Annotated in this window: 100 protein-coding genes and 1 tRNA gene (2 of these 101 cut by a window edge); 64 read left to right on the top strand and 37 right to left on the bottom strand. The window is 71.8% G+C overall.

The window, feature by feature from the left end:
* From mtrA to V3N99_04475, 9 genes are all read left to right on the top strand, one after another.
* A protein-coding gene (gene mtrA, locus V3N99_04515) for an MtrAB system response regulator MtrA (protein MEO3936006.1) crosses the window boundary here: on the top strand, positions 1 to 180 show its end. It extends 498 nt beyond the left edge of the window; the window shows 180 of its 678 coding nt (coding positions 499-678); its start codon lies off the left edge, out of view; its stop codon occupies positions 178 to 180.
* A gap of 5 nt (positions 181 to 185) precedes the next feature.
* A complete protein-coding gene (mtrB, locus tag V3N99_04510) occupies positions 186 to 1,862 on the top strand; it encodes an MtrAB system histidine kinase MtrB (GenBank protein MEO3936005.1) in 1,677 nt (558 codons plus the stop codon).
* Positions 1,859 to 3,703, top strand: a complete 1,845-nt coding sequence (locus V3N99_04505) for an LpqB family beta-propeller domain-containing protein (protein MEO3936004.1) — start codon at positions 1,859 to 1,861, stop codon at positions 3,701 to 3,703. The genes mtrB and V3N99_04505 overlap by 4 nt, the downstream gene beginning before the upstream one ends.
* A gap of 205 nt (positions 3,704 to 3,908) precedes the next feature.
* Positions 3,909 to 4,094 carry a Flp family type IVb pilin gene (locus V3N99_04500; protein ID MEO3936003.1) on the top strand — a complete coding sequence of 62 codons (186 nt, stop codon included), beginning with the start codon at positions 3,909 to 3,911 and terminating at the stop codon, positions 4,092 to 4,094.
* 150 nt (positions 4,095 to 4,244) lie between these two features.
* Complete coding sequence (gene cpaB, locus V3N99_04495; GenBank protein MEO3936002.1) at positions 4,245 to 4,982, top strand: Flp pilus assembly protein CpaB; 738 nt, start codon at positions 4,245 to 4,247, stop codon at positions 4,980 to 4,982.
* A gap of 43 nt (positions 4,983 to 5,025) precedes the next feature.
* Positions 5,026 to 6,234, top strand: a complete 1,209-nt coding sequence (locus V3N99_04490) for an AAA family ATPase (GenBank protein ID MEO3936001.1) — start codon at positions 5,026 to 5,028, stop codon at positions 6,232 to 6,234.
* Positions 6,231 to 7,604: a CpaF family protein gene (locus tag V3N99_04485; protein ID MEO3936000.1), complete on the top strand. Its 1,374-nt coding sequence runs from the start codon at positions 6,231 to 6,233 to the stop codon at positions 7,602 to 7,604. Before V3N99_04490 ends, V3N99_04485 begins: the two co-directional genes overlap by 4 nt.
* Before the next feature lie 5 nt (positions 7,605 to 7,609).
* Positions 7,610 to 9,574 carry a type II secretion system F family protein gene (locus tag V3N99_04480; protein MEO3935999.1) on the top strand — a complete coding sequence of 655 codons (1,965 nt, stop codon included), beginning with the start codon at positions 7,610 to 7,612 and terminating at the stop codon, positions 9,572 to 9,574.
* A complete protein-coding gene (locus tag V3N99_04475; protein MEO3935998.1) occupies positions 9,574 to 10,488 on the top strand; it encodes a type II secretion system F family protein in 915 nt (304 codons plus the stop codon). The genes V3N99_04480 and V3N99_04475 overlap by 1 nt, the downstream gene beginning before the upstream one ends.
* Before the next feature lie 42 nt (positions 10,489 to 10,530).
* Here V3N99_04475 and V3N99_04470 read toward each other — a convergent pair whose 3' ends face one another.
* The gene (locus V3N99_04470; protein ID MEO3935997.1) at positions 10,531 to 11,166 is read right to left on the bottom strand and encodes a response regulator transcription factor; all 636 of its coding nucleotides are present in this window, start codon (positions 11,164 to 11,166) and stop codon (positions 10,531 to 10,533) included.
* Positions 11,167 to 11,198: 32 nt separating this feature from the next.
* Positions 11,199 to 12,815, bottom strand: coding sequence for a histidine kinase (locus V3N99_04465; GenBank protein MEO3935996.1), 1,617 nt, complete (start codon positions 12,813 to 12,815; stop codon positions 11,199 to 11,201).
* 188 nt (positions 12,816 to 13,003) lie between these two features.
* Between V3N99_04465 and V3N99_04460 the strand changes: the two genes are divergently transcribed.
* From V3N99_04460 to V3N99_04440, 5 genes are all read left to right on the top strand, one after another.
* Complete coding sequence (locus tag V3N99_04460) at positions 13,004 to 13,759, top strand: phosphoribosyltransferase family protein (protein MEO3935995.1); 756 nt, start codon at positions 13,004 to 13,006, stop codon at positions 13,757 to 13,759.
* Between the two features lie 108 nt (positions 13,760 to 13,867).
* Positions 13,868 to 14,560, top strand: coding sequence for a ribosome-associated translation inhibitor RaiA (gene raiA / locus V3N99_04455; GenBank protein MEO3935994.1), 693 nt, complete (start codon positions 13,868 to 13,870; stop codon positions 14,558 to 14,560).
* Between the two features lie 96 nt (positions 14,561 to 14,656).
* The gene (locus V3N99_04450; protein ID MEO3935993.1) at positions 14,657 to 15,388 is read left to right on the top strand and encodes a response regulator transcription factor; all 732 of its coding nucleotides are present in this window, start codon (positions 14,657 to 14,659) and stop codon (positions 15,386 to 15,388) included.
* A gap of 20 nt (positions 15,389 to 15,408) precedes the next feature.
* The gene (locus tag V3N99_04445; protein MEO3935992.1) at positions 15,409 to 16,617 is read left to right on the top strand and encodes a crosslink repair DNA glycosylase YcaQ family protein; all 1,209 of its coding nucleotides are present in this window, start codon (positions 15,409 to 15,411) and stop codon (positions 16,615 to 16,617) included.
* Positions 16,614 to 17,522 carry a glycosyltransferase gene (locus V3N99_04440; GenBank protein ID MEO3935991.1) on the top strand — a complete coding sequence of 303 codons (909 nt, stop codon included), beginning with the start codon at positions 16,614 to 16,616 and terminating at the stop codon, positions 17,520 to 17,522. The genes V3N99_04445 and V3N99_04440 overlap by 4 nt, the downstream gene beginning before the upstream one ends.
* A gap of 95 nt (positions 17,523 to 17,617) precedes the next feature.
* On the opposite strand, the gene V3N99_04435 is transcribed toward V3N99_04440, so the two are convergent.
* Positions 17,618 to 17,818: a hypothetical protein gene (locus tag V3N99_04435; GenBank protein ID MEO3935990.1), complete on the bottom strand. Its 201-nt coding sequence runs from the start codon at positions 17,816 to 17,818 to the stop codon at positions 17,618 to 17,620.
* Between the two features lie 76 nt (positions 17,819 to 17,894).
* Complete coding sequence (locus tag V3N99_04430; GenBank protein MEO3935989.1) at positions 17,895 to 19,652, bottom strand: GNAT family N-acetyltransferase; 1,758 nt, start codon at positions 19,650 to 19,652, stop codon at positions 17,895 to 17,897.
* Between the two features lie 159 nt (positions 19,653 to 19,811).
* Here V3N99_04430 and secA point away from each other — a divergent pair, with 159 nt between their 5' ends.
* On the top strand, positions 19,812 to 22,691 hold the full coding sequence (gene secA / locus V3N99_04425) for a preprotein translocase subunit SecA (protein ID MEO3935988.1): 2,880 nt from the start codon (positions 19,812 to 19,814) through the stop codon (positions 22,689 to 22,691).
* Positions 22,692 to 22,694: 3 nt separating this feature from the next.
* Here secA and V3N99_04420 read toward each other — a convergent pair whose 3' ends face one another.
* Positions 22,695 to 23,219 (bottom strand): Rv3235 family protein, encoded by a 525-nt coding sequence (locus V3N99_04420; protein ID MEO3935987.1) that lies wholly within the window; start codon positions 23,217 to 23,219, stop codon positions 22,695 to 22,697.
* A gap of 5 nt (positions 23,220 to 23,224) precedes the next feature.
* Positions 23,225 to 24,241 carry a hypothetical protein gene (locus V3N99_04415; GenBank protein MEO3935986.1) on the bottom strand — a complete coding sequence of 339 codons (1,017 nt, stop codon included), beginning with the start codon at positions 24,239 to 24,241 and terminating at the stop codon, positions 23,225 to 23,227.
* Positions 24,242 to 24,356: 115 nt separating this feature from the next.
* Between V3N99_04415 and V3N99_04410 the strand changes: the two genes are divergently transcribed.
* The gene (locus tag V3N99_04410) at positions 24,357 to 24,959 is read left to right on the top strand and encodes a hypothetical protein (protein MEO3935985.1); all 603 of its coding nucleotides are present in this window, start codon (positions 24,357 to 24,359) and stop codon (positions 24,957 to 24,959) included.
* 55 nt (positions 24,960 to 25,014) lie between these two features.
* Here V3N99_04410 and V3N99_04405 read toward each other — a convergent pair whose 3' ends face one another.
* Positions 25,015 to 25,263: a helix-turn-helix domain-containing protein gene (locus V3N99_04405; protein MEO3935984.1), complete on the bottom strand. Its 249-nt coding sequence runs from the start codon at positions 25,261 to 25,263 to the stop codon at positions 25,015 to 25,017.
* A 287-nt stretch (positions 25,264 to 25,550) separates the two neighbouring features.
* Between V3N99_04405 and V3N99_04400 the strand changes: the two genes are divergently transcribed.
* The 6 genes from V3N99_04400 to pruA all read left to right on the top strand — a co-directional run bounded on the left by V3N99_04400 (position 25,551) and on the right by pruA (position 32,675).
* The gene (locus tag V3N99_04400) at positions 25,551 to 26,210 is read left to right on the top strand and encodes a hypothetical protein (GenBank protein ID MEO3935983.1); all 660 of its coding nucleotides are present in this window, start codon (positions 25,551 to 25,553) and stop codon (positions 26,208 to 26,210) included.
* Positions 26,207 to 27,508, top strand: coding sequence for a hypothetical protein (locus tag V3N99_04395; protein MEO3935982.1), 1,302 nt, complete (start codon positions 26,207 to 26,209; stop codon positions 27,506 to 27,508). Before V3N99_04400 ends, V3N99_04395 begins: the two co-directional genes overlap by 4 nt.
* A gap of 526 nt (positions 27,509 to 28,034) precedes the next feature.
* Positions 28,035 to 29,477 carry a wax ester/triacylglycerol synthase family O-acyltransferase gene (locus V3N99_04390; protein MEO3935981.1) on the top strand — a complete coding sequence of 481 codons (1,443 nt, stop codon included), beginning with the start codon at positions 28,035 to 28,037 and terminating at the stop codon, positions 29,475 to 29,477.
* On the top strand, positions 29,474 to 30,460 hold the full coding sequence (locus tag V3N99_04385) for a patatin-like phospholipase family protein (protein ID MEO3935980.1): 987 nt from the start codon (positions 29,474 to 29,476) through the stop codon (positions 30,458 to 30,460). The genes V3N99_04390 and V3N99_04385 overlap by 4 nt, the downstream gene beginning before the upstream one ends.
* Positions 30,461 to 30,532: 72 nt before the next feature.
* Positions 30,533 to 30,961: a hypothetical protein gene (locus V3N99_04380; protein ID MEO3935979.1), complete on the top strand. Its 429-nt coding sequence runs from the start codon at positions 30,533 to 30,535 to the stop codon at positions 30,959 to 30,961.
* Positions 30,962 to 31,046: 85 nt separating this feature from the next.
* Positions 31,047 to 32,675, top strand: coding sequence for an L-glutamate gamma-semialdehyde dehydrogenase (pruA, locus tag V3N99_04375; GenBank protein MEO3935978.1), 1,629 nt, complete (start codon positions 31,047 to 31,049; stop codon positions 32,673 to 32,675).
* A gap of 100 nt (positions 32,676 to 32,775) precedes the next feature.
* Here pruA and V3N99_04370 read toward each other — a convergent pair whose 3' ends face one another.
* The 3 genes from V3N99_04370 to V3N99_04360 form a co-directional block, all read right to left on the bottom strand.
* The gene (locus V3N99_04370) at positions 32,776 to 33,273 is read right to left on the bottom strand and encodes a DUF2505 domain-containing protein (GenBank protein ID MEO3935977.1); all 498 of its coding nucleotides are present in this window, start codon (positions 33,271 to 33,273) and stop codon (positions 32,776 to 32,778) included.
* A gap of 78 nt (positions 33,274 to 33,351) precedes the next feature.
* A complete protein-coding gene (locus tag V3N99_04365) occupies positions 33,352 to 33,867 on the bottom strand; it encodes a hypothetical protein (GenBank protein MEO3935976.1) in 516 nt (171 codons plus the stop codon).
* Positions 33,864 to 34,187, bottom strand: a complete 324-nt coding sequence (locus V3N99_04360) for a hypothetical protein (protein MEO3935975.1) — start codon at positions 34,185 to 34,187, stop codon at positions 33,864 to 33,866. The genes V3N99_04365 and V3N99_04360 overlap by 4 nt, the downstream gene beginning before the upstream one ends.
* A 175-nt stretch (positions 34,188 to 34,362) precedes the next feature.
* Here V3N99_04360 and V3N99_04355 point away from each other — a divergent pair, with 175 nt between their 5' ends.
* Positions 34,363 to 39,282: an NAD-glutamate dehydrogenase gene (locus tag V3N99_04355; GenBank protein ID MEO3935974.1), complete on the top strand. Its 4,920-nt coding sequence runs from the start codon at positions 34,363 to 34,365 to the stop codon at positions 39,280 to 39,282.
* A 57-nt stretch (positions 39,283 to 39,339) separates the two neighbouring features.
* The gene (locus V3N99_04350; protein ID MEO3935973.1) at positions 39,340 to 40,869 is read left to right on the top strand and encodes a histidine kinase N-terminal domain-containing protein; all 1,530 of its coding nucleotides are present in this window, start codon (positions 39,340 to 39,342) and stop codon (positions 40,867 to 40,869) included.
* A 9-nt stretch (positions 40,870 to 40,878) separates the two neighbouring features.
* Here V3N99_04350 and V3N99_04345 read toward each other — a convergent pair whose 3' ends face one another.
* Positions 40,879 to 41,127: a WhiB family transcriptional regulator gene (locus V3N99_04345; protein ID MEO3935972.1), complete on the bottom strand. Its 249-nt coding sequence runs from the start codon at positions 41,125 to 41,127 to the stop codon at positions 40,879 to 40,881.
* A 507-nt stretch (positions 41,128 to 41,634) separates the two neighbouring features.
* Between V3N99_04345 and V3N99_04340 the strand changes: the two genes are divergently transcribed.
* Positions 41,635 to 42,039 (top strand): hypothetical protein, encoded by a 405-nt coding sequence (locus V3N99_04340; GenBank protein ID MEO3935971.1) that lies wholly within the window; start codon positions 41,635 to 41,637, stop codon positions 42,037 to 42,039.
* Between the two features lie 26 nt (positions 42,040 to 42,065).
* Here the strand turns inward: V3N99_04340 and V3N99_04335 are convergent, their stop codons facing one another.
* The 7 genes from V3N99_04335 to V3N99_04305 form a co-directional block, all read right to left on the bottom strand.
* The gene (locus tag V3N99_04335; GenBank protein ID MEO3935970.1) at positions 42,066 to 42,674 is read right to left on the bottom strand and encodes a PadR family transcriptional regulator; all 609 of its coding nucleotides are present in this window, start codon (positions 42,672 to 42,674) and stop codon (positions 42,066 to 42,068) included.
* The gene (locus V3N99_04330) at positions 42,671 to 43,609 is read right to left on the bottom strand and encodes a DUF4097 family beta strand repeat-containing protein (GenBank protein ID MEO3935969.1); all 939 of its coding nucleotides are present in this window, start codon (positions 43,607 to 43,609) and stop codon (positions 42,671 to 42,673) included. Before V3N99_04330 ends, V3N99_04335 begins: the two co-directional genes overlap by 4 nt.
* 110 nt (positions 43,610 to 43,719) lie before the next feature.
* Positions 43,720 to 44,331, bottom strand: coding sequence for a GDSL-type esterase/lipase family protein (locus tag V3N99_04325; GenBank protein ID MEO3935968.1), 612 nt, complete (start codon positions 44,329 to 44,331; stop codon positions 43,720 to 43,722).
* Between the two features lie 154 nt (positions 44,332 to 44,485).
* The gene (locus tag V3N99_04320; protein ID MEO3935967.1) at positions 44,486 to 44,662 is read right to left on the bottom strand and encodes a DUF6104 family protein; all 177 of its coding nucleotides are present in this window, start codon (positions 44,660 to 44,662) and stop codon (positions 44,486 to 44,488) included.
* A 24-nt stretch (positions 44,663 to 44,686) separates the two neighbouring features.
* Positions 44,687 to 48,442, bottom strand: coding sequence for a multifunctional oxoglutarate decarboxylase/oxoglutarate dehydrogenase thiamine pyrophosphate-binding subunit/dihydrolipoyllysine-residue succinyltransferase subunit (locus tag V3N99_04315; protein ID MEO3935966.1), 3,756 nt, complete (start codon positions 48,440 to 48,442; stop codon positions 44,687 to 44,689).
* Between the two features lie 202 nt (positions 48,443 to 48,644).
* Positions 48,645 to 49,463, bottom strand: a complete 819-nt coding sequence (locus V3N99_04310; GenBank protein ID MEO3935965.1) for an ABC transporter permease subunit — start codon at positions 49,461 to 49,463, stop codon at positions 48,645 to 48,647.
* On the bottom strand, positions 49,463 to 50,455 hold the full coding sequence (locus tag V3N99_04305; GenBank protein ID MEO3935964.1) for an ATP-binding cassette domain-containing protein: 993 nt from the start codon (positions 50,453 to 50,455) through the stop codon (positions 49,463 to 49,465). The genes V3N99_04310 and V3N99_04305 overlap by 1 nt, the downstream gene beginning before the upstream one ends.
* Before the next feature lie 103 nt (positions 50,456 to 50,558).
* On the opposite strand from V3N99_04305, the gene V3N99_04300 reads away from it, so the two are divergent.
* Together V3N99_04300 and V3N99_04295 are read left to right on the top strand one after the other, a co-directional pair.
* Positions 50,559 to 51,959, top strand: a complete 1,401-nt coding sequence (locus tag V3N99_04300) for a hemolysin family protein (protein MEO3935963.1) — start codon at positions 50,559 to 50,561, stop codon at positions 51,957 to 51,959.
* Positions 51,956 to 53,008 carry a hemolysin family protein gene (locus V3N99_04295; GenBank protein ID MEO3935962.1) on the top strand — a complete coding sequence of 351 codons (1,053 nt, stop codon included), beginning with the start codon at positions 51,956 to 51,958 and terminating at the stop codon, positions 53,006 to 53,008. The genes V3N99_04300 and V3N99_04295 overlap by 4 nt, the downstream gene beginning before the upstream one ends.
* Positions 53,009 to 53,011: 3 nt before the next feature.
* Here the strand turns inward: V3N99_04295 and V3N99_04290 are convergent, their stop codons facing one another.
* The 4 genes from V3N99_04290 to V3N99_04275 form a co-directional block, all read right to left on the bottom strand.
* Positions 53,012 to 55,306: an ATP-binding protein gene (locus V3N99_04290; GenBank protein MEO3935961.1), complete on the bottom strand. Its 2,295-nt coding sequence runs from the start codon at positions 55,304 to 55,306 to the stop codon at positions 53,012 to 53,014.
* A 115-nt stretch (positions 55,307 to 55,421) separates the two neighbouring features.
* Positions 55,422 to 56,285 carry a cytochrome c oxidase assembly protein gene (locus V3N99_04285; GenBank protein MEO3935960.1) on the bottom strand — a complete coding sequence of 288 codons (864 nt, stop codon included), beginning with the start codon at positions 56,283 to 56,285 and terminating at the stop codon, positions 55,422 to 55,424.
* 55 nt (positions 56,286 to 56,340) lie between these two features.
* Positions 56,341 to 56,736: a response regulator gene (locus V3N99_04280; GenBank protein MEO3935959.1), complete on the bottom strand. Its 396-nt coding sequence runs from the start codon at positions 56,734 to 56,736 to the stop codon at positions 56,341 to 56,343.
* A 54-nt stretch (positions 56,737 to 56,790) separates the two neighbouring features.
* Positions 56,791 to 56,865 (bottom strand) — tRNA-Arg (locus V3N99_04275).
* Between the two features lie 96 nt (positions 56,866 to 56,961).
* On the opposite strand from V3N99_04275, the gene V3N99_04270 reads away from it, so the two are divergent.
* The 23 genes from V3N99_04270 (at position 56,962) to V3N99_04160 (ending at position 79,602) form a co-directional block, all read left to right on the top strand.
* A complete protein-coding gene (locus V3N99_04270) occupies positions 56,962 to 57,414 on the top strand; it encodes a response regulator (GenBank protein ID MEO3935958.1) in 453 nt (150 codons plus the stop codon).
* A 21-nt stretch (positions 57,415 to 57,435) separates the two neighbouring features.
* Entirely contained in the window at positions 57,436 to 58,866 is a 1,431-nt protein-coding gene (gene lysA / locus V3N99_04265) for a diaminopimelate decarboxylase (GenBank protein MEO3935957.1), read from the top strand.
* A gap of 121 nt (positions 58,867 to 58,987) precedes the next feature.
* Positions 58,988 to 60,349 carry a homoserine dehydrogenase gene (locus tag V3N99_04260; protein ID MEO3935956.1) on the top strand — a complete coding sequence of 454 codons (1,362 nt, stop codon included), beginning with the start codon at positions 58,988 to 58,990 and terminating at the stop codon, positions 60,347 to 60,349.
* Between the two features lie 8 nt (positions 60,350 to 60,357).
* A complete protein-coding gene (thrC, locus tag V3N99_04255; GenBank protein ID MEO3935955.1) occupies positions 60,358 to 61,440 on the top strand; it encodes a threonine synthase in 1,083 nt (360 codons plus the stop codon).
* 29 nt (positions 61,441 to 61,469) lie between these two features.
* Positions 61,470 to 62,447, top strand: coding sequence for a homoserine kinase (locus V3N99_04250; protein MEO3935954.1), 978 nt, complete (start codon positions 61,470 to 61,472; stop codon positions 62,445 to 62,447).
* 325 nt (positions 62,448 to 62,772) lie between these two features.
* Positions 62,773 to 64,902, top strand: a complete 2,130-nt coding sequence (rho, locus tag V3N99_04245; protein MEO3935953.1) for a transcription termination factor Rho — start codon at positions 62,773 to 62,775, stop codon at positions 64,900 to 64,902.
* 154 nt (positions 64,903 to 65,056) lie between these two features.
* A complete protein-coding gene (gene rpmE, locus V3N99_04240; GenBank protein ID MEO3935952.1) occupies positions 65,057 to 65,272 on the top strand; it encodes a 50S ribosomal protein L31 in 216 nt (71 codons plus the stop codon).
* A 113-nt stretch (positions 65,273 to 65,385) separates the two neighbouring features.
* Positions 65,386 to 66,492: a peptide chain release factor 1 gene (gene prfA / locus V3N99_04235; GenBank protein ID MEO3935951.1), complete on the top strand. Its 1,107-nt coding sequence runs from the start codon at positions 65,386 to 65,388 to the stop codon at positions 66,490 to 66,492.
* Positions 66,489 to 67,385, top strand: coding sequence for a peptide chain release factor N(5)-glutamine methyltransferase (gene prmC, locus V3N99_04230; GenBank protein MEO3935950.1), 897 nt, complete (start codon positions 66,489 to 66,491; stop codon positions 67,383 to 67,385). Before prfA ends, prmC begins: the two co-directional genes overlap by 4 nt.
* A 9-nt stretch (positions 67,386 to 67,394) precedes the next feature.
* Positions 67,395 to 68,231 carry an L-threonylcarbamoyladenylate synthase gene (locus V3N99_04225; protein MEO3935949.1) on the top strand — a complete coding sequence of 279 codons (837 nt, stop codon included), beginning with the start codon at positions 67,395 to 67,397 and terminating at the stop codon, positions 68,229 to 68,231.
* 34 nt (positions 68,232 to 68,265) lie between these two features.
* A complete protein-coding gene (glyA, locus tag V3N99_04220; GenBank protein MEO3935948.1) occupies positions 68,266 to 69,588 on the top strand; it encodes a serine hydroxymethyltransferase in 1,323 nt (440 codons plus the stop codon).
* A 36-nt stretch (positions 69,589 to 69,624) separates the two neighbouring features.
* Positions 69,625 to 70,725, top strand: coding sequence for an MraY family glycosyltransferase (locus V3N99_04215; GenBank protein ID MEO3935947.1), 1,101 nt, complete (start codon positions 69,625 to 69,627; stop codon positions 70,723 to 70,725).
* Positions 70,726 to 70,849: 124 nt separating this feature from the next.
* A complete protein-coding gene (locus V3N99_04210) occupies positions 70,850 to 71,305 on the top strand; it encodes a hypothetical protein (protein MEO3935946.1) in 456 nt (151 codons plus the stop codon).
* 18 nt (positions 71,306 to 71,323) lie between these two features.
* Positions 71,324 to 71,596: a hypothetical protein gene (locus tag V3N99_04205; GenBank protein MEO3935945.1), complete on the top strand. Its 273-nt coding sequence runs from the start codon at positions 71,324 to 71,326 to the stop codon at positions 71,594 to 71,596.
* A 118-nt stretch (positions 71,597 to 71,714) separates the two neighbouring features.
* Positions 71,715 to 72,494 (top strand): F0F1 ATP synthase subunit A, encoded by a 780-nt coding sequence (atpB, locus tag V3N99_04200; protein ID MEO3935944.1) that lies wholly within the window; start codon positions 71,715 to 71,717, stop codon positions 72,492 to 72,494.
* Between the two features lie 118 nt (positions 72,495 to 72,612).
* Complete coding sequence (atpE, locus tag V3N99_04195; GenBank protein MEO3935943.1) at positions 72,613 to 72,822, top strand: ATP synthase F0 subunit C; 210 nt, start codon at positions 72,613 to 72,615, stop codon at positions 72,820 to 72,822.
* A gap of 46 nt (positions 72,823 to 72,868) precedes the next feature.
* Complete coding sequence (locus V3N99_04190) at positions 72,869 to 73,450, top strand: F0F1 ATP synthase subunit B (protein ID MEO3935942.1); 582 nt, start codon at positions 72,869 to 72,871, stop codon at positions 73,448 to 73,450.
* Positions 73,450 to 74,262 (top strand): F0F1 ATP synthase subunit delta, encoded by an 813-nt coding sequence (locus tag V3N99_04185; GenBank protein ID MEO3935941.1) that lies wholly within the window; start codon positions 73,450 to 73,452, stop codon positions 74,260 to 74,262. Before V3N99_04190 ends, V3N99_04185 begins: the two co-directional genes overlap by 1 nt.
* A gap of 147 nt (positions 74,263 to 74,409) precedes the next feature.
* Positions 74,410 to 76,059, top strand: coding sequence for a F0F1 ATP synthase subunit alpha (gene atpA / locus V3N99_04180; GenBank protein ID MEO3935940.1), 1,650 nt, complete (start codon positions 74,410 to 74,412; stop codon positions 76,057 to 76,059).
* Between the two features lie 122 nt (positions 76,060 to 76,181).
* On the top strand, positions 76,182 to 77,078 hold the full coding sequence (locus tag V3N99_04175) for a F0F1 ATP synthase subunit gamma (protein ID MEO3935939.1): 897 nt from the start codon (positions 76,182 to 76,184) through the stop codon (positions 77,076 to 77,078).
* Between the two features lie 84 nt (positions 77,079 to 77,162).
* On the top strand, positions 77,163 to 78,626 hold the full coding sequence (atpD, locus tag V3N99_04170) for a F0F1 ATP synthase subunit beta (GenBank protein MEO3935938.1): 1,464 nt from the start codon (positions 77,163 to 77,165) through the stop codon (positions 78,624 to 78,626).
* A gap of 260 nt (positions 78,627 to 78,886) precedes the next feature.
* Positions 78,887 to 79,156, top strand: a complete 270-nt coding sequence (locus tag V3N99_04165; protein ID MEO3935937.1) for a F0F1 ATP synthase subunit epsilon — start codon at positions 78,887 to 78,889, stop codon at positions 79,154 to 79,156.
* A gap of 8 nt (positions 79,157 to 79,164) precedes the next feature.
* A complete protein-coding gene (locus V3N99_04160; GenBank protein ID MEO3935936.1) occupies positions 79,165 to 79,602 on the top strand; it encodes a DUF2550 family protein in 438 nt (145 codons plus the stop codon).
* Positions 79,603 to 79,616: 14 nt separating this feature from the next.
* On the opposite strand, the gene V3N99_04155 is transcribed toward V3N99_04160, so the two are convergent.
* Positions 79,617 to 80,279 carry a cob(I)yrinic acid a,c-diamide adenosyltransferase gene (locus V3N99_04155; GenBank protein MEO3935935.1) on the bottom strand — a complete coding sequence of 221 codons (663 nt, stop codon included), beginning with the start codon at positions 80,277 to 80,279 and terminating at the stop codon, positions 79,617 to 79,619.
* Positions 80,280 to 80,552: 273 nt separating this feature from the next.
* Here V3N99_04155 and V3N99_04150 point away from each other — a divergent pair, with 273 nt between their 5' ends.
* The gene (locus tag V3N99_04150) at positions 80,553 to 80,975 is read left to right on the top strand and encodes an STAS domain-containing protein (GenBank protein ID MEO3935934.1); all 423 of its coding nucleotides are present in this window, start codon (positions 80,553 to 80,555) and stop codon (positions 80,973 to 80,975) included.
* A 40-nt stretch (positions 80,976 to 81,015) separates the two neighbouring features.
* Complete coding sequence (locus tag V3N99_04145; GenBank protein MEO3935933.1) at positions 81,016 to 83,109, top strand: protein meaA; 2,094 nt, start codon at positions 81,016 to 81,018, stop codon at positions 83,107 to 83,109.
* On the opposite strand, the gene V3N99_04140 is transcribed toward V3N99_04145, so the two are convergent.
* The 3 genes from V3N99_04140 to nucS form a co-directional block, all read right to left on the bottom strand.
* On the bottom strand, positions 83,110 to 84,627 hold the full coding sequence (locus V3N99_04140) for a gamma-glutamyltransferase (protein MEO3935932.1): 1,518 nt from the start codon (positions 84,625 to 84,627) through the stop codon (positions 83,110 to 83,112). It abuts the gene before it with no gap.
* 4 nt (positions 84,628 to 84,631) lie between these two features.
* The gene (locus V3N99_04135) at positions 84,632 to 85,354 is read right to left on the bottom strand and encodes an alpha/beta fold hydrolase (protein ID MEO3935931.1); all 723 of its coding nucleotides are present in this window, start codon (positions 85,352 to 85,354) and stop codon (positions 84,632 to 84,634) included.
* A gap of 68 nt (positions 85,355 to 85,422) precedes the next feature.
* Positions 85,423 to 86,118: an endonuclease NucS gene (gene nucS, locus V3N99_04130; GenBank protein MEO3935930.1), complete on the bottom strand. Its 696-nt coding sequence runs from the start codon at positions 86,116 to 86,118 to the stop codon at positions 85,423 to 85,425.
* Positions 86,119 to 86,236: 118 nt separating this feature from the next.
* On the opposite strand from nucS, the gene V3N99_04125 reads away from it, so the two are divergent.
* Positions 86,237 to 88,012 carry a 3-hydroxybutyryl-CoA dehydrogenase gene (locus V3N99_04125; GenBank protein MEO3935929.1) on the top strand — a complete coding sequence of 592 codons (1,776 nt, stop codon included), beginning with the start codon at positions 86,237 to 86,239 and terminating at the stop codon, positions 88,010 to 88,012.
* Between the two features lie 65 nt (positions 88,013 to 88,077).
* On the opposite strand, the gene V3N99_04120 is transcribed toward V3N99_04125, so the two are convergent.
* On the bottom strand, positions 88,078 to 91,416 hold the full coding sequence (locus tag V3N99_04120) for a S8 family serine peptidase (GenBank protein ID MEO3935928.1): 3,339 nt from the start codon (positions 91,414 to 91,416) through the stop codon (positions 88,078 to 88,080).
* A gap of 139 nt (positions 91,417 to 91,555) precedes the next feature.
* On the opposite strand from V3N99_04120, the gene V3N99_04115 reads away from it, so the two are divergent.
* Together V3N99_04115 and V3N99_04110 are read left to right on the top strand one after the other, a co-directional pair.
* Positions 91,556 to 91,852: a hypothetical protein gene (locus V3N99_04115; protein ID MEO3935927.1), complete on the top strand. Its 297-nt coding sequence runs from the start codon at positions 91,556 to 91,558 to the stop codon at positions 91,850 to 91,852.
* 35 nt (positions 91,853 to 91,887) lie between these two features.
* Positions 91,888 to 92,673, top strand: coding sequence for an alpha/beta hydrolase (locus tag V3N99_04110; GenBank protein MEO3935926.1), 786 nt, complete (start codon positions 91,888 to 91,890; stop codon positions 92,671 to 92,673).
* Between the two features lie 27 nt (positions 92,674 to 92,700).
* Here V3N99_04110 and V3N99_04105 read toward each other — a convergent pair whose 3' ends face one another.
* The 4 genes from V3N99_04105 to V3N99_04090 form a co-directional block, all read right to left on the bottom strand.
* The gene (locus V3N99_04105) at positions 92,701 to 94,140 is read right to left on the bottom strand and encodes a GuaB1 family IMP dehydrogenase-related protein (GenBank protein ID MEO3935925.1); all 1,440 of its coding nucleotides are present in this window, start codon (positions 94,138 to 94,140) and stop codon (positions 92,701 to 92,703) included.
* Between the two features lie 23 nt (positions 94,141 to 94,163).
* The gene (locus V3N99_04100; GenBank protein ID MEO3935924.1) at positions 94,164 to 95,408 is read right to left on the bottom strand and encodes an AI-2E family transporter; all 1,245 of its coding nucleotides are present in this window, start codon (positions 95,406 to 95,408) and stop codon (positions 94,164 to 94,166) included.
* Positions 95,409 to 95,462: 54 nt separating this feature from the next.
* Positions 95,463 to 96,809, bottom strand: coding sequence for a crotonyl-CoA carboxylase/reductase (gene ccrA / locus V3N99_04095; protein ID MEO3935923.1), 1,347 nt, complete (start codon positions 96,807 to 96,809; stop codon positions 95,463 to 95,465).
* 181 nt (positions 96,810 to 96,990) lie between these two features.
* Positions 96,991 to 97,803, bottom strand: coding sequence for a polysaccharide deacetylase family protein (locus tag V3N99_04090; GenBank protein ID MEO3935922.1), 813 nt, complete (start codon positions 97,801 to 97,803; stop codon positions 96,991 to 96,993).
* A 151-nt stretch (positions 97,804 to 97,954) separates the two neighbouring features.
* Between V3N99_04090 and V3N99_04085 the strand changes: the two genes are divergently transcribed.
* The 5 genes from V3N99_04085 to V3N99_04065 are packed head-to-tail and all read left to right on the top strand — an operon-like array spanning position 97,955 to position 104,028.
* Entirely contained in the window at positions 97,955 to 98,662 is a 708-nt protein-coding gene (locus V3N99_04085) for a hypothetical protein (protein ID MEO3935921.1), read from the top strand.
* Positions 98,663 to 98,682: 20 nt separating this feature from the next.
* Entirely contained in the window at positions 98,683 to 100,203 is a 1,521-nt protein-coding gene (locus tag V3N99_04080; GenBank protein MEO3935920.1) for an APC family permease, read from the top strand.
* Positions 100,200 to 100,478, top strand: a complete 279-nt coding sequence (locus V3N99_04075) for a helix-turn-helix domain-containing protein (GenBank protein MEO3935919.1) — start codon at positions 100,200 to 100,202, stop codon at positions 100,476 to 100,478. Before V3N99_04080 ends, V3N99_04075 begins: the two co-directional genes overlap by 4 nt.
* Before the next feature lie 41 nt (positions 100,479 to 100,519).
* Entirely contained in the window at positions 100,520 to 102,541 is a 2,022-nt protein-coding gene (locus V3N99_04070) for a primary-amine oxidase (GenBank protein ID MEO3935918.1), read from the top strand.
* Positions 102,542 to 102,594: 53 nt separating this feature from the next.
* Positions 102,595 to 104,028, top strand: a complete 1,434-nt coding sequence (locus tag V3N99_04065) for an APC family permease (protein MEO3935917.1) — start codon at positions 102,595 to 102,597, stop codon at positions 104,026 to 104,028.
* Between the two features lie 102 nt (positions 104,029 to 104,130).
* Here V3N99_04065 and mce read toward each other — a convergent pair whose 3' ends face one another.
* Together mce and V3N99_04055 are read right to left on the bottom strand one after the other, a co-directional pair.
* A complete protein-coding gene (gene mce, locus V3N99_04060; protein MEO3935916.1) occupies positions 104,131 to 104,568 on the bottom strand; it encodes a methylmalonyl-CoA epimerase in 438 nt (145 codons plus the stop codon).
* A 10-nt stretch (positions 104,569 to 104,578) separates the two neighbouring features.
* The gene (locus V3N99_04055) at positions 104,579 to 105,832 is read right to left on the bottom strand and encodes a helix-turn-helix domain-containing protein (protein MEO3935915.1); all 1,254 of its coding nucleotides are present in this window, start codon (positions 105,830 to 105,832) and stop codon (positions 104,579 to 104,581) included.
* A 218-nt stretch (positions 105,833 to 106,050) separates the two neighbouring features.
* Between V3N99_04055 and V3N99_04050 the strand changes: the two genes are divergently transcribed.
* Positions 106,051 to 106,962: a proline dehydrogenase family protein gene (locus V3N99_04050; GenBank protein MEO3935914.1), complete on the top strand. Its 912-nt coding sequence runs from the start codon at positions 106,051 to 106,053 to the stop codon at positions 106,960 to 106,962.
* A gap of 132 nt (positions 106,963 to 107,094) precedes the next feature.
* Here V3N99_04050 and V3N99_04045 read toward each other — a convergent pair whose 3' ends face one another.
* The 3 genes from V3N99_04045 to V3N99_04035 all read right to left on the bottom strand — a co-directional run bounded on the left by V3N99_04045 (position 107,095) and on the right by V3N99_04035 (position 110,517).
* The gene (locus V3N99_04045; GenBank protein MEO3935913.1) at positions 107,095 to 107,991 is read right to left on the bottom strand and encodes a universal stress protein; all 897 of its coding nucleotides are present in this window, start codon (positions 107,989 to 107,991) and stop codon (positions 107,095 to 107,097) included.
* Between the two features lie 3 nt (positions 107,992 to 107,994).
* A complete protein-coding gene (locus V3N99_04040; protein ID MEO3935912.1) occupies positions 107,995 to 109,812 on the bottom strand; it encodes an amino acid permease in 1,818 nt (605 codons plus the stop codon).
* Between the two features lie 297 nt (positions 109,813 to 110,109).
* Complete coding sequence (locus V3N99_04035) at positions 110,110 to 110,517, bottom strand: hypothetical protein (GenBank protein MEO3935911.1); 408 nt, start codon at positions 110,515 to 110,517, stop codon at positions 110,110 to 110,112.
* A 136-nt stretch (positions 110,518 to 110,653) separates the two neighbouring features.
* Between V3N99_04035 and V3N99_04030 the strand changes: the two genes are divergently transcribed.
* Positions 110,654 to 111,853 carry an acetyl-CoA C-acetyltransferase gene (locus V3N99_04030; protein MEO3935910.1) on the top strand — a complete coding sequence of 400 codons (1,200 nt, stop codon included), beginning with the start codon at positions 110,654 to 110,656 and terminating at the stop codon, positions 111,851 to 111,853.
* Between the two features lie 29 nt (positions 111,854 to 111,882).
* Here V3N99_04030 and V3N99_04025 read toward each other — a convergent pair whose 3' ends face one another.
* Positions 111,883 to 112,098, bottom strand: coding sequence for a hypothetical protein (locus V3N99_04025; GenBank protein ID MEO3935909.1), 216 nt, complete (start codon positions 112,096 to 112,098; stop codon positions 111,883 to 111,885).
* An 82-nt stretch (positions 112,099 to 112,180) separates the two neighbouring features.
* Here V3N99_04025 and meaB point away from each other — a divergent pair, with 82 nt between their 5' ends.
* On the top strand, positions 112,181 to 113,179 hold the full coding sequence (meaB, locus tag V3N99_04020; protein ID MEO3935908.1) for a methylmalonyl Co-A mutase-associated GTPase MeaB: 999 nt from the start codon (positions 112,181 to 112,183) through the stop codon (positions 113,177 to 113,179).
* Between the two features lie 159 nt (positions 113,180 to 113,338).
* A protein-coding gene (glgX, locus tag V3N99_04015; protein MEO3935907.1) for a glycogen debranching protein GlgX crosses the window boundary here: on the top strand, positions 113,339 to 115,343 show its 5' portion. 212 nt of this gene lie beyond the right edge of the window; the window shows 2,005 of its 2,217 coding nt (coding positions 1-2,005); the start codon lies at positions 113,339 to 113,341; its stop codon lies beyond the right edge, outside the window.

The raw sequence follows: 115,343 nt of genomic DNA, 5'->3' as shown, positions 1-115,343 counted from the left end.
TGGCAGGTCTTCACCCGCGAGGTGCTCCTCGAGCAGGTGTGGGGTTACCGCCACGCCGGTGACACCCGCCTGGTCAACGTGCACGTGCAGCGTCTGCGCAGCAAGATCGAGCACGACCCCGAGCACCCCGAGATCGTCGTGACGGTGCGCGGGGTCGGCTACAAGGCCGGGCCCGCGTAGGGCTCATGGCCGATCGTCAGACCGCCCCTCGGGCCGTCCTCGTCGGGGCCGGTCGCCGGGTGGTGCGCCTCGGACGCGGTGTCCGCCGTGGGTGGCGTCGGTCGCTGCAGTTCCGCGTGGTCGCGGTGACCATGGTGCTCGGCCTCGTCGTGCTCTCCATCGTCGGCAGCTACCTCTACCAGCGTGTTGCCGACGGGCTCGTCGACGAGCGCCGGCTCGGGGCCCAGGCCGAGGTCATCCAGCTCGCCGGACGGGTCGAGACCAGCTTTGCCAGCACGGACCAGACGACGGGCGACGGGCTGCTCACCGTGGCCCAGACCGCCATCCAGAGCATCGCCGGCACCGAGCGCTCCCGCTTCACGATCCTGGCCCGCGACGGCCGGAACACCAACAAGGACATCATCCTGCAGCCCGTCGTCTCGGGCGACGTCGGCCTGCCCTCGGTGCCGCCCGAGCTGCGCCAGGCCGTCGCCGACAACCCCCGCACCCAGCAGACGCAGATCATCACCATCCAGCTGCAGGGCGACAACGAGGTCACCCCGGCGTGGGTGATCGGGCAGCAGATCAACACCGGCGCCACCGGCCTCGGGTCCTACGACCTCTACGTCATCTACCCCATGACCCGCGAGCGCGACACCCTCACGCTCGTGGGCCGCACGTTCCTCGTGGGCGCCGTCGTGCTCATGTTCCTCATCGGGGGAGTGGCCTACGTCGTGACCCGCCTCGTCGTCACCCCCGTGCGGCGCGCGGCCGAGGTGGCCGAGCGCTTCGCGTCGGGCGTCTTCAGCGAGCGCATGCGCGCCCGCGGCGAGGACGACATCGCGATCCTCGCCCAGTCCTTCAACGAGATGGCCGCGAGCATCCAGCAGCAGATCGGCCAGCTCGAGAACCTCTCCCGCTTCCAACAGCGCTTCGTCTCCGACGTGTCCCACGAGCTGCGGACGCCGCTGACGACGATCCGGATGGCCGGCGACCTCATCCACGACTCCCGAGCCGACTTCGACCCCCTCGTGGCCCGGTCGTCAGAGCTGCTGTGGGGCGAGCTCGACCGCTTCGAGTCCCTGCTCACCGACCTGCTCGAGATAAGCCGCTTCGACGCCGGGGCCGCCGTGCTCGACCTCGAGCCGACCGACCTGCGGGTGACCGTGGGCCGAGTCGTCGACTCCGTGGCGAGCCTGGCCGCGCGCCGGGGCAGCATCCTGCAGGTCGACGCCCCCGACGACCCCTGTCAGGCCGAGATCGACTCCCGTCGGATCGAGCGGGTGCTGCGCAACCTCCTGGTCAACGCCATCGAGCACGGTGAGGGGCAGCCGATCGAGGTGCGCATCGCCCGCGACGAGGACGCGGTCGCGGTGACCGTGCGCGACCACGGGATCGGGCTGAGGCCGGGTGAGGGGGCCATGGTCTTCAACCGCTTCTGGCGGGCTGACCCCGCGCGGGCCCGCACCACCGGCGGCACCGGGCTGGGCCTGGCGATCTCGCTGGAGGACGCCCGGCTGCACGCCGGGTGGCTGCAGGCCTGGGGGGCTCCCGGAGAGGGCTCCTGCTTCCGCCTGACCCTGCCCACCGTGGCCGGCCAGGTGCTGAAGGCCTCGCCCCTGCCGCTCGGCGTCGGCGGCGTCATCGGCGTGGTCCCCTCGTCGGGATCGACCGCGCCAGCCACCGGACCGGGGGCGCGGTGACCCCCCTGCGTGGTCTCCGGGCCCGGCCGGTGCTGGCCCTCGTCACCTGCGCCACCCTGGCCCTGTCCGGGTGCGGCGGACTGCCCACCTCGACGACGGTGCAGGCCGGCCTGCGGGTCGACAAGCAGGTCGACCAGCGGGCCCGCGTCGTCGTCAGCGCCCCCATCAAGGGCGCCACCCAGGACGTCATCGCCCGCGACTTCATCCGGTCGGGCGCCTCGTTCCAGGAGACCGACGAGAACCAGCAGGCGGTGGGCCGGGCCTATCTCGCTCCCACGTCGGTCGACCGCTGGCAGCCGACGTCGTCCGTCACCGTCTACGACGCGGCCGTCGGTCTGGCGATCGACCAGCTGCCCGCCGACCAGCTGCGCCTGACCGTCACGGCGGTCGCGAGCATCGACACCACGGGCCACTACACCGAGCTGCCGCCCGGCACGACGCGCTCGCTGGTGCTGTCGATGGTGCGCGCCGACGGGGAGTGGCGCATCGACCTGCCCCGCGAGGGCTTCGGGCTGTGGCTCAACACCGACGACTTCGACCGCGTCTATGCCGCCTACGACATCAACTACGTCGTGGCGGGCACCCAGCGACTCGTCTCCGACCTGCGGTGGTTCCCCGCCGGGTCACGGGTGGCCACCTCGCTGGCGAGAGCCCAGATCGGGCCCGTGCCCGCCTACCTCGACGGGGTCGGTGAGACGGCGGTGCCGCCCACGGCCCAGCTGGCCGTCGACGCGGTCGAGGTGGATCCTGACTCGGGCCGGGCCACGGTGGTGCTGACCGACTCGGCCCCGACGCTCGAGCCCGAGCGACGACGGGCGATGTGGGCGCAGTTCGTGGCGACCCTGCTGCAGATCCCTGCCATCGCGTCCGTGAGGCTGCAGGTGGCGTCGATCGGGGACATCCCCGTGCCGAACCTCCCACCCGAGATCACGAGCCTGACCACGCTGGGCTACACCCAGGCACCCACCCCGGCGCTCACCGTGGGTGCCGTGAGGCGGGGTGACTCGGTGCTCGCCCTCGACCCGCAGTCGGTCGACGACCCAGCAGCGGCACCGGCCGGGGCACCCCTGCCCGGCGCCCCCGGCCCGACGCGGGTGTCGAGCGACTACACCGGGCTGGCCCTCTCGGCCGACGGCACCGACCTCGCTGCCGTGGCCCGCAGTCGCCGCGAGCTGGTGCGGTGGCGTGACGGGGTGCCTCACACGGCGCCCAGCCTCGGCATCGACCTCACCGACCCGGCCTACGACACCGCCGGCCGGCTCTGGGTGGCCGGAGTCGCCGGCGGGGTCGCCAGGGTCTGGACCCTCCCCGCGACGACAGCCGCCGTCGGCGCTGCGGCGGTCGTCCGGGTCGACTGGCTGGGGGGACGACGGGTCGTGGCCCTGCGGGTGTCACCCGACGACACCCGGGCCGCCGTGATCTCGAGCAAGGCCGACGGCAGCGACCGTCGACTCGACCTCGCCGGCATCCAGCGTGACGGGCGGGGACTGCCCCTTGCGCTCGCGGACCCCTATCGGCAGGGTCAGCCGCTGCTCGACCTGGCGTCGGTGGTCTGGCTGTCCCCCGACGACGTCGCCGTCCTGGCCCGTGAGAAGCGCGGCGCCCCCCTGCGACCCTTCGACGTGCAGATCGGGGGAGGGGTGGGGCTGCGTCGCTACGGGAAGGTCACGCTCGTGCCGCCGGTGCCCGCCGGGGTGCGGCTGACCACGCGGGGCGGGGTGGCGGGGCTGGTGATGCAGACCGGCCCCCTCGCGGCGGACGGGACCGGCGTCCAGCTCAGGGTGGGCGGGCGGTGGCAGCCCCTGGTCGGGGTGAGCGACCTCGTGGTCGGCGGACTGTAGGCGTCGGCGCATCCAATGTGGGGAACATCCCCTCATCCCCTCGACCCAACGTCCGGAGTCCTCCTCCATTCGGCCGACTTCAGCCGTCCGGGGCACCCGACGCCGGGGGTCGCTGTGTCAAGGTATCGCTGATCCTCCTTGGGGGGAGGATCGCGGGGGGCCCCGCTCCTTCACCCACTGATGCCGTCAGAAAGGTCACCCGACCATGCTCCAGGCCTTCGTCCACCTCAAGGTCCGCCTCGCCACTCGCGACCGGGGCGCCACCGCCGTCGAGTACGGCCTGATGGTCGCCGGTATCGCCGTCGTCATCATCGGGCTCGTCTTCGGCCTCGGCAAGACGCTCGGAAACTTCTTCGGCACCGTCAACACCACCCTGACCAACAAGGGCTGACGACCAGCCCGTCTCAGGGCCGGCGGCCTCCAGGTCGTCTGTGTGGCTCGGCACCCTCACCGTTCGTGCTGGACAGGAGGGTGCCGGGCGAAGTTCGTCCCCTGGCCGCTCCGATGCTGGCCCCTCCCCTCCCGAATAGGCGGTCCTCCCATGAAGGCTCGAGTCGCCGTCGTCGTCGTGGCCGCCCTGGTCGCCCTGGTCGGGGTCGGGGCGCTGGTGCTCTACGCCCAGGGGGCGAACTCCCGCGCGGTCGCCGGAGCCCGGCCCCAGCAGGTCTACGTGGCCGACAGGGTGGTGCCGGCCGGCACCTCCCTGCAGGACGCCGTCAACCAGCGCCTGCTCAGCCGCACCAACCTGCCGGCCGAGTCGACCCCGCAGGGCGCCCTGACGCAGGTCACGGCGCAGAACAAGGACCTCGTGGCCGTCAACGAGATCCAGACCGGCGAGTTCGTGCTCTCGACCCGCTTCCAGCCGCAGGCGGTGGGGGCGCAGGCCATCTCGGTGCCCAAGGGCACGGTCGCCGTCTCGGCCGAGCTCAGTGACCCGGCCCGGGTGGGGCAGTTCCTGACCCCCGGCTCGCACATCGTCATCTACGACACCTTCGACAAGCCGGGCAGCGCCGGTCAGGTCACCCCCACCACGGAGGTCCTGCTGGAGGACGTGCTCGTCATCGCCGTGGGGTCGGCGTCGCTCTCCCCGACGGGTGGCGATGCCCAGTCGACGGACGCCAAGGCCGGCACGGTGCCGGTCACCGTGGCCCTGCCGCCCAGCGACTCCACGCGACTCGTGCACGCCATCCAGACCGGCAAGCTCTATTTCGGGCTCCGGGGCTCAGGGGTGGACCTGTCGCAGAGCGGCTCGGTCTCCGACTCGTCCCTCTTCCCGTGACCAGCCCACCCACCACGCACTCCACGCCAGTGAGGGCCACGACATGACCATCCTCTGGGACACCGACCCCCGCGCGTCCGAGCACTACACCTACGCGCTGGGTGCCGGGTTCGTGGTCGCGGAGTCGGGCGTGTCCATCACCCGCACCCTCGCCAGCACGCCCGCCGAGCTGCTCGTCGTCATCGGCCCCGACATCGACCTCGATGCGGCCTGCCAGGTCATGGAGACCGTGCGGGTCGACCGTCCCGAGGTGGGCATGATCCTGCTGCGCAAGCGGCTCGACGTCACCGTGCTCGGCTACGCCCTGCGGGCCGGCGCCCGCGAGGTGGTCGCCTCCGACGACCTGGCCGCGCTGGCCGACGCGTGCCGACGCAGCCTCGAGCTCTCGGCCCGGCTGCGCAGTGCAGCGGGCAAGGGGCACGAGGAGACCGGTCGCGTGATCACCGTCTTCTCGGCCAAGGGTGGCGTCGGCAAGACGACCATGTCCACCAACCTCGCGGCCTACCTCGCCTCGTGCGGTCACCGGACCCTGCTGATCGACCTCGACCTCGCCTTCGGCGACGTGGCGATCGCCATGCACCTCGACCAGCAGGCCAACAAGACCATGGAGGAGCTGGCCGCCATGGCCGGTCACCTCGACGAGGGCGGCCTGGCCTCGGTCCTCACGATCCACCAGCAGAGCGGTCTCGAGGTGCTGTGCGCCCCCACCAACCCGAGTGGAGTCGAGCGCATCCCCACCGCCACGGTCACCGAGGTGCTACGAGTGGCCCGTCACCTCTACGAGTTCATCGTCGTCGACACCCCGCCGGCCATCACCGACCACGTGCTGGCCGCCTTCGACCTGAGCGACTCCATCGTGCTCATCGCGACGCTCGACATCCCGGCGCTGAAGAACCTGCGGGTCACCCTCGAGACGCTCGACCTGCTCGGCAGCCCGGCCGAGGCGCGCATCGTGTGTCTCAACCGCTCCGACGCCAAGGTCGGCCTGAGCGCGGCCGACGTCGTCACCGCGATCCGGCACGAGATCGCCGTGATGGTGCCGGGCAGCGTCGACGTGCCGGCGGCGGTCAACCACGGCAACCTGATGACCCTCGACCAGCCCAGGCACCCGGTGAGCCTGGCCATCCGCGACCTCGCCGACCGGTTCATCCGCGCGCAGGGCTCGCAGCTGGCCGCCTCGACGGGCCGGACGCCGAGCGCGGCGCCCGAGACGGGTGTGCGGCGCCGGTTCAGCTGGGGGGGCAAGCGATGAGCCTCGCCGACCGCATCGACAGCGTCCGCCGGGCGGCGCTGCCGGTGGGGGCCGCCACCGAGCCGATGCCGGGGATGACTCGCGCGCCCGTCACCAGGATCGACCCCTTCGCGACGGTCAAGGCCAACGTGCACCGGGCCCTCGTCGAGCAGCTCGGACCGCAGCTCTACGACGTCAACCTGCCGGAGGACGTGCTCGAGCAGAAGGTGCGCACCTCGCTGCAGTCGGTGCTCGACCTCGAGGAGACCCCGCTCTCAGCCAGCGACCGGTCCAGCATCGCCCAACAGGTCAGTGACGAGATCCTCGGCCACGGACCCCTCGAGGCGCTGCTGCGCGACCCCGACGTCACCGAGATCATGGTTAACGGCGCCGAGCAGATCTATGTCGAGCGTGGCGGTCGCATCACGCTCGCTCCGACCCGCTTCACCAACGAGAGCCACCTGCGGCGCACGATCGACAAGATCGTCGGCCGCGTCGGTCGCCGGGTCGACGAGTCGAGCCCGATGGTCGACGCGCGCCTGCCGGACGGCTCCCGCGTCAACGTCGTGGTGCCGCCGATCGCCCTCGACGGGTCGATCCTCACCATCCGCAAGTTCTCGCCCGATCCCTTCACCGACCAGGACCTCATCGCCTTCGGCACCCTGACCCCGACCGTGCGCGACTTCCTCGCGCTCTGCGTGGCCGGTCGCCGCAACATCCTGATCTCCGGCGGCACCGGCTGCGGCAAGACCACCCTGCTCAACGTGCTGTCGAGCTTCATCCCCGACGACCAGCGGATCGTGACCATCGAGGACGCGGCCGAGCTGCAGCTGCGGCAGCGGCACGTCCTGAGGCTCGAGTCGCGCCCGCAGAACTCCGAGGGCCGCGGCGAGATCGCCGTCCGCGACCTCGTGCGCAACGCCCTGCGGATGCGGCCCGACCGGATCGTCGTGGGCGAGGTGCGCGACGGGGCCGCGCTCGACATGCTCCAGGCCATGAACACCGGACACGACGGCTCGCTCACGACGGTGCACGCCAACAGCGCCCGCGACAGCCTCTCGCGGCTCGAGACCATGGTGCTCATGGCCGGCATCGACCTGCCCGTCCGGGCCATCCGCGACCAGGTGGCCAGCGGTCTCGACCTGGTCATCCAGCAGTCGCGCCTCAAGGACGGCTCCCGGCGCATCGTCGGCATCAGCGAGGTCGACGTGCTCGAGGGCGACACCATCACCCTGCAGGAGCTCTACACCTTCGACTACGCGCGAGGCCGTGACGAGAACGGCCGTTTTCTCGGCTCGCTCGTCCCCACCGGGCTGCGCCCACGATTCTCCCAGGAGCTCGCCGAGCAGGGAGTCGACCTGCCCGGGCACCTCTTCGCCCGGAGCCGGTGACCGCGATGACGCCCCCGCCCCCGTCGCCCGCCCGAGCCCGGTCCGGCGCCGCACCACTGCCGCTAACCGTGGCGCTCTCGGCGCTCTCGCTGCTGGTCATCGTGCTGCTGGGCGGGCCAACGGTCGCGGTCGCCGCCGAGGCGCCCGCACCGACGGCGGCCCTGTCGACGGTGATCGTGAGCAGCGACGGCACCCTCTCCGGCAGCCTGACCGTGCCTGGGGTGCTCGACGGTGGGGCCTCCTCCCTGACGGCGAGCATCGGGTCGACGCCGATCCCGGTCAGCGCTCAGGTCGTGGCCCCGTCGGCCCGAGGGGTCATGCTCGTGCTCGACACCAGCACCGCGGCGGGGAGCCCCGGCCTCGACGCCATCCGCGCTGCGGTCGACGCCTACCTGAGCGCCGCGCCGCGCGACCTGCTCGTGGGCGTCATCGGCTACGACGCCTCGGCGCGACTCGCCATCGCACCCACGCTCGACCGCAACGCGGTCCGGGCGGCGGCCGGCGCGCTGGTGGCGCGGCTCGGGCGCACGACGTACGACGCGCTCTCGATGGCCCTGACCCAGCTGGGAGCCGATGGTCAGCGCACGGTGCTGCTGGTGACCGGCGGAGCCGACCTCGGAAGCGCAGCGACGCTCGAGCAGGTGACCACCGGGCTGCGGACCGCGGGGGTGACGACGCGGGTGGTCTCCTACCAGGGCCACCCGGCGAACCTCGGTCCGCTGGCCCAGGTCGCCACCGACGGAGCCGCGGGCGTGGTCCCGGCCGGTGACGCAGCCGCCCTCGTGTCGACGCTGACCGCTACGGCTCGGACCGTCACGACGCAGGTGCGCTGGAGCCTGCGCACGAGCGACGCGCAGTACGGCAGCCAGCAGGTCGTGCTCTCGGGTGCGAGCGGTGGCACCCGCTTCGCCGCCTCGGCGCCCGTCGACCTCGGTGCGGCTCCGGTGGTGACGAACGCCCCTCCCGCAGCGCTGGCGACCCCGGCACCCTCTCTCGTCCTCGGCCTTCCCCTCACTGCGGTCCTGGCGCTGGTCGCCGTCGGCCTGGCCCTGGCCGCCGTGGTCGTGGCGCTGACCGCCCCGGCCTTCTCGTCGCGCGGGTCCGTGCGCGCCCGCGAGATCAGCCAGGCCTTCGACGCCCTCCCCGACGAGCGGTCGCGCCCCGGGGCCTTCGCCGAGACGGTGGTGGCATTCGGCGACCGGATGATGCGCGACCGTCAGTCGACCGGCACGACCGTGACCCTCATCGAGCGGGCCGACCTGCCCTTTCGCGCCGGGGAGTGGTGGGTCGTGCGCGTGCTGTCGGTCCTGGTCTGCGGCGCGCTCGGTGGCCTGCTCCTCAGCCGCGTCCTCGTGGCGGGCATCGTGGTCGGGGTGGTCCTGGGGCTCCTCGCGCCGGGCCTCGTGCTGCGGCGCCTGGCCGACCGACGCTCCGAGGCGTTCGACCAGCAGCTGCCCGACGTCCTGACCCTCATGGCGAGCAGCCTGCAGACCGGCTTCTCCTTCCTCCAGGCGCTGGACGCCGTCTCCCGCGATGCGGCCCAGCCCGCGGCGAAGGAGTTCAGCCGCACGATGGCCGAGACCCGCATCGGGGCCGACGTCGACGAGGCCCTGGGGCGGCTCGGCGGCCGGATGCGCAGCGGCAACATGGAGATCACGGCGATGGCGGTGCGCATCCAGCGGCAGGTCGGCGGCAACCTCTCCGAGACCCTGCGCACCACCGCCGCCACCATCCGCGAGCGGCAGGCGCTCGCGCGGCACGTGAGGGGGCTCGCGGCTGAGGGTCGCCTCTCCACGTGGATCCTCGCGCTGCTGCCGATCGTCATCTTCCTGGCGACGCTCTTCCTCAACTACGACTACATCTCCGTCCTGTGGAACAGCCTCATCGGAGCGGGGATGCTGGTCTACGCCGTCAGCTCCCTCACCCTCGGGGTCTTCCTCATGGGACGCATGGCGAAGGTGGAGATCTGATGGGCGCCGCACTGCTGCTCTGGGGCGGAGCGCTCCTGCTCCTCGGGGGGCTGGGGGTCGCGGCCTACGCGCTGCTCGGCACCGAGTCACGGGGGGTCGCCCGCAGCCTCTCGATGATCGAGGACCAGGTCTCGCGCGACGAGGTGGCCACGCACGAGCTGGATGCCGGGCAGCGCTTCCTCACCCCCCTGGCTGGGCTCGCCAGGCGGGCCGGGGGCCGGCTGGCTCCGTCCGGCAGCGTCGTGCGCCTCGCCCGCAACCTCGAGCTGGCTGGCAACGCCCCGGGGTGGACGGTCGACCGGATCCTGTCGCTGAAGGGGGTCGGTCTGGTCGTCGGCCTGGTCGTCGGGCTGCTCTTCGTGAGCAACGGGCTCGCCGGTGTGGTGATGATGGTGGCCCTCGCGGTCGGCGGCTTCTTCGTCCCCGACCTGCTGGTCTACAACGCCGCGATCAAGCGCCAGGAGAAGCTGCGCCGGGGGCTCGCCGACGCCCTCGACCTGCTCACCCTGTGCGTCGAGGCGGGTCAGGCCTTCAACGCCGCGCTCCTGCAGGTCAGCCGCTCGGTCGGGGGACCGGTCTCGGCCGAGCTGGGGCGGGTGCTGGCCGAGATCCAGATCGGCAAGAGACGGGCCGACGCCTTCGCCGACCTGGCCGGCCGCACGACGGCCCCCGAGATCCGCACCTTCGTGACCGCGATGACGCAGGCCGACCGGCTGGGCGTCCCCCTGGGCTCGGTCCTGCGCGGCCAGGCCAAGGAGATGCGTCTGGTGCGCCGTCAGGTGGCGGAGGAGAAAGCCCAGAAGGTACCGGTGAAGATCCTCTTCCCCATGCTCCTCTTCGTCTTCCCGGCGCTCTTCGTCGTGCTCCTCGGCCCCGGCATCATCCAGATCATGCGGAGCTTCGCCTCGCTCTAGCGGCCGTCGGCAGGCGGGACGGCGCCGTGAGCGGGCGGCCGGTCAGGACTTGATGAGCCCCGACCGGATGGCGGCCATCACCGCGCTGGCCCGGTTGTTGGCCCCGAGCTTGTCGTAGAGCTTGGCGATGTGCGTCTTCACGGTCGACTCGCTCATGTAGAGCTGCTTGGCCACGGCGGCGACCGAGTCGCCGGCAGCCAGCCGGTGCAGCACCTCGGTCTCGCGCACGGTGAGCCGCGGGTGGTCGGGATTCGCCTGCCGGCGCAGGGCTCCGGCCAGACCGGCCGCGGTGAATGACTCGGGTGCGGAGGCCGCGTGCTTGACGGCCGAGATGACCTCGTCGGCGGAGCCGCTCTTGAGGACGAGCGCGGAGGCCCCGGCGTCGAGCGCCTCGAGCAGGGTGTTGTCGTCGTCGTGCATCGTGAGCACGACGATGCCCAGGCGTGGCCGCATCTCGCGGGTCTGTCGCACGAGGTCGAGGCCCGACCCGTCACCGAGGGACACGTCGACGACGAGCACGTCGACGCTGGTGGAGCGCACGAGGGTCATGCCCTCCGCGAGGCTCGAGCCCTCGGCGACGACCTCGATCGAGCCGTCGGAGGTGAGCAGGAAGTTTATCCCCTGTCGCACGAGCTCGTGGTCGTCGACCAGCATGACGCGCAGGCGGGGGGAGGTCACGAAGGAGTGCCCCTCGTGGGAAGTAAGGCTCATCATGAGGGTTGGGGCACCTTCTCGTTGACGTGTACGGGGGAGGTCGAGGTGGACGGTGTCCGGAAGGAGACGAGCAGGTCGAGGCCGTGGCTGTTGTCGACGACGATCTCACCGCCCGCCGCCATCACCGGGTGGTCGGCGAGGGTGCCGGCCGAGAACGTGGTGCGACCGTCGTGTCGCATGCGCAGCGTGGCGTCCGGTGCCACGACACTGAGGTCGACGTCGACGCCGCGCGCGCCACCGTCCTTGGCGTCGGTGAGCACGTCGAGGAAGAGCTGGTAGAGCACGGTCTCGACGCGGGCGGGGAGGCGGAAGCCCGACTCGTCGAGGCGCAGGCTCACCACCACCTCGGCCGTCGTGCCGAAGGACTGCAGACGCGAGGTCATAGTGGCGCCGAGACCCCGCTCGGGGCGCACCGAGACCCGCAGGTCGGAGATGTGCGAGCGGAGGTCGCCGAGGATGCGCCGCAGCTGCCCGCGGGCCGCCTCGAGCATCTGCTCGCTCTTCTCGGGTGGCTGGGTGTCGCGGGTGCGCGCCATGAGGTCGAGGTGGAAACCGAGGGCGACGAGCTCCTGGGCGATGCCGTCGTGCATCTCGCGGGCCAGCCGCTCCCGCTCCTCGAAGCCGGCCCGCTCGCGCAGGCTGGCGAAGGACAGCGCGACGCCGATGACGGGCGCGTGCCGCTCCACGGTGCTGTGCAGCAGCTCGAGGTCCTGCGGGGTGGACGGGGCCACGGCCATCACGTCCTGGACCAGCACGCCGACCCGGGTGCCGCCGGTGGCCACGAGCGGCACCGCGCGCACCTCCCGGTGCAGCTCGGGGTCCCACACGGTCACCGGACGCCCGCTGCGCCAGGCCTGGCCCACCGCACCGGGATCCGTCAGCGGGTCACCCCACGGCACCCGTTCGGCGCCACGCAGGGCCAGCGGCACGGGGTGGTCGTCGGGGCCGCCGACCAGCACCGCCGACCGGGCCATGGGGCCGGGTCGGCCGAGGGTGTCGAGGAGCAGCTCGGCCGAGGTGGCGGGGTCGAGACCGCCCTCGAGGTCGTTCGTCAGCGCCTCGAGGCGGCTGAGCAGGGCGGCGGCCTCGTCGGCCGCGGGGTTGGCGGGGGCCTCGAGCAGGACCAGGGGCCGGGTCGAGCGGTGCACCCAGACGCCACCGATGCCGGAGATCACGGCGACGACCACCCAGCGCACGTCGAGCATCACCGAGCCGAGCGTGCTCGGGCTGGCGAGCAGTCGCACACCGACCGCCACGATGCCCCAGGCGCCGGCCGCAGCGGCCAGCCCATCGCGACCCCACTTGGCACCGGCCCGGGTGAAGGGGATCACGACCAGGGGGATCGCGCTCGGGCCGGCGAGCAGCCCCAGTGCTGCGACCAGCGTGCACGCCGCGGTCGTGGCCCGGGCGACCCGCTCGCGTGGGGCCCCGTCGGCCGGGTCGGAGTAGAGCAGCAGGGCCGTGGCCAGGTCGAGCACGACGACGAGCCCGATCCACGGCAGCACGGTCAGACCCTCGGTGCCGATCCCCGACACCACGAGGACGACGAGGGCGACGAGCAACCGGAAGCCGGTGCCGCTCGAGAGAGTGCCGAACCGCCTTGTGTCGCCCACCTCGCTCCTCGCTCCCGTCACTCGACCCTATGTCGCGTCGTTTGTCTGGTCTGTCCGGGTCGTTCGTCGTCCCTGTGGAGTCGATTGTGTCGCGTTTCGGACGTTCGGGGGGACGAACGGGGCATGTGTCTCGGGAATTTCCCCCGTCCGGTCCCTGATCGTGGCCCATCGGGCGACAGACTGAGCCCATGCAGCCCTTCGGTGCCGTGCTCGACCTCGTGGTCCCGCGTGCCTGCGGCGGCTGCGGTTCGCCCTCGTCGCTACCGCTGTGCCCCTCCTGCGTGGCCGGGCTGGACCGGGTGCGCTGGCCGTCCCCACGGGTCGTCACGCCCCACCCCAGACCGCGCGGCCTGCCACCCACCGTGGCGGCGGCCGCCTACGCCGGGGTGCTGCGGCGGCTCGTGACCGCGCACAAGGACGAGGGCCGCCGCGACCTCGCGCCCGTCCTCGCCGGGCTGCTGGCCGCGAGCCTCGACGTGCTCGTGGTGCCGGGCACGGTCGTGGTGCCGGTGCCGTCGTCCCGCTCGGCCCGCCGTCGCCGGGGGGACCGGCCCCTCGACCACCTCCTGCGGCTGGCGGGCCGGAACGTCGCGCCCGGTGGCGCCGGGGTGGTGGTCGTCGACGCGCTGCGCGCGGTCCGGGTGCTCGCCGACCAGTCGGGCCTCGACCGGGCCGGGCGGGCGGCCAACCTGCGAGGGGCGTATGCCGTGCGACCGGGCGACCGGGGTCGGCTCGAGGGGCGAGAGGTCGTCCTCGTGGACGACGTGCTCACGACCGGGGCGACCCTCGCCGAGGCCGCCCGGGCAGTGCGGTGCGCGGGTGGCGAGCCGGTGGCCTCAGCCGTCATCGCCGCGACCCGGCTGCGCGGGGACCGGCCGGCGACACCGCATCCGGTGTCTGCGCCCGACCGTTCGGCCCTTCCGCCACGGGACGCGGAGGACTAACGTCAGGAGCTCAGTCCGGTTCGTCCCCCAGCACGATCGGAGGTGGTGTCAGGTCACGAGGCCTGCCCGGCCGTCTCGCCGAGTACCCCCACCACCAAGGAGGACTACGTGGACATTGTCGTCACCGGGCGCCACGCCCAGGTCACGGACCGCTTTCGCGCGCATCTCGAGGAGAAGCTCGCCAAGGTGCCCCAGCTCATGCCGAAGGTCACCAGGGTCGACGTCGTCGTCACCCACGAGCCCACCACCACCGACTCCGAACGCGTGGAGATCACCTGTCACGCCAAGGGGCCCGTCATCCGGGCCGAGGCGTGCAACGTCGACAAGTACGCGGCGCTCGACACCGCCATCGACCGGCTCCACGAGCGGCTGCGCCGGGTCGGCGACCGTCGCCGGGTCTCCCGCGGACGCCGGGCGCCCGAGTCCGTCGCGCGGGCCACGGGTCGGGCGGCGACCGCACCGCTCGACGTGCGCCGCGACGACGTCGTGTCGGAGGCCGAGCCCTCGACCCCGTTCGCCGACACCCCGATCGAGGTGCGCGAGAAGGTGCACGAGAGCGCGCCCATGTCACTGGAGGAGGCCCTCGACCGGATGGAGCTCGTCGGGCACGACTTCTATCTCTTCCACGACAAGGACACCGACCGGCCGAGCGTGGTCTACCGCCGCCGGGGCTGGTCCTACGGCGTGCTGCACCTCGAGGTGGCTGGCGCTGGGGTGGCTGGTGAGGCAGGCGGGGCGACTGCGGCGGAGACGACCCCCCGGGGGGTCCCCGAGCCGGTCGGCGCCGGCCGACCGGCCTAGCCCCCGGACCACGACCCGGACCGCGGGGTCGACCGGCGCCCGAGCGCGCCGGTCGACCCCGTCGTGAGCGGGGCGAATCGTGCAATGATTCCCACTATGCACCCCGTCACGAGCCCCGGCACCGGCACGTCCGGGGCGAATGGCGAGCCGTCGGCTCAGCGCGAGGGAATCCGGGTGCTCGTCGCCGACGACCACGTGCTGTTCCGCCGCGGTCTCGAGATGGTCCTCCAGCAGGAGGGTGACATCGAGGTCGTCGGAGAGGCCAGCGACGGCGCCGAGGCCGTGGCCCGCGCCGAGGAGCTGCTGCCCGACGTCATCCTCATGGACGTGCGGATGCCCAAGATCACCGGCATCGAGGCCTGTCTGTCGATCAAGGAGCTCGTGCCCTCGAGCAAGATCCTCATGCTGACCATCTCCGACGAGGAGACCGACCTCTTCGAGGCGGTGCGGGCCGGCGCCAACGGCTACCTGCTCAAGGACGTGCCGGGCGAGGAGATCGCCGCCGGCATCCGCGCGGTGCAGAGCGGGCAGTCGCTCATCTCGCCGTCCATGGCCTCCAAGCTGCTCGCCGAGTTCGCCCAGATCAGCCGCAAGGACGCCGAGGCGCCCAACCCGCACGCCCCCAAGCTCACGGTGCGCGAGGTCGAGGTGCTGCGGCTGGTGGCCCGAGGCATGGCCAACCGCGAGATCGGCACGGCACTGTTCATCTCGGAGAACACCGTGAAGAACCACGTGCGCAACATCCTCGAGAAGCTCCAGCTGCACACCCGCATGGAGGCTGCGATGTATGCCGTGCGCCAGAACATCATCGACCCGCGCCAGCACTGAGGCCACAGGAGCGCGGGCCCGTGGTCACGCGGCGTCGACTGACCCTCGCGCAGGCCCGACGGGTCGCCATCACGGCCCAGGGGCTCGCCCGGCCGCGACCCGCCTCGGGCAGCGTCGGCAGCCGTGACCTTCAGCGGGTGGTGGACACGGTCGGCATCATCCAGATCGACAGCGTCAACGTGCTCACCCGCAGCCAGTACCTCCCGTTCTTCTCGCGGCTCGGTCCCTACGACCCGGCCCTGCTCGACCGGGCCCGTGACCGCGCGCCGCGCCGGCTCGTGGAGTACTGGGCCCACGAGGCCAGCCTCGTGCCTCCGGCCACCTGGCCGCTCCTGACCTTCCGGATGGAGCGGGCCCACGACGAGGCCTGGGGTGGCATGCGCCGGGTCGCGCGCGAGCACCCCGGTCTCGTCTCGGCGGTTCGGGCCGAGGTCGAGGCGGCCGGGCCGATGACCTCGCGCGAGCTCGAGGCGGCCCTGGCCCCCGAGCAACCACGCCAGACCGGCCACTGGGGGTGGAACTGGTCGCTGGTCAAGATGGCCCTCGAGCACCTCTTCTGGGCCGGGGAGATCTCCTCGGCCGGTCGCACGACCTCTTTCGAGCGGCGGTATGCCGCGCTCGCGGCAGTCGCCCCTCCCGCCGTGCGGGCGGCCTGGCTCGACCCGACGCTGCGTCCGGACCACGACGCCGCGGCCGTCGAGATGGTGCGCATCGCCGCCCGTGCCCACGGGGTCGCGAGCGAGCTGTGCCTGCGCGACTACTTCCGCCTCAAGGCGGTCCAGGTGCGCCCGGCCATCGCCCGGCTCGTCGCCGACGGGGAGCTGGAGCCCGTGGAGGTGGTGGGCTGGCGGCGTCAGGCGTGGCTGCACACCGGCGCGAGGGTGCCGCGCAGGGTGGCGGCGCGGGCGCTGCTGAGCCCCTTCGACTCCTTCGTCTGGCAGCGCGACCGCGTCGAGGAGCTCTTCGGCTTCCGCTACCGGATCGGGATCTACACCCCGGCCGCGCAGCGCGAGCACGGCTACTACGTGCTGCCCTTCCTGCACGGCGAGCATCTCGTGGCCCGCTGCGACCTCAAGGCCGATCGGGCCGCCGGCGTGCTCCGGGTGCCCCAGGTCTCCTGGGAGCCCGGCAGCACGCCGGCCGACCACACGGCCCTCGAGGCCGAGCTGGCACTGCTGGCGCAGTGGCTGGGACTGACCGGCGGCCACCGGCACGCGGTGCCGGCGTGACCTCCGACGCCGTCGTGGCGGTCGTGCCCGCCTTCCACCCGGGGCCTGACCTGCCCGCGCTGGTGGCCGACCTGATGACCCAGACCGGGGGTCGGGTGGTCGTGGTCGACGACACGGGTGGTGCGGGGGACTCCGCTCTCGACGGCGTGCGAGGTCTCGGCGCGCTGGTCCTGCGCCACGAGGGCAACGCGGGGATCGCGGCCGCCCTGACGACCGGGGTCGCGGCCGGCCGCGCACGGTGGCCCGAGGTGGGCGCGGTGCTGACCGTCGACCAGGACTCGCGGCTGGTCCCCGACCACCTCACCCGGCTGCTCGACGCGCGCGCGCTCGCGCAGCGAACGGGGGTGCGGGTGGGCCTGGTCGGGCCGCAGGAGGTGCAGGGGCTGCCGAGCCGGGCGGCGCGCCAGCGCGGCGGGGTGCTGCTCGGCCGCGAGCCCGTGCAGTCGGGGCTGCTCGTGCCCCTCGAGGTCTGGGACGAGGTCGGGGGCGTCGACCCCGACCTGTTCATCGACGGCGTCGACAGCGACCTGTGGCTGAAGGTGCTCGACAGCCGTCGTCAGGTCGTCGTCGCGCCGGGGCTGCGGGTGGCCCACCGGTTGGGAGCGGCCGAGCCCCTCGTCGTCGCCGGCCGCCGTCTGCGCTGGCGGGGTCACGCCCTCGAGGTGGCCGTGTCGGCGCCCTTCCGCTCCTACTACCTCGTGCGCAACCGGCTGCTGCTCACCGGGCGCCACGGGCGCCGTCACCCGGTGTGGGCGGCCGGTCAGCTCGTGGGCCTCGCCCGGCACCTGACGCTCACGATGCTGCTCGACCCGCAGCGTCGTGGCGAGCGCCTGGGTCACATGAGGGCGGGCCTGCGGGACGCCCGACGACGTCGTGCCCACCGGCCACGACCGCCGGGGCCCTAGCTCACGGATACTGACGGCCGCCTTTCGCCCATTGAAAGAACCGTTGTCCCCGGGAGGGCCGACCCGGAGAGTTGCGTCCAACCCTGGTGGTCAGGTCACGACGACGTGAACGAGAGACCGAGGCAGCCATGACCCTCATCGACCCCCAGGCCTTCGACGGGAAGATCCACCACGACGGCGGGTGGGGACGCTGACCCCGAACGGCGGGCACGCTCGATGAGGCTGAGCACGCTGTGGTCGACGTCGAAGGCCGAGAGCATCGCCAGCACCTTGTGGGTGACGCTCGTGGACTCCACGAGCCCATGGTCACGACCGGGCAGCTGCGGGTACCTGGCACCGAGGACGCACCGGAAGGGGATCCGGCCGGTGGCGCTAGCGAGGTGGCCCGGCGTCGGGTCCGGAGACACCTCCGCCGCCGTCCTCCCCGTCGCCTGACCTCGCTCCCTGGTCGGAGGTCGACGCGGCCCGGCGGTCGACGCGCCCGTCAGAGGCGAGCAGCTCGAAGTAGGCCCCGTCGCTGAGCGTGCCGTCGGTGCGGCGCCAGGCCTGCCGGTCCTCGCCCCAGCGGCGGAAGCCCACGCGCTCGAGGGTCGCCTGCGAGGCGAGGTTGTCGGCGTCCGTCCCGGCGTGCAGGCGGGTCAGGCCGAGCCCGCCGTCCGGTACCGGGGCGAAGGCGTGTTCGAGCACCGCCGCCAGGGCCTCGGCCACGTAGCCGTTGCCTCGCGCACCCGGCACGAGCCAGTAGCCGACCTCGGCGTCGAAGCGGCCGGGGAGCGGCGCCAGCCGAAAGAGGGTGAGGTAGCCCAGGGCGCGGTCACTCGTGCGGTCGGCGACGCACCAGGCCAGGCTCTCGCCGGCGTCCTGACCGCGCCGCTGCCTCGCCAGCCAGGCTGGGTAGGCCGCGGTGTCGGGGTGGGCCGCCGCCGGCAGGAACCGTCGGCTGGTCTCGTCGGGGCCGTCGTCCGGTCCCGGCGCGTCGTCGTCGCGGTAGGGGCGCAGCAGCAGGCGCGTCGCCTCGATGACGGGCACCTCGAGCGGCTCGACGGCCTGCTGCCCACGGTCGTCGTCAGCGGTCACCTCCAGCAGCAGCCCCGCCGAGTCAGCGGGCCCGGTCGGTCCGACGCCCCGGAAGCCAGCCCGCCGCAGGAGCCGCAGCGCCAGCCGGTCGTCGGCGCCGACCCGCGCCTCGACCCGGGCCAGACCGAGGCCGCCAGCCGCCGGCGCCGACAGGGCATGGGTGAGGACGGCCTCGAGGGCGGTCCGGGCGACGCCGCGTCCGCGCTGGTCGGGGGACAGCCAGCCGTCGAGGGTCGCGGAGCCGCCGGCCGCCCAGTCGCCGTTCGCCACCAGCTGCACCGACCCCACCACGGCGTCGGACGCCGTCGGGGTCGTGACCGCCCACGACAGCAGCTCGCCGACGGCCTCGAGGGCGAGCCGTCCCGCGTGCCACGCGGCATACGACGGGGGAGTGGGGCCCCAGCCGACCGGCACCGACTCGGCGTCGTCCTCTCCCCAGGCCCGCAGGCTCACCGGGGTGCGCCCCGGGTCGCCCGTCAGCGACGGGGGGCGCAGCCAAAAGGTCGTGGGCTCGAGCGGGTCGCCGGGGGCGAGCGTGCCGGCCCAGCTGTCGCGCAGGACCCCCCGGCGCAGGACACGGGTCTCACCGGGGGCGATCGCGAAGCCCGAGCGCCACGCGACCCGGCGCGAGGCGACGTTGCCGGCGGCCGCGTGCCAGAGCACGAGGGGGCAGCCTGCCGCGAACGCGTGGGCGACGACCAGCCGGGTCGCCCGGGTGAGGTGACCTCGTCCGCGCAGGCCGGGATGGGCCGCGAAGCCGATCTCGCGCACCCCCTCGCCGCGGTGGCTGAGGTCGACCAGGCCGGCGAAGCCGCCGTCCACCTCGACCGCCCACTGCCACCGCTCGTCGCTGGCCCACCCTGCTCGCGCCAGCGCGAGGAAGTCCTGGGCGTCTCGCAGGGTGTAGTCGGGCGGGATGGTCAGGGACCACCGCTGGACGAACTCGTCGCGGCTCTGCTCGACCACTGCCCCGAGGTCGTCGTCGCGCAGCTCACGCAGGATCACCGTGCCGTCCTTGAGCACGGGGACCTGTGCCTGCCGGCTGCCACTCATCACCCCACCCAACCAACCCCGCCAGGCCACGGCAAGTGCATCGGCCCCGAGAGGGAACGAGCGCCGGGAGGCCATCCGTTGGGCGGGTGCGACGCCACCGACTAGCCTAGAGCCCGGTCGTCACCTCACCCAGCGCACGTCACGAGCAGGAGTTTTCACGTGGTCAAGGTCTTTGAGAAGCTCCTGCGTGCCGGTGAGGGGCGGGCGATCAAGAAGCTCGAGGCGGTCGCGGCCCAGGTGGCCGCTCTCGAGGAGGACTTCGAGAAGCTGAGCGACGACGACCTGCGCGCAGAGACCGACGTCTTCAAGAAGCGGCTCGCGGAGGGCGAGACGCTCGACGACCTGCTGCCGGAGGCCTTCGCCGCGGTGCGGGAGGCGGCGCGCCGCACCATCGGCAAGCGCCACTTCGACGTGCAGATCATGGGCGGCGCGGCGCTGCACCAGGGCAACGTCGCCGAGATGAAGACCGGTGAGGGCAAGACCCTCGTCGCGACACTGCCGAGCTACCTCAACGCCCTCTCGGGCAAGGGGGTGCACGTCGTAACCGTCAACGACTACCTCGCGGAGTACCAGTCCGAGCTGATGGGTCGCGTGCACCGCGCCCTGGGGCTCGAGACCGGCTGCATCCTGTCGTCGATGACGCCGGAGCAGCGGCGGGCCGAGTACGCCAAGGACATCACCTACGGCACCAACAACGAGTTCGGCTTCGACTACCTGCGCGACAACATGGCCTGGTCTCCCGACGAGCTGGTGCAGCGCGGGCACAACTTCGCGATCGTCGACGAGGTCGACTCCATCCTCATCGACGAGGCGCGCACCCCGCTGATCATCTCCGGCCCGGCCGAGGCCGCGACCAAGTGGTACGTCGAGTTCGCGCGGCTGGCCAAGCGGCTGACCCGCGGCGAGCTGGAGTCGGGCGAGGGCGACTACGAGGTCGACGAGAAGAAGAAGACCGTCGGGGTGCTCGAGTCGGGCATCGAGAAGGTCGAGGACATGCTCGGCATCGAGAACCTCTACGAGTCGGTCAACACCCCGCTCATCGGCTACCTCAACAGCGCGATCAAGGCCAAGGAGCTGTTCAAGCTCGACAAGGACTACGTCGTGATGAACGGCGAGATCCTCATCGTCGACGAGCACACCGGCCGCATGCTGGCCGGGCGCCGTTACAACGAGGGAATGCACCAGGCCATCGAGGCCAAGGAGGGGGTGGAGATCAAGAACGAGAACCAGACCCTGGCGACGATCACCCTGCAGAACTACTTCCGGATGTACTCCACCCTCTCGGGCATGACCGGCACCGCCCAGACCGAGGCCGCCGAGCTGAACTCGATCTACAACCTCGGGGTCATCCCGATCACGACCAACCGCCCCATGGTGCGCATGGACCAGGCCGACCTCGTCTACCGCACCGAGGAGGCCAAGTTCTCCGCCGTCGTCGACGACATCGCCGAGCGTCACGACGTCGGTCAGCCGGTGCTCGTCGGCACGGTCAGCGTCGAGAAGAGCGAGCGGCTCTCGCAGGAGCTGCGCAAGCGCGGCATCGCCCACAACGTGCTCAACGCGAAGTTCCACGAGCAGGAGGCCAGCATCATCGCCGACGCGGGCCGCCAGGCCGCGGTCACCGTCGCCACCAACATGGCCGGTCGTGGCACCGACATCATGCTCGGCGGCAACCCGGAGTTCCGTGCCGTGGCCGAGCTGCGCGCCCGCGGCCTCGACCCGGTCGACACCCCGGACGAGTACGAAGCCGCGTGGGACGAGGCCCTCGAGCAGGCGGAGGCGGCGGTCCAGGCCGAGCACGACCAGGTCAAGGACCTCGGGGGGCTCTACGTGCTGGGCACCGAGCGGCACGAGTCGCGGCGCATCGACAACCAGCTGCGCGGCCGCTCAGGTCGTCAGGGCGACCCGGGGGAGTCACGCTTCTACCTCTCGCTGCAGGACGACCTCATGCGGCTGTTCAACGCCGCGATGGTCGACCGCTTCATGACCACGGCCAAGATGGAGGACGACGTCCCGATCGAGTCGAAGATGGTCTCCCGCTCGATCGCCAGCGCGCAGAGCCAGGTCGAGGGACAGAACTACGAGATCCGCAAGAACGTCCTGAAGTACGACGACGTCCTCAACCGGCAGCGTCAGGTCATCTACGAAGAGCGTCGCCAGGTCCTCGAGGGTCAGGACATGGAGGAGCAGATCCGTCACTTCGTTAACGACGTCATCGACGGCTACGTCGCTGCCGCCACGTCTGACGGGTATGCCGGCGACTGGGACCTCGAGCAGCTGTGGACCGCGATGAAGGGCCTCTACCGGCCCATGACGGTGACCATCGACGACCTCGCCGAGCAGGCGGGTGGCCACGGCCAGATCACGCCCGACCTGCTGCGCGACGAGCTGAAGTCGGACGCCCACCGCGCCTACGACCTGCGCGAGGAGACGCTCGGCACCGAGGTCATGCGCGAGGTCGAGCGGCGGGTCGTCATGTCGGTGCTCGACCGTCGCTGGCGTGAGCACCTCTACGAGATGGACTACCTGCAGGAGGGCATCGGCCTGCGGGCCATGGCTCAGCGTGACCCGCTCGTGGAGTACCAGCGCGAGGGCTTCCTGCTCTTCGAGGCGATGATGGAGGGCATCAAGGAGGAGTCGGTCGGCTATCTCTTCAGCGTCGAGGTCGACGTGGCGCCGCCCGCCGACGCCCCGCTCGTGGGCGGGGCCCCGATGGCGGTGGGCGACCTCATGGGGACGCTCGCTGCCGGTGCTGCCGGTGCTGCCGGTGCTGACGACAGTGAAAGTGACCTGGGCGCTGGCGAGGGCCCGCAGGACGCGGCCGTGGGTGGCGCGGCCGACGAGTCGCACGAGGCCCGCCCGGTGATCACGGCCAAGGGTCTGCAGGGTGGGCCCACGGCACGGCGCCTGACCTACTCGGCGCCGAGCGATGACGGCGGCGTCGAGGAGCGCGTGGTCGACGACTCTCCGCAGGTGTCCGAGCCGGCCAACCGGGTGGAGCGACGCACCTCGAAGAAGGGGCGTCGCCGCGGGAAGTAACGGTCAGCCGACGAGCAGCTCGGTGACCACCCAGCGGCCGTCGAGGCCCTCGAGCCGCAGGGCGACGGCCCGCACCCGCCCGCCGGCGATGACGACGAGAGCGGCCTCGGCCACCCCGTCGGCCGGCTCGCAGACACGCAGGTTCAGCACGACGGGGGGCCGACCCCCACGCAGCCCGCGGCGCACGGCGACGAGCGACCGGCGGGCCACCACGGCATACACCTCGGCGGTCGTCCACCGCACCACCTGGGTCGCGGGTCGCACGCCCCACATGACCTCGACGAGGGCCTGGCCGATGCTGCGGGCGAAGGCCTCGGCCAGGGGCAGGTGCTGGCGCGTGGTCGGCTGACGATCGAAGTAGTGGTCGTCCTCGGGGTCGGCCAGGGCGAGCACGCCCTGCACGTAGCTGCTCGGTGCGGTGGGCGTCTCGAACGCCTCGTCCGCCGTGATGCGGGCGGGCTCCCGGCGGGGGATCGGCGTGACCCGGAGCCGTCTGGACCCGGCGGCCGACGGGCGTGTTGCCGGCACGACGCTCACCGTCCGGTCTCGGAGGTCTCGGAGGTCTCGGAGGTCTCGGAGGTGGGTGGAGGCGGGGCCAGCGCCTGACCGGGCACGATGCGGTCGGGATCGGCACCGATCACCGCCCGGTTGGCGGCGAACCACCTCGGCCACTCCTGGCTGATCGCGCGAGGCTCGGCCCCGGGCCCCAGCTCGGCGGCGGCGATGTCCCACAGGGTGTCTCCCGCCGCGACGATGAGCGATCCCGTCGACGACCCCGCAGACGTGGTCGAGCGGGGCGCGGGCCGGCCAGCCGGCGCGGCCGCGCGAGGTGTCCGCGGTGCCAGGACGCCCAGCCCCGGCCCGGCCACCCGGGTGGGGGCGACGGCAGAGGACGGGGGTCGCGTGGCTGTCCGGGGGTCGGCCGTGACGGATCCGCGGGATGCGCCGGCCGGGACGGGTGCGGCGACTGGTGCCGGCGCCGCCCAGGGGTCGGCCGGGGAGGTCGGGTCGGCGGGACGGGACGTCGCGACCGCGACCGGGGGGAGCAGGTCCGGAGACAGACCTGCCGCGGCTGCCGGCACCGAGCCCGGGGTCAGGGCATCCGGACCGGCGTCGGTCGCGGACCATGCGGTGGGCGCGAGCGAGCGCAGAGGCCCGGCGGGTGTCGCCGCCAGTGCCGGCACCGCTCCGGAGACGACGATCGTTCCCCCGAGGACGGTGGCGGCCACCCGGCGCACGAGCTGGGGACTGACGCTCTGGCTCATCCGCCGGGCGCAGGAACCGAGCTGACCGGGCAGGGCCGCCCCGAGGCTGACGAGGAATCCTGCCCCCAGCCAGACGCAGAGCGCGCACCCCAGACCGGCCACCAGCGCGACGAGGGCGTCGGCGGGTGCACCGGGCCCCGGCCCCGCCAGCGCACCCCAGGCCTGCAGGGTGACGCGGGCCAGGGCGACGCCGAGGACCCCTGTCACACCCGACACGAGGGCTGCCGCCACGAGCGCCCTCGAGAGGTGTCCGGCGCGGTCGACGGCGGGGTCGGGCTGCTTCACGGATGGGCTCACTCACGACTAGAGATTGATGTGTGCTGCTATTTGATTCCGTTTGCGTGTGGATGTCAAGAAGAGCGGGCCGCGGTCCGCCGACGGGTGGGAGGATCGGGCGACCGTGGACAGAGCGAGCGGCGGACCCGAGCGGGCCGTGACCGGAAGGGGACCGATGCGCTGGGACGAGCTCTTCGCCGACCTCGAGGGGCGGTGGCACGCCCAGGAGCAGCTCGACCTCGAGGCCGAGGTGGCTGACCGCACCCGCCGGGAGCGCGCCCTCGTCGGGCTGCAGGAGCGGCTCGTGGCCGCCGTCGGGTCGGGGCCGGCCGAGCTCCGGGTGGCCGGGGCCGGGCCCGTGCGGGGCGTCGTCACCGATGTCGGCAGCGACTGGGTGCTCCTGATGGAGCCTCAGGAGCAGGCGGTGCTGGTGGCCTTCCCGGCGCTGCGGTGGATGACGGTCCCCACGGGGCGGATCCAGCCGCTCGGCGCCGTGGCGCGCACCTTCGGGATCGGCGCGGCCCTCCGGGCGATCAGTCGTGACCGGGCCGTGGTCGACGTGGTGGACCTCGACGGCGGCAGCCTCACCGGCACCGTCGATGCGGTGGGACGAGACCTGCTCGACCTCGCCGAGCACCCGGCCGACCTCGTCCGCCGGCCCGAGAACGTGCGGGCGGTCAGGTCGGTGCCCTTCGCTGCCCTGGCTCTGGTGCGTCGACGGCGGTGACGGCGGTGACGGCCCAGCGCACCGGGGGGTGGAAGCCAGGTGTGCTCAGGCCAGCTCAGGCGTGGGGATCGTCCTCGTCGGTCGCGCCGGTGCCGAAGGGATGGGCGGCGACGAACTGACGCGTCTCGGTGTACATCCGGGCAATGTAGGTCTCGAGCTCGCTCGCCTCGACCCGCCACTGGCCGCGGCCTCCGACCTTGATGGCCGGGAGCTCTCCGGACCGGACGAGGGCATAGGCCTGCGCGGAGGAAATGTTGAGCACCTCGGAGACCTCGGTGAGCTGGAGGAAGCGTTTGGTCGTCATCGTCGGCGGTCCTTGGTCTGTGGGCGAGGAGGCGGAGTGATAGCCAGCGACCGGGCGACATCGGGAGGAAAAGCTCGGTCCGGTCCCTCACGCCTCGGTCACCGTCCGACCGCCCCGAGACCTGTCTCGCTCATCTTGGCACAGGTCGCGGGTCGCACCCGGTTGTCCACAGGCTCGTGCGGAGTGGGTGCGTTGCGACGACGGCTCCGCCATGATGGTGCCCGGCCGGTGACGACTGGCCGCATCGTCGACGATCGCCCGGGCAACGGGTCAGAGGGGGACCATCCGTGAGTGAGCTGCCCACGCCCAGGGCGTCCCGGCTGCAGCGTCCGTCCTGGCGCGACTCCCGCCTCGTGGCGGGGGTCCTCATCGTGCTCGCCGCTAGCGCGATCGGCGCCAAGGTCGTGGGTGCGGCCGACGACACGGTGCCGATGTATGTGGCCGCCACCGCGATCAGGCCGGGCGACCGGCTCACGGCCGCCAACCTGCGCCGCGTGGACGTGCAGCTCGGTGACACCGGGCGGCTCTACCTCGCGGCCGCAGCGGGCGCCCCGGTCGACGGATGGGCGCGCACCGCGGTGGCGGAAGGTCAGCTCGTGCCGTCGGGGGCGGTCGGCCAACGGTCCGACATCGACGTCCAGCGGGTCGCGGTGAAGGTCGACAGCACCTCCGCTACCGGGCTGGTCGCCGGCTCGGTCGTCGACGTCTGGGTGAGCCAGCGTGACCCGGCGACCACGCAGGAGCGGTATCTCGCCGCGAAGCGCCTGCTGCTGGGCGTGACGGTCGCCGACGTGCCCGCCACGGGCTCCGGCTTCGGCGGCGCCACCTCGTCGACCGCTGTCCAGATCCTCGTCCCGCGTGAGCGGGTGGGTGAGGTGATCGGGGCCGCCGACAGCCTCTCGCGCCTGACCCTGGTCCCGGGGCCGGGCGGGACCGCGGGCTCGTGACCGGCGTTCTGGTCGCGGTCGGTCCTCGGTGGGACAGCCGGCTGGCGACGACGGTCGAGGCGGCGCGTGACCTCGAGCTCGCCCGCCGGTGCGCCGACCTGGCCGACCTGCTCGCCGCTGCAGCATCCGGTCTCGGCACGGCCGCCGTCGTCTCCGGGGACCTGCGCGGGCTCGACCTGACGGCCGTCTCGACCCTACGGGCATCGGGGGTGGCCGTCGTTGGGGTGAGCGACCCGGTCGACGAGGGCTCCGAGCGTCACCTGCGCCAGATCGGGGTCGACGTCGTCGTCCCGGCCGACGTCGCGGCCGCCGACCTCGCCGAGTCCGTGCTCGCCGCCTCAGCGGCGCCCGGGGGAGCGGGCGCACCGGCATCGGGCCGCCATGAGGCTGCCGGCGTCGTGTCCTCAGAACGCGTGGTGACGCCCAGCGCCTTCCCTCCCGTGCCCGAGGCCGAGCCGCAGGAGCCGGCTCGCGTCGTCGCCGTATGGGGCCCCTGCGGTGCCCCCGGCCGCACCTCGGTCGCCGTCAACCTCGCCGCGGAGCTGGCGCTGCTCGGGGTGCCGACGCTGCTGGTCGATGCCGACACCTATGGCGGCAGCGTGGCCCAGGTCCTCTCCCTGCTCGACGAGGCGCCGGGCGTCGCGGCGGCCGCTCGGGCCGCCGAGCAGGGCACACTCGACCTGCCGGTCCTGGCCCGGCTGGCCCCTGAGGTCCTGCCCGGCTTGAGGGTGCTCACCGGTCTGCCGCGGGCGGACCGGTGGCCCGAGCTGCGCCAGGCCGCCCTGGAGCGGGTCTACGACGTCGCCCGGTTGCTCGCCCGGGTCGTGGTGGTCGACTGTGGCTTCAGCCTGGAGGACGACGAGGAGCTGAGCTACGACACCCGAGCCCCGCGGCGCCACGCCGCCACGCTCACGAGCCTGGCCACGGCCGACACGGTCGTGGCGGTCGGCGCGTGCGACCCCGTGGGCCTCCAGCGACTGGTGCGAGGCCTGCAGGAGCTCGGCACCGTCCCGAGCGGGGAGGTGCTGGTCGTCGTCAACCGTCTTCGGGCCGGAGCCGTCGGCCCCCGACCCGCGGAGCACGTCACGGCGGCCCTGCAGCGGTTCGCCGGCGTCGTCCCCGCCACCTTCGTGCCCGACGACCCGGCGGCCTTCGATGCCGCGCTGCTCCAGGGTCGCGTGCTCGCGGAGTGCGCACCCTCGTCGCCCGCCCGGGCCGCCCTGCGCACCCTGGCGGCGACGCTCGGCGGCGTCGATGTGCCGTCCAACGTCCGGCGCAGAAAGCTCATCACCAGATAGAGCGCATATGTCCGATTGATAGGTTGATGTAGGCCTTTCGGGACGAGCCTCGCTCGCGTCGACGACAGCACACCGGCTGGTACCCCACCCGGCCGATGTCTCTCGAGCTCCACACCCCCCTCACCCCGCCCGGTCAGCGCCTGGGCCCGCGTCCCCACGCGGTGCCGCGACCCGTGCGCCTCACACGATCGTCCCGGGACCGATGGCGACCCACGTCCCCCACCCGCTCGACCCGTGGCCCCCTGCGAGGTCGATGGCTGTTGCGCGAGACGGGCACCTGCGTTGAACATCCCCACGATCGCGCGTCACCTCTGCCAGGCGGCCCGTGCCGTCCGGGTCGCCGGGACGCTCGGCCCCGTCATCGCCCTGACGACCGTCTTGGTCCTGCCCGTCGACGCGCCGGTTCGGTCACGGGGGCGCCGCCCTCCGGTGACCCACTCCCCTCCATCCGGGCCCCGGATGAGATCCTCCTAATACCAGCCGGGCGCGACGTTCGACCCCGCCTCGCTTCTGACACGATGTGGCTGTGCCGGACCGACTGACCTCGCTCGACGCGTCGTTCCTCTACCTCGAGGGGCCGACGACCTTCATGCACGTCGGATCGGTGATGGTCTTCGAGCCGGCTGAGCACGGCTTCGCGCACGAGACGCTGCTCGCCCTCGTGCGGGACCGGATCATCGGCTACCCCCGCTTCCGGCAGAAGGTGCGCGAGGTGCCGGGCGGGCTGGCCAACCCGGTCTGGGTCGACGACGAGACCTTCGACCTCAGCTACCACGTGCGACGCTCGGCACTGCCCCGGCCGGGCAGCGACGACCAGCTGCAGGAGTTCGTCGCCCGGATCCAGTCGCGCCAGCTCGACCGGCACCGCCCGCTGTGGGAGGTCTATCTCATCGAGGGCCTCGAGCACGGGCGCTTCGCGATCGTCACCAAGACCCACCACGCGATGGTCGACGGCGTCAGTGCCGTCGACATCTCCCAGCTGATCCTCACGTCCGAGCCGACGCCGGTGCCCTCGCGGCCGGACCCCTGGCGGCCCCAGCCCGAGCCGACCGACCTCCAGCTGGTCGGTGACGCGGTGCTCGACCAGGTCTTCGCGCCGGGGCAGGCGGTGGAGTCGATCCTCGAGGGCGTCAACGAGGCGCGGGCGATCAGCGGCCGGGTCGTGCGCGGGCTCGGGTCCCTGGCCACGACGGTCGCGCGCGGTGCCGCCCGCCCGGCCCCCGTGAGCCCACTCAACGCCGAGGTCGGCGCGGCGCGGCGCTTCGTCATGGTGGGCACCGACCTGGCCGACCACCGTCTGGTGCGTGCGCGGCTCGGACGCGGCGCCTACGCCGACGACGTCAGCGTCAACGACGTCGTGCTCGCCACCCTGGCCGGCGCCTTCCGCGCCTGGCTCCTGACCCGCGGCGAGCCCGTCGGGCCCAGCACCGTCGTCAGGGCCATGGTGCCGGTGAGCATCGAGGGAGGCGACGGGGGCGACAGGGGCGACGGGGGTGGCAGCCCGGGCCATCGGCTCACGGCCTGCTTCGTCGACCTGCCCGTGGGCGAGCCCGGCGCCTCGATGCGGCTGCACCAGATCGCGTTCGCCATGCGCCAGCAGATCGAGGGCGGTCAGGCGGTGGGCGCCGGGCGGCTCGTCGGTCTCGCCGGCTTCGCCCCACCGACCCTGCACGCGCTGGGGGCGCGTCTCGGCTCGGCGATGTCCCGTCGCCTCTTCAACGTCATCATCACCAATGTGCCCGGCCCGCAGTCCACCCTGTATGCCGCGGACGCGCCGATGCTGTCGACCTTCCCCGTCATGCCGCTGGCCCGCGGCCAGGCCCTGGCGATCGGGCTCACGTCCTACGACGGCGGGGTGTACTACGGCCTCAATGCCGACCGCAACTCCATGCCCGACGTCGACGTCCTCGGTCAGAGCATCGTCGACTCGCTCGCCGAGCTGTCCGACAAGCCGGACGGCAGCCGGTGAGCCCTGCGGCGGCGGCTGCGGTGGGCCCCCGTCGAGGCCTCGTGATCGGGGGTGGTGGGGTGCTGGGGGCGGCGTGGGCCATCGGTGCGCTGGCCGCCCTCGAGGAGTCGCTCGGTGTCTCGGTCGACTCGTTCGACGAGCTGGTGGGCACGTCGGCAGGGTCGGTCCTGTGCACGATGCTCGCGGCCGGCGTGAGTGTCGACGACCTGCGCACGCACCAGCTCGAAGGTCACGTCCGCCACGGCCCGCTCGCGGGTTTCGAGTGGGACTACGAGCGGGCCACCGAGGGTGACCGCCCACCCGCGCCGAGAGCGGGCCTCGGCTCACCGGTGCTGCTGCGCAAGGGGATTCGCGAGCTGAGGCAGCTCCCCCCGACCGCCGTCCTCGCGGCCTTCCTGCCCGAGGGGCGGGGCAGCCTCGACAGCGTGGGGGCCATGGTCCGCCACGTGCAGCCCGAGGGGTGGGTCGCGCGCCCCGGCCTGTCGGTCGTGGCGTTCGACTACGACGCGGGCGTGCGGGTGGCCTTCGGCCGTGAGGGGGCACCCGTCGTCGACGTCGCCGACGCCGTCATGGCCTCGTGCGCCATCCCGGGGTGGTACCAACCCGTGCGCATCGGCGAACGCCGCTTCATCGACGGCGGCACCTGGTCGTCCACCAACCTCGACCTGCTGGTGGGGTGCGGTCTCGACGAGGTCTACGTGCTCGCGCCGCAGGTGTCGTTCGAGACCGACGCGCCCGCGCAGCTGGTGTCGCGGCTCGAGCGCCAGTGGCGGACCAGGGTCACGGCCAAGGCACTCAAGGAGATGAACGTCGTCCACGCTGACGGGGCCCAGGTCACGATGGTCGGCCCCGGTCGTGAGGATCTCGAGGCCATCGGGGGCAACCTGATGGACGTGACGCGGCGACCCGTCGTCGTCGAGACGTCGTTGCGCACCTCGCGGGTCGCGCTCGCCGATCCCGCGCCCGTACGCGGACGCGCCTGACCGCGCAGCAGGACTACCCTTCGAGCGCCCGGTCCCCCCAGGCCCTACCCCTCCGACTCTCCAAGGAGCCCCGTGCACCAGTGCCGTGTCTATCTCCCGCTCCCCCCCGACGCGATCCAGATGTGGTTGGGCGGCAACGAGATGCGCATCGCTGACGGCTTCGCGGTGACCGAGTGGCTCGAGCGCGCTCACCCGACCGAGGACGAGGAAGGGCTCGAGTACCTCGCGCTGATGGCTGCCCGGGACGCTGCCGTCGTCGCCCGTGACGGCTCGGACCGGCCGCTGGTCATCGCCGCCGCCGACCTCGACTCGCCCGACGTCGACGTCGCCCCGTCGACCTCGGGGATCGCGGCGCACGTGGGCGTGCGGGGCGTCGTCTCGCGCCGGCGGATCGTCGCGCTGCACGTCGAGGAGCCCCCCGCGGGGAGCCTGGCCGAGCCCGACCTGCTCTGGTACGACGTCACCGAGCTCGCCGAGGTCGCACGTCTGGCGGGCGCCTGACCCCCGGGGTCGTGCAAGAGTGGGCGGGCGAGCGCCCGTCGTCCGCCCCTGCCCCCGAGTCTCTACCCCCAGGAGCCCACACCACATGGATGCCGTCACCTCGGTCCCTGTCCCCGCCAACGAGCAGGTGCTCGACTACGCACCCGGCAGTGCCGAGCGTGCGGACCTCGAGCTAGCGCTGGCTGCACTGGGGGGGCAGCAGCGTGAGCTGCCGCACACGATCGGGGGACGACAGGTCGTCGGCTCCGGTTCCGAGATCGACGTGCGGCAGCCGCATGCCCACCGCAAGGTGCTAGGCACCCTGCGCAACGCCACCGTCGGCGACGCGCAGGCGGCCGTGCAGGCGGCCAAGGACGCCGCTCCCGGCTGGCGCGAGCTGTCCTTCGACGACCGGGCGGCGATCTTCCTCAAGGCAGCCGATCTGCTGTCGGGCCCGTGGCGCCAGACCCTCAACGCCGCCACGATGCTGGGCCAGGGCAAGACCTGCTACCAGGCCGAGATCGACGCGGCCTGCGAGCTGATCGACTTCTGGCGGATCAACGTGCACTTCGCCCGCCAGATCCTGGCCGAGCAGCCACCGCTCAATGCGAAGGGCGTGTGGAACCGCACCGACCACCGGCCGCTCGAGGGCTTCGTGCTCGCCATCACCCCCTTCAACTTCACCGCGATCGCCGGCAACCTCCCGACGGCTCCCGCCCTCATGGGCAACACCGTCGTGTGGAAGCCGTCACCGACGCAGGGTCTCGCCGCGCAGCTGACGATGGAGCTGCTCGAGGCGGCCGGGCTGCCCGACGGGGTCATCAACCTCGTCACCGGTGACGGCCTCGACGTCGGCCGGGTCGCCCTCGCCGACCCCGACCTGGCGGGTATCCACTTCACCGGTTCGACACCGACCTTCCACTCGCTGTGGCAGCAGGTGGGGGCCAACATCGCCTCCTACCGCACCTATCCCCGTCTCGTGGGTGAGACCGGCGGCAAGGACTTCGTGCTCGCGCACCCGTCGGCCGACCCCGACGTCCTGCGCACCGCCCTGATCCGCGGGGCGTTCGAGTACCAGGGGCAGAAGTGCTCGGCCGCGTCGCGCGCCTATGTGCCGGCGTCGCTGTGGACGCAGATCAAGGACGACCTCGCCGACCTCACCAACGGGCTCCCGCAGGGCGACGTCACCGACTTCTCCAACTTCCTCGGGGCCGTCATCGACGAGCGGTCGTTCGCCAAGAACGCGGCGGCCATCGACCGGGCGCACGCCACGGCAGGCATCGACGTCGTCGCCGGGGGCACCTACGACGACTCGCAGGGCTGGTTCATCCGGCCCACGGTGCTCCAGATCGCGGATGCGAGCGACGAAGCCTTCCGCACCGAGTACTTCGGTCCCGTGCTGGCCGTCCACGTCTTCCCGGACGACCGCTACGACGCCGTGCTCGACCAGATGGAGGGTTTCGCGCCCTACGGGCTGACCGGGGCGATCATCGCGACCGACCGGGTGGCCATCGCCGACGCCACCCGCCGGCTGCGCTTCGCGGCGGGCAACTTCTACGTCAACGACAAGCCCACCGGCGCCGTCGTCGGCCAGCAGCCCTTCGGCGGTGGGCGCGCCTCGGGCACCAACGACAAGGCCGGCGCGGCTCAGAACCTCCAGCGGTGGACCAGTGCCCGGTCGATCAAGGAGACCTTCGTGCCAGCGACGCAGCACGCCTACCCGCACATGGGCTGAGGGAGGTCCGATGTGCGGCGCCCTACGTCGAAGATCGTCGACGTAGGGCGAAGGTGGCACCCGACGCAGCGTCGAGCTCGCCCCACGTCAGCGCGACCGCTCAGGCGCCGAGCCACTCCATGCCGGTCTGGTGCTCCTTGTCGATGGCGTCGCGGACGGCCGGCTCGGCGGCCTTCTCGATCTTGCCCCCGATGAGCATGACCCTGGCCTTGAGCTCGCCGTCGACGCGGATGACCGAGCCGGTGCCGTGCGGCTTGAGGGTGATCGTGCCGGTCATGCCGACCGGCAGGTTGCCGTCTCCGATGTCGACGGTCAGCGTGCCGTTGCGTGACCCGTCACTCGCCGGGGCCTCCCAGAGGTAGGTCTCGACGACCACGATCTGCGGCCCGATCATCGAGCGCACGAAGTCGGGGAAGTCGTCCGTGGGCATGACGCGCCGCGCGACGATGCGCGTCCTGCCCCCCTCCTGCACCACCGACTCGGAGTGTGACAGCGGGTGCGATGCCTCGCACTTCTTCGCCTGGAAGGCCGGGTCGGCGACCATGACGGCGACGTCCGCGGGGGACGCGGGGTACTCGAAGCTCTCGCTGATCTTCATGGCGGCAACGGTATCCGCACCACGACCGCGGTGATGCCCAGGCTGACCGGTCTCACCGCGTGTCTCCGCTCACCCCGCTCAGCCCAGGGAGCCTCGCACCCCCGCCGCTGTGCGCTCGAGCTCGTCACGCCCACCCTCGAGGCTGCGCCGCAGGCTGCCGCGGGCGCGAGCGACCTGCGAGGCCAGCCGCTCGGAGCGGCGCTGCAGGTCGGGCATCGCCTCGAGCCGGGCGCGGGCGGTGTCGGGTGCGGCAACGCCCCACGGCTCGACGACCCGCAGCCCGTCGAGCTCGAGCCCCGCGGCCCGAGCGGCCCGCTCGATCCGTTGGGCCTCCTGCCCCATCGCGGCGAGCTCCTGGGCGTAGCGCTGAAGAGCCGCCCCGGCGGCATCCAGGCGCACGGCCACGGCCTCGAGGGTGGCGCGGTCGCGCTCGACCAGCAGGGGGTCGAGGTGGTCTCGGCGCCGGCTCCGCCCGCTGCCCCGCTGCTGCTCGACCACCTCGGTGTGCAGCGCGAGCAACGTGGCCGCCCTCGAGCGCAGCTCGGCACCGAGCTGCGAGCAGCCCGACGGGTCGCCGGCGACGGCCGTGCTCACCAGTGCCACCCTCGCGGGGGCAGCTCGACGGAGGGCAGTCGCGCACCCACCGGCCCTGGGTCCGGGCCCCGCTCGGCTGACCCGTCGCCGTCGTCACCCGTGGCGAGCGCCTCGCCCGTCACCTCGGCCAAGGCGCGGAGAGCGTCGACCGACTGCTCCACGAAGGCGTCGACGGCCCGTCCCGTGGTGTGGTCGCCGGTGTCGGGCACGTGCTGCAGCAGGGCATCCGCGGCCTCCAGCGCGGCCCGCCGCACATCGGTCAGGACCTGTGCGGTGCCCGTGGCGGACCCGGGTCGCCCCGAGCCGGGAGAGCTGGTCACGTTGCCAGCCTAGGGGAGATCGGCCTACTGCCCCGAAAGTTCTCCACCGGCCGCCGGCGCCCGTGGCCTCCCCGGCCGAGGGGGGGAGCGCGGCGTCGGCGGGTCGGCGATAGTGTCGTCAGGTTGGCTCCCGACGACGTGGGCCACATTCCCGAGGTGAGGAAGCACGACCGCGATGTCCGCGTCACTGGACCTGTCACGCACCCAGCAGCTGCGCGCTGCGTCAGACCTGGGGGGTCCGTCCGCAAGGGGGAGCAGCGGTGAGGGGCTCTTTCCTGCCGGCTCCCTCGAGGCCTTCATCCAGCGCTACTACCGGCACGTGGCCACCGAGGACCTCCTCGCCCGCGACCCCGGTGACCTGCTGGGCGCCGCGCTGTCGCACCGCGAGCTCGCCTCCGTGCGCCCGCCGGGCACCGTCGACGTCTGCGTCCTCAACCCTGACGCCGCCTCCGACGGCTGGTCGAGCGGGCACACGGTCGTCCAGGTCGTGACCGACGACCGGCCGTTCCTGGTCGACTCGGTGACGGCTGAGCTGACGCGCCGCGGCCGCACGATCCACCTGCTCGTCCACCCCCAGCTGGTGGTCCGCCGCGACGCCGACGGCACGCTGCTCGAGGTGCTCGACAGCGACCCGGTGCCCGTCCCCGAGCCCGGCACGAGCACCGAGTCGTGGATGCACCTCGAGATCGACCGGGTCGGCTCCGACGACGAGCGGGCGGCCATCGCCACATCCCTGCGACAGGTGCTCGCCGACGTGCGCGACGCCGTCGACGACTGGCCGCGCATGTGGGCGCGGTGCGCGCAGATCGCCGGGCAGCTCCGCGCGCAACCACCCGCCGGGGTGCCCACGGAGGAGGCGACCTCGACCGCTCGCTTCCTCGACTGGCTGGCTGACCACCACTTCACCTTCCTGGGCTACCGCGAGTACGTCCTGACGGGTGAGGGGGGCGACGAGACCCTCGAGGTCGTGCCCTCGACGGGTCTCGGCATCCTGCGCGAGGCCGGGCCGGCCTCGCCGACGCCCCGCACGCCGTTGACGCCCGCGGCCCGGGCGAAGGCCCGCGAGCGGCAGCTGCTCATCGTCACCAAGGCGAACTCGCGCGCCACGGTTCACCGCAGCGTCTACCTCGACTACGTCGGCATCAAGACCTTCGACGACCAGGGGGCGGTGACCGGCGAGCGACGCTTCCTCGGACTGCTCGCCTCCAGTGCCTACACCGAGTCGATCCTCGGCATCCCGATCCTCGACGACCGCGTCAACGAGCTGCTCGAGCGGGCCGGCTTCTCGGCCGACAGCCACTCGGGCAAGGACCTGCTCGAGGTGCTCGAGGGCTACCCACGGGACGAGCTGCTCCAGACCCCGACCGACGAGCTGCTCGACACCACCCTCGAGGTGCTGCGGCTGCAGGAGCGACGACGCACCCGCCTGTTCCTGCGACAGGATGTCTATGGCCGGTTCATGTCGTGCCTGGTCTACCTGCCGCGCGACCGCTACAACACCTCGGTCCGGCTCAAGATGGAGGCCATCCTGCGCCGCGCCTTCCACGCGAGCAGCATCGACTTCTCCACCCGCGTCGGCGAGTCCGCCCTGGCGAGGCTGCACTTCGTCGCGCGGGTCGCGCGCGGCGAGAGCGTGCCGAGCGTCGACGTCGCCTCCCTCGAGTCAGCGATCGTCGACGCCACCCGCACCTGGGAGGAGGACCTCGCCGAGGCCGTCCGGGCCGACCTGGGTGAGGAGACCGGCGCCCGTCTCGTCGGGCTCTACGGACGGGCCTTCCCCGAGGCCTACAAGGAGGACTTCCACCCGCGCGTCGCCGTCGCCGACCTTCGCCGGATGGAGAGCCTCGACACCGACGAGGCGGTCGAGCTCAACCTCTACCAGCAGCCCGGGGCCTCGGGCGACGACCGCCGCTTCAAGCTCTACCGCCGCGGGGCGCTGTCCCTGACCCAGGTCCTCCCGCTCTTCACCGACCTCGGGGTCGAGGTCGTCGACGAGCGCCCCTACCAGGTGCACCGCGCCGACGGCGTCATGGTGCACGTCTACGACTTCGGCCTGCGCGCGGCTCGGGCCTCCGACTGGGGCGCGGCCGGTGACCGTGAGGCTCGCCGGACGCTGCTGCAGGACGCCGTGCGCGCCGTGTGGCGGGGTGAGGCCGAGTCCGACGGCTTCAACGCCCTGGTCCTCGAGGCGGGGCTGACCTGGCGGCAGGTCGTCGTCCTGCGCATGGTCGCGAAGTACCTGCGCCAGACGCGCTCGACCTTCTCGCAGGATTACGTGCAGGCCGCGCTGATCTCCAACGCGGCCATCGCGCGCTCGCTCGTCGAGCTCTTCGAGACCCGCTTCGACCCCAGCCGGTATGCCGGGTTGCCCGGTGACGCGCGCCGCGACGCCGAGGAGGCGGTCGCCGCCTCGGTGGTGGCGCGCCTCGACGACGTCGCGAGCCTCGACCACGACCGCATCATCCGGGCCTTGCTCGGGGTGATCCGGGCCGGTCTGCGCACGAGCTTCTACCAGCTCGACGCGCAGGGTCGGCCGGCGGCCTACGTCAGCCTCAAGCTGGACCCCCAGCTCGTGCCCGACCTGCCGGCGCCCCGCCCGAAGTTCGAGATCTGGGTCTACGGCCCCCGGGTCGAGGGCGTCCACCTGCGCTTCGGCAAGGTGGCCCGCGGGGGCTTGCGATGGAGCGACCGCCGCGAGGACTTCCGCACCGAGGTGCTCGGGCTGGTGAAGGCGCAGATGGTCAAGAACGCCGTCATCGTCCCCACCGGCAGCAAGGGCGGGTTCTACGCCAAGGCGCTGCCCGACCCGGGCGTCGACCGCGAGGCCTGGCTCGCCGAGGGCATCGCCGCCTACAAGCTCTTCATCTCGGGGCTGCTCGACCTCACCGACAACCTCGTCTCGGGCGAGGTCGTCCCGCCGGCGTCGGTGGTGCGCCACGACCCCGACGACACCTACCTCGTCGTCGCCGCCGACAAGGGCACGGCGACCTTCTCCGACATCGCCAACCGCCGCTCGCAGGACTACGGCTTCTGGCTGGACGACGCCTTCGCGTCGGGCGGCTCCGAGGGCTACGACCACAAGGTGATGGGCATCACCGCGCGGGGGGCGTGGGAGTCGGTCAAGCGTCACTTCCGTGAGCTCGGGGTCGACACCCAGCGCGAGGACTTCACGGTCGTGGGCATCGGTGACATGAGTGGTGACGTCTTCGGCAACGGCATGCTCCTCTCCGACCACATCCGCCTGGTGGCGGCCTTCGACCACCGGCACGTCTTCCTCGACCCGACCCCGGATGCTGCCTCGTCGGCGGCCGAGCGTCGGCGGCTCTTCGAGCTGCCCCGGTCGTCGTGGGCGGACTACGACACCTCGTTGCTGAGCGCCGGAGGCGGCATCCACCCCCGGGCGGCGAAGTCCGTGCCGGTGACCCCCGAGGTGGTGCAGGCCCTCGGCCTGCCCGTCGGCACCCGCAGCACGACGCCGTCCGAGCTGATCCACGCCATCCTGCAGGCCCCGGTCGACCTGCTGTGGAACGGCGGGATCGGCACCTACGTCAAGGCGACGGCCGAGACCCACGACGAGGTCGGTGACCGTGCGGGCGACGCGATCCGCGTCGACGGGGCCCAGCTGCGGGTGCGGGTCGTGGGTGAGGGCGGCAACCTCGGGCTCACCCAGCTCGGGCGGATCGAGGCCGCCCAGGCCGGGGTGCGCGTCAACACCGACGCGATCGACAACTCGGCCGGTGTCGACACCAGCGACCACGAGGTCAACATCAAGATCCTGCTGACGGGCCTGGTGCGCGAGGGCGACCTCACCCTCAAGCAGCGCAACCTCCTGCTGCACTCGATGACCGACGAGGTCGCGGCGCAGGTGCTGCGCGACAACTACGAGCAGAACGTGCTGCTCGGCAACGCGCGGGCGCAGGAGCACGCCATGCTCTCGGTGCACCAGCGCCTGATCCACTGGCTGGAGGAGCGGGGGGACCTCGACCGCAGCATCGAGTTCCTGCCCAGCGACGCAGAGATCGCGCGACGTCACGAGGCCGGTCTGGGGCTGACCTCACCAGAGTTCGCGGTGCTCGTGGCCTACGCCAAGCTCGCCCTCAAGCACGACCTGCTGCCGACCGGGCTCCCCGACGACCCGTGGTTCCACGCCACGCTCGTCGACTACTTCCCGGCGCCGGTGCGCGAGCAGCTCGCCGACCGCCTCGCCAGCCACCCGCTGCGCCGCGAGATCGTGACGAACGCCGTGGTGAACTCGATGATCAACCGCGGCGGCATCACGTTCGCCTTCCGGGCGGGGGACGAGACGGGAGCCGAGGCCGAGCACATCGCACGGGCGTTCGTCGTCTGTCGCGAGGTCTTCGACCTCACGTCGTGGGTCACGACCGTCGAAGCCCTCGACAACCAGGTCCCCACGGCCGTGCAGACAGCGCTCTACCTCGAGTTCCGTCGTCTGCTCGACCGCGCCAGCAGGTGGTTCCTCACGACCCGGCCGGGCACCATCGACGTCGGGGCCGAGGTCGAGCGCTTCCGCGGTCCGGTCGCGCACTTCGCCCCTCAGATCCACGAGCTGCTCCAGGGCGACGAGCGCGAGCGCCTGAGCGCCCGGGCCGCACAGCTCGAGGCGCTGGGGGCACCAGCCGACCTCGCCCTGCAGGCGGCCGGCCTGCTCGACCTCTTCTCGCTGCTCGACGTCGTCGAGATCGCCCACGACACCGGACGCACGCCGCAGGAGGTCGTGGGGGTCTACTACCACTGCTCCGAGCAGCTGGGCATCGACGGCATGCTCACCCGCGTCTCGCGGCTGCCGCGTGACGACCGGTGGGACGCGCTGGCCCGCGGCGCGATGCGCGACGACCTGTATGCCGTCCTCGACTCCCTCACCCGCGCCGTCCTGGCGGCCAGCGAGCCGGGTGCGGGCGACGACGCGCCCCGGAGGCGTTTCGAGCAGTGGGCGGAGGCCAACCGCGAGGCCCTCACCCGGGCCCGCACGACGCTGACCGGGATCGAGCGGCTCGACAACGCCGGCATCGCGGCCCTGTCGGTGGCGTTGCGCACGCTCCGGTCGGTGCTGCGCAGCGCCGGCCAGCATCAGTGACCCGCGTCGGCACCGCGCCGCCCAGGGCATCACCGACGGGCGACTAGGCTCCGCTACGTGTCCACGCTAGCCGACCTGCTCCACGAGCACTCGACGCTCGAGGTGGCCGACGTCGAGTGGCTCCAGCTGCTGGTCGGCGACTGGCAGCTGCTCTCCGACCTGTCCTTCGCCGACCTCGTGCTGTGGGTGCGCTCGTCGCGTGTGCAGTGGCACGCCGTGGCCCACATCCGGCCCACCACGGGCCAGATGGTCTTCTACGAGGACCAGGTGGGCACCTACGCCAGCAAGGCCCGTGGCGACACGCTCGAGCAGGCCTTCGCCGAGCGACGGATCGTCCGCGAGCGCGACACCGAGTGGCGCGACGACCTGCCGGTGCGCGAGGAGGCGATCCCGGTCGTGCGTCGGGGGAGGTCGGTGGCCGTCATCAGCCGCCACACCAACCTGTCGATGATGCGCACACCGAGCCGTCTCGAGCTGACCTACCTCGCCACCGCCGACGCGCTCTCGCGGATGATCGCCGGCGGCGAGTTCCCTCACTCGTCGGCCCCGACGGGTCTGCGTCGCGGGGCGCCTCGAGTGGGCGACGGGGTCGTGCGGCTCGATGTCGAGGGCGTCGTCTCCTACGCCAGCCCCAACGCGGTCTCGGCCATCCACCGTCTGGGGTACGTCGGCGACGTCATCGGTGAGTCGCTCAGCCGGATCGTCACGTCGGTGCTGCGTGACAGCTCACCGGTCGACGAGGGGCTGCCGCTGGTGATCACGGGGCGACAGCCGTGGCGCACCGAGGTGGTGGGGCGGGGGGCCGTGATCTCGATGCGCGCGATCCCGCTCACCGAGGTGGGGCAGCGGTTCGGGGCTCTCCTGCTGGTCCGCGACGTCAGCGAGCTGCGGCGGCGTGAGCAGGAGCTGCTCACCAAGGACGCCACGATCCGTGAGATCCACCACCGGGTGAAGAACAACCTGCAGTCGGTGGCTGCCCTCCTGCGGCTGCAGGCGCGGCGCATGAGCGACCCCAACAGCAAGGCCGCACTGCACGAGGCCGTCCGTCGCGTCGGCACCATCGCGCTGGTGCACGAGACGCTGAGCCAGGGCTTCGACGAGACCGTCGACTTCGACGACATCGCCGAGCGCTGCTTCCGGGCGGTCGTCGAGGTCGCGGCCTACGACAAGCAGATCAAGCGGGAGCGCACGGGTGAGCCCTGGGGCCGGCTGCGCGCAGAGGACGCGACGTCGTTGGCGATGATCCTCAGCGAGCTGGTGCAGAACGCCATCGAGCACGGTCTGGCCGAGGCGGGCGGCACCGTGTCGATCGACATCGGGCGCGAGAGCCGGGCCGAGGGGGCCGACCTGCTCCGCGTGTGCATCGCCGACGACGGCACCGGGATCCGAGAGGGGGGCCGTCGGCCCGGGTCGGGTCTGGGCACCCAGATCGTGCAGTCCCTCGTGCAGGACCTGCGCGGCCGCATCACCTGGCGGGCGGCCGAGCCGCACGGCACGGTCGTGGAGTTCACGGCCCTCCTGCGGTCCCTGCCCGGCGACGGCTCTGCGTCCACCTCGGCGGGGTCGCGCACGAGCCCGCCTCGCTGACGCCTGCGGTCAGCCAGCCCGGCGGGCGCGGGCGTTGCGGCGCTTGAGGGCGCGGCGCTCGTCCTCGGAGAGGCCGCCCCAGACGCCGGCATCCTGGCCGGACTCGAGGGCCCACTTCAGGCAGGTGTCGACGACGTCACACCGACGGCACACGACTTTGGCCTCCTCGATCTGGAGGATCGCCGGCCCGGTGTTCCCGATCGGGAAGAAGAGCTCGGGGTCCTCGTCGAGGCAGGCAGCGCGGTCGCGCCAGTCCATGGTGATCGTGCTCCTCGTCGTGCGGGGGAGAGGGTTCGCGGTCGACGACGTCGATCGGACAGGCGTCGGGAGCCCACGCGTGCGGCCCTGGTGGGGGGTATTCGGTCGGGTGTATGTCGCTGCGCTCATAGGTATGTCGTCAAGGTTTCGTGTCGGTCGCAGGCCGCTGTCATCGAGATGACCTGCTGTTATCGGGGGGAGTTTGCGGGCACCAGCGCGCCTCGGCAGGCCGTCGGACACGCCAGCGCGACGTCGTCGTCGATCCTCTGCGTCGGCCTCTCAAGGCCAACGACAAGCTAGCGGCCTGTGTTCCGGGCCAGCGCCAATACTCTCCTGTTCACCTCCCTGACACAAGTGTTTCGAGATCGACACACGGTCCGGCGTCCCAGGGGGTGACATCGATGGAGCCTTATGTAACATAAGTCTTGTATGTGCCATACACGCGACTCGTGGCGTTCGTCGGCGGCCTCGCCGTGGCCCCGGACTCCTGCTGCGTAGGCTGGTGGGGTGACTCCCGCTCGCGTGGCCGTATGCCTCATCACGGGGCTGCAATCCGTGGCGGTGGCCGCAGTGGCCGCCTACTACCTGGTCGAGCTGAGCCGGGGGCAGGGGTTCGACGGGGCCGGGATCGTCTCCTCGATCGTGCTCTTCGCGATCGTCGCGGTGGCGCTGGCTGCCCTGGCCCTCGGGTGGTGGCGCCGGGCCAGCTGGCCACGGACGGCGACGGTCGTCTGGAACCTCGTGCTCGCCCCGGTCGCCGTCGCGCTCGTGCAGGGAGGGCAGACGGTGCTCGGTGTCGGGCTCGGTCTGGTCGTCGTCGCGGCGGTCGCCAGCGCGCTGGCCGTCCCGGGCCGACCGGTCGCAGCCGCCGACGAGGGCCCGGCGGGCCGAGAGGGTGACGCCATCCTCTGAGCTGGGTGGGCCCGGGCCGGGCGCCCTCAGCGGCCCCGGCTCACCACCTCGCGGATGCTTGCCGAGGCCTCGGTGAGGATCGCGACGACCTCGCCGACCTGCTCCGCGGTGAGGCCTCGCGTCCCCCACCCCCCTCTGGCCTGGGCGCGCAGGTCGGCGATGGCCCGCTCGAGGTCCGGCCACCCGCCCGCACCGGAGTGACCCGAACCACCCGAGCCACCCGAGCCACCCGCGGGTCGGGCACTGGAGCGCGCCGCCTGCGCGGCGGCCTTGAGCTCGGCCCGCAGGTCGGCCGTCTGGCCCTGCACCCTCTCGCGGACCTCCTGCGCGAGGTCGCGCGCACTGCGCTCGAGGTCGCCGTGCAGGTCGGCGAGGTCACTGCGCCGCGCCGCCACCTCGGCCCGTCCGGCGTCGGTGATGCGGTAGGTCGCCTTGCGGCCCTCGTCCGTGCGGGCCACGAGGCCCTCCTGCTCCAGCTTGGCCAGACGGGGGTACACCGTGCCGGCACTGGGGGTGTAGAGCCCGTGGAAGCGCTGCTCGAGGTCCTGGATGACCTCGTAGCCGTGTCGGGGCCCCTGCTCCAGCAGGTCCAGCAGGTAGAGCCGCAGCTGACCGTGCGCGAAGACCGGGCTCATGCCCCACCACCCCAGCCCTCGGGCTGGTCCTGGGGCTGTTCCTGGGGCTGGTCCTGGGGCTGGTCCTGGGCTGCGGCCCGCAGGACGACGATGCTGCCCGACGCCGCGCTGGCCTTGACCCGCAGGGCCCCGTCACCGGACCGCAGTCGTCCCCCCCGGCCGCGGCCGTGGTCGCCACCGGTCGTGACCGTCGTGCCGTCGACCACCACCTGCCCCCAGGCGGTGTTGCCCTCGACGTCGTAGCCCTCCAGGGGTGCACGGACCGTCACGTCGCCCGAGACGCTGTTCGAGGTGAGGTGGCAGCGCCCGGACGTCAGGTCCAGGGCGATGTCGCCGCTCACGGTGTTGAGCCGGGCGGTCGGCAGCGCCCCCCGGCTCACCGTCACCGCCCCCGAGACCGCGTTGACCTTCAGCGGGCCGCTCACGTCAGTGCACTCGACGTCACCGGTGACCGTGTTGACGTCCAGGTCGCCCTGGAGGTCGCTGAGGGTCAGCATCCCCGAGACCGTGTTGACCCGCACCCGCCCCCGCAGGCCCGAGAGGAGGGCGGTTGCGCTCACGGTGCTCACGCTCGTCTGCGTGGTGGGCGGCACCGAGATGCTCAGCACGGCGGTGGTGGTGCTGAACCCCTCGACGGTGCGGCGGATCATCTCCAGCACGTTCCTGTCGCCGTCCTTGCCGTGGGTCACCGACAGGGTCGACCCGTCCCAGTGCACGTGGACGGGCAGTCCGGTCACCGACGTCACCTCCACCCGGGCCGTGGGGGAGTCGTCGTGGGTGACGACGTCGACCCGGCCACCGACCACAGCCACCCGCAGGGAGGCCACGTGGTCACCCACAGCCCCGATGTCGAGCACCCGTGGCCCGTCGAGCCGCCAGTCCTGCACGGGGGTCCCCCGCGAGCGCGTGGTCGACCCTGCGCTGCCGTGGCTCATGGCTGTCCTCCCGTCCGCGTCGACGCTGCCGAACGCGATATGTCGTGTGTTGAATTCACGTTATATCGCGTTGTCCGTCGTGGCAAGGGCCCCGGCCAGGCGGGGTCACGTCAGGAGGAGGGGACCTGCAGCCAGTCGTACCAGCCGTTGTGCAGCACCAGCCACGCGATGAGCCCGTAGCCGGCCTGGCCCGGGTGCACACCGTCGGGGGAGGCCGCCAGGTCGGACACCCACTGCTCGTGGGTCACCAGGGGGCGGAAGCAGTCGACGTAGGTGATGCCGCGACGGGCGCAGACGTCGGCCTGCACCTCGGCCAGCGTGGCGACCCGCGCGTTGCGCTCGGCGTCGCGGCCGGGGGCCAGCCCCACGACGAAGGTCGCGATGCCGTGCGAGCTCGCTTCGTCGAGGATGTTGGCGAGGTTGAGCCGCGATCGCGACACCGTGACGTCGCCCTCGATGTCGTTGGCGCCGACCGACAGCACCAGCCGTCGCTCGGTGCGGGACTCCCAGCGCGGCTCGCACTCACGGCGCCACCGCTGCACGACCCCGGCCGAGGTGTCACCGCGCACCCCCAGGTTATAGGCCGTGAGGTCGAGGTCGGCGTGCTGCGAGCGGCTCACGACACGACCGACCCAGCCCAGACCCTTCGGGTCGCCGTACCCGGCCACCATCGAGGCGCCGACGAAGCACATCCCCACGTCACGGCGCCCCTCGGCGACCACGAGCTGGGCGCTGGCGTGGAACGCCGGAGCCTGCTGGTCGGAAGGGCCGGGGACAGGGACCGCAGACCTGTCGGCCGCCGGTCCGCTCGGGGTGTTCACGCGGGGTCCTTCCGGACGGTGGGTGTTGGGGGGGCGGTGCGGTGGGAGGCGCGGGTCACTCGTCGTCGTCGTCGAGACGGGCGAGCCAGGTGGCGAGGCGCTCGACGGGCGTCTCGAACTCGGGGTGCAGGTCGACGAACGAGCGCAGCTGCTCGGCCAGCCAGTCGATGCTCACCTGCTCCTCGCCACGACGGCTCGACAGCTCCTCGATTCCCCGGTCGGTGAAGTACACGAGAGCGAGGTTATCGCGTGCCGGTCAGCGGTCGAACGCCGTGGCCACCAGAGCCTTCTGTTCGACGTCGTGCTGGTGGTGGCTCCCGGTCGCGGGCGAGGCCGAGGCCTTGCGCGCGACCACCCGCAACGGCCGGTGCTCCCCGAGCTCGGCGAGCGCCTCCGGCAGGTTGAGGGCCATGAAGGGCCATGCCCCCTGGTTCTTCGGCTCCTCCTGCACCCACACGACCTCGGCGTCGGGGTAGCGGCCGAGCTGGGCCGCCACCTCTGCTCCGGGCACGGGGTGCAGCTGCTCGACGTGCAAAATGGCGGTGGTGTCGTCCTCACGCTTGATCCGCTCGGCCTCGAGGTCCCAGACGACCTTGCCGGTGGCCAGGACGACGCGGGTCACCTTCGTCGGGTCGAGCTCTCGCCGGTCGGCCAGCACCGGCTGGAAGGTCGCCTCGGTGAAGTCCGCCACGGAGCTCTGGGCGGCCTTCAGGCGCAGCATCGACTTCGGGGTGAACACGACCAGCGGCCGGCGCGGACGGGCGTAGGCCTGCCGGCGCAGGAGGTGGAAGTAGGAGGCCGGCGTCGTCGGGAAGGCGACCGTCATGTTGTCCTCGGCGCACATCGCGAGAAAGCGCTCGATGCGGGCCGACGAGTGGTCGGGCCCCTGCCCCTCGTAGCCGTGGGGGAGCAGCAGCACCACCGAGGAGTGCTGGCCCCACTTCTGCTCCGACGAGCTGATGTACTCGTCGATGATCATCTGGGCGCCGTTCGCGAAGTCGCCGAACTGCGCCTCCCAGAGCACGAGCGCGTCGGGGCGCTCGACCGAGTAGCCGTACTCGAAGCCCATGGCGGCGTACTCGCTGAGCAGCGAGTCGTAGACCCAGAACCGCGCCTGCCCCTCACCGAGGTAGAGCAGCGGGGTCCACTCCTGCGCGTTGGTCTTGTCGATCAGCACGGCATGGCGCTGCACGAAGGTGCCCCGGCGGCTGTCCTGCCCCGCGAGCCGCACCGGGGTGCCCTCCTTGAGCAGGGAGCCGAAGGCCAGCAGCTCGCCCATGGCCCAGTCGATGCCGCCGTCGCGCACCATCGCGGCCCGCTTGTCGAGCAGCTGTCGGAGCTTGGGGTGCACGGTGAAGCCCGCGGGGATGTTGACGAACGCCTCGCCGATGTGGCCGAGCTCGACGGCCGAGACCGCAGCGACGGTCGGCGAGACCGGCAGGGCGTCGTCGGTCTGGGCGACGGGCTTCTCGAGACCGCTCTCGTCGGGGCCGCCGGCCCTCGTCGACGTGGAGGTGATGGCCTCCTTGGTCTCGACGAACACCCGCTCCAGCTGCTGCTGGTAGTCGCGCAGGGCCGCGTCGACGTCGTCACCCGAGATGTCGCCGCGACCGATCAGCGCCTCGGTGTAGAGCTTGCGGACCGAGCGCTTGGCCTCGATGAGGTTGTACATCAGCGGCTGGGTCATCGAGGGGTCGTCACCCTCGTTGTGGCCCCGCCTGCGATAGCAGACCATGTCGATGACGACGTCCTTGTTGAACGCCTGGCGGTACTCGTAGGCCAGCTCGGCGACCCGCACGCAGGCCTCGGGGTCGTCGCCGTTCACGTGGAAGATCGGCGCCTGGATCATCCGCGCGACGTCGGTGCAGTACTCCGAGGAGCGCGACGACGCCGGCGAGGTGGTGAAGCCGACCTGGTTGTTGACGATGATGTGGATGGTGCCGCCGGTGCGGTAGCCCCGCAGCTCGGAGAGGTTGAGCGTCTCGGCGACGACACCCTGGCCCGCGAACGCGGCGTCACCGTGCATGAGCACCGGCAGCACGGTGAAGGCCTCGCCGGCGAGGTTGAGCCGGTCCTGCTTGGCCCGGACGATGCCTTCGAGCACGGGGTCGACGGTCTCGAGGTGCGAGGGGTTCGCCGCGAGGTAGATCCGGGTCGAGGAGCCGTCCTCCGAGACGAACTCGCCCTCGGTGCCGAGGTGGTACTTCACGTCGCCCGAGCCCTGCACCGACTTGCGGTCCTGCTGGTCCTCGAACTCGCGGAAGATCTGGCCGTAGGACTTGCCGGCGATGTTGGCGAGCACGTTGAGGCGCCCGCGGTGCGGCATACCGATGCAGACCTCGTCGAGGCCGTCGGCCGCCGCCCGGCACAGCACGCGGTCGAGCAGCGCGATGGCCGACTCGCCGCCCTCGAGCGAGAAGCGCTTCTGCCCGACGAACTTGGTCTGCAGGAAGGTCTCGAAGGCCTCGGCCGAGTTGAGCCGCCGCAGGATGCGCATCTGCTCGTCGCGGGAGGTCTTGGCGTAGGACACCTCGACCTTGTCCTGGATCCAACGGCGCTGCTCGGGGTCCTGGATGTGCATGTACTCGATGCCCACGGTGCGGCAGTAGGAGTCGCGCAGGATGCCGAGGATGCGGCGCAGCTTGAGGAACGGCTCGCCGCCGAACCCGCCGGTCGCGAAGGACCGCTCGAGGTCCCACATGGTCAGGCCGTGGTTGGTGACGTCGAGGTCGGCGTGCCGGCGCTGGCGGTACTCCAGGGGGTCGGTGTCGGCCATCAGGTGGCCACGCACGCGGTAGGCGTGGATGAGCTCCTGGACGCGCGCCACCTTGTTGATGTCGTCGTCGTGGCTGGTCGAGATGTCCTGCACCCAGCGCACCGGCTCGTAGGGGATGCGCAGCGACTCGAAGATGTCGTCGTAGAAGCCCTCGGCCCCGAGCAGCAGCTGGGTGAGCATCCGCAGGAAGTCACCGCTCTGCGCGCCCTGGATGATGCGGTGGTCGTAGGTGCTCGTGAGGGTGAGGATCTTGCTCACGGCGTTGCGGTTGATCGTCTCGGTGCTGGCGCCCTGCCACTCGGCGGGGTAGTCGAGCGACCCGACGCCGACGATGGTGCCCTGGCCGTCCATGAGGCGGGGCACCGAGTGCACGGTGCCGATGGTGCCCGGGTTGGTCAGCGAGAGCGTGGTGCCCGCGAAGTCCTCCACCGTCAGCTTGTTGTGGCGGGCCTTGGACACGATGTCCTCGTAGGCCGTCCAGAAGTGCACGAAGTCCATCTCGTCGCACGACTTGATGCTCGGCACGAGCAGGGCGCGGCTGCCGTCGGGCTTCGAGACGTCGATGGCCAGCCCCAGGTTGACGTGGGCTGGCTTGACGAGCACCGGCTTGCCGTCACGCATTCCGAAGCCGTTGTTCATCTCCGGCATCTTCGCCACGGCTCGCACGATGGCGTAGCCGATGATGTGGGTGAACGACACCTTGCCGCCACGTGAGCGGGCCAGGTGGTTGTTGATGACGACGCGGTTGTCGATGAGCAGCTTGGCCGGGACGGCGCGCACACTGGTCGCGGTCGGCACGTGGAGGGACGACTCCATGTTGGTCACGACGCGGGCAGCCGGCCCGCGCAGCGGGGTCGTCTCGGCGTCGGTGACGGGCCCGGTGTTCCTGACCGCGGGGATGTCGCGCGGCTTGGGCGGGGTGCGGGGTGCCGCGGGCTCCTCGGTCTTCTGCTGCTTCGCGACGGGCGGGGCCGGCGCCGGAGCCGACTGCTGCGCAGGGGCGGCGGGTGCCGTGGTCGTGGGCGCGGCGGGCGAGCCCTTCGCGGCGGTGCGGTTCGTCGCCGAGCCGTTGCCCGCGGAGCCGTTACCGCCCGCGGGGTGCGCGTCGAAGTAGGTCTTCCAGGCCGGGTCGACCGAGGTCGGGTCGGTCAGGTAGAGCTGGTACATCTCGTCCGCGAGCCACTCGTTGGGACCGAAGTCCGCAAGGTCGGCACTGGTGCGGGACTGGTCGGACACGGCGGATACGCCTCTTTCAGGAGCGTCGACGACAGCGGCCGCGTCCCACGATGGCTGTTCGGTGCCGGACGCAACACGGACACGGGTCAGCCTAGACCTCAGTCCCTGCCCGCGAGACCACCCCCGGTGTGGGGTGACGCACCTTCGAGCCGTCCGTCCGGTCGGGGCCGCCGGACGGCTCGAAGGCGCCATTCGCTCGTGGTCAGGTGATGTCGCGGCGGGCGGTGATGACCGACCCCACGACGGTCATCACCGCGGCGTAGCCGACGAGGATGAGGGCCGAGGCCCACCACGAGAACGGGGCAGGGCCGGCCGGCCCGTTCAGCCCGCCGGAGTCGCTCGTGATCAGCATCGACCCGGTGAGGTTGCCCGGCACGAACTTGAGCGCGGTCTCCCACCCCTTGATCGAGAAGACGATGTTGAGGGCCAGCTGCAGGATGAGCGTGACGCCGACACCAGCGAGCACGGCGGCGATCTGGTTGCGCACGAGGATGCCGAACCCGAAGCCGAGCAGCGCCCAGACGACGAAGGCCATCACCATCAGCAGGAGGGTCTTGACGACCTCGGGGTCCGTGACGAACGTGTTCAGGCCTCGGGCCTTGAGCACCCCCGCCCCACCGGCGACGCTGGCGATGTCGTAGACGACGGCGTAGACGGCGGCGATCACGACGATGGCGAGGATCTTCGAGACGACCACCACGCTGCGACGTGGGGTGGTCAGCACGGTCGCGGTGAACGTCTTGTGACGGAACTCCTGGGTGATCAGGATGATGCCGAGGGCCAGCGGGAAGAGGGCCGTCAGGCTGAAGACGATGAAGCCCGCCGACAGGACGGCCTGCATCGTCGCCGCCGTGTTCGCGCCGAACCCGCCCTGGTCGGACGCGGCGCCGGGGTCGTTGCTGACCAGCCCCGCGAAGGCCGCCGAGAGCCCCGCCCCCACGATGACGACCCCGATCAGCATCCCCCACCACAGACGGGTGGTGAAGATCTTGCGCAGCTCGGACCGCACGGCGCCCACCATCACGACATCTCCTTGGTCAGGGTGGGGGTCGACCCGGCGGCCGCGTTCCCCTGGTTGCGGTTGGTGCCTTCGGTGAGCTGGAAGTAGAGGGCCTCGAGGCTTCCCGTACTGGCTCGCAGCTCGTGAACGGCGAGCCCAGCCGCGAAGGCGGTGTCACCGATGAGGGTGAGGTCGGCGCTCGAGACGAGGAGGCCGCCGTCGGCGAGCTGGCTCGCGACGCCTCGGATGGCCAGGGCCTCACCGAGCCGCGGGAGGTCCGTCGTGCGCACCACCGTGGTGGCCTCGGCCTGCAGGGTCTCGAGCGGACCCTGACGCACCAGCCGGCCGTTGGCGATGATGACGACGTCGTCGACGGTCTGCTCGACCTCCTGCAGCAGGTGGCTGGAGACGAGGATCGTCTTGCCCCCCGCCGAGAGGTGGCGCAGGAAGCCGCGCAGCCACCGGATGCCCTCGGGGTCGAGCCCGTTGGCGGGCTCGTCGAGGATCAGGACACGCGGGTCGCCGAGCAGGGCGGCGGCCAGTCCGAGCCGCTGGCGCATGCCCATCGAGTAGCCCCCGGCCCGCTTGCGGGCGGCAGCAGGGATGCCCACGAGCTCGAGCAGCTCGTCGACCCGACGGTCGGGGATGCCGTCGGCCGCGGCCATGACTCGCAGGTGGTCGCGGCCGCTGCGGCCGGGGTGGAAGCTCGTGGCCTCGAGGGCCGAGCCGACCTCGGTCAGCGGGTGCCGGATGTCGTGGTAGCGGTGGGAGTCGATCGTGGCGGTGCCGCTGGTGGGGGAGACCAGGCCGAGCAGCATGCGCAGGGTCGTGGTCTTGCCGGCGCCGTTGGGACCGAGGAAGCCGGTGATGCGTCCCGGCTCGACGCTGAAGGTCAGGTCGTCGACGGCGAGGAAGGACCCGAAGCGCTTGCTGAGGCCGTGGACCTCGATCCGGGCCCCTTGTGGGCCGCCCGGTCGGGGTGGGGTGCGCTGTTGCGCGGTTGGCTGCGTCATGGCCCACATCCCACCACGCACAGGTGACGTGAAGATCCCCCGCGAGGGGGAGATCAGGGACGACTCGGGGTCGAGACAGGGCAGCCCCTAGGATGGGGTCACTATGACCGAGTGGTTGCTCGTGCTCGCCGCGATCGCGCTCACCGCGGGCACCTCCCTGTTCGTGGCCGCCGAGTTCGCCCTGGTCGCCCTCGACCGCCCGACGGTCCAGCAGGCGGTCGACGAGGGCGACGGACGGGCCCGGCTGGTGCTCGGCTCGATCAGGGAGCTGTCGACCCAGCTGTCGGCGGCGCAGGTCGGCATCACCCTGACCACGCTGATCGTCGGCTACCTCGCCGAGCCGTCGGTCGGGGCGCTCCTGCTCGGTCCCCTGACCTCGCTCGGGCTCTCGACCTCGGTGGCCGGCACGGTCGCGACGACGCTGGCCCTGGTCCTGGTCACGGTGTTCTCCATGGTCTTCGGTGAGCTGCTCCCGCAGTTCCTCGGCATCTCGGCGCCCCTGCCCACCGCCAAGGTCGTCGCCTTCCCGGTGCGCGCCTTCGCCGTGGTCGTGCACCCTCTCGTGGTGGTGCTCAACGGCTCGGCCAACCGCTTCCTGCGGGCCCTGGGCATCACGCCGCAGGAAGAGCTCTCGGGGGCCCGCACCCCGCAGGAGCTGGCCAGCCTGGTGCGACGCTCGGCGCTGCAGGGCACCCTCGAGGAGACCACCGCGCGGATGCTGACCCGCAGCCTCGACTTCGGCGACCGCACCGCCTCCGACGTGATGACCCCGCGGGTGCGCGCCGTGTCGGTCGAGCGCACCGCGAGCGCCGAGGACGTGCTGCGCCTGGCCCGGCAGACCGGCTTCTCGCGCTTCCCGGTCACCGGTGACGGCGGCTGGGACGACATCGACGGCATCGTGCACGTCAAGAAGGCCATCGCCGTGCCGCAGGAGCGCCGGGCCGATGTGCCGGTCAGCGCCCTGATGGTGGCGCAGGTGCTCGTGCCCGAGACGATCCGCCTCGACCCGCTGCTGCTGCAGCTGCGGGCGGCGGGCCTGCAGATGGCGGTCGTCGTCGACGAGTACGGCGGGACGGCTGGCGTGGTCACCCTCGAGGATGTCGTCGAGGAGATCGTCGGCGAGGTCAGCGACGAGCACGACCGCTCCGGTGGCGACGCGCAGCCACTCGGTGACGGCGCCTGGGCGGTGCCCGGTCTGTGGCGACCCGACGAGGTGCGCGAGGCGACCGGGGCGGTGGTGCCCGACGGCGCGGCCTACGAGACCCTCGGCGGTTTCGTCATGGCCGGCCTCGGCCGGCTGCCGCGGGTCGACGACGAGGTCGAGGTGCCCGGCTGGACCGTGCGGGTCGCCCGGATGGAGGGCCGTCGGGTCGACCGCCTGCGGCTGACCCCCCGGCCCGAGTCCGCGCTCGTCGACTGGCCGGGGGCGGCCGGTGGCGCCCAGGAGGTCGGCCCGGGCGCGGTCAGCGCCCCCCAGAGCCCGAGCGGGGGTGGCGGGCGATGAGCCACGCCGCCGCCCTGTGGGTCTCGGTGCTCCTGCTCTTCGGCAACGCGTTCTTCGTCGGGGCCGAGTTCGCCGCGATGGCCGCCCGGCGCTCGACCCTCGAGCCCCTGGCCGAGCAGGGGAGCGCCAGCGCGCGGATGTGCCTGCAGGCCCTCGAGCAGCTCGGGTCGATGCTGGCGACCGCCCAGCTGGGCATCACCGTCTGCTCGGTCGGGCTGGGGGCCCTCGCCGAGTCGGCCCTGCACGAGGTGCTCCAGAGCCTCTTCGAGTCGTGGCACCTGGCCGACCTCGGCGTCAGCGAGGCGTGGACGAGCGCGATCGCGCTCGTCCTGGCCCTGCTGGTCGTCGTCTACCTCCACGTCGTCGTCGGCGAGATGATCCCCAAGAACCTCGCCATCGCCGGCCCCGACCGGGCCGCGCTGATGCTGGTGCCGCCGCTGCTCTACGTCTCGCGCACCTTGCGCCCTTTCGTGCGGGTGATGGAGGCGATCGCCAAGTGGCTCGTGCGCCGCTTCGGGGTCGAGCCGAAGGACGAGATCACCAGCGCGTTCACCGCCGAGGAGGTCGCGCACATCGTCACCGAGAGTCACGCCGAGGGTCTGCTCGAGGAGGAGCGGCGAGGACTCGTCCGCTCGGCCCTGGAGTTCAGCGACAAGCAGGCGTCCGACGTCGCGGTGCCCGTCGACGGGCTCGTCACGGTCGGACCCGGCGCGACGCCCTCCGACATCGAGCGGCTGGTCGCCCGGCACGGCTACTCGCGCTATCCCGTCACCGACGCGGGCGGCGACGTGACCGGCTACCTGCACCTGAAGGACATCCTCTACGCCGACGACGAGCGGCACGACGAGCCGGTGCCGGCGAAGCGGATCCGGCGGCTCGCGACCGTGCGCCCCGCAGACGAGGTGGAGGACGTGCTCGCGACCATGCAGCGCTCGGGCGCCCACCTCGCCCGTGTCGTGTCCGACTCGGGCCAGGTCACGGGGGTGGTCTTCCTCGAGGACGTCATCGAGGAGCTCGTCGGCGAGGTGACGGACGCGACCCAGCGCTGACCGTCAGGCGGGCGCGCGCTCGGTGATGTCCTGGTCGAGGAGCGCGAGCGTCTGCGCGACGTCGAGCGGCTTCGTGAGGTAGGCGTCGGCCCCGGCATCGAGCAGCCGCTGCACCTGGTGACGGTTGGCATCCGCGCTGACCACGGCGACCCGAAGGTGGGCGGTGCGGGGGTCGGCCCGCAGGCGCCGCAGGAGCTCGAGGCCGTTCATGTCGGGCAGGTGGAGGTCGAGCAGGACCAGCGCCGGGACGAGGCTGGCGGCCAGGTCCCAGCCGGTGCTGCCGTGCCCTGCGTGGACCATCTGCCAGCCCGGACGGCGGTCGACGAGCGCCTGCATCAGCCGCACGTTGGGCGGGTTGTCCTCCACGTAGAGCAGGGTCGACGGGGTGAGGGTGGTCGTCGCCGGGGCATCCGCCGGGGGCAGGTCGACGTCGACGTCGTCGGGCTGCGGGGCGACCGAGACCGGGAGGACCACGGTGAAGGCGCTGCCCACCCCGTGCGTCGACGAGCACTCGAGCCGGCCGCCCATGATCGCCGCCAACCGGTGCGACAGGGCCAGCCCGATGCCCGTGCCCTCGATCTCGGTGAGCTGCTGCCCCAGTCGGTCGAACGGCGTGAAGAGCCGGGCGAGGTCCTCCTGGCGGATGCCGATCCCGTTGTCGGAGACGGTGATCGCCAGGTGGTCGTCGCCCGACATCGCGCACGTGATGTGCGCTGTCCCGCCGTCGTGGGTGTACTTCACGGCATTCGACAGCAGGTTGATCAGGACCTGGCGCAGCCGTCGCCGGTCGGCGCGCACGACGTCGGCCGTGCCGCCGTCCGGTGCCGTGACGTCGATGGTGACGTGGTGGTCGGTGGCCATGGGCCGCACGAGGGCGGCCGCCTCGGCGATGACCTCGTCCGCCCGCACGGGCTCGAGCGACATCTCGAGCTGGTCGGTCTCGATGCGCGAGATGTCGAGGATGTCGTCGATCATCCCGAGCAGGTGCCGTCCACCGCCGAGGATGTGGGTCACGGCCACGCTCTGCTTGGGCGTCAGGGTGCCGAGCTCGAGCAGCTGGCCGAAGCCGAGGACGGCGTTGAGGGGGGTGCGCAGCTCGTGGCTCATCCGGGAGAGGAACTCGCTCTTGGCCAGGTTGGCCTTCTCCGCCTCGGCCTTGGCCGAGCGGACGGCCGCGTCGGCGGTCTTGCTCGCGGTGATGTCCTCGACGGTGGTCGCCGCCTGGTTGGCCGAGATCGGGTTGCTGACGATCCGCAGCCACCTGACGCGCCCGTCGGGCAGGGAGAGGCGGATCTCGGCTCTGGCCAGCTCGCCCCGCTGGACGCCGGCCCAGTAGTCGCCGATGAAGGAGGGGAAGTCGTCCGGGTGGATGCGTTCCATCATGTTCGCGATGGCCCCGTGCAGGCTTGCCTCCGCGGACAGGCCCACGATCTCGAGGTACTCGGAGTTGGTGTAGATCAGCTCGGGCGGCTCGATGTCGCACAGGCTGACCCCGACGGCCAGCCCCTCGGCCAGCCGACGGAACAGCTCGCCACGCGTGCGGAGGGCGGCCTCGGCGGCGGCGACCTCGGTGATGTCCTCGAAGATCCCGGTCATGCGGCGCCCGTCGCTGCCGTCGGCGGCGACGGGGTTGAGCGTGGCCCGGATCAGGCGCGTCTGACCGTCGGCGCCCACCACGTGCAGCTGCTGCTCGACCGACTCGCCGTCGGCGATGCGCGACATCGCGCGCTCGGCCTCGGCCTGCTCGTCGGGGTGGGCGGCCGCGAGGGGGTACGCCAGACCGCCGTCGCTGTCCCCGGGCCCGAACATCGTGACGTAGGCGGGGTTGACGTAGGCGTCGCCACCGTGTGGCGAGTCGGGCATCGGCAGCAGGGCGATCCCCAGCGGTGCCTCGTTGAAGGCGGAGCGCCACTGACGGTCCAACGCCCGCTGGTCCTGCGCCGACGACCTCGACAGGATGCTGACCTCGAGGTGGCTGCGGAAGATGCCGATGAACAGCATCCCCCCCACGATCTGGGCGATGTGGGGAACGACCATGCCGATCAGCTGGACCGACGTGTCCTCGGTGCCCGACATGTGGGACATGCCCAGCACGCTGCCGGGCAGGAAGCTGGTGAGGGCGATGCCGACGTGCGTCAGCGCGCACCCGATGAAGAAGGCCGCGGCGCCCCACCGGGCGAGCGACACCGCACGTCCGGTCGACCGGGCGAGCTGGGCCAGACGAGGCACGACGACGAGGGCGATGACGACGTACTGCGCCGAGACGACCAGGGCGAGGACGCCGATCAGCTTGAGCACGGTCTGGCCCCCAACGAGGTCGTGTCAACGATGTCCGGCAGGTGCCCCCGGACCGGTCATGAGCGTGAGTCTACGCCCGGAATAGCATACATTGTCAGCCCCGCTGGGCCGATGCTCAGGCCCCGGGCCCGCCGTAGCGACCGGCGAAGCGCGGGTCCGACTCCCACCAGGGGCGGTCGGGGCCGTCGGGGCCGTCGTCAGCCTGCGGTGGCTGACGGTCGAGCTGCGCGTCGGTGTCCCGCGCCTGCGCCTCGTCGGCGCGCACCCACTGCAGCATCACGGCGAAGATCATCGGCAGCCCGACCGACTCGGCGACCGCGAGCAGCGTCTGCCCCGTGGCGGAGTCGCCCGCGGCGAGCACGACGAGGCCGGGCAGGGCGTCGAGCAGGCCGTCGACGAAGGCGAACGCGGTCCGCAGGCCCGGCCCGCACCAGCGCGGTAGCAGCTCGTCGCCGAGCAGGGGCAGGGTGACGAGCGCGCCGGTGACCAGGGCGGCGACCTGCAGGACGGCCCACGGGCCGGCCTCCGTCCGGGCCTGGGTGAACCAGCCGGTGGCGAAGGCCGAGGTGATGACGGCGGCGGAGAGGGCGGAGGCGAGCAGCGGGAACATCACGACCCGTGCCACCCGGCCCCGCACCCACGCGACGGGTCGCCCCCGCACCTGCTCCCAGAGTCGCAGGGGGTCACCGAGGGCCAGTCCGAGCGGGACCACGGCCGAGGTCAGCCCCACCGAGAGCGCTCCTGTCCACTGCACCGAGCCCCGGTATGCCGCCGGCCCGCCGGCCACGGCCCAGGCCAGCACGAGGGTGGCGGCGACGAAGGCGACGGTGCGCCCCAGCGGCCACCGCGCCGGCGCCGCGCCGCGGTGGCGCACCAGGAGCGCTGCATACGCGAGCAGGAGCGTGAGGGGCAGGAGCAGGAGCAGGGTCGGAGCCCAGGTCGTGGCCAGTGCCGACGCGCTGAAGGGGGGGACGGGCACGCGACCAGTGTCGTCAGCGAGGCTGGGTGTCCGCTGGGAGATCGCGGGCCGTGGCCTACAGGTGCCGGGCGGCGACCTGGTCGAAGTAGGCCAGCATCAGGCCGAGGTCGTGGGGCTTGACCCAGAACTGCTCGGCGCCCGCCTCGAGGACGGATGCGGCGCTGCTGCCGGTGGCACTCGCGGTGAGCACCACGACGGGGATGTCGCGCGTGGCCGGGTCACCCTTGAGCATGGCGAGCGCCTGCGCCCCGGTTGCGTCGGGCAGGTTCATGTCGATGAGGATGAGGTCTGGCCGCTCGGTGCCGGCGGCCTCGACCCCGGTCGCCACGAGCCCGCGGTGGACGAAGCGCCATACCGGTCTCAGCTCGAGCACCGCCTCCATGACGCTGGTGCTGGCGGCGTTGTCCTCGATGTAGAGCAGGGTCAGGACCGACTGTGCGTCGTCGCTCATGACCTACCCTCCCGGTCGTCGTCTCACGACCGCTCCTCCCGCCACCTCGTGCGGTGGTGCCCCCGGCAGGATTCGAACCTGCGCTTCCGCCTCCGGAGGGCGGCGCTCTATCCCCTGAGCTACGGGGGCCGAGACCAGTCGGCCCTAGTGACGTGAACGAGGTCTCCGAGGGAGTTCCTCCTGTTTCAGCGTGCCCGGTGAGGGTAGCAGCCTAGGGTGCGGTTCATGGAACCGGCGGAGCCCTCGACGACCGCACCCTTCGGGTCACCCGCCGTTCCTGCCGGCCGCCCCGGCTGGGTGCTCGTCGTCGACGACACCGACTCGATCCGGCTGCTCATCCGGGTCAACCTCGAGCTCGCCGGTTTCACCGTCGTCGACCGTCCCGACGGCCAGTCCGCCGTCGACCTGCTCGAGGGCTGCGACCCGCTCCCCGTCGTGGTCGTCGTCGATGCCCAGATGGAGCCTCGCGACGGGTGGTGGGTCGTGTCGTGGCTGCGCGAGCGCGAGGCCACCCGGCAGGTGCCTGTCGTCATGGTCACCGCTGCGGTGCAGGACCACGAGCGCAAGCGGGCCGGGGCGATCGGCGTCGACGCGTTCGTGACCAAGCCCTTCGACCCCGACGAGCTCGTCGACCTCGTCGAGGGCTACGCGGCCCGGGGCCGTGCGTTCGGGTCCTGAGGTCGGCCCTACGCTGGTGGGATGCGCGCGCACGAGGCCGGAGCCCTCCACGCCGACGGATACGGACGGCCGTCGTGGCTGGCCGTCCCGCACGACGTCAACACCCTGGTCCCCTCCCTGTGGTCCGACTCGGTCGCCCGCGGTGCCGACGGCGCCCTGACCGTCGGCGGGATGAGCGTGCTCGAGCTCGCGGCGCAGTTCGGCACCGCGGCCTACGTGCTCGACGAGCAGGACTTCCGGCGTCGGGCCGGCGAGTTCCGCGACACCTGGTCGGAGGTCTTCGGCGACCTCTGCGGCGGGGCAGACGTCTACTACGCGGGCAAGGCGTTCCTGTGCACCGAGGTCGCGCGGTGGATCCGCGACGACGGCCTCCACCTCGACGTCTGCTCGGGTGGAGAGCTCGAGGTCGCCCGCCGCGCCGGCATGCCGGGCGAGCGGATCGGGCTGCACGGCAACAACAAGTCCGTGGCCGAGCTCGAGGCGGCGGTCGGCTACGGCGAGCAGGGTGTGGGACGTGTCGTCGTCGACTCGTTCGACGAGATCGAGCGCCTGGCGGAGGTGGCGCAGCGCCTGCGTCGGGTCGCGCGGGTCATGGTGCGGGTGACCGTCGGGGTCGAGGCGCACACGCACGAGTTCATCGCCACGGCCCACGAGGACCAGAAGTTCGGTTTCTCGCTCAGCGGGGGCGCTGCCGCCGAGGCGGCCCGGCGGATCCTCGCGCACGCCCCGTACCTGCAGCTGATCGGGCTGCACAGCCACATCGGCTCGCAGATCTTCGACACCGCAGGCTTCGAGGTCTCGGCGCGGCGCATCCTGGCGCTCCACGCCGACATCGCGCAGGAGCACGGGGTCGAGCTGCCCGAGCTCGACCTCGGCGGTGGCTTCGGTATCGCCTACACCACCGAGCACGACCCGCTGCCGCCCAGGAGCCTCGCGGCCAGCCTCGCCGACATCGTCGAGCGGGAGTGCCGCACGCGGTCGGTGCGCGTGCCCCGGGTCTCGATCGAGCCCGGCCGCGCCATCGCCGGGCCGAGCACCTTGACGCTCTACGAGGTGGGCACGGTCAAGCAGGTCTCGCTCGACGCCGGTGCCACCCGCGCCTACGTCTCGGTCGACGGGGGGATGAGCGACAACATCCGCACCGCCCTCTACGACGCGAACTACTCCTGCACCCTGGCCAGCCGCCGTAGCGAGGCCCCCGGAATGCTGTCGCGCGTCGTGGGCAAGCACTGCGAGAGCGGTGACATCGTGGTGATGGACGAGTACCTCCCGGCCGACGTGCGGGCGGGCGACCTGCTCGCGGTGCCCGGCACCGGGGCCTACTGTCGTGCGCTGTCGAGCCAGTACAACCACACCCCCAGGCCCCCGGTCGTGGCCGTGCGCGACGGTGCCGCCCGGGTGATCGTGCGCCGCGAGAGCATCGACGACCTGCTCGCCCTGGACGTCTCGTGAGCACCACTCCCCCCACCACCCGCCCTCACCCCCCGTCGACGGCGCCCCGATCATGCGGCCTGGAGTCCGGATCGCGGAATGATCGGCGTCCATCTTGTGGACAGACGGCAGGATCGTGACCGTGACCCCGACCCCGACCGATCCCCGCGGCAGCGCCGCGACCGCCGCGAGCAGCGGTGAACCGCTGCGCATCGCGCTCCTCGGGTGCGGCGTCGTCGGCTCATCGGTCGCGCGGCTCCTCACCGAGCACGGCGACGACTTCGCCGCCCGTGTGGGGCGCCCGCTCGAGATCGTCGGCATCGCCGTGCGCCGGGCCGGCCGTGACCGCAGTGCCTCGGGTGTCGACCCGGCCCTGTTCACCACCGACGCGCACGACCTGGTCACGCGCGCCGACATCGTCGTCGAGGTGATCGGTGGCATCGAGCCCGCCCGCAGCCTGATCCTGCGGGCGATGGAGCACGGCGCCTCCGTCGTCACCGCCAACAAGGCGCTGCTCGCCGAGGACGGCCCGACGCTGTATGCCGCGGCCCAGCAGCACGAGGTCGACCTCTACTACGAGGCCGCCGTCGCCGGGGCGATCCCGCTGCTGCGCCCGCTGCGCGAGTCCCTGGCCGGTGACGACGTGCGCAAGGTCATCGGCATCGTCAACGGCACGACCAACTACGTGCTCGACAAGATGGACACCACGGGGGCCGGCTTCGACGACGCGGTCGCCCAGGCGCAGGCTCTGGGCTACGCCGAGGCCGACCCGACGGCCGACGTCGAGGGTTTCGATGCCGCGGCGAAGGCTGCGATCCTGGCCTCGCTGGCCTTCCACACGCGGGTCTCCAGCGAGCACGTGCACCGCGAGGGGATCTCCGACGTCACGGCTGCCGACGTCGCAGCCGCACGCGAGATGGACTGTGTCGTCAAGCTGCTCGCGATCTGCGAGAAGGTCGACGCAGGCAACGGCACCACGGGGGTCTCGGTGCGCGTGCACCCGGCGATGATCCCGCGATCGCACCCGCTGGCCGGCGTGCGCGAGGCGTTCAACGCGGTCTTCGTCGACGCCGACGCCGCGGGGCAGCTGATGTTCTACGGCAAGGGCGCGGGTGGTGACCCGACGGCATCGGCCATCCTCGGCGACGTCGTCGCGGTCGGTCGCCACCGCGTCGGCGGCGGCCGTGGCCCCGGAGAGAGCACCTATGCCGACCTGCCCATCCTCGCCATGGGGCAGGCCCTGACCCGCTACCACATCAGCCTCGACGTGGCCGACCGCCCGGGCGTGCTGGCCCAGGTCGCATCGGCCTTCGCCGACCACGAGGTCTCGATCGAGACCGTGCGCCAGCAGGCGCTCTCGGGGACCCCGGGCGAGCGGGGGGCCTCGCTCGTCGTCGTCACCCACACCGCGACCGACGCCGCCCTGTCGGCGACCGTCGACGCGCTCTCGTCCCTGCCCATCGTCCGGTCCGTCCGCTCCGTCATGCGGGTCGAGGGAGAGTAGCCACCGCCATGGTCCACCAGTGGCGCGGAGTGATCCGCGAGTATGCCGACCGCCTGCCGATGCTCGACGGGGCGCCGGTCGTCACGCTCCTCGAGGGCGGCACGCCGCTGATCCCGGCCGAGCACCTGTCCTCGCTCGTCGGGGCCGAGGTCCACCTCAAGTACGAGGGCCTCAACCCCACCTGCTCCTTCAAGGACCGGGGCATGACCACCGCCATGTCGATGGCCGCCAAGCACGGGGCGAAGGCGGTCATCTGCGCCTCGACGGGCAACACCAGCGCCAGTGCCGCGGCGTATGCCGTCAAGGCCGGAATGACCTGCGGCGTGCTGGTGCCCGAGGGCAAGATCGCGCTCGGCAAGCTGAGCCAGGCCATCGCGCACGGCGCCACGCTGCTGCAGGTCGAGGGCAACTTCGACGACTGCCTCACCGTCGCCCGCAAGCTCGCCGAGACCTACCCCGTCGAGCTGGTCAACTCGGTCAACCCGGCCCGCATCGAGGGTCAGAAGACGGCGGCCTTCGAGGTCGTCGACGCGCTGGGCGACGCTCCCGACATCCACTGCCTACCGGTCGGCAACGCCGGCAACATCACGGCCTACTGGCGTGGTTACTCGCAGTACCACCAGGGGTCGCCGCAGCCCGGGCCCGCCACCCACCTGCCGGTCATGTGGGGCTTCCAGGCGGCGGGAGCCGCACCGCTGGTCGTCGGTCACCCGATCGACGAGCCCGAGACGATCGCCACGGCGATCCGCATCGGCAACCCCGCCTCGTGGGACTTCGCGGTGGCCGCCCGCGACGAGTCTGGTGGGCGCATCGACGCCGTCACCGACGAGCAGATCCTGCACGCCCACCGTCTGCTCTCCGCGCGCGAAGGGGTCTTCGTCGAGCCGGCGTCGGCCGCTTCGGTGGCGGGGCTCCTCGCCTGCGCCCAGGCCGGTCTCGTGCCCGCGGGAGCCCGCATCGTCTGCACGGTCACCGGTCACGGTCTCAAGGATCCGCAGTGGGCCCTCAAGGGCGCTGACGGCTCCGAGGTGGTGCCCGTGCGGGTGCCCGTCGACGCCGTCACCGTCGCCCGCGCCCTCGGGCTCGAGTGACGCAGCCGGTGGGGGAGCACCCGAGCCGTGTGCCACCGCCCGGCACGGGCGTGCGGGTGCGGGTCCCGGCGAGCAGCGCCAACCTCGGCCCCGGCTTCGACTCGGTCGGGATCGCGCTCGGCATCTGGGACGAGGTCGAGGTCACCGTCACCGACGCCGGCGGGCTGGTCATCGAGGTCGAGGGCCAGGGTGCCGCCGAGGTGCCGCGTGACGCCTCGCACCTGGTGCACCGCTCGATGGTCACCGGCTTCACCCAGCTGGGCCTGCCGGTGCCCGAGCACCTCCACCTGCTTGCCCGCGGCTCGATCCCGCACAGTCGGGGTCTGGGCTCGTCGGCGTCGGCCATCGTCGCGGGGGTGGCGGCCGCTCACGGACTCGTCGCCGCCGCGCGCGACTGCGACGGCGGCAGGCCCGACGACCGCGTGTCAGGCGACCCGCTGGTCATCGACCTGCAGCTGGTCGCCGACCTGGCCAGCGAGCTGGAGGGCCACCCTGACAACGCGACGGCCAGCGTGCACGGCGGGCTCACCGTGTCGTGGACCCTCGACCCGGGTGGTCCCCGGGCCGGTCGCACCGGCACCGCCCGCGTCGAGGTGGCACCCCAACTGACCGCGGTCGTGCTCGTGCCCGCCACCCGGCTCGCGACCCACACGGCGCGGGCCGTGCTCCCCGCCTCCGTGGCCCACCACGAGGCGGCCCAGCAGGCCGGGCGGGCGGCGCTGCTGGCCCTGGCCGTCACCGGTCACCACCACCTGCTGCTGCCGGCCACGCGCGACTGGCTCCACCAGGAGCAACGGCGCTCGTCCTTCCCCCACACGATGGCGCTCGTCGACGCGTTCCGCGCGCAGGGGCATGCGGCCGTGGTGTCCGGGGCCGGCCCGTCGGTGATGGTGCTCACCACGACCTCGGCCCAGGAGCAGGTCGTCGTCCCCGCCGGATCGTCCGGTGCGTGGCAGCGTCTTGTCCCCGGGATCGCGTCGGTCGGGGTGACGGTCTCACGCCTGTGACCGCCTGTGCACCGGCGCGATGGCAGGCCGGGATGCTAGTCTCACCGTGCGCCCGGGGGATGCGGCCGAGCTCTTCGGTTCCGCGCCCAGAGACGTCACCATCGCCCTTCGGCGACGTCGTCGCCGCTCCCGTCGCCGTCCGGCCCACCGGGGCGGCAGATCCCACCATGACGCCAGCGTGTGCTGGCTCATACCGGCCCTCCCACACGGGGACGGCCGATGACGACGAGAAGGACCTTCGTTGACAGACACCACCGATCTCACGGCTGGGCAGGACGCGTCGTCAGACGGGCGGACCGCGCGCACCCGTGGCGGTCTCGCCGGCATGAACGTCGCCGACCTGAAGAACCTCGCCAGCCAGCTGGGCATTCGCGGCACGGCCCGGATGCGCAAGGACGACCTCGTGGCCTCCATCGTGGAGCACCAGTCCGGCGTCGCTGCTCCGGCCCGCACGGCGGCCCCGGCGCAGTCGGCCCCGGCGCCGGAGGCTCCGGATGAGCAAGTGCCACCCCGGGCGCGTGCCTCCCGGGGCTCGGGTCGTCGGGCCGAGTCCGGTGTGACCACCCCCGCACCGGTGGCCGGGACCACGCAGGCCGAGACGTCGAGCGTCGAGAAGGACCGTCGTCGAGCCGAGCTCCAGGACGAGCTGGCCCGCACGCCGGAACGCGCGCTCGCCGAGCGCATCGCCGGGCCGCAGGAGACTCGCGAGACCTCGAACGAGCCCCAGAAGCCCCAGCAGCCCCAGCAGGAGCGGATCGACCTGCCCGAGGAGCCATCGGTGGGCCGGCAGGAGCCGTCGGTGGCCCAGCTGGCCCGGCAGGAGGCGCGGCAGTCGCGTCGGGACGCCCAGGCCGCCCGGCAGGAGGCCGCGGCCGCCCGGCAGGAGGCTCTGGACGGGCGTCAGGGGTCGCAGGGCGACCAGTCGGCACGGGCTCCGGGTGGCGGCATCCAGCAACCCCGATCGGCGGCCGGTCCCCAGGCCGAGCGGCAGGGTCGGCAGGCCGCCCAGCTCGGCCCGACCGGCCCCGCCGGACAAGCCGGAAGCGGTGGCCAGTCCGGCGCCGGCGCGAAGCAGCCGGCCCAGGTCGCCCAGGTCGCTCCCCCCGTCTCCCTGTCCGCCGCCTCGGCCCCGCCGTCCGGATCGGGCCTCGGTGCCTACGACGACGACGACGACCGTCCCGGTGGACGGCGTCGCAACCGTCAACGCAGCCGTGACCGCAAGCGTCGCGGCGTGACTCCCGGGGGGGCGCAGGAGTTCGAGCCCGAGATGCAGGTCGCCGACGACGACGTGCTCGTGCCGGTGGCCGGCATCCTCGACGTGCTCGACAACTACGCCTTCGTGCGCACCTCCGGCTACCTGCCCGGGCCGAGCGACGTCTACGTCCCGCTGGGTCTGGTCAAGAAGCACGGCCTGCGCAAGGGTGACGCCGTCACCGGTGCCGTCAAGGCCCTGCGCGAGGGCGAGCAGCCTCAGCAGGGCGGCGGCAACGGGCGTCAGAAGTTCAACGCCCTGGTGCGGCTCGACGCCATCAACGGAGCCAACCCCGACGAGGCGATCACCCGCAGCGAGTTCGCCAAGCTGACCCCCCTGCACCCCCAGGAGCGGCTACGGCTCGAGACCGACACCGCGGGGTGGACGGCGCGCATCATCGACCTCGTGGCCCCCGTCGGCAAGGGCCAGCGGGGGCTCGTCATCGCGCCGGCCAAGGCGGGCAGGACGACGGTCGTGCAGGCCATCGCCAACGCGGTGACGGCCAACAACCCGGAGTGCCACCTCATGGTCGTCCTCGTCGACGAGCGGCCCGAGGAGGTCACCGACATGCAGCGGGCGGTGAAGGGCGAGGTCATCGCCTCGACCTTCGACCGACCGGCCGAGGACCACACGACGGTCGCCGAGCTGGCCATCGAGCGGGCCAAGCGGCTCGTCGAGCTGGGGCACGACGTCGTGGTCCTGCTCGACTCGATCACCAAGCTCGGGCGGGCCTACAACCTGGCCGCGCCCGCATCGGGGCGCATCCTCTCTGGCGGGGTCGACAGTGCGGCGCTCTACCCCCCGAAGAGGTTCTTCGGGGCGGCCCGCAACATCGAGAACGGCGGGTCGCTCACCATCATCGCCACGGCCCTGGTCGAGACCGGCTCGCGGATGGACGAGGTGATCTTCGAGGAGTTCACGGGAACGGCCAACATGGAGCTGACGCTCTCGGGTGAGCTCGCGGCGCGCCGGATCTTCCCGGCCGTCGAGGTCACGACGTCGGGGAGCCGACGCGAGGAGCTGCTCATGAGCGAGGAAGAGCTGAGCATCGTGTGGAAGCTGCGCAGGGTGCTCGGCGGCCTCGAGCCCCAGGCCGCGATGGAGCTGCTGCTCCAGCGTCTGAAGCGCACCCGCAGCAACATCGAGTTCCTGCGCCAGGTGCAGCTGACGCCGGCGGCCAAGCTCGGCGACGGCGACGCCTGACCGGCCCCGGGCGGGAATGCCGGCGGCCCTCGAGCCGTTTGGACCTACGTGCCCCGCTCTGGCACACTGACCTGTTGTCCGGTTCACGGCGTCACCGCTTCCCGCACTCGGCGGGAGGCTGCCGACCCGGACGACCTGACCCGAGGAGAGCGCTTTGAAGAAGGACCTTCACCCCAGCTACGCCGAGACCGCCGTCACCTGCTCGTGCGGCAACTCGTTCACCACCCGCAGCACCGCGGCATCCGGCTCGATCAAGGTCGAGGTCTGCTCGCAGTGCCACCCCTTCTACACCGGCAAGCAGAAGATCCTCGACACCGGTGGCCGCGTGGCCCGCTTCGAGGCCCGCTACGGCAAGAAGGTCGCCAAGTAGCTCTCCCGTCACGCCGGTCCCGGCGGCAGCCCACCTGCCGCCGGGACCGGCGTTTCGTGTGCGGCCACCACTGAGCTCTGCGTGAGCTCGACCCGACCCCGAGGGGGATCAGCATGGGCGACAAGGACAGCAGCTCCGACGCCGAGCCGGCGCAGGCGATCCTGCGCGAGCACGCCGAGCTCGAGCGGCGCCTCGCCGACCCGCAGGTCCACTCCGACCAGACGCTGGTGCGCACCCTCAACAAGCGGTATGCCGCGCTCGCCCCGACCGTCGCCGCCCACCACGCCCTCGCCACGGCCCGCGACGACCTCGCCGCCGCCCGCGAGCTGGGCACCGAGGACGCCGGCTTCGCCGCCGAGGTCCCCGGCCTGGAGGCAGTCGCCGCGGGCGCCGAGGAGCGTCTGCGCCACCTGCTCATCCCGCGTGACCCCGACGACGACCGCGACGCGATCCTCGAGGTCAAGGCCGGTGAGGGCGGCGAGGAGTCGGCGCTCTTCGCGGGCGACCTCCTGCGGATGTACCTGCGGTGGGCCGAGCGCCGTGGCTGGCGGGCCGAGGTCATCGACGCCACCGAGTCCGACCTCGGCGGCTACAAGGACGCCCGGATCTCGGTCAAGGCCAAGGGGACTCCCGCCCCCGGCGAGGCCCCGTGGGCGCTGCTGAAGTTCGAGGGCGGTGTCCACCGGGTGCAGCGCGTGCCGGTCACCGAGAGCCAGGGCCGCATCCACACCTCGGCCGCCGGGGTGCTGGTCATGCCCGAGGTCGAGGACGAGGGTGAGGTCGAGATCCACGCGAACGACCTACGGATCGACGTCTACCGCAGCTCCGGCCCCGGCGGGCAGAGCGTCAACACCACCGACTCCGCCGTGCGCATCACGCACCTGCCGACCGGGCTGGTCGTCTCGTGCCAGAACGAGAAGTCCCAGCTGCAGAACCGCGAGTCGGCCATGCGGGTGCTGCGGGCCCGGCTGCACCAGCTGGCCCGCGACGAGGCGGAGGCGCAGGCCAGCGCCGCCCGCCGCAGTCAGGTGCGCACCGTCGACCGCAGCGAGCGCATCCGCACCTACAACTACCCGGAGAACAGGATCAGCGACCACCGCACCGGCTTCAAGGCCTACAACCTCGAGACCGTTCTCGACGGCGACCTCGACGCGGTGGTCACCTCGTGCGTGCAGGCCGACGAGCAGGCGAGGCTCGCGGCGATCGGCGAGGGCGCGTGACGGACATCGGGGCGGCGACCGGGCCGGGCGGCTCGGTGCCGCTGCAGGTCGCCGTACGCCGCGCCACCATGACGCTCGCCGAGGCGGGCATCGAGACCGCGCCCGTCGACGCCGTGGTCCTCGCCGCCCACCTGCTGCACCAGGACGTCGGCGAGGTGCGCCGCCTGATGGTGCTCGGGGGCACTGACACCCCGCAGGGCTACGACGACCTCGTGGCCGAGCGAGCCACCCGCGTGCCGCTGCAGCACCTCACCGGGCGCGCAGGCTTCCGGCGGCTGTGGCTCGCGGTCGGGCCCGGTGTGTTCGTGCCGCGCCCCGAGACCGAGCTGCTCGTCGAGCTCGCGCTCGCCGCGCTCGGGGCGATGGCCCGCACCCCGGCCCCGCTGGTGGTCGACCTCGCCACGGGCTCGGGCGCCGTCGCGCTCGCGATCAAGGACGAGGCGCCCCACGCCGACGTGTGCGCGGTCGAGCTCAGCGAGCTGGCGCACGGCTGGGCCGTCGCCAACCGCGACCGCCTCGGGCTCGACGTGACCCTGACGTGCGCAGACGCGCTGACCGCGTACGACGAGCTGCTGGGGCAGGTCGACGTCGTCACCTGCAACCCGCCCTACATCCCGGTCGGGCAGGTGCCGCTCGACCCCGAGGTGCGCGACCACGACCCCGCGCTGGCGCTCTACGGCGGCAGCGCCGACGGGCTGGCCGTGCCGCGGCTCATGGCCGCCCGGGCCGCCCTGCTGCTGCGGCCCGGCGGGGTGCTGCTCATGGAGCACGCCGACAGCCAGGGGGCGAGCCTGCCGCGGGCCCTGCTGGACACGGGGGAGTGGGGCACGGTGCTCGACCACACCGACCTCGTGGGCCGCCCGCGGTGCACCGTGGCCACGCGCTCCCTCTAGTCTGGCGCCATGAGCGAGGTCATCGACTGCACCACTCCCGACGGGCTCGCAGCGGGGGTCGAGGCGGCCAGCCGAGCCGTCCGCAACGGTCAGGTCGTGGTGCTGCCCACCGACACCGTCTACGGCATCGGGTGCGACGCCTTCAGCGCCGACGCCGTCGCAGCCGTGCTCGCCGCCAAGGGCCGCGGACGCGAGATGCCCCCGCCGGTGCTGGTGCCCAACATCCGCACGGTCGACGGCCTGGCGCGCGACGTGCCCGACGACGCCCGCATCCTCATCGCCGCCTTCTGGCCGGGAGCCCTGACGCTCGTGCTGCGCGCGCAGCCGTCCCTCTCGTGGGACCTCGGCGAGACCAACGGCACCGTGGCCGTGCGCATGCCCGACGACGCCACCGCCCTCGACCTGCTCTCGGCGATCGGGCCGATGGCGGTCACCAGCGCCAACCGCACCGGCCAGCCGCCGGCCGCCACTGCGCAGGAGGCGCGGGAGCAGCTCGGCGAGTCGGTGGCCGTCTACCTCGACGGCGGGCCGGCGACGGCGTCCACCGCGTCGGGTCCTCCCACCGCCTCGACGATCCTCGACCTGACCGGCGCCGAGGTGGTGACCCTGCGCGAGGGCAGCATCACGCGGGAGGCCATCGACGCTGCCCTCGAGACCGGTCGCGCCCGCCTGGCGCAGGAGCGGCTCGAGGCGCAGGCCGAGGCCGAGCGCGTCGCCGCCGCGGCGCGTCGGGCCGAGCTGGCGTCGATCCGGCCCGGCAAGGGTGTCGGGCGACCGGCGAAGAAGCCGCCGACCGCTGGCGCAGCCAAGGGCTCCCGGGTGGCGGGGCGTCGTCGGGACGAGTGATCGGCCCGCCCGCTCACGCTCTAGAGTGGAGGACATGACGAGCGCCCCGGCCACTTCTGCGGACCCCACCTTCGCCCCCGTCGACGAGCCGTTCTACGGCTCCGACTTCGGCGCCCTCGCGGCCTTCGACCCCGAGATCTCGGGGGTGCTGCTCTCCGAGCTCGACCGCATCCGCGGCGGTCTGCAGCTGATCGCCAGCGAGAACATGTCCAGCCCCGAGGTGCTCACCGCACTCGGCTCGACGTTGTCCAACAAGTACGCCGAGGGCTACCCGGGCAAGCGCTACTACGGCGGGTGCTCCGAGGTCGACAAGGCCGAGACGATCGCCATCGAGCGGTGCAAGACCCTCTTCGGCGCCGAGCACGCCAACGTGCAGGCGCACTCCGGTGCCAGCGCCAACCAGGCCGTCTACGGCGCCTTCCTCCAGCCGGGCGACTCCATCCTCGCCATGTCGCTGCCCCACGGTGGCCACCTGACCCACGGCGCCAAGGTCTCGTTCTCCGGCAAGTGGTTCAACCCGATCCACTACGGCGTCGACAAGGCCACGGAGAACATCGACTACGACCAGGTCGCCGCGCTCGCCCGCGAGCACCGGCCGAAGATGATCCTCGCCGGCGGCAGCGCCATCCCGCGGCTGATCGACTTCGCGTTCTTCCGCGCGCTCGCCGACGAGATCGGCGCGGTCTTCTGGGTCGACGCCGCGCACTTCATCGGTCTCGTCGCCGGCGGGGCGATCCCGAGCCCCGTGCCGTATGCCGACGTCGTCACCTTCACCACGCACAAGGTGCTGCGCGGCCCGCGCTCCGGCGCACTGGTCTGCAGGGCGGAGCACGCGGCCAAGCTCGACAAGGCCATCTTCCCGATGATGCAGGGCGGGCCGCAGATGCACACCATCGCGGCCAAGGCCGTGAACTTCAAGGAGTGCGCGACCCCGGAGTATGCCGCCTACACCCGTGCCGTCGTCGCGAACGCCGCCCGGCTGGCCACCCAGCTCGGTGAGCGCGGCATCCGGCCGACGACCGGCGGCACCGACACCCACCTGTCGCTGCACGACCTGCAGGGCGTGGGCGTGACCGGCGTCGAGGCCGAGGCTCGCGCCGACGCGGCTGGCATCGTGCTCAACAAGAACGCCATCCCCTTCGACCCGCAGAAGCCCGGCATCGCCTCCGGCATCCGGGTCGGCACTCCGTGCGTGACGACACAGGGGATGGGCCTGCCCGAGATGGACACGATCGCCGAGCTGATCGCCACCGCGGTCACCACGGGTGACGCCGACCCGCAGCACGCCGTGTCGGCCCGGGTGCGCGCCGAGGTCACCGAGCTCGTCGAGCGCTTCCCCGCCTACCCCCGCCCCTGAGGCGGCGGTCGACGGGCAGCGGCAGGGCAGCCGCAGGTGCGGGAGTACCTCCTCATCGTGGTCGTCGCGGCGGCGGTCACCTTCCTGACGACCCCGCTGGTGCGGGCGCTGGCGGTGGTGACGGGTGCCTTCACGCCGTTGCGGGCGCGTGACGTGCACGACACGCCCATCCCCCGGCTCGGGGGAGTGGCGATCTTCCTCGGGTTCGCCGCGGCCGCGCTGGTCGCGCGCGAGCTGCCCTACCTCAGCAAGGTCTACTCCTCGGGTCAGATCTCGGGTGTGCTCCTGGGGGCGGGCATCGTGTGCCTCGTCGGGGCCGTCGACGACATCCGCGAGCTCGACTGGCTGACCAAGCTCGCGGGCCAGGTGCTCGCGGCGGGGGTGATGGCCTACAAGGGCGTGCAGCTGCTCTCGATCCCCTTCTTCGGCACCAACACCGTGCTGCCGACGCCCGCGCTGGTGGCGGTCACCGTCTTCGTCGTGCTCGTGACGGTCAACGCGGTCAACTGGATCGACGGGCTCGACGGGCTGGCGGCCGGCACGGTGGCCATCGCCGCCTTCGCCTTCTTCGGCTACTCCTACCTCGTCTCCAACAGCTACAACCCGCCCAACGTCTTCACCAACGCGACGTTCATCACGGCCGCGACCCTCGGCGCGTGCCTGGGGTTCCTGCCGCACAACTTCCACCCGGCGCGGCTCTTCATGGGCGACTCCGGGGCGCTGCTGCTGGGCCTGCTGCTGGCGGCGGCGACGATCTCGATCACGGGCAACGTCGACCCCAGCGACTTCTCCGGCGGCCAGGTGTCAGCGGCCCTGCTGCCGATCGCGGTCCCGCTGGCCGTGCTCAGCGTCCCCTTCGTCGACATGGTCCTGGCCGTCGTCCGGCGCACGCGGGCCGGGCAGAAGCCCTGGCAGGCCGACTCCAAGCACCTGCACCACCGGATGCTCGAGATCGGCCACGGGCACCGCAACGCCGTCCTGGTGCTCTACCTGTGGGGGGCGGTGCTGTCGCTGGGCACGGTGTCCTTCGCCTTCCTGGAGCCGTGGCAGGCTGGGCTGGCCCTCGTGACCGGGCTCGCCGTGGCGGCCGCGGTGACCCTGTTCCTGCCGAGGTGGAGCGGCCCCCGGCGCTTGTGATAGGTTTCACAAAGTCGGGGGAAGTTGCTGGGCGCACGATGTCAGTCCGCCGTCAGATACTGTCGCCCACACCCCGCCGGACCAGCACCGCCACGACCTCCTGACACCGACGACCGGAGCCGCAGTGACCGCCACTCCCCGCACCGACGCGCAGGCTGACGCCTTCGCCCGGCTGCTGCGTGGGTCGCTGATCCCCACCCTCGTGGTGGCCGCCGGGTGTGTCGTCGTCGGTTTCGTCAGCAGTCCCAGGGCTGCCTGGTCGGCCGCACTCGGAGCCGGTCTCGTCGTCGGCTTCTTCAGCCTCACGCTGCTGGCGATGAAGCGCACGGCCGACATGGCACCCGCGACCGTCATGATGGTCATGATGGCGACCTACACCGTCAAGGTCATCGCGCTCGGCGTGGCGATGTTCACGCTCGGCAGGGCCCCGTGGGTCAGCGGCTACGCCGTGGGTGTCACGATCACGGTCTGTGCGCTGGTGTGGATCGCCTTCGAGCTCCGGGCCTACACGAAGCTGCGCATCCTGGTCTTCGACCCTGCTCAAGAGGCTCCGAGCGGCACGCAGGACGTGGACCAATGAGCAAGAATCGAGGGCGTCATGCCTGTGCCACCCACGTCACCGTCGTCGCCGGACCCGGCCGACCGGGCGGCCGCCGAGGAGAGGGCCGAAGCCGACCGTCGGGCCTACCATCGCGACAACGAGGCGGGCGTCCGGGCGATTGCCTACCTCTTCAGCGGGGCGCTGCTCTACGGGGGGATCGGTTGGGGCCTCGACCACTGGCTCGGCGTGACGTGGATGCTGCCCGTGGGCATCATCGCCGGGATGGGGTTGTCGTTGTACCTGATCTGGTTCCGGTACGGTACCCACTGAACCTGGCGCGTCACGAGGCTGACCCGGTCCCGGGGGCTGACCGGCCCCTGACCGCCAACCTGGCACCGCCCCCCACCTGCGACCACTGCTGTGTCTTTCGCACCCGAAGGAGTTTTCTGTGAGCATCGTCGCTGCCGTCCGCTCGGAGTACGTGGCGCCCGGCACCGCGGACTTCTTCCAGCCGCTGATCGGTGAGGGCAGCTTCGCCATCACCCGGGCCTGCTTCCTCGCACTCATCTCGGTCGGTCTGATCTCGTGGCTGCTCCTGGCTACGACGAAGAAGAAGGCGGTCGTCCCCGGCCGGGGCCAGATGGCGACCGAGGCGCTCTACGGCATGGTCCGCAACGGCGTGGCCCGCGACCTGATCGGCAGCAGGGACTTCCTGCGCTTCGTACCGCTGCTGTTCACCATGTTCATGCTCATCCTGGTGAACAACCTCTTCGGAGTCCTGCCGCCGTTCCAGTTTCCCACCATGGGCCGTATCGCGTTCCCGATCATGCTTGCCCTCATCGTCTGGATCGTCTTCCACGCGATCGGGATGAAGAAGCACGGCTTCATCGGCTACTTCAAGTCGCTGGTCCCCGCGGGCCTACCCAGCTGGATCGTCCCGATCATCTTCTTCCTCGAGCTCATCACCGACCTGTTCACCCGGCCCGTGACCCTGGCTCTGCGACTGTTCGGCAACATGTTCGCCGGTCACATCCTCATCATCTTGTTCATCACCGGCGGCTACTACATGCTGACCAGCGGTGGCATCCTTCCGGTGGCCGGTGGCGTGACGTGGATCTTCGGGTTCGTCATGACCCTCTTCGAGCTCCTGGTCGAGTTCCTCCAGGCCTACGTCTTCACCCTCCTCGCCGCCCTGTACATCGCCGGAGCCGTCGCCGACGAGCACTGACGGGTCGGTTCCGTGACTTTGCGTCCTGACGGACGCGAAGTCACGGCTCACAACACTCCAAGCGCACCCCCGTGGCACTCGCCTCCGGGACACCCCTCAAGGAAATGGAACTGACATCATGACCGGCAACATTGCCATCCTTGGCTACGGCCTCTCTGCCATCGGCCCCGGTATCGGTGTTGGCCTGATCTTCGCGGCCTACATCAACGGCGTCGCGCGTCAGCCCGAGGCCCGCGGCATGCTCCAGCCAATCGCCTTCCTGGGCATGGCCATCACCGAGGCCCTCGCGATCTTCGGTATCGCGCTTGCCTTCGTCTTCAAGGCCTGACCACCGCTCCTGAGACACCCCAACACGAGCTCGTGAGGAGCACCTGATGTTCGCACTCAGCATCCCGGCTGCCGACAGCGGCGCAGACGGTGGTTTCTGGGCGTCCGCGTACCCGATCATCCCGCACCCGGTCGAGCTGATCTTCGCTCTGGTCACCTTCGCGATCCTCTACTGGGTCGTGGCCAAGAAGGTCGTTCCTCGGCTCGAGGAGATCTTCGCCGAGCGCACCGCCGCCATCGAAGGCGGCATCAGCAAGGCGGAGGAGGCCCAGGCCCAGGCCCAGGCTGCCCTCGAGCAGTACAACGCCCAGCTGAGAGACGCCCGTGAGGAGGCCTCCCGCATCCGCGAGGACGCGAAGGCCCAGGGTGCCGCGATCGTGGCCGAGCTGCGCGAGAAGGCGCAGGCCGAGGCCACCCGCATCACCGAGAACGCCTCGAAGCAGATCGACGCCGAGCGTCAGTCCGCCGTCGTGCAGCTGCGTCAAGAAGTCGGGCGCCTGTCGACCGACCTGGCCAGCCGCATCGTCGGTGAGTCGCTGCAGGACGAGGTCCGCCAGAAGGGCATCGTCGAGCGCTTCCTCGGCGAGCTCGAGGCCGGCGAGATCAAGCCCGAGAAGGTCGACTCCTGATGCAGGGATCCTCGCGCGCTGCGCTGGTCTCCGCCACGGAGACCTTCGACGGGGTGATCGACGGCGGGGCCGACACGGTCTCGCTGGCCGACGACCTCTTCGCCATCGTCGGGGCCCTCGACGGCAGCGCGAGCCTGCGACGGGCCCTCGGTGACCCGTCGCGCGAGGGGTCGGCCAAGGTCGCCCTCGTCGACCGCCTCTTCGGGGGCAAGGTCGGTGACGCCTCGTTGCAGGTGCTGCGCAGCCTCGTCGAGCAGCGGTGGTCGCAGGACCGCGACCTGACTGACGTGGGCGAGCAGCTCGCGGTGAGCGCCGTCATCGCCGGCGCCGAGCAGGAGGGGCGGGCCGACCGGGTCGAGGACGAGCTCTTCCGCTTCGAGCGGATCGTCGCCGGCAACCCCGGGCTGCGTGACGCGATGACCGACCGTCGGGCGCAGGTCGGCCCGAAGGCGCAGGTCGTCGAGTCGTTGCTCGCCGGTCGGGCCGCACCGGAGACGATGCGTCTGGCCCGCCAGGCGGTGCTGGCCCCCCGCGGCCGGCGCTTCGACACGGTCATGGAGGGCTTCCAGGCCGTGGCCGAGAGCAGGCGTCAGCAGCTCGCAGCAACGGTCACGGCGGCGATCGCCCTCGACGAGTCGCAGCGGGCCCGTCTGGTCGCGGTGCTCACCGCGCACTACGGCAAGACCGTGCACCTCAACGTCGTGCTCGACCCCCGGGTCGTGGGCGGCATCCGCGTGCAGGTCGGCGACGAGGTCGTCGACGGCACCATCCTGCGTCGCCTCGACGAGGCCCGGCGCCACCTGGGGGTCTGACCCCCGACCCGTGCGCACCGTGCACGACCCCGCTCGACCCGCACCACCTGCTCGACCACCGCACGACGCATCCCGACAGACGCGCACCACCCATGCTTCGGCCCGTACCGCCGAACCGGGACACCGGTCCCAGAAGGAGAAGACACGATGACGGAGCTCTCGATCCGTCCGGAGGAGATCCGCGACGCCCTGGACAACTTCGTCCAGACCTACGAGCCCGGCGCAGCCGCGCGCGAAGAGGTCGGTCGGGTGACCGACGCCGGTGACGGCATCGCGCACGTCGAGGGCCTGCCCTCGGCGATGACCAACGAGCTGCTCCAGTTCTCGGACGGCACCCTCGGCCTCGCGCTCAACCTCGACGTGCACGAGATCGGTGTCGTCGTCCTCGGTGAGTACAGCGGCATCGAGGAGGGCCAGGAGGTCAAGCGCACCGGCGAGGTCCTCTCGGTCCCCGTCGGCGACAAGTTCCTCGGTCGCGTGGTCAACCCCCTGGGGCAGCCCATCGACGGCCTCGGCGAGATCGAGGCCTCGGCCCGTCGTCCCCTCGAGGTGCAGGCGCCCTCGGTGGTCCAGCGCAAGTCGGTCCACGAGCCGATGCAGACCGGCCTCAAGGCGGTCGATGCCATGACCCCGATCGGCCGTGGCCAGCGCCAGCTGATCATCGGCGACCGCCAGACCGGCAAGACCACGGTCGCGGTCGACACGATCATCAACCAGAAGCGCAACTGGGAGACCGGTGACCCCGACCAGCAGGTGCGCTGCATCTACGTCGGCATCGGCCAGAAGGGTTCCACCATCGCCTCGGTCAAGGGCACCCTCGAGGAGGCCGGAGCGATGGAGTACACCACCATCGTCGCCGCCCCCGCGTCGGACTCGGCCGGATTCAAGTACCTCGCGCCCTACACCGGCTCGGCCATCGGTCAGCACTGGATGTACGAGGGCAAGCACGTCCTCATCGTCTTCGACGACCTGAGCAAGCAGGCCGAGGCCTACCGAGCCGTGTCGCTGCTGCTGCGCCGCCCGCCGGGCCGCGAGGCCTACCCGGGTGACGTGTTCTACCTGCACTCGCGGCTGCTCGAGCGTTGCGCCAAGCTCAGCGACGACCTGGGCCACGGCTCGATGACCGGCCTGCCGATCATCGAGACCAAGGGTGGCGACGTCTCGGCCTACATCCCGACCAACGTCATCTCGATCACCGACGGCCAGATCTACCTCCAGGCCGACCTGTTCAACGCCAACGTCCGCCCGGCGATCGACGTGGGTGTCTCGGTCTCCCGTGTCGGTGGTGCGGCCCAGATCAAGGCCATGAAGGACGTCTCCGGGCGCCTGAAGCTCGACCTGGCCCAGTTCCGCGCCCTCGAGGCCTTCGCGATGTTCGCGTCCGACCTCGACCCGGCCTCCCGGGCCCAGCTGGCCCGCGGTGCGCGGCTGGTCGAGCTGCTCAAGCAGAGCCAGAGCAACCCGTACCCCATCGAGGAGCAGGTCGTCTCGATCTGGGCCGGCACGACCGGGCAGCTCGACTCGATCAAGGTCGAGGACGTGCGGCGCTTCGAGCTCGACTTCCTCGACTACCTGCGTCGCCAGCACAAGGGCGTGCTCGACGGCATCCGTGAGACCAAGAAGTTCGATGACGACACCCGCTCGGCCCTCGAGGGTGCCGTCACGGAGTTCAAGAAGCAGTTCGGGGGCGAGCCCCCGCTCGACGACCGCAGGACCGATGTCGGTCACGAGGCCGAGGCCACGTCGCTCGGCGACGAGGACATCGACCAGGAGCAGATCGTCCGCCAGAAGCGCTAGCAGCGGGGGGCTCCGCCCCCCGCTTCCCCCCGAAGGCCCGCGTGGTCGGGTCTTCGGGGCCGGTCGACCAAGGTCGGCCCCACCCACGTAGAGACCAACCAGTACGGAGAGAGGCGGCAGGGATGGCAGGCCAGATGAGGGTCTACCGCCAGCGCGTCCGGTCGATCCAGGCGACGAAGAAGATCACGCGGGCGATGGAGCTGATTGCTGCGTCGCGCGTGATCAAGGCGCGCCAGCGGTCCGAGGCTGCGACGCCCTACACCGCTGCGCTGACGCGGGCGCTGTCGGCGCTCGCCACCTACTCGCACGAGGACCACCCGCTCACCACCGAGCGCGAGCACGTCCGCCGGGCCGGCATCGTCATCATCTCGGGTGACCGCGGTCTGTCGGGGGCCTACAACTCGTCGGTGCTGCGTGAGAGCGAGTCCCTCGTCAAGCGCCTGCAGGACGAGGGCAAGGAGGTCGTCTCCTACCTCTGTGGTCGGCGCGCGGCGTCCTTCTACAAGTTTCGTCGGCGTGAGTGGGCGGCGGCCTGGGACGGGTTCTCCGACGCCCCGACCTACGAGGTGGCCAAGGAGATCGGCCAGCGCCTGGTCGACGACTTCCTCAAGCCCTATGAGGAGGGCGGCCTCGACGAGGTCCACGTCGTCTACACCCGCTTCGTCAACATGGTCACCCAGGAGCCGCGGGTCATCCGCCTCGTGCCCCTCGAGGTGGTCGACGCCGACGACGTGCCGGCCGCGGACGACGTGCTGCCGCTCTACAACTTCGAGCCCAGTGCCCAGGAGGTGCTGGACGCCCTCCTGCCGAAGTACGTCATCTCGCGGATCTGGACCTGCCTGCTGGCCTCGGCCGCGTCGCAGATGGCCGCCCAGCAGCGGGCGATGAAGTCGGCGACCGACAACGCGGACGCGCTCATCAAGAACTACACGCGGCTGGCCAACCAGGCGCGTCAGGCCGAGATCACGCAGGAGATCAGCGAGATCGTCGGCGGCGCGGATGCCCTGGCCTCCGCGTGACCTGCATGACCCCGTGCACCAGCACGATCAGCACGACCCACCAGCTCGACCAGACAGCCCAGAACCACGAAGGAAAGAGTCACCATGACTGCCACTGTCACTGACCACGCCGCAGGCGCGTCGGGTTCTGCCGGCGCGGTCGGCCGCATCTCCCGCATCATCGGGCCGGTCGTCGACATCGAGTTCCCGGTCGACGGGATGCCGGAGCAGTACAACCTGCTCACGACCCAGGTCGAGCTGCTCGGTGAGAGCCACAACGTCAACCTCGAGGTCGCCCAGCACATCGGCGACAACATGGTGCGCGCCATCTCGCTGCAGCCGACCGACGGCATCGTGCGCGGCTCGGCCGTGCAGGACACCGGCGGCCCGATCATGGTCCCGGTCGGTGACGTCACCCTCGGGCGCGTCTTCAACACGACCGGTGCGTGCCTCAACCTCGAGCCGGGCGAGACGCTCGACGTCAAGGAGCGGTGGGGCATCCACCGCAGCGCGCCGCCGTTCGACCAGCTCGAGCCCAAGACCCAGATGTTCGAGACGGGCATCAAGGTCATCGACCTCATGACGCCGTACGTCCTCGGTGGCAAGATCGGCCTCTTCGGTGGGGCCGGGGTCGGCAAGACCGTGCTCATCCAGGAGATGATCGCCCGGGTCGCCCGCGACCACGGAGGCGTCTCCGTCTTCGCCGGTGTCGGCGAGCGCACCCGTGAGGGCAATGACCTCATGGTCGAGATGGAGGAGGCCGGCGTCCTCGGGCAGACCGCCCTCGTGTTCGGCCAGATGGACGAGCCGCCGGGCACCCGTCTGCGCGTGGCCCTCTCGGCGCTGACGATGGCGGAGTACTTCCGCGACGTGCAGAACCAGGACGTGCTGCTCTTCATCGACAACATCTTCCGCTTCACCCAGGCCGGGTCCGAGGTCTCCACCCTCCTGGGCCGGATGCCGTCTGCCGTCGGCTACCAGCCGACTCTCGCCGACGAGATGGGCACCCTCCAGGAGCGCATCACCTCGACGCGGGGTCACTCGATCACCTCGATGCAGGCGATCTACGTGCCGGCTGACGACTACACCGACCCGGCCCCGGCGACCACCTTCGCGCACCTCGACGCCACCACCGAGCTCTCGCGTGACATCGCCTCGCTCGGCATCTACCCGGCCGTGGACCCGCTCAGCTCGACGAGCCGGATCCTCGACCCCCGCTACATCGCCGCCGACCACTACAACACGGCCGTGCGGGTCAAGCAGATCCTCCAGCGCAACAAGGAGCTGCAGGACATCATCGCGATCCTCGGTATCGACGAGCTGTCCGAGGAGGACAAGATCCTCGTCAACCGCGCGCGTCGCATCCAGCGCTTCCTGTCGCAGAACACCTACGTCGCCAAGCAGTTCACCGGCATCGAGGGGTCGACCGTGTCGTTGGCCGACTCGATCGAGGGCTTCACCAAGATCGCCGACGGCGAGTACGACCACGTCGCCGAGCAGGCCTTCTTCATGTGTGGTGGCCTCGACGACGTCGAGCGTCAGTGGTCCGAGATCCAGAAGAACCTCTGACCTGATCTCATCACCGCACGTCGGCACCGCACGAGGCCGGGCCCACACGGGCCCGGCCTCGTGGCAGCACCTCGGCTGTGCCCTGCTTGCCCCTGTGTGCCCAGGCGTGACTCACCTGTGACTGACGGTGGCCCGGCCCGGCCACCCGTGGCCATGCGTGGCCACGCGAGGTCGTCGGTGTCAACGTCAGCCGATCGACCGATAGACTCATCCCCACGCGGCCCCGGGGTCGCGCGCAGTGATACGAACCGGAGGACGTCGTGAGTCAGCTTCAGGTGGATCTTGTCGCCGCCGACCGCAAGGTGTGGTCGGGCGAGGCAAAGCTGGTGCGCGCGCGCACCAGTGAGGGCGAGCTCGGCATCATGCCGGGGCACCAGCCGTTGCTGGGGGTGCTGGTCTCCGGTGACGTCACCATCCAGGGTGAGGGTGGCGACCAGGTCGTCACCGTCGACAGCGGTTTCCTCTCCGTCGAGCACAACCGCGTGACCATCGTCGCCGACACGGTCGAGGCGCCCGAGGCGAGGGTCTGAACCCACTCATGGCGACCGCACTTCTCAGTGTCGAGGTGCTGGTCGGTGTGCTCGTGGTGCTCGTGTGCCTCGCTCTCGCCGGGGTCTTCGTGCGGCGCAGGGTCCTGGCGCGCGACAGCATCCTCACGCTGTGTGGGATGCGTCCCCCCAGCGCCTCTCGCTGGCGGCTCGGGCTCCTGCGCCTCGGCAGCGAGCAGCTCGAGTGGTTTCCCCTGCTCGGGGTGACCACCCGTCCCGTGGACGGGTGGGACCGCAACGGGGTCGACCTCGACGCCCCGACGGTGCTGGGCGGTCACGAACGCCTGGACCTGCTCCCGGACGCCGTGGGGGTGCAGTGCCACGACGGGGACGCGACGTTCGAGCTGGCGCTGCTGCCCGAGCACTACACCGCGCTGCGGTCCTGGCTCGAGGCCGCCCCACCGGGCTCCCGGGCCGACGTCGCCTGAGCCCGGCCTACCGCTCAGTCGTCGGCGCGTGGTGCCTCGTCGTCGACCGCGTGGTCGCGACCAGCCGGTGCGGCGACGCGTCCGCCGCCGGGCTGCCACAGGACGTCGCCTCCGTGTCCGAGGTTGGCCACCCTCGACAGGATGAACAGCAGGTCTGAGAGCCGGTTGAGGTAGGTCGCCGCGAGCGGGTTGATCCCGCCGACGCCCTTGCCCTCGCCGGGGGTGGTGCCGTGGGCGGCGACCGCGGCCCAGGTGGAGCGCTCGGCCCGTCGGACGACGGTCGTGGCGACGTGCAGGTGGGCCGAGCCGGCCGACCCGCCGGGCAGGATGAAGGAGCGCAGCTTCTCCACCCGCTCCAGATAGGTGTCGCAGTCGCGCTCGAGGTCGTCGACCCAGGGCTGCAGCACGCGCAGCGGAGGGTACTCGTAGGTCGCCTGCAGTGGGGTGCAGAGGTCAGCGCCGACGTCGAAGAGCTCGTTCTGCACCCGGTGCAGGGTCGCGGCCACGTCGTCGGCGAGGCCACCCACCGCCACGGCCACCCCGATCTGGGCATTCGCCTCGTTGACGTCGGCGTAGGCGTGCAGCCGGGGGTCGTTCTTGGACGTCCGGCTGAAGTCGCCGAGCGACGTCGTGCCGTCGTCGCCGGTGCGGGTGTAGATCCTCGTCAGGTTGACCATGGGCCCAACCCTCTCACCGGCGCCCGGGCTCCGCTCGGGCGCCCTCGCGAAGCTGTCCGCGACGATGGGGTATCTCCGTCCGTGGGTGATTCAGACACGATTGAGCAACAGTGGCGTTTGACACCCCCGTGAGGCGAATGTCATGGGCCACGATGTGGGTGCTACGAGGCACCTGACCGGAGGACGCAACCTTTCGGGTGGTGTCGGCGTCCTAGACAGTGACGACGGCAGTCGCCGTCGTGGCGTCCCACACCACGCGACAGGGGTTCACGCATGCAGGACACGCTCGTGGCGCAGGGCGACGCTCCACCTCGGCAGGTCACGGCGACGCTCGGGGTCGCCGTGACCGCTGAGGGGCACGACCTCGTCCAGCTCGGCGGTCGCCTGCACGCCGGTTGCCTGGCCGATGTGCGCACGACCCTGCTGCGCGTGGTCGCCACCGGCAACGGTCCGGTGCAGCTCGACCTGTCCGAGGTCGAGCTGGGGGACGCCGCCGCGGTCGGCCTGCTGGTCGAGGCCCACCAGCTCGCCCTGCGCTGCGGGCGACGGCTGGTCGTCATGGAGGCCACCCCTCGCTCGGAGCGGCTGCTGCGCGCCGTTCGGGTGCTGCCGCGCGGCTGGCGTGCCTCCTCGGCACGCCTCTCCGGATGCGACGAGGCGTCGGGCCCAGCGGGTGTGGCGGCTCTCACCGCCTGATCGACCGCTGCGGCGCAGCACGCGCCGGTAGCGTCGGGCCATGCCCGAGACTGAAGCCGCCGAGACGTTCCGGCCCCCCCGTGACCGCCCGTGGGTGATGCGCACGTATGCGGGGCACTCCAGTGCCGCGGCCAGCAACGCCCTCTACCGGCGCAACCTCGCCAAGGGCCAGACCGGGCTGTCGGTCGCCTTCGACCTGCCGACCCAGACCGGCTACGACCCCGACCACGCGCTGGCCCGGGGTGAGGTGGGAAAGGTCGGGGTGCCGATCAGCCACATCGGCGACATGCGTCGGCTCTTCGCCGACATCCCGCTCAAGGACATGAACACCTCGATGACCATCAACGCGGTCGCGATGTGGATGCTGGCGCTCTACCAGGTCACGGCGGAGGAGCAGGCGCAGGCAGCGGGGGAGGACCCCGAGGCCTGGGTGCACGCCCTCGCGGGCACGACCCAGAACGACATCATCAAGGAATACCTCTCGCGGGGGACCTACGCCTTCCCGCCCGAGCCCTCGCTGCGGCTGATCACCGACATGATCGCCCACACGGTGCGCGAGATCCCGACGTGGAACCCCATCAACATCTGCAGCTACCACCTGCAGGAGGCCGGGGCCACCCCGGTGCAGGAGCTGGCCTACTCGCTCTCGACGGCGATCGCGGTGCTCGACGCCGTGCGTGACTCGGGTCAGGTGCCGGTGCAGGAGTTCGGCGAGGTCGTGGCGCGCATCTCCTTCTTCGTCAACGCGGGGGTCCGCTTCGTCGAGGAGATGTGCAAGATGCGGGCCTTCGTGCAGCTGTGGGACGAGCTGACGCTCGAGCGCTACGGCGTGCAGGACCAGAAACAGCGACGCTTCCGCTACGGCGTGCAGGTCAACTCCCTCGGTCTCACCGAGGCCCAGCCCGAGAACAACGTGCAGCGGATCGTGCTCGAGATGTTGGCGGTCACGCTCTCGAAGGACGCCCGGGCCCGGGCGGTGCAGCTCCCGGCGTGGAACGAGGCCCTCGGCCTGCCGCGCCCGTGGGACCAGCAGTGGTCGCTGCGGCTGCAGCAGGTGCTCGCCTTCGAGTCCGACCTGCTCGAGTACGACGACCTGTTCGCGGGGTCGCTGGTGGTCGAGCAGAAGGTCGCGGCCCTCGTCGACGGGGCAAGGGCCGAGATGGCGCGTGTGCAGGAGATGGGCGGCGCCGTCGCCGCGGTCGAGTCGGGCTACATGAAGTCGGCCCTCGTCTCGTCGCACTCGGCCCGTCGCCACCGCATCGAGACGGGTGAGGACGTCGTCGTCGGGCTCAACAGGTTCACCACCACCGAGGTCAACCCGCTGACCGCCGACCTGGACACGGCGATCCAGAGCGTCGACGCCGACGTCGAGTCGGCGGCCGTCACCGCCGTGCGGGCCTGGCGTGACGCGCGTGACGCCGACCCGGTGCGCCGCGAGCGGACCGAGCAGTCGGTGGTGCGGCTGCGCGCGGACGCCGCGTCGGGGACCAACCTCATGGAGGCGACCCTCGAGTGCGCCCGCGCCGGGCTCACGACGGGCGAGTGGGCCCAGGCCCTGCGCGACCAGTTCGGTGAGTACCGCGCGCCCACTGGAGTCTCGGGATCGGTGGGCATCAGCAGCGGGGACGGCCTGGCGGCCGTCCGCGAGGCCGTGCGGCACACCGCTGACGAGCTCGGTGAGCGACTGCGGGTGCTCGTGGGCAAGCCGGGGCTCGACGGGCACTCCAACGGCGCCGAGCAGGTGGCGGTGCGTGCGCGGGACGCGGGCTTCGAGGTGATCTACCAGGGCATCCGGCTCACGCCCGAGCAGATCGTGTCGGCCGCCGTGGCGGAGGACGTGCACCTCGTCGGGCTGTCGATCCTCTCTGGCTCGCACATGGCGCTCGTGCCCGACGTGCTCGCGGGGCTGAAGGCAGCGGGGCTCGACGACGTGCCGGTCATCGTCGGGGGCATCATCCCGGAGTCCGACGCGACGGCCCTCAAGGCAGCCGGCGTGGCAGCCGTCTTCACCCCGAAGGACTTCGGGCTCAACGAGATCATGGCCCAGTTCGTGCGGCTGATCCGCGAGGCACGTGGCCTGCCCAGCGAGCCCGTGCCGATGCTGGAGCCGGTCTCGACCTCGGGGCGCTGCTGATCAGGCGATGCCCGTCGCCGACTCCCGACGGACGTCGCCGGCCGCGGCCAGTGAGCCGTCGGCCAGCCGGTGGGCCGCACCCACTCCGCCGAAGTACATCGAGCGGGGCCCGTGGGTGTCGACGGGCAGACCCGACCGCTCCACGGCCGCCGCCAGCTCGGCATCGTCCTCGACCTGCAGGCGGGGCGTCAGCTCCTCCCCCTGGAACGACACGTGCAGGCGGGGTGACTCGATCGCCTCGAGCAGGGGCACACCGGCGAAGCAGTGCCGACCCAGCACCTGCATCAGCGCGGTCGTGATGCGGTCGGCGCCGGGGGAGCCGATGGCCAGCACCTCGCCGTCGGCTCCCCGACCCGTGGTCGGTGCCATGTTCGACGCCAGACGGGTGCCGGGGGCGAGCGCGTGCAGACCCAGACGGTTGAGCTCGGGCTCCCCCAGGCAGTTGTTGGTCATCAGCCCGGTGCCCGTCACGGTCAGCCCCGACCCGTATCCGGCGGACCCGGTGACGGCGCAGGCGTTGCCCGCGCCGTCGACGACCGAGACGTGGGCCGTCGAGCCGCTCGTCGGCAGGCTCGCCAGACCGTGCCGCTCGACCCGAGCGAGCAGGTCGTGGCCGTCGGACTCGAGGTCGGTCGAGTAGTCGTGCACCCGCAGCCGGTGCCCGAGGACGACCCGCTGGATGCGGATGACCTCGTCGAGCGACCATCCCGTGCGGGACAGCTCGCGCAGCATCACGGCCAGCACCGGACCGCCGATGCTGGGAGGGGCGTTGGTGGCGAGGGACCACGGCCCGACGTCGAGGCGGAGCGCGGCCCGCACCCGCGGCTCGTAGGCCTCGAGGTCGGCCCGGGTGAGCAGCCCGCCCCGGGCGTCGAGGTCCGCTCCGACGGTGGCCGCGAGGTCGCCGCGGTAGAGGTCGCGCCACCCGGCGGACGCGAGGTGGGCCAGGGTGCGGGCCAGGGCCCGGTCGTCGACCAGAGAGTCGGTCGGGGGCGGAAGGCCCTCTCGCAGCAGCAGGGCGGCGGTCTCGGGGTCCCAGGCGAAGACGCTGTCTCCCGTGAGGGCGAGATAGCTCGCCGCAGCCGCCCCGAGTCGGTAGCCCCGCCGCAGGACCTCGACCGCGGGGGAGAGCACCTCGCTCCAGGGCATCCGGCCGTGCCGCTCGTGGGCCAGGCCGAGCCCGGCGAAGGCGCCCGGGGTGGCGACCGAGCCGGGCCCGGCATACAGCGTCAGGCCGCCGCCGTAGGTGGTGGTGATCTCGTGGAGCCCGCCCCCGAAGCGGTCGCGCGGCTGCCCCCGACCGGGCATCTCGACATTGCCGTCGACCACCTCGGGATCGGTGCCGGCCGGCCACACGGTGACGAAGGCGCCACCGAGGGGGCTGACGATCCCCGGCTCGGTCGACATCGCCACCACCATGGCGGCCACCGCCGCGTCGACCGCGCTCCCGCCGGAGCCGATCACATCGAGCCCGGCCTGCACGGCGAGGGCGTTGGGGGCGGCGACGGCGACGGACACGGGTCTACGGCCGGCCCGCCGCGAGCGCGTCGTCGACCGCCGCCATGAACCCCTCGAAGCGGTCGTGGTGGACGCTGTGCCCGGCCCCGTCGACCGGGACGACCTCGTGCCCCAGGTCGCGCAGCCGCTCGACGACCGCAGGTGGCACGAGGGCGCTGGGAGAGGCCAGGACGAAGGTCGACGAGACCTCGCCACCCGCTCCAGCCTGCCGCACGGGTGCCTCGGGGAAGGCCGTCGGGTCACCGAGCACCTCCACGATCTCGGGGTCCCACCCTGCCAGGGCCACCAGCTTCGCGTCCCACGCGCCCTGTGGCCACAGCGGGTAGGCCGCTGCGACATCGGCCGCAGTCCACTGCTTCTGCGCCCGGTAGCCGAGCAGGGCGGGCGCGGCGGCCGTCAGGTCGAGCACGGGGTCCTCGTAGACCACGACGCGCGGCGCCAGCCGGTCGAGGGCCACGCTGAGCGTGTAGCCGCCGAGCGAGTGGCCGATCGCGAGGTCGGGTGCCGCGGGGGCCTGGTCGAGCACGGCCTGCGCCAGCACCTCGGCGCTCCATCCGGAGGCAGCCCCCGTGCCGCCGTGCCCCGGCAGCGTCACCGCCACGACCCGGAAGCCGCGCTCGGCCAGGGCCGGCCCGACGCGCAACCAGATACCCGGGTCACCCGTCAACCCGTGGACGAGCACGGCGACGCGCTCACCGTCACCCCACTGCGACACGGGGGCGGCCATCAGCGTCGGGTCTCCTGCGTCATGCGCCCATCCCACCACGCCCCTCGCGCGCGCAGCACGAGGGCGGGTCAGAACAGCCGTGACTCCGTGTCGTCGATCCCTCGCAGCGCGTCGTAGTCGAGCACGACGCACCGGATGCCGCGGTCCTGGGCCAGCACCCGAGCCTGCGGCTTGATCTCCTGCGCGGCGAAGACGCCGGTGACGGGCGCGAGGTGGGGGTCGCGGTTCATCAGCTCGAGGTAGCGGGTCAGCTGCTCGACGCCGTCGATGTCGCCGCGCCGCTTGATCTCCACGGCGACGTGGGCCCGGCTCCCGCTGCGGGCGAGGATGTCGACCGGTCCGATCGCGGTCATGTACTCGCGCCGCACCAGCGACCAGCCCTCTCCGAGGGTGTGGATGTGCTCCGCCAGCAGCCGCTGCAGGTGCGCCTCTACCCCGTCCTTGACGAGCCCGGGGTCGACCCCGAGGTCGTGCGCGCTGTCGTGGAGCACCTCGTGGATCCGCACCCGGAGCCGGTCCTCCGACTTCTGGTGGGCGACGACCCACACCGCGCTCACGCCATCGGCCGCCTCGCTCTCCTCGGGCGCCACCTCGGCCATCACGCACGGCGGTGACATCCAGTTGAGCGGCTTGTAGGAGCCACCGTCGCTGTGCACCAGCACCGACCCGTCGGCCTTCACGACCAGCAGCCGGGTGGCGAGGGGCAGGTGGGCCTGCAGCCGCCCCTCGTAGTCGACGGAGCAGCGGGCCACGACGAGTCTCACGACCGGCAATCTACCCGTGCGAGGTGGGTCACACCCACCCTGCGGCTCCGGGCGGTGTGACGACCGTCGCCCCCGGACCCGCCCCCGGGGGCGACCGGGCCCTGACACACTCGCCGACATGGCTCGTGAGTTCACCAAAGTCGGCGTCATCGGTCTCGGGACCATGGGAGCCGGCATCGTCGAAGTGTTCGCCCGCAACGGGATCGACGTCATCGCCGTCGAGGTCGATGACGTGGCCCTCGGTCGGGGACGGGGGGTGCTCGAGCACTCGACCGGCCGCGCCGTCGAGCGCGGCAAGCTCTCTGCGGACGACTCCGAGGCGCTGCACTCGAGGGTGACCTACACCTCCGACTTCGCGGACCTGGCCGGCTGCCAGCTCGTCGTCGAGGCGGTGCCCGAGAGCCTCGAGCTCAAGAAGGAGATCCTCGCGCGGGTCGACGCGATCGTCGGCGACGATGCGGTGATCGCCACCAACACCTCGTCCCTGCCCGTCACCGAGATCGCGGTCGCGACCTCCAACCCCAAGCGCGTCGTGGGCATGCACTTCTTCAACCCGGCCCCGGTGCAGCAGTTCGTCGAGGTCGTGCGCACGGTCATCACCGAGGACTCGGTCTTCGAGGACGTCAAGGCCCTCGCCGAGCGGCTGGGCAAGCAACCCGTCGTCGTCGGCGACAAGGCCGGGTTCATCGCCAATGCGCTGCTCTTCGGCTACCTCAACCACGCCGTGTCGATGTTCGAGACCCGCTACGCCTCCCGCGAGGACATCGACGCGGCGATGCGCTTCGGCTGCGGCCTGCCCATGGGCCCGCTCGCGCTGATGGACCTCATCGGGCTCGACACGGCCTACGAGATCCTCGACACGATGTACAAGCAGGGTCGCGACCGGCTGCACGCGCCGAGCCCGGTCATCAAGCAGATGGTCAGCGCCGGCCTCAAGGGCCGCAAGAGCGGCCGCGGCTTCTACACGTATGCAGAGCCCGGCTCCTCAACGGTCGTCGCGGACGCCGCCACGGCGTCCTCGTCCACCGACGGCGTCGCGCTGCGCGGCATCGCCACGGTCGGCGTGATCGGCTCGGGCACGATGGCGGCCGGCATCATCGAGGTTTTCGCCAAGGGTGGTTTCCCGGTCACCTTCGTGGCCCGCTCGCCCGAGAAGGTCGCCGGCGTGCTGACGGCCCTCGGCAAGAGCCTGGGCAAGGCCGTGACCCGCGGCAAGATGACGCAGGAGGCGGCCGACGAGGTCGTCTCGCGCGTCGTCGGCACGACGACCCATGACGACCTCGCCGACGTCGACCTCGTCGTCGAGGCGATCGTGGAGGAGCTGGGGGCCAAGCAGGACCTCTTCCGCACCCTCGACAAGGTCTGCAAGCCGGGCGCGATCCTCGCGACCACCACGTCGTCGCTGCCCGTCATCGAGTGCGCGGTGGTCACCTCGCGGCCGCAGGACGTGATCGGCATGCACTTCTTCAACCCGGCCGCGGTCATGAAGCTCGTCGAGGTCGTCTCGACGGTGTCGACCGCCGCGGAGGTCACCGCCACGGTGGTCGACCTCACCTCACGGCTCGGCAAGCACCCCGTGCGGTGCGGCGACCGCTCCGGCTTCATCGTCAACGCCCTGCTCTTCCCCTACCTCAACGACGCCGTGCGGATGCTCGAGGCGCACTACGCCGAGGCCGACGACATCGACACGGCGATGAAGACGGGGTGCGGATACCCGATGGGGCCCTTCGAGCTGCTCGACGTCGTGGGCCTCGACGTGTCGCTCGCCATCCAGCGCGAGCTGTACCTCGAGTTCCGTGAGCCCGGGTTCGCACCGGCGCCGCTGCTCGAGCACCTGGTGACCGCCGGCTACCTCGGTCGCAAGACCGGGCGAGGGTTCCGCACCTACGCCTGACCACGGCTCACGGAAGGGGCGGGACCCACCGGGTCCCGCCCCTTCCTCGCGTCAACCCCCGGGGGTCAGGGGGTGACCACCACCCTGGTCGACGTCCGCGTGGTGCCGAGCACGACGTCGGAGACGAGGTCGGTCGTCAGGAAGTGCCGACCAGCCGTGACGCCGTTCAGCGTCAGCGAGTAGGTCAGGGAGTCTCCCTTGGTGCCGGGGGTCGAGGTCACGACGTAGCTGCCGGACGGGACGCCCTCGACCTGCGCGCCGAAGGTGCCGGAGGGGTTCTCGGCGCCCACCGTCAGGGGGTCGGTGGCGGCGGCACCGTCGGTGCCGTCGGCATACTCGAAGAACGACGCCTCGGTCGAGCCCTGGGTGACCCATAGCTGGAACGAGCGGTCACCGGCCGGGGTCGACGCGCCGTAGAGCGCGACGTCCCACTGCACCACGAGCCAGCTCTGGCCCGTGGTGCTGTCCGAGAGGGTGGCCACCCGGACCCCGGCCTTGCCCGTGCCGTTGAGGTCGGTCCAGTAGGGCGCGAGCAGGCCGTTCGGTCGGGTGGGGTCGGGCAACGTCTGGGCCGCGTAGTCGATGTCGGCCTGGCTGTCGGACCCTCCCGCCAGCGCGTAGCCGTTGGAGGTCACCCCGATCCGGGTGTAGGCCCTGCCTCCGAAGAGGTAGGACGGCACCGAGAAGTTGGTGTTGGTCTCGTCGCCCACGGCCACCGGGGGGATCCCGAAGCCGGCCAGGTCGAGGAAGCCACCACCGGGGGTGTCGGTCGAGCCGGCGATGGCCGGCTTCGCGTCGGACACGCCGGCCAGGGTGACCTTGCCGGTCCTGGCCTTCGAGCCGTTGACCACCCGCACGCCCTCACCGGAGAGCACCTTGAGGCCGCCGTCGGTGGTGGTCGTCGCAGTGACGTCGGCCGGGCCGGACGAGACGTTCTCGGCCGAGACGGTGCACGTGGTGTTGGTGCCCCGCTCGAGGTAGGCCGGTGAGCAGGACTGGCTCAGGGTGATGCCGCTCTGCTTCTTCTCGAAGGCCACCGGCACGTGCACGTCGACGTTGCCGGGGGAGGACCAGCGCAGACCACCGAAGTACTGCCCGGCCGGGGCCGAGGAGCTCACGGTGATGGCGAACGTCTGTGACTTGCCGATGCCGATCTTGCCGGACGACGGCCTGACCGAGATGGACGACCCACCCGGGACGTTGGTCTTGACGGTGTAGGCGTACGCCTTGCCCGACAGGTTGGTCGCCGTGCGGTGCACGGTGACGGTGCCCGGCATCGTCGGCAGGTTGATCGACGGCAGGTTGAGCTCGGGGGCGGTGAGCGGGCTCGGCCCCGTGGCCGCCATGTTGTCGGCGCTCTCGTCGAAGACGATGGGCGCGTCACCGGCCTTGGCGAGGGCCACCCGGCCGGCACCGTAGTCGAACGGGTCGGCGGGGGTGACGAGGTCTTCCTTGACGACGTCGACGGCGGCGGTGGTCATCATCGCCGACTTGATCGCCCCGGGGCTCCACGCGTTGTGCAGACCCTTGAGCAGGATGGCCGAGCCCGCGATGTGCGGCGCCGACATCGAGGTGCCGGCGATGGCCTGGTAGAACTGCCCGGCCGGGCCGCTGGGGACCTCGTCGGGGGTGGGGGTGTTGCCGGCCAGGATCTGCACGCCGGGGGCGGTGATGTCGGGCTTGAGGAACTGCCCGCCCGGGCCACGTGAGGAGAAGGCGGCCATGACGTCGCCCTGGCCGGCGCGCTTCTCACCGGCACCCCAGGAGGCCGTGGCGACCGGGTGGGCGGCCAGGAAGGCGAGGAAGGCGGTGCCGTCAGCGAGGTGAACCGTGGGCAGGAAGTGGTTGTCGGTCTCGGTGTCGGCGAGCGGCAGGTTGTAGAGGATCATGCCGACCGCGCCACCGGCCTTGACGTTGAAGCCCTTCTGCACCCGGCCGATGACACCGCGCTGGCAGGCCACGACCTTGCCGTCGGCGGCACCCGCGGGCAGCTCGGTGCTGCAGAGCTTGCCGTAGCCGGGGATGTCCTCGGCCCTGATGATCGGGGTCGCCGCGGTGACACCCGCGGTGAGGGTCGACCCCTCGAAGGTCGCCGTGGAGCCGCCGCCCCTGACCGTGAGGGTCGAGGCGTACTCGCGGGTCTGCGTCGAGGCGGCCACCGTGGTCACCCACGGGCTGCGGTGGTCGGTGCTGCCGGCGGCGGGGCCGCTGTTACCCGCCGAGGCGGCGACGAAGACGCCGGCCGCGTAGGCGTCGCGGAAGGCGAGCTCGACAGCGTCGGCGAACGGGTTGGACCCGCCCGAGATGGAGTAGTTGATGACCGAGGCACCGTCGAGGACGGCCTGCTGCACGGCGGCGACCGAGTCGGACGAGAAGCAGCCCTGGACGCCGCAGACCTTGTACTCCAGCACCCAGGCGCCGGGCGCGACACCGCTGATCGGGCCGCGGTCGACGCCGAGGTCGAGGGCGCTGCTGACGTAGCCACCGGCGGCGGTCGTCGTGGTGTGGGTGCCGTGCCCGCCGCTGTCACGGGCGGTGTCGGGGTAGACCTCACCCCCCACGACGGCGTTGTAGGTCGCCATCTTCGACGACCCGCCGATCACCTTGTGGTTGCAGGTGAAGACGTCCGCGGCGGGGGTCAGCGGGTTGTCGCCGAAGTCGCACTCTCGCGCCTTCCCGCTCGGGGCCCCCGGCGGGGTGCCCAGGGCGGGGTTGTCGGCGAGCATCGGGTGCTCCGGCCAGATGCCGGTGTCGAGGTCGGCGAAGATGACGCCCTTGCCCGCGAGGTCACGGCCGCCGATCCTCTTCCAGACCGCCGGCGCGCCGATGAACTGCGGGCTCTCGACGACGGCGTTGGTCTTGTTGAGGGTGTCGGCCTGCACCGCGACGACGCCGGGCAGGCGCAGCAGCGCGGCGGCCTGGTTGGCCGGCAGGCGGACCGACAGCCCGCCGTAGACCGTCGTGAGCGTGGTGCCCGCGCGGGCACCGGGCACGCTGCGGGCCAGCGCCCGACGGAAGGTGGCGTCGACGCTCGCGGCGTGGGCGAGGTAGGCCTTCTCGGCGGAGGAGCGTCCACCGGCGAGAGCCTTGCCCGTCACGCTGGGGCTGGTGGCCGCGAGCCCGGCCAGACCGCCGCGGTAGCCCGCGAGGCCGTCGACGTCGAGCTTGACCATGACGCTGACCAGGGCCGCGTCGGTGCGCTTGAGCACGGCGGGGTCGCTCTGGGCGACCTTGCCGGACGCCGACTTGGGGGCACTGATGGTCGAGGTCGGCGCGATAGCGGTGGCGCGCAGCCCCGAGGGGCCGGACCGGGATGCTGCCGTGGCGGCCACGGGCATGAGCCCGGCTCCGGCCACGGAGAGAACGGCGGCACCGATGACGGCACCACGAGACAAGACGTGCACGATGGAGGCTCCTCACGAGACCCGGGCCCGGTGCCCGTGGGCTGGCGCGAGACTATGCAGGGCGGGGACCGGATGTCCATGGTTTGGACAGATACTTACCAAGGTTTTCCCAGATTGGTGGGATAAATAAGGAGAAATCGTGCCTAGGGCTAACCGACGCCGCAAAGACGACAGCCCGCTGGACGCCGCGAGGCTCGGCGGGGTCACGTCCACGCAGCGGTATGCCGGGGGCTACTGGACCGTGCGCCAGGTCACCGGCGCGAGCGCGACGCGCCCCTACCTCTGCCCCGGCTGCCAGCAGGACGTGCCCGTCGGGGTGCCGCACGTGGTGGCCTGGCCGGCCGACGGGGTCGGCGGGGTGGGGGACCGGCGCCACTGGCACTCGGGGTGCTGGCAGCGCCGCGACGCCCGGCCCAGCGGCAACGCCTACCGGTAGCCATGCCCCGCGGCGGCGATCGGTAGCCTGCCGGGGTGAGTCCCCCCCGCAGCAGCACCCGCGCCGACGAGATCCGGGCCAGCTCGATCCTGCCAGCCCGACGCGAGCCGGTGCAGCTGCACACGGCCGACGGCCTGACGCTGGTGGGCGAGCTGGCCCTGCCGCTGCACCGCGACCCGGTCGCGACCCTGCTGACCCTCCACCCGCTGCCCACCCACGGGGGCTTCATGGACAGCCACGTCTTCAAGAAGGCGGCCTACCGGCTGCCGGCCCTCGCCGACCTCGCCGTGCTGCGCTTCAACCTGCGCGGGGTCACGTCGCCGCGGGGCACCTCGCAGGGCACCTTCGGTGAGGGGGTCAGCGAGCAGTACGACGTCGCCGCGGCCATCGAGCTGGCCGAGTTCCACGAGGGCCCGGAGCTGCCGCACCGCTGGCTCGTCGGCTGGTCCTTCGGCACGGACCTGACCCTGATGTACGGCCTCGACCCGTCGGTCGAGGGAGCGATCCTGCTCAGCCCGCCGCTGCGCTACAGCGGCCCGGAGCACCTCGCCGCGTGGGCCGACAGCGGCAAGCCGCTGGTCGCACTGGTGCCAGAGCACGACGACTACCTTCAGCCCCCGCAGGCGCGCGAGCGGTTCGCCGCCGTGCCGCAGGCGGAGGTCGTCGGGGTCGACGGCGCAAAGCACCTGTGGGTGGGGGGGCCCTCCGTGCGTCGGGTGCTCGACGAGATCGTGGCCCGGGTCAACCCCGCCGCCTCGCCCCTGGCGACGACGTGGCCGGCCGCCGACCAGGAGCACGAGCCGAGCCCGACAGCGCGCTGAGCACCGACCCTGCGCTCCTGCCGGGCCTCACCAGCTCGTGTGACGAGCTGTCCCCTCGGCAAAGCCGGCGGTGCTCTGCAGCCCCACCACGGCCCGCTCGTGGAACTGCGCGATCGTGGCGGCGCCCGCGTAGGTGAAGGCCGAGCGCACGCCCGCGATGATCAAGTCGAGCAGGTCCTCGACGCCCGGCCGCTGCGGATCGACATACATCCGGGCGCTGGAGATGCCCTCCTCGAAGAGGGCCTTGCGGGCCCGGTCGTAGGACGAGTCGGCGGCGGTGCGGTGGCGCACGGCCCGCGACGACGCCATCCCGAACGACTCCTTGTAGGCGCGCCCGTCCTGGCCGACGACGAGGTCACCGGGTGACTCGTGGGTGCCGGCGAACCAGGACCCGACCATGACGTTGGAGGCCCCCGCGGCCAGCGCCAGGGCGACGTCGCGCGGGTGCTTGACCCCGCCGTCGGCCCACACGTGGCGACCGAGCTCGGCCGCTGCCCTCGAGCACTCGAGCACGGCCGAGAACTGCGGGCGACCGACCCCGGTCATCATGCGGGTGGTGCACATGGCACCGGGCCCGACGCCGACCTTGACGATGTCGGCACCCGCCGCCACGAGGTCGCGCACGCCACCGGCCGAGACGACGTTGCCCGCGCAGAGGGGGACACCGAGGTCGAGGGCGCGCACGGCGGCGAGCGCCTCGAGCATCTTCTCCTGGTGCCCGTGGGCGGTGTCGACGACGACGACGTCGACACCGGCGGCGACCAGGGCCTTGGCGCGGCCGGCGACGTCGCCGTTGATGCCGACGGCCGCGGCCACGCGCAGATGACCTCCGGCATCGGTGTTGGGGCGGTAGAGCGTGGCCCTCAGCGCGCCCGTGCGGGTGAGCAGCCCGACGAGTCGGCCGTCGGGGTCGACGGCCGGGGCGAGGCGGTGGCGGGCCGCGCCGAGGGTGGCGAACGCGGCCTCGGGCGTGACGTCGGCGGCGACCGTGACGACGTCCCGCGACATGACCTCGCGCACCTGGGTGAAGCGGTCGACGCCCTGCAGGTCGGCCAGGGTGACCACGCCGACCGGTCGGCCGTCGTCACCGACGACGACGGCTGCACCGTGCGAACGCTTGGGCAGCAACGACATCGCGGCGCCGACGGTCTCGGTGGGGGAGAGGGTGATCGGGGTGTCGTGCAGCAGGTGCTTCGACTTCACGTCGGAGACGACGTCGTGCACGACATCGGTCGGGATGTCCTGGGGGATGACGACCAGCCCACCACGGCGGGCGACGGTCTCGGCCATCCGACGCCCCGCGATCGCCGTCATGTTGGCGACCACGATCGGGATGGTGTTGCCGGTGCCGTCGTCGCACGAGAGGTCGACGTCCATCCGCGACGTGACGCCGGAGCGGCTCGGCACCATGAAGACGTCGTCGTAGGTCAGGTCGAGCCCGGGCTGCAGGTCGTTGAGGAAGCGCACGCCTGCAGGCTAGCCCGACGAGGTCAGTGGCGGCGCTGACGCGGGACGAGGACCTCGTCGTAGAGCAGCAGCAGCCCGGCCGCCGTCGGGATGGCGATGAGCGCACCCACCATCCCGAGCAGGGCGCCACCGGCGAGGGCCGACACGACGGTCACGGCGCCGGGCACCGACACGGTGCGCTGCATGATCCGCGGAGCCAGCAAATAGTTCTCCAGCTGCTGGTAGACCACGAAGTAGGCGAGCGCGATGACCGCCTTGGTCGGGTCGTCGAAGAGCGCCACGAAGGCGACGAGGCTCGCGCCCAGGCTGGCGCCGATCATCGGCACCAGCCCGAGCACGCCGACCCCGACGGCCAGCACCGCGGCATACGGGATGTGGACGAGCGACATCATGATGAAGGAGCAGAAGGCGTTGAAGGCGGCCACGGCGACCTGGCTGATGGCGTAGGAGCCGACGCGCCGCATGATCTCCTCGGACAGCGAGATCACCCGCGGCCGCCGGCTGGCCGGTACGACGGCATACGCCGCCTGCTTCAACGCCGGCAGGCTGGCCAGGAAGTAGAGGGTGAGCACGAGCACGGTCAGCGACGAGAAGATCCCCGAGGCGACGACCTGCCCCGCCCCCAGCAGACCGCCGGCGACCTGGGTGAGGAAGCTGCTGTCGGTCATGCGGGCGTTGAACTCGGTCTGCAGCCGGCTGAGGACCTGGTAGTTGCGGTCGAGGTCGCGCACCCACTGCGTGTTGAGCACGTCGTTGACCAACGTGGGCGCGCGGGCCACCAGCTCGGTGGCCTGCTGGCTGACCGGAGGGACCACCAGGAGCCCGATCAGCCCGAAGACGAGCACGACGAGGGCGAAGACCGCACTCACGCCGAGCCCGCGCCGCACACCGCGCCGCACGAGCACCTCGACGAGCGGGTTGAGCGAGAGCGTGAGGAAGAAGGCGACCGCGATGAGGGTGAAGACCGTGCCGAGCGAGGCGACGACCCGGAGCAGCTCGTAGGCCACGAGCACCCCGATGGCGCCGACGAAGCCGACGTAGAACGGGGACTGGTGGTTGAGCGGGTGACCAGCCTCCCCGAATCTGCGGCGCTCACCCCGCCGGGGCGAGGGCGAGGTCTGCTCGTCGGAGGTGGGTTCCGAGTCAGCGGTGTCGGGCTCGACGGTCGGTGATGAGGTCTCTGCGGGGCCGACGTCGGCCGACGGGGCCACCGATGGGGGGTCCTCGTCGTCCGTCGCGCCCGCGGGGCGAGGGGGCTGCTCGGACACCGTCCCAACCTAGCCGACGCTCACCTGATCGCTCGGGAGGTGTCGCGGCGGGCCTCAGACGTTGCGGAAGCGGTTGATCTGCGGCAGCAGGGACTCGCGCTTGGCCGGGTCCGTGACGCCCAGCCCCTCCTCGGGGGCGAGGGTGAGCACGCCGACCTTGCCCTGGTGGAGGTTGTGCTGCACGTCGTAGGCGGCCTGGCCGACGTCCTCCATCCGGTAGCTGCGGCTGAGGGTCGGGTGGATGAGCCCGCGCTTGATCAGGTCGTTGGCCTCCCACGCCTCGCGGTAGTTGGCGAAGTGCGACCCGATGATGCGCTTGAGGCTCATCCAGAGGTAGCGGTTGTCGTACTCGTGCATGTAGCCCGAGGTCGAGGCGCACGTCGAGATGGTGCCGCCCTTGCGGGTGACGTAGACGCTCGCCCCGAAGGTCTCGCGACCGGGGTGCTCGAAGACGATGTCGATGTCCTTGCCGCCGGTGAGCTCGCGGATCCTCGACCCGAAGCGCTTCCACTCCTTCGGGTCCTGGGTGGTCTCGTCCTTCCAGAACGCATAGCCCTCACCGGTCTTCGCACTGCGGTCGATGACCAGCTCGGCGCCCATCCGGCGGCAGATCTCGGCCTTCTCGGGCGACGAGACGACGCAGACGGGGGTGGCTCCGCCGGCCAGCGCCATCTGGGTCGCGTAGGAGCCCAGTCCGCCGCTGGCGCCCCAGATGAGCACGGTGTCGCCGAGCTTCATCCCCGCGCCGTTGCGCGAGACCAGCTGCCGGTACGCCGTGCTGTTGACGAGGCCCGGAGAGGCCGCCTCCTCCCAGGTCAGGTGCGCGGGCTTCGGCATCAGCTGGTTGGTCTTGACGACGGCCAGCTCGGCGAGCCCGCCGAAGTTGGTCTCGAAGCCCCAGATGCGCTGCTCGGGGTCCATCATCGTGTCGTTGTGGCCGTCAGCGCTCTCCAGCTCGACCGAGAGGCAGTGGGCGACGACCTCCTGGCCCGGCTTCCACAGGTGGACGCCCGGCCCCGTGCGCAGCACGACGCCGGCGAGGTCGGAGCCGACGACGTGGTAGGGGAGGTCGTGCCGCTTGGCGTCGGGCGACATGCGGCCGTAGCGCTCGAGGAACCCGAAGGTCGAGACCGGCTCGAAGATCGAGGTCCACACGGTGTTGTAGTTGATGGCGCTGGCCATCACCGCGACGAGCGCCTCCCCGGGTGCGAGCTCCGGCACGGGCACCTCGTCGAGGTGCAGGGACGTGCGCGGGTCCTTGTCGCGCGTGGTCATGCCCTCGAACATCCGGGCCTCGTCCTTGTGGACGGTGACGCCCCGGTAGGTCTCGGGAACCGTCAGCGCACTGAAGGCCTCCGGGGTGCGGTCGCCGGACATGATGGCGTCGCGGATGTGGTCCATGGTCGGTTGTCTCCTCCACGTCGGGGCGGCAGTCGATCGTCGGCCGGGGCTCCGGCTGCTTGTCGACGAACCTACTGACGAGTCAACAACGGCCCGAGCACCTGAGACTCCCGTCACCGGTGACGTGGCTCACGGGGGGATCCCGACGGCCCCCGGGACGCTCCGGGACGCGCCGGGACGCTCAGGAACCGGTCGTCGCAGCTGGTGGGGCCAGCAGCTGCGAGACCGTCACCAGCGCGTAGCCGTCGTCGAGCAGGCCGCCGAGGATCTCGTCGAGGTGGTCGATGGTGATCACCCGGTCGGCGGACCCGCTGTCGTGGGCCAGCAGGATGTCGCCCGGGGCGACGCCGGCCCGGATGTCACCGACCACCCCCTCGGGGTGGGCGGTGAAGCGGTCCTCGTGCGCCTGCGTGCTCCACAGGACGGTGGTCAGACCGGCCTCGGCGGCGGCCAGCACGGTACTGCCGGCGAGATGGCCGTAGGGGGGGCGCACCAGGGTGGGGCGACGGCCGGTCAGGTGCTCGATCGCCGCGCCGGTGCGGGCCAGCTGGTCGGCGACCTCGGAGAGGGTGAGGCGGCCGAGGTCGGGGTGGTCCCAGCTGTGGTTGCCCAGCTCGTGCCCGGCCGAGACCGAGCCGGCGTGGACCTGCGGGTGAGCGGTCAGGTGGTCACCGCGCACGAAGAAGGTGGCGACCGCGTCGTGCCGGGCGAGCGCCGCCAGCACCCGGGGGGTCCACGCCGGATCGGGTCCGTCGTCGAAGGTCAGGGCGAGCCGTCGACCGGCTCCGCCGCGGGGTCCGGACCACACCACGGCCCCGTGGGTCGTGCTCGGGCGTGACTGGTCGGGGCGCACCGCAGAGACGGCAGAGCCGTAGAAGGGGAGGGGGACCCGGTCCCGGGCAGCCTCCACCGCCCGGTCGGAGCCGAGGCCGGCGATGGTGCCGGCAGCGGTCCCGCCCAGGGCCACGAGGAGATCACGGCGCGCCAGCGACACAGCCCGATCATAGGAGTGGGTGGCGACCGAGGACAGGACCGTCCGGACAACTGTCCGTTTGCTGGTGTTTCGACGGCATTCCCGCTTGGGGTGCCCCAGTGTTTACCTGCGCATCACACGAGGACGCAGACGGCGTTCCTACGGTGTGGTCATGCTGCTCCTGCTGATGGTCACCGCTATCCCGGTGGGTGTGCTCGCGGCCGGGCTCGGTGCCGGCGCGGGCCGATTCGCCCCCTCGTTCGCCGGGGCGCTGCTCCTAGCGGTCGTGGTGGGCGACCTGGTGCCCGACGCCCTGCACGACGGTGGGTCCTCCGACCTCGCGGGTGGGGTTGTGCTGGTCGTCGCCGCGATGGCCGCGGGGACGGCCGTCGGGGCGGTCGTGCTCGGCCGTCGAGGGGCTGCCGGGCGGGCGGTCGGCTGCTGCTCCGGCGCCACCGGCCGGGTTGCCGCCACCGCACTCGCCACCCACGGCGCTACCGAGGGCCTCGTCGTGGGGATCGGTCTCGGTCTGGGGGAGGCCGCGGCCCTGACGGTCGCCGGCGTGGTCGGGCTGCACCGGATCGCCGAGGGGTTCGCCCTGGCCACCGCGCTGCGGCGGTCCGGCACCCCTCGCGGCACCGCCACGGGGCTCGTGGCGCTCGCAGCGCTCTCGCCGCTCATGGGTAGCGCCCTGGCGGGTGTGGTGATCCTCGACGAGGGCGTCGCAGCGCTCGTGACGGCTGCGCTGGCCGGTCTGCTCGCGACGGTCGCGGTGTCGCTCCTGGCCGGTGCCTGGCATCGCGGACCCGCACCCACCCGGAGCGTCGCCGCATCCCCTGTGTCCCTGGTGGCCGTCGTCGATCCCCGGACGCGGCTGTGAGGCATCCCGTGAGGCACCCGGTGCGCACCGTCTCGCCGCTGGCCGGGTTGCGCCGCCGCTCGCTCGGCGAGGTCGAGGTGCTGGCCCAGTCGGTCTCGGTCACCGCACCCACGGCCGCCATCGCCTCCACCCCCGCCCTCGTCGCCGCCTCCGCCGGTGGGGCCACGCTCTGGGCGTACGGCGTCGCGATCGTCGCGGTCGCGCTGCTCACCCTCGTCGTGCGCGCCTTCTCGGCCCGGCTCGCCGCCCCCGGCTCGCTGTACACCTACGTCGCGCAGGGGCTGGGGCCGCTCCCGGGGGTCGTCGCCGGGTCGGCGCTCGCCGTGGGCTACGCGGTGCTCTCCATGGCCACCACGGTGCTGACGGCGTGGTACCTCCTGGCGCTCGGCGCCCGCAGCGGGCGGGTGGCGCCGCACCCGGGTGGTGCCCTCACCGTCACGGCCGTGGTCCTGGTCGGGCTGGTCCTCACCGCCTGCCTGGTGCGCGGCATCGGGACCTCGTCGCGGGTCGCCCTCGGGGTCGAGGGTGTGGCGGTCGTGCTCGTGGTCGGTGGCGTCGTGGCTGCCCTCGTGACCCTGCTGGCCGGTGCCCGCACCGGACTGCCACCGGTCGGTGGCTCCCCGACCCCCACGGCTCCCGTCGGGACGGTGCTGGCGGACATGCTGCGCGGCACCGGGGGCGACCTCACCGGCCTGCTGCACGGCGCCGGTCTGGCGCTGGCATCCTTCATCGGCTTCGAGAGCGCCGCCGCCCTGGGTGGTGAGGCCCGACGGCCGCTCGTGACGATCCCCCGGGTGGTCGGTCGCACCGTGGCCGTGGTCAGTGGGCTCTACCTCCTGGCGGCGCTCGCCCAGCTGCTGGCCTTCGGATCGGACCTCGGCGCGCAGGACCAGCCGATGGTCGAGCTCGCCACCACCGCGCAGCTGCCTTGGGCGGCGGCGGTGCTCGACGTCGCCGTCGCCTGCTCGGGATTCGCCTGCGCCGCCGGATCGGCCACGGCGCTGGCCCGGCTGCTCTTCGCGATGGCCCGCGAGCGCTCGGACGAGGCACCCCTCGGCGTGACGCACCCGCGCAGCCACACGCCGCACAACGCGATCCTCGCGTCGATGGCAGCCGTCGTCGCCGTGCCCGTCGCCCTGGTGCTCGGGGGTCTCGACGCCCGGGCAGCCTTCACGCTGCTGCTCACGGTCAGCACCGTCGGCTACGTCGTCGCCTACGTGCTCGTCTGCCTCGCGCTGCCCGTCTTCCTGCGCCGTCTCGGCGAGCCCGTGGCCGGTCGTGGCGCAGCCGGCCTCCTCGGTGCGGTCGTCCTCGGAGTCCTCCTGGTCGGGGTGACGCTGCCCGCCGGGCGCGACACCCCCTCCACCCTGCTCCCACCGCTCGTCGTCACGCTCGCGATCGCCGTCTCGCTCGGACGGCACCGGCGCCGCACCCGTCGCGACCCCGACCTGACCGCACGGATCGGGTTCTACGACGAGCCGGTGCTCAGCGACCTGCACCCCAGCCACCGCGGCCCGCACCGGGTGGGCGATGCCGCGTGATCGACGAGGGACGCTTCGGCGGCAGGCAGCCCCAGGCCGTGCGCAGCGCGCTCTCGGTGCTGGCGGCGGTGGCCCGGCTCGGTCCGGGGGTCACGGTCAAGCAGGTCTCGAGCGAGCTCGGCATGGCGCCGGCGACGGCCTACCGGATCATCGCCCTGCTCGTCGCGGAGGAGTACCTCGTGCGGCTGCCCGACCTGCGCGGCCTCGCCCTCGGAGCCCGGATGGAGGAGCTGGCTCCGACGACGGCGTCGTCGCTGCAGCCCCTCGCCCCCTGACCTCAACCCCCCAAGCCACCCGCACCACCTGGAGGAGCACCATGACCACGCTCGACGACAACCCCGTCCTCATCGACGACGGCCCCGACCCGTCACCGATGACCGGGTCGGCGACGACCCTGCACCCGCTCGACCCGCTGACGACCGACGAGGTCGAGCGGGCCGGAGCCCTCGTCAAGGCGCACGACCGCTGGACCCCGGAGGTGCGCTTCGTCTACGTCGAGACGGCTGAGCCGCCGAAGGTCGAGGTGCTCGCCTGGGCCCCGGGCGAGCCGTGGGACCGGCAGGCGGCCTGCCTGCTGCGCGACCGCGCCCTGCGCACGACCTACGAGACCGTCGTCTCGCTCACGCGCGGCGAGGTCGTCAGCTGGCGCCAGGTCGACGGTGTCCAGCCACCGATGATGTTCGAGGAGTTCATGGCCTGCGAGGAGACGGTGCGCGCCGACCTTCGCTGGCAGGCGGCCATGCGCCTGCGCGGCGTCGAGGATTTCTCCCTGGCGATGATCGACCCCTGGGCCTCGGGCTACACCGGGCCCGAGGACGACCCGTCCCTGCGGCGCCTCGCCCGGCCTCTGTCCTTCGTGCGCACCAGCGCCGAGGACAACGGCTACGCCCGCCCGGTCGAGGGCCTCGTCGTCACCGTCGACCTCGACACCATGACCGTCATCGACGTCGTCGACCACGGCGCGGTGGCGCTGCCACCGCAGTCGGGCAACTACTTCCCCGAGCTGCTCACGGCGGCCGACAACGTGCCGTCGTTCACGAAGACCCGCGCGCCGATGAAGCCGATCGCCATCACGCAGGAGCAGGGTCCCTCCTTCACCGTCGACGGTCACAGCGTCGAGTGGGCCAACTGGCTCTTCCACATCGGCTTCACGCCTCGAGAAGGCCTGGTGCTGAACGACATCCGCTACGTCGACAAGGGCACCGAGCGTCCGGTCCTCTACCGCGCCTCGCTGGCCGAGATGTATGTGCCGTACGGCGACCCGCGCCCGACCCACTGGAACAAGAACGTCTTCGACGAGGGCGAGTACGGACTCGGCTGGCTGGCCAACCCGCTCACCCTCGGCTGCGACTGCCTCGGCGAGATCCACTACTTCGACGGCGTCGTCAACGACCAGGACGGCCTGCCGACGACGATCGGCAACGCCATCTGCATGCACGAGGAGGATGCCTCGATCGGCTGGAAGCACACCGACTTCCGCACCGAGCGCGTCGAGGTGCGGCGCAACCGCCGACTCGTCGTCTCCTTCATCGCGACCGTGGGCAACTACGAGTACGGGTTCTACTGGAACCTCTACCTCGACGGCTCGATCGAGTTCGAGATCAAGCTCACCGGGGTGCTCTCCACTGGTGCGCTGCCGGTGGGGGAGGACCCGGTCTTCGGCACCCTGGTGGCGCCGGGTCTGATGGCGCCGAACCACGAGCACTACTTCAGTGTGCGGCTCGACATGCGCGTCGACGGCGACCGGAACAACCTCTTCGAGGTCGACTCGGTCTCCGAGCCCGCGGGCCCGACCAACCCGCACGGCAACGCGTGGAAGGTCGTCAAGACCCACCTCGACAGCGAGGCCAAGGCGCAGCGCCTGCCGAGTCCCCTCACCGGTCGGGCCTGGCTGGTCGCCAGCGCCGACACCACGACCGCACTGGGCACCCGCCCGGCCTACAAGATCGAGCCCGGCGCCTGGACCCAGCCGCTCTGGCAGCCCGGGTCCGAGCAGGCCAACCGCGGCGGCTTCGCCGAGAAGCAGATCTGGGCCACGCCCTACGACCCCATGCAGCGGTATGCCGCCGGCGACTACGTCGCGCAGAACCCGGGCATCGACGGTCTCGAGAAGTACACCGCGGGCGACCGCCCGCTCGTCGATGCCGACCTGGTGCTCTGGTACACGATCGGCGCCCACCACGTGGTGCGACCGGAGGACTGGCCCGTCATGCCCGTCGCCAAGGTCTCGATGCACCTGAAGCCCTTCGGCTTCTTCGACGGCAACCCGATGCTCGACGTCGCACCGGAAGCGGTGGCCTGCCACTGCGACCCGGCGTCCTGCCACTGCGGTCACTGACCGCGTCATCGATCGTCTCCCTCTCGAACCCCCCTGAGACACAAGGACTCCACATGGCCACCTCCACCGCTGCCCCTCCTTCGACCGGGCTCGCGAAAGCGAGCATGAGCCCCTTCGAGGTGCTCTCCCAGTCAGTCGCCGGCATCGCTCCCAGCGCCGTCATGGCCACGGGGCCGGCGCTCGTCGCGCTCAACGCCGGCAGCTCGCTCCTCTACTCCTACGTCTTCTCCACGATCATCCTGCTGATGGTCGGCTGGTGCATCGCCCAGTTCGCCAAGCGCAGGGGCACGGGCACCACGCTGCTGTCCTACATCCACCGGGCCCTGGGCCCGTTCGCCGGCTTCGTCGGGGCGATCTGCCTAGCCTTCGGCTACGTGATGATCGGTCTGGCCAGCCTGGGTGGTCTGGTGCTGTACACGCAGCCGCTCCTCGACCTGGTCAAGGTGCCGGGAGCGACCAGCATCGGGGTGAGCGTGGTCGTCATGGTCGTCGCGATGGCGCTGGCCTCCTTCTCCATGGTGCGCGGTGTGCAGATCTCGACCCGCATCGGCGTCGTCCTCGAGGTGCTCTCGGTGCTGTGCATCCTCGCGGTCATCGTCGCGGTGCTCGCCACCTCGGGGTTCTCGTCCGCTCCGCTGTCGCCGCCCGAGCTGAGCGCAAGCGGCGTCGCCGGCGGCATGGTGCTCGCGATCCTCGGCTACGTCGGCTTCGAGTCGGCCGCCAACATGGGCACCGAGGCCAGCAACCCGCAGCGCACCATCCCGCGGGCCGTCATCGGCAGCGTCGTGATCGTCGGCCTTCTCTACCTGCTGTCGGGCTACGCCCAGCTCGTCGGGCTGGGCAGCGGCGAGGCCCTGGCGGTCGATGCGGCCCCCTTCAACACGCTCGCCGACGGAGCCGGTGTCCACGCCCTCGGCTACGTCGTCGACCTCGGCGCGGTGGCCTCGTTCTTCGCCTGCATCACCGGCTCGCTGAACGCGGCGAGCCGACTGCTGCACTCGATGGGCTCACGGGGTCTGCTGCCTCGCGTGGTCGGTGGCACCCACGTCGACCACCGCACCCCGCACGTGGCGATCCTCACCCTCGCTGGACTGCTCGGGGTGCTCGGGGTCGTCGCCACGATCTTCGGGATGGAGCCGATCCTGCTCTTCGCCCTCGCCGGCACCATCGGCACCTACGGCTACATGGTGGCCTACATCCTGGTCACTGCTGGTCTCGGCCTGTTCCTGATGCGTCGCAGCGAGCCGGCCACCGCCGCCTACGTCGTCGGCGCCATCGCCACCCTGGGGATGCTCTACGTGCTCTACCGCAACGTCTTCCCGATCCCCGCCGCTCCCTACACCTCGCTGCCCTTCGCCTTCGCCGGGGTGGTCGTGGCGGCCGCGACCTGGTTCGTCGTGGTGCACACCCGCGGCGACGTGGACCCGCTGCAGGCGGACGACGAGCTCCACGGCGTCGAGGCCGACCTGGCTGCCGAGCCCGCCTGACCCCTCCATCCGTCCACTCCGTGCTCCGGATGTGCCCGGATCAGGCCCCGCGGGGACTGATCCGGGCACTACTGGCGCACCAAGGCGACGTGCTGGGGGGGGCTAGTGGGCGGCCCGGGACGGCTGCACCAGCTCGACGAGGACGCCGCCGGCGTCCTTGGGGTGGATGAAGTTGACCGAGCTGCCGGAGGTGCCGCGTCGTGCGGTGTCGTAGAGCAGGCGCAACCCGCGCCCGCGCAGGACGGCCGAGGCCGCTTCGACGTCCTCCACGCGATAGGCGACCTGCTGGATGCCGGGGCCGCTGCGGTCGAGGAACTTCGCGATCGTCGACTCCGGGGTCAGCGGCGCGAGCAGCTGCACGCACGAGCCGGAGTCGCCGACCGCCATCATCGCCTCACGCACGCCCTGCTCCTCGTTGACCTCCTCGTGCACGAGGTGCATGCCGTAGGTGTCGCGGTAGAACGCGATGGCCTGGTCGAGGTCGGGGACGGCGACCCCGACGTGGTCGATGGCGGTGAAGAGGTGCGGGAAGTCGGCCATGCGCCTGAGGTTAGCCGCACGAGCGAGAGCGTGGCCCACGAGCCGTGGGTGTGGTCCTGGTGTGGACCACGTCCTCATCGGGAGGGCGGTCGTCCGCTGCCACCAGTGGGGCGAGCAGCAGGCCCATGTGCAGCCGGAGCCGGTCTCGTCCCTCCTGGAGGTCCAAGGTGGTCAGCTTCTCCGCCTTGGCGAGCCTGTTGTAGAGGGTTTGCCGATGGATGTGCAGGTCTGCGGCGGTCTGGGCGACGTTCCCCGCGCGATCCAGGTAGGCAAGGACGGTGTCGGCCAGGGTGGGATCCGGCTGGTCGAGCAGCCTCCGCACCGGTGGGTCGAGCAGGAGGTTTGCCAGCTCGGAGTCTGGCGCGGCGGCGAGCAACCGGTAGAACCCCAGGTCCTCCCAGCGCGCGATCGGTCGGGTCGAGGCCTGGGCTGCCGCGACGCGCGCCGCCAGCCGGGCCTCCAGCCAGCTGCCGCGTGCCTGGTCGATGTCCGGCCGCGGATCGCCGATCCCGGCGACCAGCTGACCACCCCAGTCCGGGGGGAGCTCCCCTGCGTACAGGTCCAGGACCAGCGCAGCCACGTCCTGGGCCGCGTCGCGTCCGGCGCTGTCACGGGCCGGCAGCAGCAGGGTCGTACTGTCCGGCCCGGTGTCGGCCAGCACGTGCCGGGGCAGAGCGAGCAGGTTGGGTGACACTGCGCTGGGCAGCGGCGCACCCCAGGCGCCGATGACCACGGCGACCATCGGGACGCGTCGGGCGATCAAGCCCCGGTCGGCGATCCGGATCGCCGCGAGGCCCACGGTATCCGTGTCGGATGAGAGGACGTCGATGACCGCGGAGGCGTTGTCCTCGTGCTGGCGCGACAGCTGGGCAAGGTAGGCGCCGGCGTGCTCGGCCAGCTGCATCGCGCGGGCGACGGCGGGGTCGTCGGGGTCGTCGCGGTCCGTCTCCTCGTCGAGCGACCAGATGTAGCCGTAGGTGACCCCCCGCCACCGGATGGGCAGGCACAGCCGGGACCGAACGACCCGGTCGGGGTCAGTCGGCGTCCGCACGGGCACTGCGCTGGTGGTGATGCCGAAGCTCTCGAACCAGTCGCGGACCTCGGGGGCTGAGCGGCGCTGGAGGATGGAGGACTGACGCACCACGTCCACGTCCAGGTGCTGGGTGCCGAAGGCGACGAGGTTGAAGTCGCGATCCTCGATCGTGACGTCGCCGCGCAGAATTCGGGACGCCTCGTCGGCGATCTCTTGCAGCTCGGGTCTCATGGCCACCTGCCTCTGGGTGTCGCTGAACACTTCACGACGACTAGGCAAGTGTATGACTCTTCACCCCTCAAGAGGTGACATGTGTCTGTGGTCAAGTCGGGGCGCTGATGGGTTGACTGATCCGCGAGCGTGCGCGCGAAGAATTGACTGCGCGATGCCCCCAGGAAGTGTGCTTCGCAGCTGCGGAAGCTCCACAGTCGACGAACAGGGAGATGCGAGTGCTGACGCGTGCGTTGTCGCGGGCCGCAGGGAGCTCCGTGCTCGAGCGGCTGGTCACCCAGAACCCGATCCTCAGCAAGCCCGCGCATCGGTTCATCGCGGGGGAGCAGCTCCAGGAGGCGGTGGCGGCAGCGATCGACCTCCAGGCCCTCGGGATCAGCGCACTGCTCGACCTCGTCGGCGAAGGTGTCACCGATGCGGCCGGGGCGACGGAGGCCACCGCGGAGTACCTCGCCGCGCTCGAGGCGATCGCCGAGAGTGGCTTGGACGGGGAGATCTCCGTCAAGCTCACCCAGCTGGGCCAGAGCGTCGATCGGGCGGCCTGCCAGGACAACCTGAACCAGATCCTGAGTCGTTCCAGCGAGCTCGGAGTCCCCGTCGAGATCGACATGGAGGACCACACGCTGGTCTCCGACACGCTGGTCCTCTTCCGACACGCTGTCGCACGCAATCCCTCGACTCGAGTAGCCATGCAGGCGATGTTGCGCCGCACCTCGAGCGACTTCCATGCCCTCGCCGACATCACGCCGCGAGTGCGCCTCGTCAAGGGTGCCTACGACGAGCCGATCGACGCCGCCGAGCGTGACAGGCGGGGCGTGAACGCCCAGTTCAAGCTCTTCACGGACTGGCTCATGGTGAACGGCGGCGATCCGGCATTCGGCACCCACGACAGTGCCCTCATCGACTACGTGCGGGCAGCCGCTCAGCGGGAGGGCAAGGGGAAGGGGGACTTCGAGATCCAGATGCTCTACGGCGTCCGTCGCGATCTCCAGGAACAGCTCGCGCGTGAGGGCTACCGGGTGCGCATCTACATCCCGTACGGCTCCGCCTGGTATCCGTACTTCGTGCGGCGGCTGGCCGAGCGCCCCGCCAACCTGAGCTTCTTCGTGCGCGCCCTCGTGGGCCGCTGAGCCGCCACGACCCCGATCGGAGAGACGTCAGGCGCCAGGCACCTGTTGATGTCGGGGAGCAGGTCAACGACGTCGACCTCGCTACCCGCGTCGTCGCCGCGAAGCTGAGCCCTCGGGTGGTGCGGCGGGCATTCAGCCGGCGCGGGGGGCGGGCGCCATGAAGACCGGAACGGGCGCCGACCGAAGGATCTTCGAGGCCCGCGAGCCGAGGAAGAGTCGAGCGGCCGGGGCCGACGAGCTCGGACCGACGACGAGCAGGTCTCCGTCGCTCCAGTCCACATCCCAGATCGCCTTGCCCCAGGAGACGCCCTCGCCCACGACGAGCGAGGTGGCGAGTCGGTCAGCCAGTCCGGTGTCCATGGCTCCCACCTGGGCCAGGAGGCCTTCCCTCGTGCGGCTCACCCACCTGTCGACGACGAGGTCGTCGGCCGACTCCTCGACGCTCCCGTAGAGCCTCTTGGGGGGGCGGACCGCGAACGACACCGCCCGCAGTTCGGCACCGAGGAGGTTGGCCAGCCGCGCTCCCACCAGGGCCACGTGCGTCCCACCCGTCGGTCCTCCGAAGCCGATGTTGACCCGCCGGATGCGTGAGGTCGGTCCAGGGCGATAGCCGCGTGGGGCGAGCAGCACCGGTAGCGAGGCCATGTGCACGAGCCGGTTGGTGACGCTGCCGAGCGAGATCCGGCCGAGGGATCCCTTGCTCGACGAGCCGAGCACCATGGCGGACGCGTCGATCTCGGCGGCGAGCTCCAGCAAGCCGCCGGGGATGGAAGAAGCGTGACGCACCTCGAACGTCGCCTCGATGTCGGGCGCAAGACTGCTCCTGGCCTCCTCGAGGACGGACTGCCCCCACTCCGTGAGCGGACCGAGGTAGTCACCGTCGACGAAGTCCGCGCCGCCCGAGGTGTGGGGCGTCGCCACGACGACGGCGACGACCAGCGGCTCCCCCGTGGAACGCGACAGCACGCTGGCCAGCTCGAGGGCCGACCTGGCGCTGTCCTGTGCCGTGTAGGCGACGACGACAGTCATGGATCACACCGGCGCCACGAGGGAGGCGGCCTCGATGTGGGTCACCGGCACACCGAGCTCACCCGCGCGGTCGACGACCTCGAACCGCTGCCACACCGAGTCCGAGGCGGGGAGCGTCACGATGACGATCTGGTCGGGGTGGAACTGCTCGACCGCTGTCTGTAGAGCGCGCAGCGGCCGGAGGTCGCCGAGAGCGCCGGAGGCGTCGAGCCGGTGCGCCGTCAGCGCCGCGAGGGTCCGGTCCAACCGGCCTCGCGCGGCCTCGGCCGTCGCATCCCGAACGGATACCGCGCCGTGGGTCCACGCGGTACCGGTCTCCACCGGGCTCGCCGGGACACAGACGAAGTACGTCGCCTTGCCGGACGAGTCGATCCGAGTCAGCTCGCGCATCAGCTCGTCGGCCTCCAGGGTCTGGTTGGCCAGGACGAGCACACGATGGGCCTCACCGGTCTGGGTCGGCGTCACCCGCTCGGGTAGACGGGCGATCCGGGCCTTGTTGATGAAGAACAAGATGATGACCACCGCGAATGACGCGAGGCTCAGCACCAGCTGGATCCGCACGTCGGCGGTCAGTCCCATCTGGACCAGCACGAGGACGATGCTCAGGGCCGTGATCACCGACAGTGCGGGGAACCACCACATCTTCACCTTGAGCGTCGACTCGTCGACCCGGTAGCGCAGGATGATCTGGGAGATGGCGATCAGCAGGTAGACGAAGAGGATGACGGCACCGGAGGAGTTGAGCAGGAAGGAGAACACGGTGGTGGGCGAGATAGCCGCCATGATCACCGCGAGGAACCCGACGACCGACGAGGCCAGGATGGCGATGACCGGCACTCCACGCGAGCTGACCGACACCATCGATGCCGGAGCCTCGCGACGGGCGGCGAGGACGAAGAGCATCCGGGAGGCGGTGTAGAGGCCGGAGTTCAGGCACGAGAGGACGGCCGTGAGGACGACGGCGTTCATCACCTGGTCGGCGTACGGGATGCCCATCTCGGCGAACGCCGCGACGTACGGTGACGCCTGCAGGGTGCTGGAGTTCCACGGCAGGATGACCGAGAGCAGGAAGATCGAGCCGACGAAGAAGATCGCGATGCGGGTGATGACCGAGTTGGCGGCCTTGGAGACGGCCCGCTCGGGGTTGTCGGACTCGGCGGCGGCGATCGTGGCGATCTCGGCGCCGACCATCGAGAAGATGACGGTCACGACTCCTGCGGTGACCGCCAGCCCGCCGTTGGGGAAGAAGCCGCCCCTCGAGGTGAGGTTGCTGAAGTCGAGGTTCGCATTGGGCCAGATCCCGAAGACGAACAGCGCGCCGCAGATGAGGAACACGACGATGGCGCCGACCTTGATTCCGGCAAACCAGAACTCGAACTCACCGAACGACGAGACCGAGATGAGGTTGGTGCCGGTCATGAGGAGCATGAGGAAGAGGCTCAGTACCCACGTGGGCACGCTGGGCAGCCAGAAGTTGGCGACCTTCGCTCCCGCGACCGCCTCGAAGCCGACGACGATGACCCAGAAGTACCAGTACAACCATCCGACGGAGAAGCCGGCCCAGTCGCCGAGGGCCTCGCGCGCGTAGTCGGCGAACGAGCCGGTGGAGGGATTGGCCACGGCCATCTCGGCCAGCATCCGCATCACCAGGATGATGAGCACTCCGCACATGGCGTACGTGAGGAATGCGCCGGGGCCGGTGTCGTGGATGACCGTGCCCGACCCGACGAACAGTCCCGCCCCGATCACCCCGCCCATGGCGATCATCGTCAGCTGTCGCTGGTTGAGGGCCTTCTTCAGCTCCGGACCGGCGCCGGACACGTCAGGCCTCCCGGTGATCGATGGACAAACGGCAGAACTGTGCGGAACGAGACACGGTGAGTACCTCTCGATCGGTCCGACTAGGGGGCGCCCGAGCGAGCACGTGTGCGCCCTCACGGATGAACAACAACGGTGTTCCTCAAGATTCAAGTCAACTGGTTGGCGCGTAGGTCGGGCTACAGGCACGTGTCACCTCAGGTGGTGCTGAGCGCCGTACACGTGTCCATTCGGCTGATCCGCAGAAGGCAGGCAGCCACGCCCCAGGACCTCGACATCGGAGGACCGTCCGACAGCGCCCTATGACGCCTTGACTCGGTTGCCTCGCTTCTCGTGGGTGAGCTCGGCCAGCCCCAGGGCCTCGAGGAGCGGCGGCAGGTACATCCCGAAGCGCCCTCGGTAGCCCTTGCGCAGGCCGTACCAGCCACCGACCGGGTTGTCGTCGGCCCGACCGAACGCCTCCACCGACCCCGGCGCTGCCGGCTTCGTCTCGTCGGCCGCTCCGAGGTCGACCCAGTCGCCCTGCTCACGCAGCCAGGCCGCGAGGTCGTCGACGGCGCGCGCGGCATACCGCAGGGTGGTCGAGCCGACCTGGCAGACCAGGGTCGGCGGGTCGGCCTCGTCGTCGCGCCACATCGAGTAGGCGGACGACCCGGGTGCCGTCGTCAGCTGCCAGGGGTCGTCGCGGGTGCCGGTGCCGGTTGCCATAAGTCAGGTGTACCGCGTGTCGTGTGGCCAGCGCCACCACCTCGTGAGGCCGGTGCAGGCCGACGCCGCCGTTACAGTCGGAGACGGAAAAGTCCGGCGACCACGGCGGACGTCGATCTGTGGAGGCACCCTCATCATGACCACCGACCCGACCGTCATCGTCGCGGGAGCGCGCACCGGGATGGGCCGCCTGCTCGGCTCGCTCAAGGAGTTCTCCGGGGCCGACCTCGGCGGGTTCGCCATCAAGGGCGCGCTCGAGAAGTCGGGCGTGAGCCCCGACCAGGTCGACTACGTCATCATGGGCCAGGTGCTCCAGGCCGGTGCGGGGCAGATCCCGGCCCGCCAGGCCGCCACCAAGGCCGGCATCCCGCTCACGGTGCCGGCCCTCACGATCAACAAGGTCTGCCTCTCGGGCCTCGACGCGATCGCGCTGGCCGACCAGCTGATCCGTGCGGGCGAGTGCGAGGTCGTCGTGGCCGGCGGCCAGGAGTCGATGACCAACGCCCCCCACCTGCTGCCGAAGTCCCGTGAGGGACACAAGTACGGCGACGTGACGATGAAGGACCACATGGCGGCCGACGGCCTGTGGGACTCCCTCACCGACCAGCCGATGGGTGCGCTCACCGAGCAGGCCAACACCGGTGACCTGGCCTTCTCCCGTGCGGAGCAGGACGCGTTCGCCGCCCGCTCGCACGAGCTCGCCGCCAAGGGCTGGAAGGACGGGCTCTTCGACGACGAGGTCGTCGCCGTCTCCGTCCCGCAGCGCAAGGGCGAGCCGCTGGAGTTCAAGGCCGACGAGGGCGTGCGCGCCGACACCACCGTCGAGACGCTGGGACGCCTGCGTCCGGCCTTCGCGAAGGACGGCACCATCACGGCGGGCTCGGCCTCGCAGATCTCCGACGGCGCCGCGGCCGTCGTCGTCATGAAGAAGTCGAAGGCGCAGGAGCTCGGACTCACCTGGCTCGCCGAGATCGGCGCCCACGGCAACGTCGCCGGCCCCGACTCCACGCTGCAGGCGCAGCCCGCGAACGCGATCAAGGCGGCCTGTGCGAGGGAGGGCATCGAGCCCGCGGACCTCGACCTCATCGAGATCAACGAGGCCTTCGCCGCCGTCGGGCTCGCCTCGACCAAGCTGCTCGGCGTCGACGCCGACAAGGTCAACGTCAACGGCGGGGCCCTCGCGGTCGGTCACCCGATCGGCATGTCGGGCGCTCGCGTCGTGCTCCACCTCGCCCTGGAGCTGCGCCGTCGCGGGGGTGGCACGGGAGCGGCCGCCCTCTGTGGTGGCGGAGGCCAGGGTGTCGCGCTCATCGTGCGGGTGCCCGCTAGCGCCTGAGCCGCAGGGCCTCAGAGCAGTCAGGGCAGTCAGGGCATCAGGCCGCTGACCGTCACCACCCCCTGGCCCTGGGTGGTGACGGAGGCGCGAGAGCCGTCGGCGGAGAGCGCCAGGTCGACGGGGAAACGGGCCTGGCTGCGGAAGGCGGGCAGGTCACCGGCGCCGGAGGGCGTCGCGGCTGACAGGTCGGGCTCGAGCTGCAGCAGGTCGGGCTGTGTCCCCCTGACGGCGGCGACGGGGTGCACCGCTACGCTTCCCACCACCACCTCAGCCACCCACTCACCGGCCCGACCTCTGCTTCTCCGACCCTCCTAGGCAGGCCCGAGCATGACCGCCCGCGCGCCCCGCGCCGTCGACGTGACCGCTCTGGTCTCCGCGGCCCGCGAGGGCTCCCCCCGGGCCGTCGCCCGGCTGATCTCGCTCGTCGAGGACGACCACCCGGTGCTGCGTGAGGTGATGGCCGCGCTGGCGCCCCACACGGGTCGGGCGCGGGTGGTCGGGCTCACCGGTGCCCCGGGCGTCGGCAAGTCGACCACCACCAACGCCCTGGTCCGGGCCCTGCGCGCCCGCGGGCAGACGGTCGGGGTCCTGGCCGTGGACCCGTCATCGCCCTTCTCTGGCGGGGCGCTGCTGGGCGACCGCATCCGGATGGAGGAGCACGCCACCGACCGGGGGGTCTACCTGCGCTCGATGGCCTCGCGCGGCCACCTCGGTGGTCTCTCGCGGTCGACGCCCCAGGCCCTGCGGGTGCTCGACGTCGCCGGCTGCGACGTCGTGCTGGTCGAGACGGTCGGGGTGGGGCAGTCGGAGGTGCAGGTCGCGGCCCTCGCCGACACCACGGTGGTCCTGCTCGCGCCGGGCATGGGCGACGGCATCCAGGCGGCCAAGGCGGGCATCCTCGAGATCGGTGATGTCTTCGTCGTCAACAAGGCCGACCGGGAGGGCGCCTCGGCGGCGGTGCGCGACCTGCGGCACATGGTCGCCCTCAGCGACGACCGCGAGCCGAGCGAGCCCGGCCAGCCCGGCCGGTGGCGGCCGCCGGTCGTGCGGTGCGTCGCATCGCGGGCGGAGGGGGTCGACGACCTGCTGGGCGCCCTCGACACCCACCACTCGTGGCTGGTGGAGGGGGGCGAGCTGCGCCGTCGTCGCGTGCTGCGGGCGGCCGACGAGGTCGAGGCCCTAGCGCTCGGGGCCCTGCGGGCCCGCATCGGCGACCTGCGGTCCGGCTCGGGTCTCGTGACCCTGGCCGAGCGGCTGGTCGACGGCACGACCGACCCGTATGCCGCGGCCGACACCCTGCTCGCCGCCCTTGCCGCACGGGGGTGAGACGAACCCGCGATCCGGGTAGGGGTGAGGCGTCCGTGGTGACGCGTGACCGGCGCCACGCCTAGGATGACTGACGGCCGCGCCAGAGTCGTCCGGTCTGGCGCGGCGCTGACACCGCCGTCGCAGACCCCCTCACCCCCCCACGACCGAAGAGGACCCATGCAGATCTGGCCCGGAATCGCCTATCCCCTCGGCGCCACCTTCGACGGCACCGGCGTGAACTTCGCCCTGTTCTCCGAGGTCGCCGACCTGGTCGAGCTCTGCCTCGTCGACGACGAGGGCGAGGAGACCCGCGTCGCGCTGCCCGAGACCGACGGCTTCGTCTGGCACGGCTTCGTGCCCGGTCTGCAGCCGGGCCAGCGCTACGGCTTCCGGGTGCACGGCCCCTACGACCCCGAGAACGGCCACCGGTGCAACCCGGCCAAGCTGCTGCTCGACCCCTACGCCAAGGCGATCGACGGCGAGATGGACGGCGACCAGTCGCTGTTCTCCTACGAGTTCGGGGTCGAGGACGCCGGCATCGACTCCGAGCTCGAGACCTCAGACAGCCTCGGTCACACCCTGATGTCGGTCGTCACCAACCCCTTCTTCGACTGGGGCCAGGACCGCCAGCCGGGCCACGAGTACCACGAGAGCGTGATCTACGAGGCGCACGTCAAGGGCCTGACGCAGCTGCACCCCGAGATCCCCGAGGACATCCGCGGCACGTATGCCGGCATCGCCCACCCGGCGACGATCGCGCACCTCCAGTCGCTCGGCGTGACGGCGATCGAGCTCATGCCGGTGCACCAGTTCGTCCAGGACTTCGGGCTGCTCGACAAGGGCCTGCGCAACTACTGGGGATACAACACCATCGGCTTCTTCGCCCCCCACAACGACTACGCGGCCTACGGCACCCGGGGGCAGCAGGTCACCGAGTTCAAGGGCATGGTCAAGGCGCTGCACGAGGCCAACATCGAGGTCATCCTCGATGTCGTCTACAACCACACCGCGGAGGGCAACCACCTCGGCCCGACGCTGGCCTTCCGCGGCATCGACAACAACGCGTACTACCGCCTCGTCGAGGACGACAAGGCGCACTACTACGACACGACCGGCACCGGCAACTCCCTGCTCATGCGGCACCCGCACGTCCTCCAGCTGATCATGGACTCGCTGCGCTACTGGGTGACCGAGATGCACGTCGACGGCTTCCGCTTCGACCTCGCGGCCACCCTCGCCCGGCAGTTCCACGAGGTCGACAAGCTGTCGGCCTTCTTCGACCTCGTGCAGCAGGACCCGGTGGTCAGCCAGGTCAAGCTCATCGCCGAGCCCTGGGACGTCGGCGACGGTGGCTACCAGGTGGGCAACTTCCCCCCGCTGTGGACCGAGTGGAACGGCAAGTACCGCGACACCGTGCGCGACTTCTGGCGCGGCGAGGCCGCCACCCTGGGCGAGTTCGCCTCCCGCTTCACGGGGTCCTCCGACCTCTACGAGCACTCCGGCCGCAAGCCGATCGCCTCGATCAACTTCACCGTCGCCCACGACGGCTTCACCCTGCGCGACCTCGTGTCCTACAACGAGAAGCACAACGAGGCCAACGGTGAGGACAACAACGACGGCGACAACAACAACGGCTCGTGGAACTGCGGCGTCGAGGGCCCGACCGACGACCCCGCCGTCACGGCCCTGCGGCTGCAGCAGTCCCGCAACTTCTGGACGACGCTCGCCCTCTCGCAGGGCGTGCCGATGGTCGCCCACGGCGACGAGCTCGGCCGCACCCAGGGCGGCAACAACAACGCCTACTGCCAGGACGACGAGATCTCCTGGGTCGACTGGGACCTCGACGAGAGCGGCACCGAGCTGCTCACCTTCGCCCAGCGCGTGCTGCGGATGCGTCACGACCACCCCGTCTTCAAGCGCCGGCGGTTCTTCGCCGGCAGTGCCGACCACGGGGGCGAGAGCGCGCTCGGTGACGTCGCGTGGTTCATGCCCAACGGCAAGCACATGGACGAGGCTGCGTGGAGCGACGGCTTCGCCCGGTCGCTGATGGTCTTCCTCAACGGCGATGCCATCCCCGAGCTCGACCGCCGCGGCCAGACGATCGTCGACGACTCCTTCCTCGTCGTCTTCAACGCCCACCACGAGACCATCAGCTTCACCCTGCCCGAGGAGGCCTACGGCG

This window comes from Dermatophilaceae bacterium Soc4.6, assembly GCA_039889245.1.
In the GTDB taxonomy this organism is placed as follows: domain Bacteria; phylum Actinomycetota; class Actinomycetes; order Actinomycetales; family Dermatophilaceae; genus Lapillicoccus.
Note: the sequence above shows the minus strand (reverse complement) of the source record. Positions and strands in the feature narration are given on the sequence as shown.

What these genes read in the sequence shown, in the direction of transcription:
- mtrB (MEO3936005.1), top strand. Translation starts at nt 186, where the DNA reads ATGGCCGATCGTCAGACCGCCCCTCGGGCCGTCCTCGTCGGGGCCGGT.
- V3N99_04500 (MEO3936003.1), top strand. Translation starts at nt 3,909, where the DNA reads ATGCTCCAGGCCTTCGTCCACCTCAAGGTCCGCCTCGCCACTCGCGAC.
- cpaB (MEO3936002.1), top strand. Translation starts at nt 4,245, where the DNA reads ATGAAGGCTCGAGTCGCCGTCGTCGTCGTGGCCGCCCTGGTCGCCCTG.
- V3N99_04490 (MEO3936001.1), top strand. Translation starts at nt 5,026, where the DNA reads ATGACCATCCTCTGGGACACCGACCCCCGCGCGTCCGAGCACTACACC.
- V3N99_04485 (MEO3936000.1), top strand. Translation starts at nt 6,231, where the DNA reads ATGAGCCTCGCCGACCGCATCGACAGCGTCCGCCGGGCGGCGCTGCCG.
- V3N99_04480 (MEO3935999.1), top strand. Translation starts at nt 7,610, where the DNA reads ATGACGCCCCCGCCCCCGTCGCCCGCCCGAGCCCGGTCCGGCGCCGCA.
- V3N99_04475 (MEO3935998.1), top strand. Translation starts at nt 9,574, where the DNA reads ATGGGCGCCGCACTGCTGCTCTGGGGCGGAGCGCTCCTGCTCCTCGGG.
- V3N99_04460 (MEO3935995.1), top strand. Translation starts at nt 13,004, where the DNA reads ATGCAGCCCTTCGGTGCCGTGCTCGACCTCGTGGTCCCGCGTGCCTGC.
- V3N99_04450 (MEO3935993.1), top strand. Translation starts at nt 14,657, where the DNA reads ATGCACCCCGTCACGAGCCCCGGCACCGGCACGTCCGGGGCGAATGGC.
- V3N99_04430 (MEO3935989.1), bottom strand. Translation starts at nt 19,652, where the DNA reads ATGAGTGGCAGCCGGCAGGCACAGGTCCCCGTGCTCAAGGACGGCACG.
- V3N99_04405 (MEO3935984.1), bottom strand. Translation starts at nt 25,263, where the DNA reads ATGACGACCAAACGCTTCCTCCAGCTCACCGAGGTCTCCGAGGTGCTC.
- pruA (MEO3935978.1), top strand. Translation starts at nt 31,047, where the DNA reads ATGGATGCCGTCACCTCGGTCCCTGTCCCCGCCAACGAGCAGGTGCTC.
- V3N99_04370 (MEO3935977.1), bottom strand. Translation starts at nt 33,273, where the DNA reads ATGAAGATCAGCGAGAGCTTCGAGTACCCCGCGTCCCCCGCGGACGTC.
- V3N99_04355 (MEO3935974.1), top strand. Translation starts at nt 34,363, where the DNA reads ATGTCCGCGTCACTGGACCTGTCACGCACCCAGCAGCTGCGCGCTGCG.
- V3N99_04345 (MEO3935972.1), bottom strand. Translation starts at nt 41,127, where the DNA reads ATGGACTGGCGCGACCGCGCTGCCTGCCTCGACGAGGACCCCGAGCTC.
- V3N99_04335 (MEO3935970.1), bottom strand. Translation starts at nt 42,674, where the DNA reads ATGAGCCCGGTCTTCGCGCACGGTCAGCTGCGGCTCTACCTGCTGGAC.
- V3N99_04330 (MEO3935969.1), bottom strand. Translation starts at nt 43,609, where the DNA reads ATGAGCCACGGCAGCGCAGGGTCGACCACGCGCTCGCGGGGGACCCCC.
- V3N99_04310 (MEO3935965.1), bottom strand. Translation starts at nt 49,463, where the DNA reads ATGGTGGGCGCCGTGCGGTCCGAGCTGCGCAAGATCTTCACCACCCGT.
- V3N99_04305 (MEO3935964.1), bottom strand. Translation starts at nt 50,455, where the DNA reads ATGACGCAGCCAACCGCGCAACAGCGCACCCCACCCCGACCGGGCGGC.
- V3N99_04300 (MEO3935963.1), top strand. Translation starts at nt 50,559, where the DNA reads ATGACCGAGTGGTTGCTCGTGCTCGCCGCGATCGCGCTCACCGCGGGC.
- V3N99_04295 (MEO3935962.1), top strand. Translation starts at nt 51,956, where the DNA reads ATGAGCCACGCCGCCGCCCTGTGGGTCTCGGTGCTCCTGCTCTTCGGC.
- V3N99_04280 (MEO3935959.1), bottom strand. Translation starts at nt 56,736, where the DNA reads ATGAGCGACGACGCACAGTCGGTCCTGACCCTGCTCTACATCGAGGAC.
- V3N99_04270 (MEO3935958.1), top strand. Translation starts at nt 56,962, where the DNA reads ATGGAACCGGCGGAGCCCTCGACGACCGCACCCTTCGGGTCACCCGCC.
- lysA (MEO3935957.1), top strand. Translation starts at nt 57,436, where the DNA reads ATGCGCGCGCACGAGGCCGGAGCCCTCCACGCCGACGGATACGGACGG.
- thrC (MEO3935955.1), top strand. Translation starts at nt 60,358, where the DNA reads ATGGTCCACCAGTGGCGCGGAGTGATCCGCGAGTATGCCGACCGCCTG.
- rho (MEO3935953.1), top strand. Translation starts at nt 62,773, where the DNA reads ATGAACGTCGCCGACCTGAAGAACCTCGCCAGCCAGCTGGGCATTCGC.
- prfA (MEO3935951.1), top strand. Translation starts at nt 65,386, where the DNA reads ATGGGCGACAAGGACAGCAGCTCCGACGCCGAGCCGGCGCAGGCGATC.
- V3N99_04225 (MEO3935949.1), top strand. Translation starts at nt 67,395, where the DNA reads ATGAGCGAGGTCATCGACTGCACCACTCCCGACGGGCTCGCAGCGGGG.
- glyA (MEO3935948.1), top strand. Translation starts at nt 68,266, where the DNA reads ATGACGAGCGCCCCGGCCACTTCTGCGGACCCCACCTTCGCCCCCGTC.
- V3N99_04205 (MEO3935945.1), top strand. Translation starts at nt 71,324, where the DNA reads ATGCCTGTGCCACCCACGTCACCGTCGTCGCCGGACCCGGCCGACCGG.
- atpE (MEO3935943.1), top strand. Translation starts at nt 72,613, where the DNA reads ATGACCGGCAACATTGCCATCCTTGGCTACGGCCTCTCTGCCATCGGC.
- V3N99_04190 (MEO3935942.1), top strand. Translation starts at nt 72,869, where the DNA reads ATGTTCGCACTCAGCATCCCGGCTGCCGACAGCGGCGCAGACGGTGGT.
- V3N99_04185 (MEO3935941.1), top strand. Translation starts at nt 73,450, where the DNA reads ATGCAGGGATCCTCGCGCGCTGCGCTGGTCTCCGCCACGGAGACCTTC.
- atpA (MEO3935940.1), top strand. Translation starts at nt 74,410, where the DNA reads ATGACGGAGCTCTCGATCCGTCCGGAGGAGATCCGCGACGCCCTGGAC.
- V3N99_04175 (MEO3935939.1), top strand. Translation starts at nt 76,182, where the DNA reads ATGGCAGGCCAGATGAGGGTCTACCGCCAGCGCGTCCGGTCGATCCAG.
- atpD (MEO3935938.1), top strand. Translation starts at nt 77,163, where the DNA reads ATGACTGCCACTGTCACTGACCACGCCGCAGGCGCGTCGGGTTCTGCC.
- V3N99_04160 (MEO3935936.1), top strand. Translation starts at nt 79,165, where the DNA reads ATGGCGACCGCACTTCTCAGTGTCGAGGTGCTGGTCGGTGTGCTCGTG.
- V3N99_04155 (MEO3935935.1), bottom strand. Translation starts at nt 80,279, where the DNA reads ATGGTCAACCTGACGAGGATCTACACCCGCACCGGCGACGACGGCACG.
- V3N99_04150 (MEO3935934.1), top strand. Translation starts at nt 80,553, where the DNA reads ATGCAGGACACGCTCGTGGCGCAGGGCGACGCTCCACCTCGGCAGGTC.
- V3N99_04145 (MEO3935933.1), top strand. Translation starts at nt 81,016, where the DNA reads ATGCCCGAGACTGAAGCCGCCGAGACGTTCCGGCCCCCCCGTGACCGC.
- V3N99_04135 (MEO3935931.1), bottom strand. Translation starts at nt 85,354, where the DNA reads ATGGCCGCCCCCGTGTCGCAGTGGGGTGACGGTGAGCGCGTCGCCGTG.
- V3N99_04125 (MEO3935929.1), top strand. Translation starts at nt 86,237, where the DNA reads ATGGCTCGTGAGTTCACCAAAGTCGGCGTCATCGGTCTCGGGACCATG.
- ccrA (MEO3935923.1), bottom strand. Translation starts at nt 96,809, where the DNA reads ATGGACCACATCCGCGACGCCATCATGTCCGGCGACCGCACCCCGGAG.
- V3N99_04085 (MEO3935921.1), top strand. Translation starts at nt 97,955, where the DNA reads ATGCTGCTCCTGCTGATGGTCACCGCTATCCCGGTGGGTGTGCTCGCG.
- V3N99_04070 (MEO3935918.1), top strand. Translation starts at nt 100,520, where the DNA reads ATGACCACGCTCGACGACAACCCCGTCCTCATCGACGACGGCCCCGAC.
- V3N99_04065 (MEO3935917.1), top strand. Translation starts at nt 102,595, where the DNA reads ATGGCCACCTCCACCGCTGCCCCTCCTTCGACCGGGCTCGCGAAAGCG.
- mce (MEO3935916.1), bottom strand. Translation starts at nt 104,568, where the DNA reads ATGGCCGACTTCCCGCACCTCTTCACCGCCATCGACCACGTCGGGGTC.
- V3N99_04055 (MEO3935915.1), bottom strand. Translation starts at nt 105,832, where the DNA reads ATGAGACCCGAGCTGCAAGAGATCGCCGACGAGGCGTCCCGAATTCTG.
- V3N99_04045 (MEO3935913.1), bottom strand. Translation starts at nt 107,991, where the DNA reads ATGACTGTCGTCGTCGCCTACACGGCACAGGACAGCGCCAGGTCGGCC.
- V3N99_04035 (MEO3935911.1), bottom strand. Translation starts at nt 110,517, where the DNA reads ATGGCAACCGGCACCGGCACCCGCGACGACCCCTGGCAGCTGACGACG.
- V3N99_04030 (MEO3935910.1), top strand. Translation starts at nt 110,654, where the DNA reads ATGACCACCGACCCGACCGTCATCGTCGCGGGAGCGCGCACCGGGATG.
- meaB (MEO3935908.1), top strand. Translation starts at nt 112,181, where the DNA reads ATGACCGCCCGCGCGCCCCGCGCCGTCGACGTGACCGCTCTGGTCTCC.